This is a genomic window from Methanococcus voltae PS, from assembly GCF_024807035.1.
Classification (GTDB): Archaea; AGJL01; Methanococci; order Methanococcales; family Methanococcaceae; genus Methanococcus; species Methanococcus voltae.
The window spans coordinates 1-115,343 of the sequence record NZ_JANUCQ010000001.1 but is presented as its reverse complement, the minus strand read 5'-3'; the positions used below and the strand labels follow the sequence as shown (position 1 = coordinate 115,343).

General features: G+C 29.3%; 106 protein-coding genes and 7 tRNA genes. 66 read left to right on the top strand and 47 right to left on the bottom strand.

What is annotated here, in order from left to right; all coding sequences use genetic code 11:
- Positions 1-537 precede the first annotated feature (537 nt).
- The 10 genes from M2325_RS00565 to comE all read left to right on the top strand — a co-directional run bounded on the left by M2325_RS00565 (position 538) and on the right by comE (position 11,516).
- Positions 538-1,026 (top strand): VOC family protein, encoded by a 489-nt coding sequence (locus M2325_RS00565; RefSeq protein ID WP_209590092.1) that lies wholly within the window; start codon positions 538-540, stop codon positions 1,024-1,026.
- Positions 1,027-1,386: 360 nt separating this feature from the next.
- Positions 1,387-3,366, top strand: coding sequence for a CoB--CoM heterodisulfide reductase iron-sulfur subunit A family protein (locus M2325_RS00560; protein ID WP_209590091.1), 1,980 nt, complete (start codon positions 1,387-1,389; stop codon positions 3,364-3,366).
- A gap of 221 nt (positions 3,367-3,587) precedes the next feature.
- Positions 3,588-3,992 carry a F420-non-reducing hydrogenase iron-sulfur subunit VhuD gene (gene vhuD / locus M2325_RS00555; protein WP_209590090.1) on the top strand — a complete coding sequence of 135 codons (405 nt, stop codon included), beginning with the start codon at positions 3,588-3,590 and terminating at the stop codon, positions 3,990-3,992.
- Between the two features lie 102 nt (positions 3,993-4,094).
- Positions 4,095-4,958, top strand: a complete 864-nt coding sequence (vhuG, locus tag M2325_RS00550; protein WP_209590089.1) for a F420-non-reducing hydrogenase subunit VhuG — start codon at positions 4,095-4,097, stop codon at positions 4,956-4,958.
- Positions 4,959-5,130: 172 nt separating this feature from the next.
- A complete protein-coding gene (vhuA, locus tag M2325_RS00545) occupies positions 5,131-6,393 on the top strand; it encodes a F420-non-reducing hydrogenase Vhu subunit A (protein ID WP_209590088.1) in 1,263 nt (420 codons plus the stop codon).
- Between the two features lie 15 nt (positions 6,394-6,408).
- The gene (gene vhuU / locus M2325_RS00540; RefSeq protein WP_245314065.1) at positions 6,409-6,543 is read left to right on the top strand and encodes a F420-non-reducing hydrogenase selenoprotein subunit VhuU; all 135 of its coding nucleotides are present in this window, start codon (positions 6,409-6,411) and stop codon (positions 6,541-6,543) included.
- Between the two features lie 430 nt (positions 6,544-6,973).
- Positions 6,974-8,161, top strand: a complete 1,188-nt coding sequence (gene vhuB, locus M2325_RS00535) for a F420-non-reducing hydrogenase associated-polyferredoxin VhuB (RefSeq protein ID WP_209631656.1) — start codon at positions 6,974-6,976, stop codon at positions 8,159-8,161.
- A 247-nt stretch (positions 8,162-8,408) separates the two neighbouring features.
- Complete coding sequence (locus tag M2325_RS00530; protein ID WP_259050533.1) at positions 8,409-9,716, top strand: formylmethanofuran dehydrogenase subunit B; 1,308 nt, start codon at positions 8,409-8,411, stop codon at positions 9,714-9,716.
- A 335-nt stretch (positions 9,717-10,051) separates the two neighbouring features.
- Positions 10,052-10,786 (top strand): HisA/HisF-related TIM barrel protein, encoded by a 735-nt coding sequence (locus M2325_RS00525; RefSeq protein WP_310572585.1) that lies wholly within the window; start codon positions 10,052-10,054, stop codon positions 10,784-10,786.
- 160 nt (positions 10,787-10,946) lie between these two features.
- Positions 10,947-11,516, top strand: coding sequence for a sulfopyruvate decarboxylase subunit beta (comE, locus tag M2325_RS00520; protein ID WP_209590084.1), 570 nt, complete (start codon positions 10,947-10,949; stop codon positions 11,514-11,516).
- 35 nt (positions 11,517-11,551) lie between these two features.
- On the opposite strand, the gene M2325_RS00515 is transcribed toward comE, so the two are convergent.
- From M2325_RS00515 to M2325_RS00505, 3 genes are all read right to left on the bottom strand, one after another.
- The gene (locus M2325_RS00515) at positions 11,552-12,319 is read right to left on the bottom strand and encodes a DUF7388 family protein (protein WP_259050531.1); all 768 of its coding nucleotides are present in this window, start codon (positions 12,317-12,319) and stop codon (positions 11,552-11,554) included.
- Positions 12,320-12,452: 133 nt separating this feature from the next.
- Positions 12,453-12,662, bottom strand: coding sequence for a 4Fe-4S dicluster domain-containing protein (locus M2325_RS00510; RefSeq protein WP_209590082.1), 210 nt, complete (start codon positions 12,660-12,662; stop codon positions 12,453-12,455).
- A gap of 60 nt (positions 12,663-12,722) precedes the next feature.
- Positions 12,723-13,733: an RNA-guided pseudouridylation complex pseudouridine synthase subunit Cbf5 gene (locus M2325_RS00505; RefSeq protein WP_209590081.1), complete on the bottom strand. Its 1,011-nt coding sequence runs from the start codon at positions 13,731-13,733 to the stop codon at positions 12,723-12,725.
- Between the two features lie 236 nt (positions 13,734-13,969).
- On the opposite strand from M2325_RS00505, the gene M2325_RS00500 reads away from it, so the two are divergent.
- The 3 genes from M2325_RS00500 (at position 13,970) to M2325_RS00490 (ending at position 17,508) form a co-directional block, all read left to right on the top strand.
- Entirely contained in the window at positions 13,970-14,506 is a 537-nt protein-coding gene (locus M2325_RS00500) for a GbsR/MarR family transcriptional regulator (protein WP_209590080.1), read from the top strand.
- 118 nt (positions 14,507-14,624) lie between these two features.
- The gene (locus tag M2325_RS00495; RefSeq protein WP_209590079.1) at positions 14,625-15,794 is read left to right on the top strand and encodes an efflux RND transporter permease subunit; all 1,170 of its coding nucleotides are present in this window, start codon (positions 14,625-14,627) and stop codon (positions 15,792-15,794) included.
- A 139-nt stretch (positions 15,795-15,933) separates the two neighbouring features.
- Complete coding sequence (locus tag M2325_RS00490) at positions 15,934-17,508, top strand: COG1361 S-layer family protein (RefSeq protein WP_259050529.1); 1,575 nt, start codon at positions 15,934-15,936, stop codon at positions 17,506-17,508.
- Positions 17,509-17,570: 62 nt separating this feature from the next.
- Here the strand turns inward: M2325_RS00490 and M2325_RS00485 are convergent, their stop codons facing one another.
- Positions 17,571-18,413 (bottom strand): UbiA family prenyltransferase, encoded by an 843-nt coding sequence (locus M2325_RS00485; protein ID WP_259050527.1) that lies wholly within the window; start codon positions 18,411-18,413, stop codon positions 17,571-17,573.
- A gap of 216 nt (positions 18,414-18,629) precedes the next feature.
- Here M2325_RS00485 and M2325_RS00480 point away from each other — a divergent pair, with 216 nt between their 5' ends.
- The gene (locus M2325_RS00480; protein WP_209590076.1) at positions 18,630-19,490 is read left to right on the top strand and encodes a TIM barrel protein; all 861 of its coding nucleotides are present in this window, start codon (positions 18,630-18,632) and stop codon (positions 19,488-19,490) included.
- 89 nt (positions 19,491-19,579) lie between these two features.
- On the opposite strand, the gene M2325_RS00475 is transcribed toward M2325_RS00480, so the two are convergent.
- Positions 19,580-20,020, bottom strand: coding sequence for a UPF0179 family protein (locus M2325_RS00475; RefSeq protein ID WP_209590075.1), 441 nt, complete (start codon positions 20,018-20,020; stop codon positions 19,580-19,582).
- 354 nt (positions 20,021-20,374) lie between these two features.
- Here M2325_RS00475 and glmS point away from each other — a divergent pair, with 354 nt between their 5' ends.
- The 6 genes from glmS (at position 20,375) to M2325_RS00445 (ending at position 27,100) form a co-directional block, all read left to right on the top strand.
- A complete protein-coding gene (gene glmS / locus M2325_RS00470; protein ID WP_259050525.1) occupies positions 20,375-22,258 on the top strand; it encodes a glutamine--fructose-6-phosphate transaminase (isomerizing) in 1,884 nt (627 codons plus the stop codon).
- Between the two features lie 161 nt (positions 22,259-22,419).
- Positions 22,420-22,534, top strand: a tRNA-Trp gene (locus tag M2325_RS00465).
- A gap of 230 nt (positions 22,535-22,764) precedes the next feature.
- Positions 22,765-22,995 carry a hypothetical protein gene (locus M2325_RS00460; protein WP_259050523.1) on the top strand — a complete coding sequence of 77 codons (231 nt, stop codon included), beginning with the start codon at positions 22,765-22,767 and terminating at the stop codon, positions 22,993-22,995.
- Between the two features lie 51 nt (positions 22,996-23,046).
- Positions 23,047-23,709, top strand: coding sequence for a metallophosphoesterase family protein (locus M2325_RS00455; RefSeq protein WP_209631661.1), 663 nt, complete (start codon positions 23,047-23,049; stop codon positions 23,707-23,709).
- Between the two features lie 166 nt (positions 23,710-23,875).
- Positions 23,876-25,282, top strand: a complete 1,407-nt coding sequence (gene recJ, locus M2325_RS00450; protein WP_209631662.1) for a single-stranded-DNA-specific exonuclease RecJ — start codon at positions 23,876-23,878, stop codon at positions 25,280-25,282.
- A gap of 117 nt (positions 25,283-25,399) precedes the next feature.
- Entirely contained in the window at positions 25,400-27,100 is a 1,701-nt protein-coding gene (locus M2325_RS00445) for a phosphoadenosine phosphosulfate reductase domain-containing protein (RefSeq protein WP_310572584.1), read from the top strand.
- A 123-nt stretch (positions 27,101-27,223) separates the two neighbouring features.
- Here the strand turns inward: M2325_RS00445 and arlJ are convergent, their stop codons facing one another.
- From arlJ to M2325_RS00385, 12 genes are all read right to left on the bottom strand, one after another.
- The gene (gene arlJ / locus M2325_RS00440) at positions 27,224-28,900 is read right to left on the bottom strand and encodes an archaellar assembly protein ArlJ/FlaJ (RefSeq protein ID WP_209590071.1); all 1,677 of its coding nucleotides are present in this window, start codon (positions 28,898-28,900) and stop codon (positions 27,224-27,226) included.
- 9 nt (positions 28,901-28,909) lie between these two features.
- Complete coding sequence (gene flaI / locus M2325_RS00435; RefSeq protein WP_209590070.1) at positions 28,910-30,568, bottom strand: archaellum flagellar ATPase motor FlaI; 1,659 nt, start codon at positions 30,566-30,568, stop codon at positions 28,910-28,912.
- A 15-nt stretch (positions 30,569-30,583) separates the two neighbouring features.
- Positions 30,584-31,276, bottom strand: coding sequence for an archaellum protein ArlH (gene arlH / locus M2325_RS00430; protein WP_209590069.1), 693 nt, complete (start codon positions 31,274-31,276; stop codon positions 30,584-30,586).
- Positions 31,277-31,439: 163 nt separating this feature from the next.
- Complete coding sequence (locus M2325_RS00425; protein WP_209590068.1) at positions 31,440-31,892, bottom strand: flagellin; 453 nt, start codon at positions 31,890-31,892, stop codon at positions 31,440-31,442.
- Between the two features lie 184 nt (positions 31,893-32,076).
- Positions 32,077-32,445, bottom strand: a complete 369-nt coding sequence (locus M2325_RS00420) for a flagellar protein F (protein WP_245314066.1) — start codon at positions 32,443-32,445, stop codon at positions 32,077-32,079.
- Positions 32,446-32,464: 19 nt separating this feature from the next.
- Entirely contained in the window at positions 32,465-32,872 is a 408-nt protein-coding gene (locus M2325_RS00415) for a FlaD/FlaE family flagellar protein (protein WP_209590066.1), read from the bottom strand.
- Positions 32,873-32,940: 68 nt separating this feature from the next.
- Positions 32,941-34,032: a FlaD/FlaE family flagellar protein gene (locus M2325_RS00410; protein WP_209631664.1), complete on the bottom strand. Its 1,092-nt coding sequence runs from the start codon at positions 34,030-34,032 to the stop codon at positions 32,941-32,943.
- Positions 34,022-34,588, bottom strand: a complete 567-nt coding sequence (locus M2325_RS00405) for a flagella accessory protein C (RefSeq protein ID WP_209590064.1) — start codon at positions 34,586-34,588, stop codon at positions 34,022-34,024. Before M2325_RS00405 ends, M2325_RS00410 begins: the two co-directional genes overlap by 11 nt.
- A 10-nt stretch (positions 34,589-34,598) precedes the next feature.
- Positions 34,599-35,318, bottom strand: a complete 720-nt coding sequence (locus M2325_RS00400) for a flagellin (RefSeq protein ID WP_259050521.1) — start codon at positions 35,316-35,318, stop codon at positions 34,599-34,601.
- Between the two features lie 52 nt (positions 35,319-35,370).
- Positions 35,371-36,021, bottom strand: a complete 651-nt coding sequence (locus M2325_RS00395) for a flagellin (RefSeq protein WP_259050518.1) — start codon at positions 36,019-36,021, stop codon at positions 35,371-35,373.
- Positions 36,022-36,099: 78 nt separating this feature from the next.
- Entirely contained in the window at positions 36,100-36,756 is a 657-nt protein-coding gene (locus M2325_RS00390) for a flagellin (RefSeq protein ID WP_259050517.1), read from the bottom strand.
- Between the two features lie 633 nt (positions 36,757-37,389).
- Positions 37,390-38,046, bottom strand: coding sequence for a flagellin (locus M2325_RS00385; protein ID WP_209590060.1), 657 nt, complete (start codon positions 38,044-38,046; stop codon positions 37,390-37,392).
- Positions 38,047-38,493: 447 nt separating this feature from the next.
- On the opposite strand from M2325_RS00385, the gene M2325_RS00380 reads away from it, so the two are divergent.
- Positions 38,494-40,272 (top strand): HEAT repeat domain-containing protein, encoded by a 1,779-nt coding sequence (locus tag M2325_RS00380; protein WP_259050515.1) that lies wholly within the window; start codon positions 38,494-38,496, stop codon positions 40,270-40,272.
- A 175-nt stretch (positions 40,273-40,447) separates the two neighbouring features.
- Here M2325_RS00380 and M2325_RS00375 read toward each other — a convergent pair whose 3' ends face one another.
- Positions 40,448-41,374 (bottom strand): coenzyme F420-0:L-glutamate ligase, encoded by a 927-nt coding sequence (locus M2325_RS00375; protein ID WP_259050514.1) that lies wholly within the window; start codon positions 41,372-41,374, stop codon positions 40,448-40,450.
- 284 nt (positions 41,375-41,658) lie between these two features.
- On the opposite strand from M2325_RS00375, the gene M2325_RS00370 reads away from it, so the two are divergent.
- Positions 41,659-42,933: an aconitase X catalytic domain-containing protein gene (locus M2325_RS00370; RefSeq protein ID WP_259050511.1), complete on the top strand. Its 1,275-nt coding sequence runs from the start codon at positions 41,659-41,661 to the stop codon at positions 42,931-42,933.
- Between the two features lie 253 nt (positions 42,934-43,186).
- On the top strand, positions 43,187-43,954 hold the full coding sequence (gene cobM, locus M2325_RS00365; protein ID WP_209590056.1) for a precorrin-4 C(11)-methyltransferase: 768 nt from the start codon (positions 43,187-43,189) through the stop codon (positions 43,952-43,954).
- Between the two features lie 59 nt (positions 43,955-44,013).
- Here the strand turns inward: cobM and M2325_RS00360 are convergent, their stop codons facing one another.
- A complete protein-coding gene (locus M2325_RS00360) occupies positions 44,014-44,226 on the bottom strand; it encodes a hypothetical protein (protein ID WP_209590055.1) in 213 nt (70 codons plus the stop codon).
- 145 nt (positions 44,227-44,371) lie between these two features.
- On the opposite strand from M2325_RS00360, the gene pyrB reads away from it, so the two are divergent.
- Positions 44,372-45,280 (top strand): aspartate carbamoyltransferase, encoded by a 909-nt coding sequence (pyrB, locus tag M2325_RS00355; RefSeq protein ID WP_209590054.1) that lies wholly within the window; start codon positions 44,372-44,374, stop codon positions 45,278-45,280.
- Between the two features lie 265 nt (positions 45,281-45,545).
- On the top strand, positions 45,546-45,932 hold the full coding sequence (locus M2325_RS00350; RefSeq protein ID WP_209590053.1) for a 30S ribosomal protein S8e: 387 nt from the start codon (positions 45,546-45,548) through the stop codon (positions 45,930-45,932).
- A gap of 200 nt (positions 45,933-46,132) precedes the next feature.
- Here the strand turns inward: M2325_RS00350 and M2325_RS00345 are convergent, their stop codons facing one another.
- On the bottom strand, positions 46,133-47,341 hold the full coding sequence (locus M2325_RS00345) for a bis-aminopropyl spermidine synthase family protein (protein WP_209590052.1): 1,209 nt from the start codon (positions 47,339-47,341) through the stop codon (positions 46,133-46,135).
- Positions 47,342-47,578: 237 nt separating this feature from the next.
- Positions 47,579-47,652: transfer RNA gene (locus M2325_RS00340), tRNA-Phe, on the bottom strand.
- A 143-nt stretch (positions 47,653-47,795) separates the two neighbouring features.
- Here M2325_RS00340 and M2325_RS00335 point away from each other — a divergent pair.
- The 8 genes from M2325_RS00335 (at position 47,796) to M2325_RS00300 (ending at position 51,846) form a co-directional block, all read left to right on the top strand.
- Positions 47,796-47,872 (top strand) — tRNA-Asn (locus tag M2325_RS00335).
- A gap of 56 nt (positions 47,873-47,928) precedes the next feature.
- Positions 47,929-48,003, top strand: a tRNA-Ile gene (locus M2325_RS00330).
- Between the two features lie 16 nt (positions 48,004-48,019).
- Positions 48,020-48,094: transfer RNA gene (locus M2325_RS00325), tRNA-Glu, on the top strand.
- A gap of 19 nt (positions 48,095-48,113) precedes the next feature.
- Positions 48,114-48,198 (top strand) — tRNA-Leu (locus M2325_RS00320).
- Between the two features lie 19 nt (positions 48,199-48,217).
- Positions 48,218-48,292, top strand: a tRNA-His gene (locus tag M2325_RS00315).
- 202 nt (positions 48,293-48,494) lie between these two features.
- Positions 48,495-49,073, top strand: coding sequence for a pyridoxal 5'-phosphate synthase glutaminase subunit PdxT (gene pdxT, locus M2325_RS00310; RefSeq protein ID WP_209590051.1), 579 nt, complete (start codon positions 48,495-48,497; stop codon positions 49,071-49,073).
- Positions 49,074-49,308: 235 nt separating this feature from the next.
- Entirely contained in the window at positions 49,309-50,355 is a 1,047-nt protein-coding gene (gene wtpA / locus M2325_RS00305) for a tungstate ABC transporter substrate-binding protein WtpA (RefSeq protein WP_209590050.1), read from the top strand.
- A gap of 267 nt (positions 50,356-50,622) precedes the next feature.
- On the top strand, positions 50,623-51,846 hold the full coding sequence (locus M2325_RS00300) for an NAD(P)-binding protein (protein WP_209590049.1): 1,224 nt from the start codon (positions 50,623-50,625) through the stop codon (positions 51,844-51,846).
- A gap of 118 nt (positions 51,847-51,964) precedes the next feature.
- On the opposite strand, the gene M2325_RS00295 is transcribed toward M2325_RS00300, so the two are convergent.
- Positions 51,965-53,788: a hypothetical protein gene (locus tag M2325_RS00295; RefSeq protein WP_259050509.1), complete on the bottom strand. Its 1,824-nt coding sequence runs from the start codon at positions 53,786-53,788 to the stop codon at positions 51,965-51,967.
- A gap of 291 nt (positions 53,789-54,079) precedes the next feature.
- Here M2325_RS00295 and M2325_RS00290 point away from each other — a divergent pair, with 291 nt between their 5' ends.
- The 3 genes from M2325_RS00290 (at position 54,080) to M2325_RS00280 (ending at position 58,793) form a co-directional block, all read left to right on the top strand.
- Entirely contained in the window at positions 54,080-56,794 is a 2,715-nt protein-coding gene (locus M2325_RS00290) for a hypothetical protein (protein WP_259050507.1), read from the top strand.
- A 606-nt stretch (positions 56,795-57,400) separates the two neighbouring features.
- Complete coding sequence (locus M2325_RS00285; protein ID WP_209590791.1) at positions 57,401-57,718, top strand: helix-turn-helix domain-containing protein; 318 nt, start codon at positions 57,401-57,403, stop codon at positions 57,716-57,718.
- A gap of 4 nt (positions 57,719-57,722) precedes the next feature.
- Positions 57,723-58,793, top strand: coding sequence for a methyltransferase domain-containing protein (locus M2325_RS00280; RefSeq protein WP_245314067.1), 1,071 nt, complete (start codon positions 57,723-57,725; stop codon positions 58,791-58,793).
- Between the two features lie 48 nt (positions 58,794-58,841).
- Here the strand turns inward: M2325_RS00280 and M2325_RS00275 are convergent, their stop codons facing one another.
- A complete protein-coding gene (locus tag M2325_RS00275; RefSeq protein ID WP_259050504.1) occupies positions 58,842-59,882 on the bottom strand; it encodes a hypothetical protein in 1,041 nt (346 codons plus the stop codon).
- A gap of 327 nt (positions 59,883-60,209) precedes the next feature.
- On the opposite strand from M2325_RS00275, the gene M2325_RS00270 reads away from it, so the two are divergent.
- The 9 genes from M2325_RS00270 (at position 60,210) to M2325_RS00230 (ending at position 66,601) form a co-directional block, all read left to right on the top strand.
- The gene (locus M2325_RS00270) at positions 60,210-61,100 is read left to right on the top strand and encodes a selenium metabolism-associated LysR family transcriptional regulator (RefSeq protein ID WP_209590045.1); all 891 of its coding nucleotides are present in this window, start codon (positions 60,210-60,212) and stop codon (positions 61,098-61,100) included.
- A 306-nt stretch (positions 61,101-61,406) separates the two neighbouring features.
- Positions 61,407-62,219, top strand: coding sequence for a DNA polymerase sliding clamp (locus M2325_RS00265; RefSeq protein ID WP_209590044.1), 813 nt, complete (start codon positions 61,407-61,409; stop codon positions 62,217-62,219).
- A gap of 107 nt (positions 62,220-62,326) precedes the next feature.
- Positions 62,327-63,100: a DNA replication complex GINS family protein gene (locus tag M2325_RS00260; protein ID WP_259050502.1), complete on the top strand. Its 774-nt coding sequence runs from the start codon at positions 62,327-62,329 to the stop codon at positions 63,098-63,100.
- Positions 63,078-63,359 (top strand): 50S ribosomal protein L44e, encoded by a 282-nt coding sequence (locus M2325_RS00255; protein ID WP_013180702.1) that lies wholly within the window; start codon positions 63,078-63,080, stop codon positions 63,357-63,359. The genes M2325_RS00260 and M2325_RS00255 overlap by 23 nt, the downstream gene beginning before the upstream one ends.
- 60 nt (positions 63,360-63,419) lie before the next feature.
- Positions 63,420-63,605 carry a 30S ribosomal protein S27e gene (locus tag M2325_RS00250; protein WP_013180703.1) on the top strand — a complete coding sequence of 62 codons (186 nt, stop codon included), beginning with the start codon at positions 63,420-63,422 and terminating at the stop codon, positions 63,603-63,605.
- A 319-nt stretch (positions 63,606-63,924) separates the two neighbouring features.
- On the top strand, positions 63,925-64,716 hold the full coding sequence (locus M2325_RS00245) for a translation initiation factor IF-2 subunit alpha (RefSeq protein WP_209590042.1): 792 nt from the start codon (positions 63,925-63,927) through the stop codon (positions 64,714-64,716).
- A 41-nt stretch (positions 64,717-64,757) separates the two neighbouring features.
- Positions 64,758-64,925, top strand: coding sequence for a nucleolar RNA-binding Nop10p family protein (locus M2325_RS00240; RefSeq protein ID WP_209590041.1), 168 nt, complete (start codon positions 64,758-64,760; stop codon positions 64,923-64,925).
- 252 nt (positions 64,926-65,177) lie between these two features.
- Positions 65,178-65,984, top strand: a complete 807-nt coding sequence (gene arfB / locus M2325_RS00235; protein ID WP_259050500.1) for a 2-amino-5-formylamino-6-ribosylaminopyrimidin-4(3H)-one 5'-monophosphate deformylase — start codon at positions 65,178-65,180, stop codon at positions 65,982-65,984.
- 140 nt (positions 65,985-66,124) lie between these two features.
- Positions 66,125-66,601, top strand: a complete 477-nt coding sequence (locus M2325_RS00230) for a methanogenesis marker 9 domain-containing protein (RefSeq protein ID WP_209590039.1) — start codon at positions 66,125-66,127, stop codon at positions 66,599-66,601.
- A 74-nt stretch (positions 66,602-66,675) separates the two neighbouring features.
- Here the strand turns inward: M2325_RS00230 and M2325_RS00225 are convergent, their stop codons facing one another.
- Together M2325_RS00225 and truA are read right to left on the bottom strand one after the other, a co-directional pair.
- On the bottom strand, positions 66,676-67,392 hold the full coding sequence (locus M2325_RS00225; RefSeq protein ID WP_209590038.1) for a hypothetical protein: 717 nt from the start codon (positions 67,390-67,392) through the stop codon (positions 66,676-66,678).
- Between the two features lie 173 nt (positions 67,393-67,565).
- On the bottom strand, positions 67,566-68,387 hold the full coding sequence (gene truA, locus M2325_RS00220) for a tRNA pseudouridine(38-40) synthase TruA (protein WP_259050491.1): 822 nt from the start codon (positions 68,385-68,387) through the stop codon (positions 67,566-67,568).
- 208 nt (positions 68,388-68,595) lie between these two features.
- Here truA and larC point away from each other — a divergent pair, with 208 nt between their 5' ends.
- Positions 68,596-69,849, top strand: a complete 1,254-nt coding sequence (gene larC, locus M2325_RS00215) for a nickel pincer cofactor biosynthesis protein LarC (RefSeq protein ID WP_209590036.1) — start codon at positions 68,596-68,598, stop codon at positions 69,847-69,849.
- Between the two features lie 98 nt (positions 69,850-69,947).
- On the opposite strand, the gene M2325_RS00210 is transcribed toward larC, so the two are convergent.
- The 4 genes from M2325_RS00210 to comA form a co-directional block, all read right to left on the bottom strand.
- The gene (locus M2325_RS00210) at positions 69,948-70,664 is read right to left on the bottom strand and encodes a (Fe-S)-binding protein (protein ID WP_259050489.1); all 717 of its coding nucleotides are present in this window, start codon (positions 70,662-70,664) and stop codon (positions 69,948-69,950) included.
- A gap of 40 nt (positions 70,665-70,704) precedes the next feature.
- Positions 70,705-71,409, bottom strand: a complete 705-nt coding sequence (locus M2325_RS00205) for a GTP-binding protein (protein WP_209590034.1) — start codon at positions 71,407-71,409, stop codon at positions 70,705-70,707.
- A 117-nt stretch (positions 71,410-71,526) separates the two neighbouring features.
- On the bottom strand, positions 71,527-72,315 hold the full coding sequence (locus M2325_RS00200) for an ATP-binding cassette domain-containing protein (RefSeq protein WP_209590033.1): 789 nt from the start codon (positions 72,313-72,315) through the stop codon (positions 71,527-71,529).
- Positions 72,316-72,388: 73 nt separating this feature from the next.
- Positions 72,389-73,153 carry a phosphosulfolactate synthase gene (gene comA, locus M2325_RS00195; protein ID WP_209590032.1) on the bottom strand — a complete coding sequence of 255 codons (765 nt, stop codon included), beginning with the start codon at positions 73,151-73,153 and terminating at the stop codon, positions 72,389-72,391.
- A gap of 340 nt (positions 73,154-73,493) precedes the next feature.
- Between comA and hypE the strand changes: the two genes are divergently transcribed.
- The 3 genes from hypE (at position 73,494) to ilvE (ending at position 77,070) form a co-directional block, all read left to right on the top strand.
- On the top strand, positions 73,494-74,498 hold the full coding sequence (gene hypE, locus M2325_RS00190; RefSeq protein WP_259050486.1) for a hydrogenase expression/formation protein HypE: 1,005 nt from the start codon (positions 73,494-73,496) through the stop codon (positions 74,496-74,498).
- 282 nt (positions 74,499-74,780) lie between these two features.
- Positions 74,781-75,983, top strand: a complete 1,203-nt coding sequence (gene mfnA / locus M2325_RS00185; RefSeq protein ID WP_259050485.1) for a tyrosine decarboxylase MfnA — start codon at positions 74,781-74,783, stop codon at positions 75,981-75,983.
- A 226-nt stretch (positions 75,984-76,209) separates the two neighbouring features.
- A complete protein-coding gene (ilvE, locus tag M2325_RS00180; RefSeq protein WP_209590029.1) occupies positions 76,210-77,070 on the top strand; it encodes a branched-chain-amino-acid transaminase in 861 nt (286 codons plus the stop codon).
- 188 nt (positions 77,071-77,258) lie between these two features.
- On the opposite strand, the gene guaB is transcribed toward ilvE, so the two are convergent.
- Complete coding sequence (gene guaB / locus M2325_RS00175; RefSeq protein WP_259050483.1) at positions 77,259-78,755, bottom strand: IMP dehydrogenase; 1,497 nt, start codon at positions 78,753-78,755, stop codon at positions 77,259-77,261.
- Between the two features lie 272 nt (positions 78,756-79,027).
- On the opposite strand from guaB, the gene M2325_RS00170 reads away from it, so the two are divergent.
- Positions 79,028-79,381: an Sjogren's syndrome/scleroderma autoantigen 1 family protein gene (locus M2325_RS00170; RefSeq protein WP_310572589.1), complete on the top strand. Its 354-nt coding sequence runs from the start codon at positions 79,028-79,030 to the stop codon at positions 79,379-79,381.
- Positions 79,382-79,437: 56 nt separating this feature from the next.
- Here the strand turns inward: M2325_RS00170 and M2325_RS00165 are convergent, their stop codons facing one another.
- The 3 genes from M2325_RS00165 to M2325_RS00155 all read right to left on the bottom strand — a co-directional run bounded on the left by M2325_RS00165 (position 79,438) and on the right by M2325_RS00155 (position 81,882).
- The gene (locus tag M2325_RS00165; protein ID WP_209590026.1) at positions 79,438-80,103 is read right to left on the bottom strand and encodes a MarC family protein; all 666 of its coding nucleotides are present in this window, start codon (positions 80,101-80,103) and stop codon (positions 79,438-79,440) included.
- A 178-nt stretch (positions 80,104-80,281) separates the two neighbouring features.
- Positions 80,282-81,277 (bottom strand): beta-ribofuranosylaminobenzene 5'-phosphate synthase, encoded by a 996-nt coding sequence (locus M2325_RS00160; protein WP_209590025.1) that lies wholly within the window; start codon positions 81,275-81,277, stop codon positions 80,282-80,284.
- Between the two features lie 143 nt (positions 81,278-81,420).
- On the bottom strand, positions 81,421-81,882 hold the full coding sequence (locus M2325_RS00155) for a CBS domain-containing protein (protein ID WP_209590024.1): 462 nt from the start codon (positions 81,880-81,882) through the stop codon (positions 81,421-81,423).
- Between the two features lie 338 nt (positions 81,883-82,220).
- Here M2325_RS00155 and M2325_RS00150 point away from each other — a divergent pair, with 338 nt between their 5' ends.
- From M2325_RS00150 to M2325_RS00135, 4 genes are all read left to right on the top strand, one after another.
- Positions 82,221-83,807: a TraB/GumN family protein gene (locus tag M2325_RS00150; protein ID WP_245314765.1), complete on the top strand. Its 1,587-nt coding sequence runs from the start codon at positions 82,221-82,223 to the stop codon at positions 83,805-83,807.
- 217 nt (positions 83,808-84,024) lie between these two features.
- Positions 84,025-84,699, top strand: a complete 675-nt coding sequence (locus M2325_RS00145) for a metal-dependent hydrolase (RefSeq protein ID WP_209590022.1) — start codon at positions 84,025-84,027, stop codon at positions 84,697-84,699.
- 190 nt (positions 84,700-84,889) lie between these two features.
- Positions 84,890-85,843 carry a beta/alpha barrel domain-containing protein gene (locus tag M2325_RS00140; RefSeq protein WP_374759663.1) on the top strand — a complete coding sequence of 318 codons (954 nt, stop codon included), beginning with the start codon at positions 84,890-84,892 and terminating at the stop codon, positions 85,841-85,843.
- Positions 85,844-85,913: 70 nt separating this feature from the next.
- Entirely contained in the window at positions 85,914-86,108 is a 195-nt protein-coding gene (locus M2325_RS00135) for a hypothetical protein (RefSeq protein WP_245314762.1), read from the top strand.
- Positions 86,109-86,153: 45 nt separating this feature from the next.
- On the opposite strand, the gene M2325_RS00130 is transcribed toward M2325_RS00135, so the two are convergent.
- Both M2325_RS00130 and M2325_RS00125 read right to left on the bottom strand, forming a co-directional pair.
- Positions 86,154-87,500, bottom strand: coding sequence for an AIR synthase related protein (locus M2325_RS00130; protein WP_209590021.1), 1,347 nt, complete (start codon positions 87,498-87,500; stop codon positions 86,154-86,156).
- A gap of 238 nt (positions 87,501-87,738) precedes the next feature.
- A complete protein-coding gene (locus M2325_RS00125; RefSeq protein WP_209590020.1) occupies positions 87,739-88,122 on the bottom strand; it encodes a nascent polypeptide-associated complex protein in 384 nt (127 codons plus the stop codon).
- A 342-nt stretch (positions 88,123-88,464) separates the two neighbouring features.
- Here M2325_RS00125 and hypD point away from each other — a divergent pair, with 342 nt between their 5' ends.
- Positions 88,465-89,580 (top strand): hydrogenase formation protein HypD, encoded by a 1,116-nt coding sequence (gene hypD, locus M2325_RS00120; protein ID WP_259050481.1) that lies wholly within the window; start codon positions 88,465-88,467, stop codon positions 89,578-89,580.
- 169 nt (positions 89,581-89,749) lie between these two features.
- Positions 89,750-90,601, top strand: coding sequence for a fumarate hydratase (locus M2325_RS00115; protein ID WP_259050784.1), 852 nt, complete (start codon positions 89,750-89,752; stop codon positions 90,599-90,601).
- 116 nt (positions 90,602-90,717) lie between these two features.
- Here the strand turns inward: M2325_RS00115 and hmdC are convergent, their stop codons facing one another.
- The 4 genes from hmdC to M2325_RS00095 all read right to left on the bottom strand — a co-directional run bounded on the left by hmdC (position 90,718) and on the right by M2325_RS00095 (position 95,436).
- Positions 90,718-92,253, bottom strand: a complete 1,536-nt coding sequence (hmdC, locus tag M2325_RS00110; RefSeq protein WP_259050479.1) for a 5,10-methenyltetrahydromethanopterin hydrogenase cofactor biosynthesis protein HmdC — start codon at positions 92,251-92,253, stop codon at positions 90,718-90,720.
- Between the two features lie 155 nt (positions 92,254-92,408).
- Positions 92,409-93,551: a 5,10-methenyltetrahydromethanopterin hydrogenase cofactor biosynthesis protein HmdB gene (gene hmdB, locus M2325_RS00105; RefSeq protein WP_259050477.1), complete on the bottom strand. Its 1,143-nt coding sequence runs from the start codon at positions 93,549-93,551 to the stop codon at positions 92,409-92,411.
- A gap of 73 nt (positions 93,552-93,624) precedes the next feature.
- Positions 93,625-94,656, bottom strand: coding sequence for a 5,10-methenyltetrahydromethanopterin hydrogenase (hmd, locus tag M2325_RS00100; RefSeq protein WP_259050475.1), 1,032 nt, complete (start codon positions 94,654-94,656; stop codon positions 93,625-93,627).
- Positions 94,657-94,764: 108 nt separating this feature from the next.
- Complete coding sequence (locus M2325_RS00095; protein WP_209590014.1) at positions 94,765-95,436, bottom strand: cyclase family protein; 672 nt, start codon at positions 95,434-95,436, stop codon at positions 94,765-94,767.
- A 142-nt stretch (positions 95,437-95,578) separates the two neighbouring features.
- Here M2325_RS00095 and M2325_RS00090 point away from each other — a divergent pair, with 142 nt between their 5' ends.
- The gene (locus tag M2325_RS00090) at positions 95,579-96,247 is read left to right on the top strand and encodes a histidinol phosphate phosphatase domain-containing protein (protein WP_259050474.1); all 669 of its coding nucleotides are present in this window, start codon (positions 95,579-95,581) and stop codon (positions 96,245-96,247) included.
- Positions 96,248-96,258: 11 nt separating this feature from the next.
- Here the strand turns inward: M2325_RS00090 and M2325_RS00085 are convergent, their stop codons facing one another.
- The 3 genes from M2325_RS00085 to infB all read right to left on the bottom strand — a co-directional run bounded on the left by M2325_RS00085 (position 96,259) and on the right by infB (position 100,948).
- The gene (locus M2325_RS00085; RefSeq protein WP_209631683.1) at positions 96,259-97,038 is read right to left on the bottom strand and encodes a CBS domain-containing ParB/RepB/Spo0J family partition protein; all 780 of its coding nucleotides are present in this window, start codon (positions 97,036-97,038) and stop codon (positions 96,259-96,261) included.
- A 213-nt stretch (positions 97,039-97,251) separates the two neighbouring features.
- Positions 97,252-98,721: a DHH family phosphoesterase gene (locus M2325_RS00080; protein WP_209590011.1), complete on the bottom strand. Its 1,470-nt coding sequence runs from the start codon at positions 98,719-98,721 to the stop codon at positions 97,252-97,254.
- A gap of 430 nt (positions 98,722-99,151) precedes the next feature.
- Entirely contained in the window at positions 99,152-100,948 is a 1,797-nt protein-coding gene (infB, locus tag M2325_RS00075) for a translation initiation factor IF-2 (RefSeq protein WP_209590010.1), read from the bottom strand.
- A 181-nt stretch (positions 100,949-101,129) separates the two neighbouring features.
- Here infB and hisI point away from each other — a divergent pair, with 181 nt between their 5' ends.
- On the top strand, positions 101,130-101,513 hold the full coding sequence (hisI, locus tag M2325_RS00070) for a phosphoribosyl-AMP cyclohydrolase (RefSeq protein WP_209590009.1): 384 nt from the start codon (positions 101,130-101,132) through the stop codon (positions 101,511-101,513).
- Positions 101,514-101,611: 98 nt separating this feature from the next.
- Here the strand turns inward: hisI and mtnA are convergent, their stop codons facing one another.
- Positions 101,612-102,583 carry an S-methyl-5-thioribose-1-phosphate isomerase gene (gene mtnA, locus M2325_RS00065; RefSeq protein ID WP_209631710.1) on the bottom strand — a complete coding sequence of 324 codons (972 nt, stop codon included), beginning with the start codon at positions 102,581-102,583 and terminating at the stop codon, positions 101,612-101,614.
- A 166-nt stretch (positions 102,584-102,749) separates the two neighbouring features.
- Here mtnA and M2325_RS00060 point away from each other — a divergent pair, with 166 nt between their 5' ends.
- Both M2325_RS00060 and M2325_RS00055 read left to right on the top strand, forming a co-directional pair.
- A complete protein-coding gene (locus M2325_RS00060; protein WP_209590008.1) occupies positions 102,750-104,075 on the top strand; it encodes a molybdopterin molybdotransferase MoeA in 1,326 nt (441 codons plus the stop codon).
- Positions 104,076-104,079: 4 nt separating this feature from the next.
- Positions 104,080-104,355, top strand: a complete 276-nt coding sequence (locus M2325_RS00055) for a hypothetical protein (RefSeq protein WP_209590007.1) — start codon at positions 104,080-104,082, stop codon at positions 104,353-104,355.
- Between the two features lie 112 nt (positions 104,356-104,467).
- Here M2325_RS00055 and M2325_RS00050 read toward each other — a convergent pair whose 3' ends face one another.
- Positions 104,468-104,959: a multiprotein bridging factor aMBF1 gene (locus M2325_RS00050; RefSeq protein WP_209590006.1), complete on the bottom strand. Its 492-nt coding sequence runs from the start codon at positions 104,957-104,959 to the stop codon at positions 104,468-104,470.
- A 372-nt stretch (positions 104,960-105,331) separates the two neighbouring features.
- Between M2325_RS00050 and M2325_RS00045 the strand changes: the two genes are divergently transcribed.
- Positions 105,332-106,549 (top strand): proteasome-activating nucleotidase, encoded by a 1,218-nt coding sequence (locus M2325_RS00045; protein ID WP_209590005.1) that lies wholly within the window; start codon positions 105,332-105,334, stop codon positions 106,547-106,549.
- A gap of 113 nt (positions 106,550-106,662) precedes the next feature.
- On the opposite strand, the gene M2325_RS00040 is transcribed toward M2325_RS00045, so the two are convergent.
- The gene (locus tag M2325_RS00040; RefSeq protein WP_259050473.1) at positions 106,663-107,067 is read right to left on the bottom strand and encodes a nucleoside-diphosphate kinase; all 405 of its coding nucleotides are present in this window, start codon (positions 107,065-107,067) and stop codon (positions 106,663-106,665) included.
- A gap of 216 nt (positions 107,068-107,283) precedes the next feature.
- On the opposite strand from M2325_RS00040, the gene purE reads away from it, so the two are divergent.
- The 3 genes from purE (at position 107,284) to M2325_RS00025 (ending at position 111,035) form a co-directional block, all read left to right on the top strand.
- Positions 107,284-107,754 (top strand): 5-(carboxyamino)imidazole ribonucleotide mutase, encoded by a 471-nt coding sequence (gene purE, locus M2325_RS00035; RefSeq protein WP_209590003.1) that lies wholly within the window; start codon positions 107,284-107,286, stop codon positions 107,752-107,754.
- 241 nt (positions 107,755-107,995) lie between these two features.
- The gene (locus M2325_RS00030) at positions 107,996-109,918 is read left to right on the top strand and encodes a PINc/VapC family ATPase (protein WP_374759648.1); all 1,923 of its coding nucleotides are present in this window, start codon (positions 107,996-107,998) and stop codon (positions 109,916-109,918) included.
- A gap of 193 nt (positions 109,919-110,111) precedes the next feature.
- Positions 110,112-111,035 (top strand): homoserine kinase, encoded by a 924-nt coding sequence (locus tag M2325_RS00025; protein WP_209631685.1) that lies wholly within the window; start codon positions 110,112-110,114, stop codon positions 111,033-111,035.
- Between the two features lie 103 nt (positions 111,036-111,138).
- Here the strand turns inward: M2325_RS00025 and M2325_RS00020 are convergent, their stop codons facing one another.
- Both M2325_RS00020 and M2325_RS00015 read right to left on the bottom strand, forming a co-directional pair.
- On the bottom strand, positions 111,139-112,269 hold the full coding sequence (locus tag M2325_RS00020) for a 60S ribosomal export protein NMD3 (protein WP_209590000.1): 1,131 nt from the start codon (positions 112,267-112,269) through the stop codon (positions 111,139-111,141).
- Positions 112,270-112,501: 232 nt separating this feature from the next.
- Positions 112,502-112,924: a translation initiation factor IF-2 subunit beta gene (locus tag M2325_RS00015; RefSeq protein ID WP_209589999.1), complete on the bottom strand. Its 423-nt coding sequence runs from the start codon at positions 112,922-112,924 to the stop codon at positions 112,502-112,504.
- A 461-nt stretch (positions 112,925-113,385) separates the two neighbouring features.
- On the opposite strand from M2325_RS00015, the gene M2325_RS00010 reads away from it, so the two are divergent.
- Positions 113,386-114,156, top strand: a complete 771-nt coding sequence (locus M2325_RS00010) for a MinD/ParA family ATP-binding protein (protein ID WP_209589998.1) — start codon at positions 113,386-113,388, stop codon at positions 114,154-114,156.
- 124 nt (positions 114,157-114,280) lie between these two features.
- Complete coding sequence (hisF, locus tag M2325_RS00005; protein WP_209631686.1) at positions 114,281-115,144, top strand: imidazole glycerol phosphate synthase subunit HisF; 864 nt, start codon at positions 114,281-114,283, stop codon at positions 115,142-115,144.
- Positions 115,145-115,343: the final 199 nt, after the last annotated feature.

Sequence of the window (115,343 nt, the reverse complement as noted above, 5' to 3'; positions counted from 1 at the left end):
TATATTACTAATATGTGGATAATACGAGTTAAAACGTTGATTGAATATATAATTAAAAACTTTTAGACGTAAATTGAATGTAATTAGATATAAGTAGATATAATTCTAGTATATTCTATACCTATATTTTTAATATAATTACCTATTTAAAATAATAATAAACACATGAACACATTAAAAATCGTATTATCATATAATTAATAACTAGTATAAATTCAAATAATTCTCAAAAAAAACAGCTTTATTAATATGAGGGGTGGGAATGGGATAGGAGATAAAAATATCTCCCACACGGTGTTATCAGTAGTGATGTGGGGGTATGAGGGGGTTAAAATATCACTACTATCCCACACCGTGCATAACATTAGTATAATGTACTTGTATGTATAATTTACTATGAATCAAAAATATATGCGTATATATTATGTTACGTTACGTTATACACCACATGAGGCAAAACGCGTGTTGTGCTTAATAAATTATATTATATATAAAACCAATAATAAATTAATAAATAATAGTATTTTGGGTGGGATTTTGAAATATGTAATAACACTTTTAGCAGTTAAAGATATAAAAATTTCCAAAAAATTCTATGAAAAACTTTTTAATCAACATGTAGTATGTGATTTGGGTAAAAATATAACATTTGACGGAGGATTCGCACTACAAGAAGATTTTCCATGGCTACTAGATATTCCTGAAAATTCCTTGATTAAAAAATCAAATAATATGGAATTATATTTTGAAGTAGATGATTTTGACGAATTTTTAAAAAAACTGGAAGAATACGAAAAATATGAGAAAATAGAATATGTAAATAAACCTAAAAAACACGAATGGCAACAGAGAGTTGTTCGTATTTATGACCCAGATTTTCATATCATAGAAGTAGGAGAATCAATGATTTTGATTGCAAAACGCTATCTTAATGAAGGTTATTCTATTGAAAAAACTGCAGAAATTATCCAACATCCTGTTGATTTTGTAAAAATGGTTAAAGAAAATCATTGTCATAAAAATTAATAAAGATTAAATATTAAACATTTCAATAACAAATATGTGTTTAGATAATCAATTTACTATTAAATTTTTTTAAAACATATTACCAAATTTAAAGAATAATTTATATATATTTGGTTAAAAATATATCTATCTGTAAATAATTAATATCTCAATAATATGAATGACGCTATTTTAAAATTTTAACATATTGAACGTGGATTACCATATAAACATAATTTCAAAAAACTATTTTAATTTATAATAACTAATAGCACCCATTAAGAAAATCAAGAATATATCCTTATATAATAATGTGAGTGTATTATAAATGTATACATATTTGCACATACATTATTATTTGTTTAATGTGGAGGTGAATCCATGAGTGACCCCAAAGTGGGGGTTTTCGTTTGCTACTGTGGTTCTAACATCAACGGTGCAGTGGATTGTGAAGCAGTTAAAGATTTCGCTTCCAAACTCGATGGAGTAGTAGTTGCTGAATCATACCCATTTATGTGTGCTGACCCTGGACAAAATCTTATTAAAGATGCAATCAAAGAAAAAGGGTTGGACAGAATTGTGGTAGCAGCATGTACTCCTAAAATCCACGAACCTACGTTTAGAGCGTGTTTATCAGAAGCAGGCATATCCCCATATTACTTAGAGTTTGTGAACATTAGAGAGCATGACGCTTTTGTTCATATGAATGACGTAAAAGCTGCAACAGATAAAGCTAAAGAATTAGTTGCAGCAGGTATTGCTAGAGCTAAAAAACTTGAGGACGTACCTCAAAAAGTTGTGGATGTAGATAAAAGCTGTATGGTGATAGGTGCAGGTATTGCAGGTATCCAATCTGCATTAGACCTTGCCGACCAAGGCTTTAAAATATATCTTGTAGACAAAGATGAGTCAATCGGCGGAAGAATGGCACAATTAGCTAAAACTTTCCCAACCGATGACTGTGCGATGTGAATTCTCGCACCGAAAATGGTTTCGGTGGCTAACCACCCTAACGTGGAATTATTAACTTACACAGAAGTTAAAGATATTGATGGATACATTGGTAACTTCAATGTAAAACTTGAGAAAAAAGCAAGATACATTGATGAAATTACCTGTACCGGTTGCGGCGCTTGTGCTGCAGTATGTCCTATAGAGATACCTAACGAATTTGATTTAGGTTTAGGTACTAGAAAAGCGATATACGTACCATTCCCACAAGCTGTACCTTTAGTATATACAATTGACATGGAACACTGTATTAACTGTGAACTTTGTTCAAAAGTATGTGCTGCAAAAGCTGTAAGATACGACCAAAAACCTGAAGAAGTAGAAATTAAGGTTGGTACAATTATCACAGCTACAGGGTACGATGAATTTGATGCTACACAGAAAGAAGAATACGGTTACGGAGTTTATGACAACGTTATCACAACCTTAGAAATTGAAAGGATGATAAACCCAGCTGGACCTACCGGCGGTCATGAAATCAGACCAAGTGACGGTAAACACCCTCACAGAACTGTATTTGTCCAATGTGTTGGTTCAAGAGACGAAAAAGTCGGCAACCCATACTGTTCAAGAGTATGCTGTATGTTCGCACTTAAAAACGCTCAGTTAATGAAAATGCACGACCCTAATGCAGAAGTGTACATTTGCTACATGGATATAAGGGCATTTGGTAAAGGATACGAAGAATACTATAAAAGAGCACAAGAACAGTTTGGTGTTAGATTCGTAAGAGGAAGACCAGCAGCTGTTATTGAAGACCCTGAAACCAAAAACTTAACCGTTAGAGTTGAAGATACATTATTAGGCGAAATCTTAGAGATTGATGCTGACTTAGTTGTATTATCAGCTGGTTTAGTGGGTAAAAAAGAAACAAAAGACCTAGCTAAAATGATGGGCGTTGATGTAGGACCAGAAGGATTCTTTAAGGAGTCACACCCTAAATTAGCTCCAGTTAACACAAAAGTTGATGGTATCGCAATTGCAGGAGTTGCACAAGGACCTAAGGATATTCCAGACACAGTAGCACAGGCAAAAGGTGCTGCAAGTGCTGTGGCTATTCCAATGTCACAAGGTAGCTTCAAAATTGAAATGATTAGAGCAACTGTTGACGAAGATGTATGTGGTGGATGTAAAGTATGTGCAATAATGTGCCCATATAATGCAATTACATACGAGGAAAAAGAAGGTCATCTAGTAGCTATAACAGACGACGTTGCATGTAAAGGTTGTGGAGCATGTGCAGGTGCATGTCCAAGTGGTGCTATGCAGTTAAGATACTACAGAGACTCACAAATCTTAGATTCAATTGACGGAATGTTAGATGCAGCTAATATGATTAATAACGAATAATTAATTAAATTTATTGAAAAATATCTTTAATTAATATCTTAGTTAATATATCATATATTTTAAGTATTATTTAGATATATTAATAAAAAATGTATGTAATTTCAAAAATAAAGTAATATTATTCAAATAATATTGAAAATACAGAAATTTTCTAGATACATTGAAAAATATTACAAATAAATTAATCATTCTATAAAAATAAAATATAGGAAGGGATAACAATGGCCGAACCTATAATTATGGCATTCATTTGCTATCAATGAGGTTATGGTGCTGCTGACTTAGCAGGTACTAGTAGAATGCAATACCCAGCAAGCGTTAGACCTATAAGAGTCCCTTGTACAGGTAAATTTGATATTACCTACGCATTAAGGGCATTCCAAAAAGGTGCTGATGCAGTATTTGTTGCAGGTTGAAAACCTAATGAGTGTGCATTCGAAACAGGTAACTTCAGAGCGGAAGAAAGGGTTAAAATGACCAAGCAAATTCTCGATGAAATGGGAATAGGTGGAGATAGAATCGAAATGTTCTTCATGAGTGGAGCAGACGCAGGAAAATTCACCGAAGCTGTTAATGAAATGACTGACAGAGCTAAAAAGTTAGGTCCAAACCCATTAAAAAAGTAAAGAAGTAAGAAAAAAGAGGATGAGTTTTACAGGAAACCTCTGGACTTGTAAAACGACTGCCCCGAGTTGGGGAATATACCTTTAATAATATAAGGTGATTACATGGCAGATAAAGTTAGGCTCGGATTAATACAACTATGTGGATGTTCAGGATGCCATATATCACTACTTGATTTACACGAACAATTATTAGATGTTCTTCCGAATTTGGAAATCGTTTACGCTCCAATCATTGCTGATGTAAAAGAAATACCCGAATGTGATGTATTTCTTATCGAAGGTGGTGCAAGGAATGAACACGATGAACATTTGATTCATGAAATCAGAGAAAAATCAAAAGTAGTGATTGCTTGGGGAACCTGTGCAGTATATGGTGGAATTCCAGGACTTGGAAATTTATACAGTGCAGAACAGTTGAAAAAAACTGTTTATGGAACTGAAACTACAGATAACGTTGGAGAATTACCTTCTGATGAAATGGTACCTCCGTTAACTAATTCAGTTATGCCTGTTCCAAGTATTGTAGATGTTGAATACGTAATTCCAGGATGTCCTCCAAGACCGGAAATTAATGCTGGTGCAATTGTAGCATTACTAGAAGGTAGAGACCCAGAATTACCTAAAAAGATTGTTTGTGACGAATGTCCAAGAACAAAAGAAAATGTTATACCAGAAACATTTAAAAGAACTTTTGAAGGAACACCAGATCCTGAAAAATGTTTATTTGAACAAGGTTACACTTGCGTAGGAATGGGTACAAGAGCAGGATGCGGTGCACTCTGCCCTAGTGCTGGAGTTCCATGTAGGGGATGCTATGGTAAAACTGACGAAGTACTTGACCAGGGTTCATCTTTGGCAAATACATATGCTGCTGCAGGAGATGAAGCTTTAAAAATTTCCGACAAATCAGCATTATTCAACAGATTTACATTGCCAGCAGCTTTGATTTCAAAAAAACAGGAATAAGTAATTAAATCAAATTTTGATTTAATTATATTATTCTATTATTGGAATTACTAATTACATATTTATTCAAATATTAATTTGCTTAATTTGTAAAATAGAATTTCATGTGACTATTAATAAGGATTTAGAATTATTTAGACTAATTTAGACTTAAAATAAGGACGGTGACTCTATGGGTAAAATTACAATAGCACCACTAACCCGTCTTGAAGGGCATGGTAAAGTTACCATCAAGTTGGATGATTCAGGTAAACCAGCTGATGTAAAATTACATATTACCGCTCTCAGGGGTTTTGAACAATTTGTAATTGGAAGACCTGCTGAAGAGGTACCAAGAATAGTCCCAAGAATATGTGGTATTTGTCAAACAGCTCACCACTTAGCTAGTGTTAAAGCTGTTGATGCTGCATGGGGCGCACAAATTCCAAGCGCTGCAGAGAAACAGAGAGAATTAATGCATTTGGGAAATATGATTCACAGTCACGCATTACACTTCTACTACCTTGCAGCCCCAGATTTTGTTCTTGGACCAGACGCAGACCCTGCAATTAGAAATATTGTTGGAGTAATTGATGCGGCTCCAGAAGTAGCTAAAAAAGCTATCGCAATGAGAAGAGTAGGTCAATCAATGGTTGAGGCTACTGGTGGTAAACCTATACACCCAGTAACTGGTATTCCAGGCGGTTTATCAAAATCAATGAGTGAAGAAAAAAGAGACGAACTTTTGGCTGAAATCGATACAATGATTCAATATGGTCAAGATGGACTCGATTTAATGAAATCACTTAATGAAAAATACTTAGATACAATAAACTCATTGGGTGTAATTGATACCTGGTATTTGGGTTTAGTTAAAGATGGTAAACATAACTTCTACGGAGACACTTTAAGATTTGTTTCACCAGATGGTTCCGAAAAAATGGAATTCAAACCGGCTGAATACTTAGACTATCTTGGAGAACATGTTGTAGAACACAGTTATGTAAAATACCCTTACAACAAAAAAGTTGGTTACCCTGAAGGATTATATAGAGTTGGTCCTTTGGCTATGATAAATGTTTGTGATTCGATGTCTACACCTCTTGCAGAAGAGGCTAGAAAAGAATTTGCTGAAACATTTGGAAGACCAGCAAATCAATCAATAGCATACAACCAAGCAAGATTAATCGAATTACTTTCAGCTTGCGAAAGAGCAAAAGAACTTCTCGAAGACCCAGAGATTGTTTCAACAGATGTTAAGGCAGAAGTTGAACCAAAAGCTGGAAATGGCGTTGGTGTTGTATACGCTCCAAGAGGTACTTTATTCCACAACTACGAAACCGATGATAATGGTATCGTAACTAAAGCGAATATGATTGTTGCTACCACGCACAATGTACCTACAATGGAAAAAGCTATCCAACAAGCCGCAGAAGTGCTTTTCAAAGACAATTAAGCCTCTGGTGGTAATATGGTGGATGAAACAAAATTAAATTTAATAGAAATTGTATTAAGAGCATACGACCCTTGATACTCATGTGCTGCTCACATGATTGTGGAAGATGCTGAAGGAAACGTTGTATTTGAAATTGTAAACGATGAATAATTCTTTAACCGAACCCATTGGGAGGTAAAGAAATATTTCACAATTTTTTAATTTTTTAAATAATTACACTAATTGTCAAAATTGAGATTATTAAAATATTAAATATCTATTAAAGATGTTAAATATAAAGTTTTAAATTTAAAAAATTATATTTAATTAATATTCTGATAATTATACTAACTTAGAGATAATTTTTTGAGTATTAAAACTAATTATCAGATTTGATATCAAAATAGTAAATAGTAAATTTAGTAACTAACTATCTAAATTTAAAAATATTTATAGGAAATAAACTATATATCTAAATTGTAATTGTCTATTATAATTATCAATTATGATTAAAATAATCAACTTTATGGTTATTTTAATATTCACTTAAAAACCTTCATCAGAAGGCCCCATATTATCAAAAATTTAAAAGGGGTATCAAATGGCTGGAATTAAAATTCAAGAAGATGCATGTCTTGTTTGTAATGCTTGTTCAAAAGCATGTCCAACCGAGGCAATAGAAATTGCCCCCTTTAAGACCTGTACCTTGTGCTTTTCGTGTGCAAGTGCATGTCCAACAGGGGCATTAGTAGAAAACAATGGTAAGTTAATCTACAACAGTAGTAAGTGTATAAAATGTGGAAACTGTGCAACTGCTTGTCCTACAGGCATTAAAAAAGTTGATGATAGATTCCCATACTCAAAAGGACACTGCGTACTTTGTGAAAAATGTGTTGATGCTTGTCCAATCGATATAATTTCAATCCCTGGAAAAATTGACAAACCTGAAAGAGAAGTTACAATACCTCAAGAACCTATCAAAGTGACAGAAGCTTGCGTAGGTTGTTCAGAGTGTGTACCAGTTTGTCCGGTGGATGCTATTTCAATCGAAGACGAACTAGCAGTTATTGACACAGAAAAATGTATATACTGTAGTGTATGTGCACAAACTTGTCCATGGAACGCCATATATGTGGCAGGTAAAAAACCTTCAAAAAGACAAAAAGAAATTAAATCATTCACAGTTACCGAAGAATGTATCGGTTGTGAAAAATGTGTTGAAGTATGTCCTGGTGACATGATTACATACAATGCAGAAGATTTAATTGTAAAATTGCCAGAAGCTTGTCCTGCATGTCACTTGTGTGAGCAAAACTGTCCTGTGGATGCTATTTCCTTAGAAGTAGAATATGGAAGTGCTAAACCAGTTACAGAAGAAGGATTAGTATGGTATGAAGATAAGTGCAACTATTGTGGACCTTGTGCTATAAAATGTCCTACAAATGCAATTAACATGATTAACCAGAAAGGACTTGCATTACCTTCAAGAACTAAAACAGATAAAGACCCAGAATTTAGAATGTGTATCAGATGTGGTGCTTGTGTTATGAAGTGTCCAACTGGTGCTTTAAAAATGGGTAAAATTACTCATGAAGGTAAAGAATATAATAGAATTGAATTTAGCCCTGCTTTATGTAATGAATGTGGCGAATGTGTAGATGTATGTCCACAAGACACATTGAAACTTACAGGCGATGAGAAAAAACCACTCGAAGGCTACTGTATACTTTGTTTAAAGTGTATAGAAGCTTGTGCTAAAACAAAAAGAAACGCTTTAGGCTTACAATAAGACTATAATTTGTAAATTCTAAACTATTAAATAAGATAATACTATATCAACTAATAATAATTTAACAATTTATTAAATATTTAAAGTAACGGTTAAATATTTAAAAACATTTTAAATATGTATTTCTGACCTTATACATATTTAAAATAAATATTTCTTCATCTATCAACTAAATAAATTCAAATTATAAAATAAAAATACGATATAATTACCGTATATATCTGGTATCCCACTAAGGGGTGATAAAATGGTAAAAGTGGTTAAAAACGTAGTATGTCCATTTTGTGGAACGCTATGTGATGATATTGAAGTTCTTGTGGAAGACGGGCATATTGTAGGTACAAGAAATGCTTGTAGAATCGGAAATGCTAAATTTATGCATTATGAAGGTTCTGTAAGATACGATAGTCCTTTAATGAGAGAAAATAAAAAGGACGAATTCAAAAAAGTAGACTATGAAACGGCTATCGAAGAAACCGCAAGGCTTCTTGTAGAATCAAAACTTCCATTAATCTATGGATGGAGTTCTGCAGAATGTCACGCTCAACAATTGGGTGTATTATTAGGCGAAAAAGTTAATGGTGTGTTAGATAACACCGCGAGTGTATGTCACGGACCATCATTATTGGCAGTACAAGACGTAGGCTATCCTGTAGCCACATTAGGGGAAACTAAAAACAGAGCTGATACAGTTCTATTCTGGGGTAGCAATCCAATGCACGCTCACCCTAGACACATGAGTAGATACTCAGTATTTGCAAGAGGGTTCTTCCGTGAGAGGGGAAGAAAAGACAGACAAATGATTGTTGTCGACCCAAGAAAAACAGATACTGCAAAATTAGCAGATGTTCACCTTCAAGTTGAACCTCATAAAGATTATGAATTAGTAAGCGCTATGAGGGCAGCTTTAAAAGGCTTCAAAATTGAATCTGATTACGTAGCAGGAATTCCTACAGAAACAGTTTACGAAGCTGTGGACCTTTGTAAAAATGCTCAATTTGGTACACTATTCTTCTCAATGGGTGTAACCATGAGTAGAGGAAAGCACAGAATTATCGATAACGCAATTCAGTTAATCGTTGATTTAAATGCTCACACCAAATTTAGCTTAATGCCTATGAGAGGACACTATAACGTGAACGGATTTAACCAGGTTAGCACTTGGATAACCGGTTATCCTTATGGTGTGGATTTCTCGAGAGGATATCCAAGATATAACCCTGGAGAAACCGCTTCAAATGACTTATTACAGAGAGGAGAAACCGACATGATGTTAAACATTGCGTCAGACCCTGGTGCACACTTCCCTCAGAAAGCTTTGGAGCATATGGTTAAAATCCCATTGGTATGTATCGACCCTCACCAAACACCTACAACAGAATTAGCTAACATCGTTATGCCTACTGCATTAACCGGTGTTGAAGTTTCAGGTACCGCATATAGAATGGATGGCGTACCAATTGAACTTAGAAAAGTTGTAGATGTTCCGGAAGGCTTACTTTCAGATGCTGAAATTATCAGTGGGTTATTGAAAGAAGTTAAGAAAATGGAATAAATTATAAGTAATTGTAATAGAATAAATTGAATAAAGTGAATAATAGATATTAAATCGGTAAGTTGTAAAATTCCCCTTTTATACTTACAAAAATACGTCTTGAAAAATTAAGTAATTATTTGTTAAAGGGGAACCTTTTGGACCCTCTAACATAACCAAATCTTTTTTTTAATATTATTTATTAATTTAAACTAATCAAAAGTGTTATTTTAAGATATAATGCTAATTTATATAATTTAAAAGTTATAAACTAGTATATTGTTATTATTATATTTTATTCGATATTAATGTTATTCATTTATATCAGAATTATAAATTATTATACTAATTTATAGGTGGTTATTTTGGAAATAATTCCTGTTTTAGATGTTTTAGAGGAAAATGCGGTTCATGGCAAAAGTGGAAATAGAGAATCATATTTTCCCGTGAAATCGGTTATTTGTAATTCTAGCAATCCAGTGGACTTATCAAATGCTTATATATCGTATGGCGTAGAAAAAGTTTATATAGCCGATTTAAACGCAATTATTGCTAAAAATAAAAATGAAATGACTGGAAAATTTTTAAATATAGATTCTGAAAAGAATTTGGAAATTATTAGAAAAATTGAATGTGATAAGATTATTGACTTTGGAATATCTACACTACTTGATTATGAATACTATAAGTCTTTTGACTTTAAAAATGCTAAATTAATCATCGGTACTGAAACACTTGTTGATTTGGAACTTATAAATAAAAAAGACGTAATATTAAGTTTAGATTTTAAAAATGGGGAATTATTAAGCAAAGGATATAATTTTGAGGAATTGATTGAAAAATTAAACCAAAATCCTGATATTCCCGTTATAGTATTGGATATTTCTTCAGTAGGTACTCTAAAAGGTTTAAACTACCCATTAATTGAAAAAGTAGTAAAAAGTATTAAAAACAAGGTTTACGTGGGCGGAGGGGTTAAAAATATCTCAGATATAGACAAATGTAAATTTTTAGAGGTTTCAGGTGTTTTAATAGGCACTTCATTACATAATGGAACTTTAAACTTAAAAAACCTAATTGAAAAATATTAAAATATCGAATTTCTAAAATTATATGCTATAAATTATAAATAATATAATAAAGATTGTATTATATATCCTAAAATTGTATTTACAATTTATTCTTCAATTTAGCAGATTAAATTTTATTAATTTTATTAATTTTACTAAATTATATTAAAAAAGTGATAATATGTTAACAAGGTATCAAGTCCTAAAAATACTAATGGAATATGTAACAGACGAATACATAATATCCAACATAGGAATACCAAGTAAAGAATTACACGATATTAATGATAGAAGCGAAAACTTCTATATGCTTGGTTCTATGGGTCTGGCTTCTTCAATTGGACTTGGATTGGCGTTAGGAAAAGCATATGAAAACGATAAAAAAACAATAGTTATCGACGGAGATGGCTCCGTTTTGATGAATATGGGCTCTTTATCCACAATTGGGTATACAAAACCTAAAAATATGCTTTTAATCATTATCGATAATTGCGCATATGGCTCTACAGGTAATCAATCAACGCAATGTATAAGCACAGATTTGGAAATGGTGGCCAAAGGTTGCAAAATTGATGCTAAAACACTTGTAAAAGAAAAAGAAATAAGAAAAACATTTTCTGAGCTAATGAATGAAAAAGAAACAAAAACATTAGTTATAAAAACCCGTCCACATAATGAAAAAGTTAAAAATATTGAATTAGAGCCTGTAGTTATTAAAGAAAGATTTATGGACGCTGTTACAAGTAAATAATATTTTATTTTTTAACTTATTTTAATTTATTTTAATTATTTTTTGAAATAATTTTTAAACAATTTTAAATTTTCAATACTATAATCTTGATTAATTGGATATCCAATAACGGAAAAATCTTTATTTTTATTGTTATATTCGTCTATCAAATCTTTATTTTTAGAGTTACTATTTGCATTTGAAGTATTATCTATGTTTAAAAGGTAATTTTCCCAGTCCCCAACATAATTTTCCCGTCTTTTTAAGTAATTATCCATAGAGTCTACCAATTCATTGGCGATATTTTCCATAAAAGGAATATAAACAGCAGTTCTTTTATCATACAATGTTTTATATTCATTATTTGACTTTTTACATCCATAAACATAGTATTTTATATAATTATTTACTATTTTTTCAATATTAGTATCATTGCTTACCAATAAATTCTCAATTCCTTCGGTACCTATCCAAATCTTATTATTATCCATCATCTTTGTAGCTTCGTTCAATAATGATAATACGGAAGATTTTGAATTATCTTTTTCAGATTTAGCCATATACTTTTTATTTCCATAAACAAAACAAATATGAAAATTATAACTACTGTAAAGATTTAATAAATCCTTTGCATTTTCTCGCCTACACTGTATGGTAAGTTGAGAGTTTTTATTTAACTGCTCCAGTACGTTTTTATCGGTTAATTGTATTTCTTCGGCATCAATGACATGTATATCAAAATTTTTAGTAATTAACTTATTCAAATTAATTAATTTATCCGTATCATAATCAAATTTGCTTAATTTTGTTGCAATTCCTATCAAAGTACCCCTCGTTAAAATTAAAAATAAAATTATAAGATTATAGTGTTATAAGATTATAATATTATAAGATTATAAAATAATAAAAATAATAATTATAAAAAGTAATAAATATTAAAAATTAAAAAATTAAAAGTTATTCTTCATTTAATTCTACGTTAATAGCTTGGTCAGGACATTGTAAAACGCATAAGTTACAATGGGTGCATTCATTTGGATTTACAGGTTTTGGAGGGTAAATACCTTTTTTATTTAATTGCTTTGATTTTTCATACACATCTTTAGGACATACTTGGATACAAATATCGCAACCTTTACAGTATTCTTCGTTTATTGTAATCTTCATAATTTCACCATATGCAGTATTAATTAATGATATCTAAATACTATTTTTTATAATCCTTTGTTAAAATTTTTTCTTTTTGGATGATTTCCACATTTTAGGATATATATTTTTATCCATAATTACTCTTTCTATGTCTATGACCATTTCTTCATCAGATTTTAAAATTTTTTTAGTATTTGCAAGAGTTTTACCAATAGCTACAGCTTCACCTTTTAATGTTTCAAGTAAAACCAGTTCTTCTGGACCGATACCTTTTTCGATTTTGGTTATACCGTTTGCATATAAATCCGCACCGTGGCATATTGCATTTACCGCGCTATCTTTAATTACAACTTTCGGCATGTGTTGTAAACCATATTCGACAGGTTTTATAATTTCACGGATATATTGTTCATCTCCAGTTCCTTTCCAATAGATATATTCATCTACAAGGTCTTGCAAATAAATTGCTTCTTCTTCAAAGAATGGACCACTTTTAACTCTTCTCAATTCCTGCATGTGTGCTGAAACACCTAAGGCCTCACCAAAATCATCAACTAACTTTCTTAAGTAAGTTCCTGATTGACATCTTACCCAGAACAGCACTGAATTTATTTCTTCATTTATTTCTATAAGTTTTAACTCATAAATTTTTCTTACTCTTAACTTTCTTGCCACAGAAGCTTTTAAAGGGGGTCTTTGATACATCTTTCCGATGAAATTATCAAAAAGCTCCAATATTTCTTTTTCGCCAATTTTTGATTCTTTCATATCCCTATGTAATCTCATAATACATACGTATTCTTTAGGGGGTATGTGCCAGTAAGGTACGCACTTTGTTGAATTACCAAGTGCGATGGGCAATGCTCCAGTTACTTTTGGGTCAAGTGTACCCCCGTGCCCAGCTTTTGAAACTCTTAATATATCCCTTACCCATGCAGAAACTTCGTGGGATGTCGGACCAGATGGTTTATTGATTATCACAATTCCTGTTTCTAGCAAAGATTTTATATCACGATTATACGGATTAGTTCCAAACTCGTAATTTGTTTTTGACTCTTCTTTAATTAACATTTCTCTTTCCATGCTCATAATTCACCAAATAAAAAATAAATGATATTGAATTAACTTAATTGACTAATATAAATATATGATATATGTACATAGTCATTTAAAGTATATAAATTTATAAAATTGTAATATTTAAAACTTGTAAATTGTAATATCTATAAAAGAATACTTTTTTCAGTAAAGTTATTATCAAAAGGTTTATATAATTTTATAACATAGTTCATTATGTTCAGAAATAATTGAACTATGGTGTTACTATGCATTCCGATAATGAGAAAGAAGAAGTTAAAAAAACAATTATGGAATTATTTAATGAAATCGCTAGGCTTACGAATTTACCAAAATCGATGGGAGAAGTTTATTCTGCCATTTACTTATCTGAAAAGCCGTTATGTATGGATGACATAATAAAAACCCTTAAGATAAGCAAAGGTACTGCAAGCACTATGATAAGGCGACTTGAAGAAATAAAAGCAATAAAAAAAGTTTGGGTAGAAGGGGACCGTAAAAATTACTATAAGATTAGCGGAGTTATTCCCCTTATGGATTTGGTTTTTAAAAGACATGAAGCTGTGTCTAATGCATATTATAAATTAAATTCCTTGATGGATAATGATATTAACCTAGAAACTAAGGAATTCACGGAAAAAAAACTTTATGGAGTAATTATTCTTAAAGAAATTTCCGAAAAGGTTATGGAAACTCTCAGAGAGTATGAAAATATTGATTATGAAGAATTACACAAAAAATTAATCGACAACTCTAAAAAAAATAAAGAAGAATTGTCGAAATAGTACTAAATATAAGAATAAAATAAAATGGCAATATAAAATAATAAAATGGATAAATTTATCCTAATTATAAATTATACCAATAATATTAACTATTATCAATTATCAAGTTTGTGATACGATGATTGAAGAAATACTTAAAAAAATAGCAAGATTTTCCGAAAAAAGACCCGTATTGGTGGTAATCACTATATTAATTATGACTATCGTTATGGGCTCTATTGCATCCAATATTCGAATGGAAACCGCGTTTGAAAAGATGCTACCACAAGATGACGAAGCAATCAAAACACTCTATGAAGTTAGAGACAATTTTGGTGGAACAGATATAGTGACTACAGCTATTAAAATAGTTCCTTCGGAAAGTTCTGAAAAAGTTACAGATATTCGAGACCCCCGAGTCTTAGAGCTTATAGATTTTTTAGAGCGAGATATAAGCAGTGTAGAGTATGTTACATCGGTATCTTCACCGACCGACGTATTTAAGGAAAAAAATAATGGCGTAATACCTAATGATATTGACACAGTTAATCATATTTATAATCAAATCCCTAAAGAATCTCAGGGTAAAATATTCAATAATGACTATACGATGGCTACGTTATATATTACGTCAGATTCAGGTTCTGATTCAATTAAAAATACACAGTTAATTACTGAAATAGAAAATAGAGTTAAGGAAGCTCCAATACCACCAGGAACTAAAGTAATATTAACAGGAACTCCTTCATTGAGAGTTTTAGTTTCAAGACTCATGAATGAAAGTCAATATATAACAACCGTTGTTGGTTTATTGGGTGTATTTATAGTACTTTTATTCTACTTTAGAAATTTTTTATCCTCGATGATGCCATTGGCACCCGTAATCTTAGCAGTTATCTGGACTGGAGGGTCTATGACGTTATTAGACATTCCATTGGACTTTGCTACAACAGCTATTGCTTCATTGCTTTTAGGTTTGGGTATCGATTATGGAATTCACCTTATGCATCGTTACCATGAGGAGAGAAAAAAAGGAGAATCAATTGAAGAAGCGCTTGAAACAGCTGTTATAAATACAGGTACGGCAGTTTTGGCAACCACTGCCACTACGACAGTCGGTTTTGGTGCTTTAATACTTGCTCCATTACCTACTATGCAAAACTTGGGTAAAAGTTGTTCTTTGGGTATAATATACTGTATGTTAGCAGTTATAATCCTATTACCTTCATTAATTGTATTAAATGATAAATATATAGAACCATTTAATAAAAAGCTTATATCAAAAATTAAGTTCTTAAAACGTGAATAATTAATTATTACATATTAATTCTTATTTATTATTAATATATAATCTCAATTGTGGATAAAAATACTAATAACTTTAAAAAATGATTAAAATTGCATAAAATCAATGAAATTGAGCAATTAAAAATTAAATAGGTGAAATCATGAACAGAATTCTAAAAATGGTTTCAATTATTGGATTAATACTATTAATCATAAATTCTTGCTCTGCTTTAGCAATAGAAGAGCCAGAAACCACGCCTAAAGTAATTCACCCCGGTGATGATGTAGATATATGGTTTAAATTGAACAATAACGAATTATTAGGAGATAATGAAAGGGTAGAAGATGTATATACAGAAATAAAGCCTTCATACCCTTTTGAATTAATACAGGTTAACCCTTCAAAAGGTAAAGTAACATATAATTACTTGGAAGACGGTGTTTCTAAAGATATGCATTTTAAATTTCATGTCGATGATGATGCAAGGTCCAACGAGTATAAAATAGATGTAAATGTAAAATATTATGTAGTGAGATATGAAGATGGCAACGAAGAATATAGGTACTCAAGAAGCGTTTCAAGAAGTTTTTATGTAACAGTCTACGGAGATGCTAATTTTGAATTAAGCTCTGAAGGAGATGTACTTACACCATCTAAAACCGAAAAAATACCCATAATTATAGAAAATAAGGGTACTGGTTCAGCAAAGCAAGTTACTTTTTCAGTAGGCAATACAGAATCTGTAAATCCCGTGGAAACAACCAAATTTTACATAGGCGGCATGGCGGCATCGGAAAGCACTAAAACATATATTTCACTACATACCAATGAAAAAGCTACGGAAGGTTCCTATTCAGTACCTATAACCATAAACTGGATAGACCAGGAAGGTTTGGAAAAACAAGATACAATAAACTTAGGTTTGATTGTAAAAGGAGATTTAATGATTGGAATATCCAACATAATCACAGAACCTAAAGAAATAAAACCTAAAGACACCTACGTTCGAATAGATGTCAGTGTTTCAAATAATGGGCATGGTGAAGCAAAAGACATTAACTTAAAATTAATAACCAATTACCCATTTAGAGACAGTTGGAGTAGTTCTAACATAAAAAACATTGGCACATTAACTTCGGGGACTTCCAAATCTGTTACATTCTATATTGATGTAGATAAAGAAGCGCAGGCTAGACACTATGAAATACCAATCAATGTGTCGTACTTGGACATCTTTAACAAAAAACATTATGAATTAGAATATATAGACATCTATGTAAAACCTAAACCAATATTGGAACTAGAATCTAATGAAATAACTATTGAAAATAAAAAAGGAAATCAGGTATTGTTAAAAATAAAAAACGTAGGTAATGAAAAAGCAGAAAATGTAAAAATTACCGCAGTTAAAAACACGGCTCAACCTTTTGATTATCCAACAAAAACTGATTCAATAGGTACTTTGAATATTAATGATTCAGGAGAAGGTTTATTGATAATAGATGTTGATAACGGAGTTGAAAAACAATACATTATAAATTTAGAAGTTAGAGCAGTAGGGGATTCAGATATTGGCGATAAACAAGTTTACATTTCAAATATACCTCTGAAAATTAATGTAATTAACGGACATTCAGAACTTAAATTTATTGGTACAATAGCAGTAATTATAATAGTTTTAGGTTCAGGGTATTATTTACTGGAAAAAAGAAAAAAGAAAAAAGATGATGAATAATAAAAATAAATAATAAAAATAAAATAAATAATAAATTAATATATCTTTATTTTTTAAATATTTTAGAATATTGAACCAATTATATAACTTAAAAGTACTAAATTCATAGTTAATTTAATATTTTTTGAAATTTTTTTAGCATTTACATCTTTTTTACCAAATTTAGACTTTATTATTGGATATATTGCCGCTAAAAACAATAAATCGCAAACTAATATTCCAATTAAATAATATATGCCAAATATTCCAATTAAATAAGGTATAGGACTTACCAAAATTGCTAAAATTAATAATAATGTAGCCAATTTTAAAGATAACGACTTATTCTTGATAGGTAGTGACATTACGCCTTCTAATTCGTCTCCTTTAATATCCTCATAGTCCTTAATTATCTCCCTAGACCAAATTGCTAACATGGCACTTACAAACAAAATAATTATATCGTAAATATTGTTTACTGCAATTCCACCAAATAAAAATACAGAGCCTGTAAGATAGCCTACCAATATATTTCCAATTATTTTGTTCTTTTTATACTTTTTTGCGTACATATACAGTATAAATGCGTTAAATATTGCTAAAATAGTGCAGTAAATATTAAAAAAGGACAGTATTAGCCCCAATATAACAATACTCATGGAAAATATTTTAGCAGATTTTAAACTAACTCTACCAGATGGGATAGGGCGTTCTGGTTTGTTTATTTTATCAATTTCTAAGTCGTAAATATCATTAATAGCGTTTCCATAGCCACAAATTAAAAATACAATCAAAAATATTATGATTAATTCGGTTGAATAGGTAAATTGAAAGTTTGAAGCTATTAAAGCGCTTATTAAAGCACCAACCGATGCAGATATGCAGTTTTTAGTCCTTAATAGCTCAAAATATGCCAAAATATTCATAAAAACACCATGATATATATTGTTAATTTAAAAATTTAATCCTTATTTTTTATATTTTTATATTTTTTTATAATGGTATTACTATGCCATACTATTTATAATATATATTTACTCAGTATAATAAAATAAGTTATAAAATAAGTTATAGAATAAACCTAAAATTAAATTAATTATAATATATCAAAATAATATCAGATTGATTTAAAGCGTGATACTGTGATAAAATTCGGAACTGCAGGAATCCCCATAGGTGCCACTACTACGGAAAATTCTTTTGAATACTTAAAAAAAGTAAATTTAGATGCTATGGAACTAGAATTTGTTAGAAGTGTGCATTTAAAAGTTGAAAAAGCCAAATACTTGAGTAAATTAACAGAAGGTATTTCATTGAGTGCTCACGCCCCATACTACATAAATTTAAACGCTAAAGAAGAAGAAAAAGTAAATTCAAGTATTGCGAGAATTTTAAAAAGTTGTGAGGTAATGGACGTATTTGCAAAAAATGTCATTCCACAAAATAAAAAGATAGATTCCAAAATTGGAATAGTATACCATCCAGGATTTTATCTAAAGCAAGACAAAAACGAAGTTTATCAAAAAATTAAAGAAAATACACAACGAATAATTGAATTAAAAAATAAAATGGATTATGGTGTAATATTAAGACCTGAAACTACTGGTAAAGTTACACAATTCGGTACAGTTGAAGAGCTAGTTAAACTATCAAATGAATTGGGTACCGAAAATATACTACCATGTATTGACTTTTCACACGTTTATGCCCGTAGTTTAGGGGAAGTAAATAATTACGATGAATTTTATAAAATTCTTGAGTATTTGGATGCAAATATTGGAAAAAAATGTATAAAAAATATGCATATGCACGTTTCAGGTATTGAGTTTGGAAATTCCGGAGAGAAAAAACACTACCCCCTAGATAATTCATGCTCAAAGTTTAATTATAAAGACTTATTAAAGGTTTTGAAGGATTTTGAAGTCTCTGGAACTATAATTTGTGAAAGTCCTTGTTTAGAACATGATGCTTTGATTTTAAAAAATTATTATGAAAATTTATAAAAGTTATAAAAGTTATAAATTTTGTAAAATTACAATCATATAAAAAATTGTAATAATATATTATTTAAAAAAGTAACTTAATTTTTAAATTATTCTTCCTTAATAGGCTTTATTAATACTCTTTTTAAGGAATTTCCAAGAGGGCACTTTACCTTAGTGTTTAAAACACTTAATATCTTATATTTTCCACTTTCAATTTGAGGTTTGCAATACAAGTAATTTTCACACAATACGTTATCGCAAGATACATCCTTATGGGAAATCGTTAAACCTTCCAATGCTTTTTTTGATTCTATATTGATGTTTAATTCAGAAGGTATTACTTCAACCACCTTAACACCTTCTGAATGAATACTACAAGGATGCGTTGTGGCCCTAATTTCCGTTATTTTATATTTAACCCCTTTTTCCAAATTTCCATGGCACATCTTTTTAAACTTGCATTCGTCACACTCTGCCACGGGGCCCATATATACAAATTCGTTGTCTTTTACTGCTAATTTGTTTCCTATTAATGTTATTTTGGTCATATTGTCACCGATAATAATAAATTTATTTATATTTTATTTTTTATAATATATATTATAATTATCTAATATTTTATAATATTAAATATTATATTACTATTGTTTAAGTAATGTATTAATTTTAATATTGTCGACATTATTTTGTAGATATTATATATGATAAAATATCTTAGAATAAATATCATAAAAGATAATATGTTTGTCAATAGTATTTTAAATAAGCACTATTGATTTCAATTCAAATTAATTTAAAATGGCAATTAATTTAAATCATCAATGTAATATACAATTTATTAGAAAATAATGAGTATGGATTAATGATTGGCTAAAAAATGGTTACAATAAAGGTGTAATAAAATGTGTGGTATAATTGGATACATCGGGTTTAGAAATGCTTCAGAAATACTATTAGAAGGTTTGAAAAGATTGGAATATAGGGGATATGATAGTTGCGGTATTGGAATTATAAACCCTGCAGATTCTAACAATATTTTAGTTAAAAAAGATATAGGTAAGGTTAAAGAAGTTTCAGAATCTGAAAATTTTGAAGAATTCTGCGCAAATACAGGGATAGGGCATAGTAGATGGGCAACCCATGGAGGAATTACTAAAGAAAATTCGCACCCTCATACTGACTGTAAAAATGAAATTTGTGTTGTTCATAATGGAATTATCTCTAATTACAAAGATTTAAAATCTAAACTAATAAAAAAAGACCATATTTTTAAATCTGAAACCGATACGGAAGTTATACCTCATTTAATAGAAGAAGAATTAAAGGAATTAAAGAGATTAACCGGATTAAAAAAAGATGCCCTTGATAATATATATTCAAAAGAAGAATACATCAATTGTGTAAAAAAAGCATTTGAGAAAATTGAAGGAACCTACGCAGTTGTTATAATCAATAAAAATTTCCCTGACACTTTGATTGGAATTAGAAACGAAAGTCCCATGGTTGTCGGATTTGGAAAAGATGATTTAGAATATTTTATTGGTAGCGATGTTTCAGCATTTTTAAAATACACAAATCAAGCTCTACCTTTAGAAGATGGGGATATGATAATTGTTAATAAAAATAATACAGAACATAATTGTTACAACTTTGAAATCTTTAATTTAAAAAATAATTGTGTAAAAACAGATATTTCAAAAAATATATTAAATTTAGACTGGGATATTGAAAATGCTGAGAAAAAAGGCTATGAACATTTTATGTTAAAAGAAATAATGGAAGAGCCAGAAATTATTAAAAATTCTATGAAAATATCTCAGGAAGAAATTCAAAAACTTTCGAATTTAATAGATGATTGTGATAAAATATACATCATAGCAATGGGTACTTCATTGCATGCAGGAATGATTGCAGAATATTGGTTTTCAAAGTTAGGGAAACTTGTAATTCCTTGCGATTCATCCGAATTTTTAATAAAAGGTATTATAGATGAAAAAACTTTAGTTGTAGGAATCACTCAAAGCGGTGAAACATATGATACCATAAAAGCGATTAAATACGCTAAGAGTAAAGGTGCTAAAACTGCTTCATTAGTTAATGTTATAGGAAGTACTGCGACAAGAGAATCTGACGTAACAATTATGATAGGCTCAGGTCTAGAGATATCAGTATGTGCCACTAAAACGTTTATGTCTCAATTAGTAATTCTTTACAGGTTATTTATAGAATATGGTAAACTAGCAAATAAGGATATGGGCATATACGAACAGGAATTACAAAAAATACCAGAATACATCTCAAAAACTATAGAAAATAAAGAAGTAATAAAAAGAATTTCTGAAAATTTAACTGCTTCAAATTACTTATTTATATCTAAAGGTATTAATTTAGCAAATGCGTATGAAGGAGCATTAAAATTCAAAGAAATAACTTATTTACATGCAGAAGGTATGAGTAGTGGATTTTTGAAACATGGTACGATATCTTTAATAGATGAAAATATGGATACATTAGCATTAATTCCACCTACAAAATCGCCGTTGTTAAATTCAGTACTCGCAAATGTGGAAGAAATAAAAGCCCGAGGCGGTAAAGTAATAGCAGTGGGTCCTAAAAAAGTAGATATAGAAACTGATACATTGATTGAAGTTCCAGATTTAATCGAAGAAGTAAGTCCTTTTGTTTACGCACCTGCTTGCCAACTTTTAGCTTATTATAAAGCCCTAGCAATGGGTAGGGATGTAGATAAACCTCGAGGTCTTGCAAAAAGTGTAACTGTAGAATAATATGAGTTATTTGTAAATAATAAATATAAAAAACTTAATAAATATTAATTTAATATATAATATTTAATATTTTTACCATTTAATTTAATCTATTAATTAGTAATAACCGTAACCTTTATATACTTAATAATTTACTTTATTATTATATTTAATATATCCATGGGGGTATGGTGTAGTCTGGTCTATCATCGGGGACTCCAAGTGCCTATACGGGCTTGGACCGAAACCCGATGCAGGAGATATCCCTGGACCTGGGTTCAAATCCCAGTACTCCCACTTTTTTTACAAAGTTCGTTTATTACTTAATATTTTCTTTTGATAGATTACTATGGTATCGAATAATTAATTATATATATTGTCATATGTCATAAATATATACAGAGTTATGTAAACTATCTACAATAAATATAAATAATATTGAAATAAATGTTTTATATATACTATAAAGTATTTTAAATTAAATACTATGAGGCATAGATGATTACTCCAACAAACGGGTGATGAGCATGTTAATGAAAAAGTTAAAATCAACAAAAGGGCAAATTTCAATGGAAGTAGGTATTTTAATTGCTGCGGCAGTTGCTGTAGCGGCAGTTGCTGTAGCAGCAGTTGCAGGATATTTCTACTTAACAAACGTAAAGAACGTATCTGGTGATGTAGGTACTACAGCCACAGGTATTATCGATGAATTCTCAGAAGCAGCAGATAATGCAAGTAAAACTAATTCAACTCCTTAATTACTAAATAATATTTTTAATTTTTTTATTTTATTCCATGGTTGTGAAATTATGAGAATTATTGGATTAACTGATTTACATAATCGTATTATAAACTTTTCAAAAATTTTAAAGTTAAAACCCGACTTAATATTAATTTCTGGAGATATAGTTAAAACTAACGATTATAGGATTTTAAACGTATTGAAAGAAGTAAATAAAAAAAGTCCCATATTTACGATTTGTGGTAATTGGGATTGTCAAATCACCTCTAAACTTATGACGGACTATGGCATAAATATAGATGGAAGATTAGTTAATTTTAAGGGCGTAAACGTTATTGGATTAGGTGGTAGTACATACACCCCATTTAATACACCCAATGAATACTCCGAAGAACAAATATACTCTAATTTTTTAAATACATTGCATAAAAATAAGCTTAACAATTTAAAAATAAATAATTTCGAAAATTTAAAAAATAATTTTATATTGCTTTCACATATGCCTCCAAAATATACGATGGCGGATTTAACGGAAGTAGGTTATCTTGGAAGTTCCAGTATACGAAAAATTATTGAAGAATACCAGCCATTCCTATGCGCTTGTGGACATATCCATCAAAATAAAGTTATTGATAAAATAGGGAACACATTAATAGTTAATCCATCATATAGTGGCTTTTACATATACGATACAATTTCAAAAGATTTAGAATTGTATGATTTATATTAATTAAGTAAAAATTCATTATTTTGTTTTTAATTTAATTTTTAAGTTATTTTTAACTTATTTTTTAGAAGGTTTTTTTATTCATTTTTTAAATTATTTGACTAAATTGAATAGATATAAAAAATAGTAACCCCTATATTAATATCGTAAAGTATTTAGTGGTGTTTTCATGGAATATTTATCAAATATGCAAAAAGCAATCGACGAAATATTAAGACATAAAAACGATAATATTATCGTTTATACGCACATTGATACAGATGGACTTAATTCACGTGTTGTATTAGAAGAAACCTTATCTAGGCAGGGTATTTTTCCAGAATATAGGTTTTTAAGGCAAATTGATTATGGAACCATAGGTGATATTCCTTTTGGAGATTATGATTTAGTCATATTTGCAGATTTAGGAAGTGGTCAAATCGATATGATTGATGCTCAAATAAAATCTATGAACATAAAACCTCCAAAAATAGTGATTTTTGACCATCACATGTGCCAATTTAAAAAAATGCCCGAATATATAACGAATGTTAATCCCTCACAAGATGGATTAAATGGCAGTATAGAACTTTGTGGCGCTGGAGTCTGTTACTTATTTGCACGTAAATTAAACGATAATAATAAAGATTTGTCCAAATATGCACTACTAGGTGCCATAGGTGACGTACAAAATTTAAATGGTAAATTAGAAGGATTAAATAGAAAAATAATATTAAAAGATGCTTTGGATTTAAATTTGGTGTCTAACTCACCAGATTTACAATTCTATGGAAAACACACACGACCACTATTTACTTCAATAAAATATTTTACAGATGTAAGAACCGATTTAACAGATAACGACTCTAGGATTATAAATTTTATAAACCATGTTAATAAAAAATATGATTCAGAAATAACAAATACAAATTATATGTACAAATTAACTGAATCGCAGAAAAGAGCTGTTGGTTCTGAATTTTTTAAAAAATGTGTAAGATATGTACCCAAAGAATGGATACAATATTTGCCAAAAGTAATATTTGGGGAGAGCTATGAACTTTTAAACCACGAGCCAGGTACTAGCTTTAGAAGTTTAGAAGAATATTCGACATGTATAAATGCCTGCTCTCGTTATAATGAATATGAAGTACCCCTTGAAATTTTAAAAGGCAATATGAACTATGAATCTAAAATGAATAAGATGTTAAAAAAACACAAGCGAAATCTTGCAAAATCAATGGATACTATCAAAAATGATATAGAAGTAGTTCAAAAGGATAAATTCCAGTATTTTGAGGTATCCAATAATGAAATAAAGGGTAATATAGTAGGTATAATTGCGGGTATGTCTTATTCTATAGAAAAAGTAGATTGGAAAAAGCCAATTTTCGCGATATCTGAACTTGATGAAGGTTATAAGATATCTGCAAGATGTCCTAAGTTACTATCCTTTGCTGAAGATATTAATTTAGCAAAAGCAATAAATTATGCCTCTGAAAAAGTAGGTGGTACTGGAGGAGGTCACAAATTTGCTTGTGGGGCATATATACCCGATAAAAAAGATTTTGTCAAATATTTGGTTGAAAAAGTATAATAAACAATAAACATATATATTTAAAAATTCATTCTATTTTAATTAAAATATTTTATTTGTATTTTTAATTAAATTATCAATTTTATAGATATTAGAGTATAAATTAAAAGGGATATTATGAAAAAAAGATTTGGTAGTGTATTAAATATATCCAGAAAAGTTTCTGAAACACGTGGTTCTTCAAGAAAATGGGAAAAAGAAGATAAAAAGCCAGTGAGTAAAAAAGGAGAATATAAAAAAAATAATAAATTTGAAAAAAATAATGAATCAAATTCAAAAAGTAATCTTTTTGATTTAGAAGATTATGTCAATAAAGGCAAAAAGAATGAAAATCCAAAAAATAAAGGCAAAAACCCCCCTAAATTTAAAGGTAAAAATCCAGATAAAAATGGGAATGGCAAAAATAATACAAATATTAGGAATACAAAGAGAGAAGGTAAAAATAAAATCCCTATCGATAATAGAAATGTAGAGCCAAGAGAGTCATTACAGAAAAAATTAAACTTAAAAACTAATTTAGAAAGTTGGTATCCTGAATTTTACTACAAACAAGATGCAAAATTTGCATCACCTCATGAGTTAAGTATACTATCTAAGCTTACTAATATAGATTTTAAGGACAATGTTGTCATATTAGAGCGATTAAGTGGTATGGACTATAGAAAAAGGGTAATATACGGTAAAAAACAGCTTGGGATTTTAGAATATGATTTAAAAGAATTAAGCTGGCAATTTGTACCTAATCCAGAGTACTATATGTATCTGAACAAGTATGATATTGAGTTAAAACCAAGTAAAATGAGATTGAAAGGTAAATGGATAAAAGAAGAATATTTGGTGGAAGATGAAGATAATTTAAAAGCCTATAATACCATTGTAAATGCTCCTGAAAATGATTTAGACGCTCAAATCAAAGATGTTGGCGTAAAGATGGGCAATTTTGCAGGTCATGGTGTTACGTCGGGCGATAGGATAAAATTGAAAGATTTATCAAAAATATCTGATTTTGAAGAAGAAAAATTAAGCGAATATCTTGAAAAACGTTCAAAATATGTTGAAATATTAAAAAATAATTCTTTGAAAATATTAAAACATATGATTGAAAAATATAAGAAAAAAGGATACGTTATAAATGCCTCATTCAGTGGTGGAAAAGATAGTTCAGTGTCTACACTATTAGCTAAAGAAGTAATGCCCGATATAGAGGTAGTTTCAATAGATACGGGTTTAGAATATCCTGAAACTATAGAATATATTAAAAAATTCTCAAAGAAATATGATTTAAATATGGATATAGTTGATGGAGACAACTTCTGGGAGGACATATTAAGAAATGGTGTACCTACAAAAGATAATCGTTGGTGCAATAGCTCTTGTAAGTTAAATCCATTGAGAAGTTACTTAAAAAAGAAGTATCCTGGTAAAAAAGTATTAACTATAGATGGCTCTAGACAATTTGAAAGCTTTACTCGTTCAAATCTAGACTACGAGAGAAACAGTAGTTTTATAGACTTCCAAACTACCACATTTCCAATTTTAGATTGGAATGCTTTGGATATTTGGACATATATCTATAAAAATGACATACCGTACAACCCACTTTATGATGAAGGATTCGAGAGAATAGGTTGTTATTTATGTCCTTCCGCATTAAACAGCGAGTTCAACAGAGTTAAAGAATTACATCCTGATTACTACAAACGTTGGAGTAAATATTTGTCCAGAAGATATAATAAAGATGAAATAGACCGTGGATTTTGGAGATGGGATGAATTACCACCTAAAATGAAAGAATTAAAAAAAGAAATGGATAATTAAATTAAATGAATACTTAGCATTTTAATATATTAATAACTTAATTTTTATTTTTTACTTTTGTATTTTTAAGTTTTACTTTTTTATTTAATTTTTATAAGTTTGTAAGTTTACAAAATTCTAATTTTAAACTGGTATTGTAGCTTTTAATAAACTGTTTGTTACCATTTCAGTTACTACTGCCACTATGGATGATATCCATACCATAGTACTAAAGTGAAGTAGTGAAACTTGGTAATGTCCACCGTCCATTAATTTTATAAGGTATGACGAACATAACGCGTATATTATTAAAGTTCCGTACATCATGTACGAAATAAATCCAAAGTCTGAAGGTGCTACTACGTGTACCATACTTAGCATCGTATCTGGGATATCTAAGCTAGAGTATAATCCATTAACCATTGAAGCAACCCCGTAAGATGCAAACAAAGTTAACGCCATACCGCCTGAAAGACCATACATAACTCCTGCAAACTGATTTACGTTCTGATATTTAGAACGTCTTAATCGTAAAATTTTACGGAAGTTTTTACCTATAATATGGGATGCTTGACCTGAGTTACCACCCAAGTAGGTACATCTCTCGTACATCTCAGAAAAGAGCTGTATCAAGTAACTACAGGTATCGTGCCCAAAGTATTTCCAAGATTTTTGACCATTTATTCTTATAGATAATCTTCTATGTAATGCAACCAAATCCTTAGTAAGGGGTCCAAAGTCGTTAGTACACAAATAACCTAAAGACTCTAGCGTACCTCCACCTTTTGCACTTACAGAATCGCCCAAAGACCTTAAAAAGTCGGGAAAGTTGTTTTCTTTACGAATAACCAATGATTCTTCACGTTGTGCCATATAACCGCCCAACATTAACGGAGTCATAGCTATTGAAAATATCAATTCATAAGGTATTTTTAATAGCTGCGGTGCTTCATAAATATACTTTCCCCAGAAAAGTACGATTGAAGCCAATATTGTTAAACCTACTGAAATTATGAGCCATTTTCTTAATTTTCTATCTATAGCAGTCGGTTTTTCACCAGTATGCCACAATCTATCATAAGGTAACTTATTTTTTATACTATATATTAAAATTACCTCGATTATCATAAATATGAAAATTGCAACAGTAACCATTGTCACGAAATCATAAGGTAACAAAAACGGTGCAATAATTGCAAATGTTACAAAGAACGATACTGAAGTTATAGCACTCACATACATCTCTTTAAAGTTATCTAGGGAGTATAGTGCTCTTTCATAAAACCCTGCATATTCGTCCATTACGATATCTTGCTCTCCTGCTAAAAATTCTTTTAACTCCTGACCGCTATCAATAGAATAAGCCATTCTATCTAAAAAATCACCAAATTGACTACTTGGAGTCCTATTTGCTAAAAATCTACAGGATTCCGCCAATGATTGATTCCATCGTTTAACTAACACGTAAATTTTACGGGACTCCTCTGCAAGTTGACCCAATTCTTCTTTTTCTACAGAAAGTAATTCTAAAAGTGCTTTATTATCTAAATCAGTTATGGATAATACTCCAAATTTAGTAATGTACACGTGCAATCTTTCGTTTATTTTTTGCTTCTGGGAATCTAGTTCGATGTAGGGATACCCTAAAGCCCCGCCCAAAAGAAGTAGGGGTAATGCTAAAACCAAAAGCCTTGTAATTCCATCAAAATATATGAAGCCCAAAACTACCATAAATAATGAGGCCAATACTGCAGGAAGTACAAATTTTAAGAAATAATCCTTTGGCTTTAATCCTACTCTTGGTAGTATATCTAAAATCATTTAACCACCTTATATTGGGAAAGGTAATCCCTCCAATCCATTTTCATAAAATTTCCAAATTATATCTAATACATCGTGATAATCGTAAATTTCTCTTGCAATCATCTCTTCGAGAATTCTAACCCTAAGGTTTAATTCGTCGTAAATTTCTCTTGGGTCTTCATAACCTGCCACAGTTGCAATTTTATCTTCTAAAATGTAACTGTTGTTTAAACCAGTGAAGTTGTGAATGTCTTTTTGAGGGTCCCATTCAAAAACACCTCTGGTGATAACACCATCAACTTCTTTATAGTAACCCTCTATCTCTTCGACGGCTACAACTCGCCTTAAAAATCTACCTCTTGTATAAACAGCCAACTGGAATAATGCAATATTCAAGTTGTCCATAAATGTCTGAGGGATGTTAATAGGGTCACCAGTAAGCCTTTGAATCATTTTCCTTACATTAGCTGCGTGGAAAGTAGATAGTACGGGGTGACCTGTTTGCATAGCTTGGAAAGCAACTGCTCCTTCTACGGACCTAATTTCACCCACAATAATGTAATTCGGCCTTGACCTTAGTGCAGCTCTTAACAAGTCAAATAAAGTAACCCTACTTTCTTCAGGACCTCTTTCCCTTGTAAGCAATTGCTGCCATACTGGGTTAGGGGGTTTAACCTCTGCAGTATCCTCACAGGAAAATACTTTAGATTTAGGTTTTATAAATGGCATTATGGCATTTAATGTTGTAGTTTTACCCGAAGCTGTTTCGCCACATACAAAAATACTCATACCGTATTCGAGACATAACCATAAGTAGGCTGCAATCTCTGGAGACATAGTACCCCAGCTGATAATTTGAGTTATACTTGTAGGAGTATCTGAGAATTTCCTTATTGTAAAAGAAGGACCTTTTAAAGAAACATCATTTGAGTATAAGATGTTAATCCTTGAACCGTCAGGCATTGAACCATCCACGATTGGCGTAGCGTCAGATACTGGCCTACCCATCCTTTCACACAAATTTTTTAAGTAATTTGACATATCTCCATCGTCTTCCCATACGATGTTTGTAGGTAACATATCGAAAGTTTTGTGAACAAGTTGAGTATTTTTTGGACCGATAACGTGAATATCCTCAATTGTAGGGTCTCTTTTAATAGGTTCTAAGTTACCAATACCAATTAAATCCCGTCTTAAAAGATAAACAAATTTATCCCTTTGAACTTTTGTTATTGCAATTGAATTTGAATTTGTTAATTTGTTCATCAATCCTAATTTAGATTTTTTATTAGGATTATTTGCATTTTTATTAACTTTCGTTACAGTGTCAAAAATATCAATTAAAACTTTTGAAAATTCGTCGTCACTTTCAGGAATTTCACTATAAGGTGCATATTCTAAAATTTTATCCAAAATTTCAAAATACTTTGCTCTTTCTGTAGCCGTATCTAGCTTAGGCTCTATTGCAATATATCTTGTTCTTTGATTAGGTGAGCCATAAACGTGGATAAATAAGGGGTCACCGATTGGATAAATAACATTTGGATATTTAATACTTTTTAAATCGCCCAATCCTCCAATATCCGTAATATAATCTGGGACTTTCATGTATGTTTTCTTAAATCTCTCAACGTATCTTTTTAAATGGGGGTTTTTCCTTTGTGCAGTGTTAAAATCATCAGCCATTATCTCACCTACTTATTATGCCACTGAGGATATCTCTACTGCAATTCCAAGTCCTGGGTCAACTCTAAATACCATTACTTTTTGGAATGGTCCTGCAGCCATATTATATTTTACTATTTTGGCAGAATTTTTAAGATTGCCACCGAAAGAGAATGTTTCGGTTTTTATAACCATTGTAGCAGCAGTTCTTAACATCGTTACTACTTGGTCAGAAAGTTCTTTTGGATTTATCGTATATACGATAATCTTATTCATTGACGCTATTCTCTTTAAAAAAGACATTAAATCGCCTACTTGGACTTCACTTGCGTCATTAGATATTAATGTAGAAAGACAATCAAAAATAATAATATCTTTTTCATAAAATGCTCTTGTAGTCATTGATTTTTTTATAAAATCATCCTTTTGAGTATTATCTGAAATTAAAGGATAAACAGGAATATATAATAAATTACCATTTAATAATTTCTTATTTATCATATATTTCAAAGAAGTCATTTGTTTAACAAATTCTGTGGTGGTCGATTGTGTGGAAATATAGGATAATGAATATGAATTTTGTAAAAAGCCGTAGCTAAGCCTTTGGGAAAGTATAGATTTACCAGAAGATTCCTCACCTTCAATATGGATAATACTACCATAAGGGATACCTCCCCCAAAACGCTTATGAACATCGTCTCTTTCAAGCTCTATTTTAGCATATTTCATTATGACCACCGATATGTGTAAATTTTAATAAAAATAATTTTCTAATTCATAAACATAATAAACATTAAATGTTGAACATTTCAATATAATAACAAAATGAATATTATTTATCAGTATGAAACTGATAATAATTAATAATTGTATTGTAAAGTATAAATTTAATTTAAACTATTTCTCCGGTAAAAGTTCTTGCAATACCTTCACTAGTTACAACTTTAAATCTATGGTAACCACTTGTGTTGTAGGTTATGTGTAACTTACCAACTTTAGAGCTACCCAGCACTCTAACAGAGCTATCGCCTTCAACATAAGTATTGGATATTTCCACAGGATTTCCATCAACCAATACACTTATAACTTCTTTATCGAAAGTTATAGGAGATTTACCCGTATTTTTTAGATATATCATTGTAGTATCTGTTGCATTCTTGAGAACATATCCTGGGTCATTTATTATTTCAAAATCCTTCGTAAGTTGAGACGAAAGAGCGTCACCCCTTTGTTCTAACCCCAATGAAATTTTATGAGTGCTCGTTGCAAGAATTCCAGATACTGCTGCAGTGATTATCAAAACACTAACAAATAAAATGATTTCTGAAAATACATTCGAAGCCATATAATCACCTTTGACAGCAGTCAAACAAAATAATTATTTTTTAATTTATATTTAATCAAATATTTGAGTAGGTATAAATTTTTATAAATCTTATATTTTCTAATTTCTTGACATATACAAATCTATAATATTAATATATATTTGTTTGTATGACCACAATCAAATTATTTAATACTGTTGTATATTACAATTTATAATAGTATTTATTCCCATATTCGGAAATTAAGGAAATTCTACAAGGTGTCGATCCATTTATTGATATTTGAACCGTATCCATTGGTGCTACATAACTTTGATTTGCAATATAGGCTTTAGGCGTCCCATTGTACATAACAGTCCAATGTTCACAACTTAACGTTTCCGTGCCATTGTTGGACAGTTTCAAAACTATATCATCACCTAATTTTGTTATTTCAACAAGTTCTAAATTTTCATTCATCTTACCCTGCAAACTTTCTGCATGCTGAGAATAAGCATTTGTAAATTTAGAGGATACAACATCCACTGAACTGTAAAGATATACAGAACAGATCAGTAGTGTTGTTAGTATCAAAACCGACCCTACAGTAGAACTAAATCCCATAGTATTGCTCTGCTCCTTTCTTAATTCTTCTAATTTCCCATTCTAATTTATCTAATGCTTCAGAAGATACTTTTTTACCATTTAATCTTTCGATAAATAATAAAGATACTAAGTGGTCAGCAATAGTTAATTTTCCTACTGATGTTTCAATTTCGTCGTCATCTAATCCGATTCCTTTTGAGAATTTTAATAATTTAGCGATAGCTTTATCTGAAACCCATCCTAAATTGTAGTAGAATTCTAAAACATCTGGAACGTTTGAATGACCTACTCTTTCACATAAGTACTCCAACCATTTAAATACAAAGATTGAGGAGTATGAGTCTTCAGGGATTGTTTCTAATTTTGCAGGTTTGTGGCTTTCAAGCAAGATTGACGATAATGTAGCAGTGTTCATATAATTCACTCCATTAATTCCTATTATTTTTTAATAATTATACAGTTTATAAGATATAATCAAATATATTACAATGTTTGTAATTCATTCGCCCATTTTTTGATTCTTGTAATTTCTCTTTCCATTTCTTCAAGTTCATCCATTGAAATTGGTCTTCCAGCCAATTTTTCAATGTAGAGTAAAGAAACTACGTGATCCTCAGGGGTCATTGATTTACTTGCTTTCCACTCCATATCTTCGTGGAAATATTTCATATTTTTTGAGATTTTCAATAATTTATTTACTGATTTACCAGATATCCATTTTAATGTATAGTAGTAGTCTAAAACATCTACTAAGTTATTTGTACCAACTCTGCTGATTAAAAATTCTAACCATTTGAATATAAGCATTGTTGACAATGTATCTTCTGGCAATTCGTGAAGTCTAGTATTTTCATTGATTTTAGCAATTTCTGACTCCATATTTTTTACCTCCACATAATCCATAGGAATTTTAACTTCGTTTTCAAGACCTGTAGTTCTATCTAATTCTTTAGTAGGCTCAGGTAAGGATTCGATTTTTGCTGAATTATTTATTACTACATCACTATTGTAATTTTCAGAATTAATTGTATCAACTTCTGTATCAACTTCGGGATTTTCAATTAATTCTATTTCAGGAATTAATTCTTCTTCATAAATTGGCAATTCGTCGTCAGTATCAATTTCAGAAATTTCTATTTCATCTATTTCTTCAATTTTTTGAACAGGCTCCAAAGTTTTTGGGCTTTCTAATACCTTCGGAGATTCGACAGCTAAATCCAATTCATCTAAATTATCAATTTCCTTTTTAATATCATCCGAAACCTTTGTTGCAGATGATACAGTTGCTACTTTCATCAGTGCATCTAGTTTATGACTTAAATCATTTATTTTATTAGTTAATTCAGCAGCTTTTTTATCTTCTGGTTTCTTACCGAAGTAAAGGTCTGAAACTCTATTTACGATTTTATTTAATTGATTTCGGGTCAAATTTCTGTTTTTTAAATTATTTTTCAATAATTCTACAATAAATGATGGAATCTTATGTCTTAATTCATCGAGATAGTCTTCCATTTCACTTTCTGTCATATACTCTTCTTCAAGAGAAGCGTAATCCATATCTACTTTACCAATCATCGGAATCCTCTCCTAATATCGCTTTGGAGAATTCTTCTTCTGCGAGTATTTCATTAATTACTCCATCTAAGTCAATATCATGTTCTTGTAAGTATACATTTGCAAGAATTACTACATCATTTTGTAACTCTTCAACTCTTTTTTTAAGATTCGTAGATTCATGTTCAATTTTTTCCACTTTTTCCATACTGGTTGCAGTAACTTTGGAAATTCCAATAAATGGATTTATTTGATTTGAAACCACTTCATAGAGAGCCATCATGTCTTGAAAATTCTCGTTTATGTTATGAATGTCACTTCTAAGATTTTCATTTTCTTTTCTTAGGTTGGTGACCATCATTTCAATCTTCGGAAACTTGGATTCAAGTTCACCCATTTTGGCAAGAAGTTCTTCATTTGCAGCTACTAAATCATTATCTGATTCGGCTGTGGTTTCCTCATCTAATACGAAGCTGAATTCGTCTTCAGAATCATCTTCAAGAGGTGTAGTATCATTCTTCTTGCCCAATTTGATCTTCTGTTTTATATCATCGATTATTTCAGAGATATTGGGCATACTATCACCGTTATTGGAGTGCTACAACTCTATTTGCATATACTGGTGGCGTTGTAAAATCTATTATACCAGGTGCACCGAATTCAGGAACTACTTCCCCTTGAATTCTTATTCTGTTGCCGATATTTTCTCCGACAATATTACCTATATTTATAGCTAATAACACCTTATCTCCGTAATTAACGGTAGGATGTTCTCCAGAAACTGAATTATCCATATCTTGGAGTACTACGATACCGAATTTCTTTTCATTAGGGTCTTGGTCACTTTGACCGTAGGTTGGATCTTCAAAAGGCCATGCACCTATGGCATATACGTCATCATATTTGAAAATATCTGATGTACCATTTGCCGTTGACAATCTTACCTTTCCACCATTACTTGCATTACTAGAATCGTATAATAGAGACATTTTTCTATCATCTGTAGAAAATGTAACGACAGTGGTTGCCAAATCAATTTCATCCCCAATATTCGGAGATACCAATATTGCTATTTTATCTAAATTATATTGGTCAACACTGTGACCTGTTATTTTAACTACTTGTAAACCGCTTGCAACTTGCTGGGTACTTTCTTGCCCAACCACTGCAGCTTTATGTTGTAATTTACCTGCTGTATTTATAATAACTGAAGCAGCTACGGCCGCTACTAAAACAAGAGCTATGAAAATTATCAGCGTACCAATACCGACGGCACCCTTCTTATTTTTCATGAAATTTTTTAACATGCGCCATCCACCTCAATATAAAAAAAATAAATTAAGTGTTACCTTAATTTATCTATTGTAATTGAACTACTTTTGAATCGTTTAAGTAGGTAGCTGGGGTGGTAAATGAGATGATACCTGGTGCACCAAATTCTGGTTGAACTGTACCAGTGATTGATGTTCTTGGAGTTGTTGAGAATGATGTTGTGTTAAGTGTAATTGCTACTAAGTCACCTTTGTTGATAACTGGGTTAGCTGCAGTACATGAGTCGTCAGCATCTTGGATAACTACGATACCGAATTTTGTTGCAGTTGCTTTAATCCATTCTACGTTAGCATTATCAAAGATGTCTCCACCATTGGTTAAATCTTTGTATGATGATTCATTGTATTTATAAACTCTTTTGTTTGAACCATCTGATAACATGATTACAGCTTGGCTTAAATCAATTGCTGAACTTCCTGCGTTAGGTGAAATGTATATTGCAGTTTTGTTTATGTTAGAATTGTTGTGCATTCCCATAACTTGTGATATTTGTAAACCACTTGCAACTTGTTCTGTACTTTCTTTTCCGGTTGTTGAAGCTTTTTGTTGTAAAAAGCCACTTGTGTTAATTAAAACACTTGCAGCTACTGCCGCAACTAATACCATTGCTATGAATACTATTAAGGTACCAATTCCTGAAGCACCTTTTTTGTTACTCATGAATTCTTTTATTTTCATAAGAATAACCTCTTAAATTTAATAATTTAGTCGAATAGTAATTAGAAATAATTATTATTTATTTAATTATTAAGTTAATTATTGTAATTCAACAACTTTTGTTGTGAATGTAGCTGGTGTTGTAAACTCAATGATACCTGGTGCACCAAATTCTGGTTGTAATTTACCTGAAACGTGTGCTCTGGTAGGTATACCTTTTGTTGATGAGAAAACTTGTCCAGTACTAATTGCAATAGCCACTAAGTCACCTTTGTTGATAACTTGGTTTTTAGCTACTGAACCGTCAAAGTCCTGTAATGAAACTACCTGGTATTCGGTAGCAGATGTATTTGATAATAAGGTAGCGCTTAATACGTCAGGTGTTCCTGATGTACCATCTATTGCAGATTCATTTGCTTTTAAAACAGCACTTACGCCATTGTATGTAACGAATAATTTAGCTTGACTTAAGTCAATTGCTGAACTTCCTGCGTTAGGTGTAATGTATGCTACAATGTGTGTAATATTTTCACTGTCAGTACTGTTAACACCGGTTACACCGGTTACTTGTAAACCACTTGCAACTTGTTCTGTACTTTCTTTTCCTGTTGTTGAAGCTTTTTGTTGTAAAAAGCCACTTGTGTTAATTAAAACACTTGCAGCTACTGCCGCAACTAATACCATTGCTATGAATACTATTAAGGTACCAATTCCTGAAGCACCTTTTTTATTGCTTAAAAATTCTTTTATGTTCATACTATACCTCCGAGGTATTTTAGTAAGTCTACTTATGCATAGTTGTATTTACCCCTGGGGGATGTTCCCGAATAAATATGTTGTTTTTTGTTATTATATACTTTTTTTGCACTTCTTTAAGCATATGGTTTTGTACCTGGTTATGTAGGGTCTATTGTAGTTGAGTATGTAGTTTATTATGTAACTATTTAGGTATATGATTAGGTATGTAAATATGTATATAATTATGTAGTTAGTTATGTAGGTAAGAACTTAGATTTAAATTAAAATAAAAGAAAACAAATAGATAATAAATCTTAAAATTAGTTTTAAAACATATTATATAATTTTTTATAAAAAATAAATCCTAATTTATTATAGATTATAATATAAAGCTTCAAAAATCCATATTAAATATAATCATATTATTTAAAATTACCCCCATTAATTAAAAAAATAACTTTTTTTAAGTTAGTTGTTGATACAAATAATAGTTTATAATACTATAATCCATAAAAATTATAATTTAATCAACTTAAAACTATAGTTAAAATATATAATGATATTTAGAAATAAAAAATAAAGAAATGTCAAAGGATAAACTAATAATATATTAAAAAAAGAATAATAACTAATTTGTTAAATATTTAGCTATTATTGTAATATAACTACATCTTCAGTTTTATCATACGCATTTGGTAAGATATAAGTAAATTGTGTTTTAAAACCTATTTCTGATTGTAAATATCCATTCAACCTTGTTCTAGGTGCTAAGTCTAAATTTGTACAATTTATTGTTATTACTGCCATATCACCTTTTCCAATTACGGGAGATTCTGCAGTACATGAACCATCGTCGTCTTGAATAACAATCACTCCAAAATTATACTCTGGCAAAATTGCACCGTTATTCCAAGCTTTTGAACCGGTTACATCAAATATTTGTTTATTATTATTTTCAAAATAAGTGCTACTATAAGATACAGTCGCTGTTGAATGTCCATCGGTCATTAATAATTTAGTATTTTTTAAATCCACTGGTTTACTACCTGGTGAAGGTGTAACATATATTGTAAGCCTATCAATAATTGGCTCATTTAATTTACCGCATGTTTGAACAATCTTTAATCCCGTTGAAACTTGTTCCGTGCTTTCTGTTCCTGTTGATGAAGCTTTTTGTTGTAAAAAGCCACTTGTATTTATTAAAACACTTGCAGCTACTGCCGCAACCAATACCATTGCTATGAATACTATTAATGTGCCCACACCAGTTGCACCTTTTTTGTTATTCATAAACTCTTTTACTTTCATAATTTCCCTCCAGCATGTGAAAAGTAAAGTCTTATACCCTAAATTCAAAATTAGTAGTACTCCACTAAAATTATTAAATCGAATAAGTAAACATTATAATAAGATATACCGATTAGCGTATGCTTTATAGGCATAACTCGAAGATTGTAGTAATAGATACGTTTTAAAGTAATTAGATTGATAAAAAGATAATTCATTAAATTTAACTGTGATAAATTATAGATAATATATAAATAATATCAACCAGTTTAATCTGAATATATTAAAATAGTCTTTTTCTAATAATATACTTTTTTTGTAGTTTATTAAGCACTTAGTTAAGTATTTAATTAAGTACTTATGTAAGCAGGTAGTTATGTAGGTAAAATTTAAAAATAACCTACATAAGCATATGCAAAAAAACTATATTATATAAGATAACCATTATTTAATTGTAAGCGTGATAGTATGATGAATGGATACAAAGATGATGAAAAGTATTTTGATATGAAGGTTAATTTAAATCTGAATAATATTGGCGAATTTAAAAATTTCAGAGAAATATTATTTTCAGGTAAATTCAGTATTGAAAACCCAAAAATAATAAATAAATTGATACCTGAATACAAAAAATCATTACATAAAGACTTTAAATTCAAATGGGCCACGTTAAAAGCCATGTCTATAATAGTTACTGCATATCCAGAACATCTAAAACCATTGGTGCCCACAATAGTTGAAATGTTAAAAGATTCTGATTGGAGAACTCGTAAGAATTCCCTAGAATTCCTTGGTGATGCAGGATTAGTATGTTATGAGCTTATTAGTGAATATATGGACCATATCATAGCAATGTTAGACGATGAGAACCCTAACGTTGTATGTTCATCAGCTTACACAATTTCAAAAATATCATTGAACCCAAAATGTAATAATCCTAAAAAACTTATAAACTTACTAAATAACAAAATAAAATCTAAATTATTGTTGATTGAAATTTTAAAAAATATGAGTAATATAAATCCCGAATTACTCAAAGATAGTTCAAATAATCTTTATGAATATTTGGACGATAAGAACCCTGAAATAGTAATAAAAGCCCTTGAAATAATATACAATATTAAACCCAAAAATATTTCATATACAAATGCCGAAAAAATAATTTTAAAAATGGATTCTAATAATAAGGATATTAAAATTTCTGCACTTAATACAATAGCGGAATTGTCTAAATTAGAGCCTGAAAAATTTCAGGACATAATGCCCGAAATTATTGAATTTATAAAGTATGAAGAAAGGGATGTAAAAATCCCTGCTATTGATACTTTAAATAATATATGTCATCTAAGCCCAAGTGACGTAAATGAATTAGATTTAGAAGTTTACATAGATACAACAGATTATGAATTAAAATATTCTGTAATGACATTATTACAGACATTATCCAATTTAGAATCTAAAACGGCTAAAAAATACAGGAAAATTGTCGAAAAAACCATTGAAGACGATAATGACAGCATTATTAAAAAATCAATTGCCATTATGGGAAACTTTGGAAAATTCGATAAATATTGTAAGGATAAATATATTCCTATTTTAAAATCTAAATTTTTAAATTCGGAATATAAAAAAGAATCTACAATATCATTAATTAAATTAGGATATGTAGATAAAAAAATTGTAGAATTAATATTCAATTGTATTAAGAATATTAATTTAGAAATAACATTCTTAAAGTGCGTATTTGAACAATATCCTTACGAATTGTTGGAAGATTTGAAAAAACACACGATAAAAATAAGAGATAACTTATCTCTAAAATTAAAGAATGCTAAAAATAAATTAGTAAATGCCAATGAAAATATTGAAAAAGTTATTACGTCTCAGGACATCTATGATTCTGAAATGTTGAGCAATTTTGAAGAATTGATATCAATAGCAGAATATAGGTCGAATGAATACGAAAATACAAACAATAGAAACATAAAACTTGGTCAAACTTTGGAAATTTCAGATGAAGAATGTGTTGTGCTCGCACTTAAATCCGAATGTATGGAAGTAGAGCTTGAAGATGGCAGGCAGGTATATATTGTCCCGAAAGATAAATCAATGCAAACTATATTATCAAATGAATTATTGGATTTTGTAGACAATAATCAAGATAATGAATTTGATTTGTATAAATTATCGCATGAAATAATGATACAATCATTGATTGAAACCACTTTGAAAGATAAGAGAGTGTAATGGAATATTATACTTTTAATATTGAAAATAATCTCTAAATACATAAATATACTCTATTAATTGAATGCACCTTGTAAAAATGTATTAAAAATAGATTAAAAAATATATTAAATATCATAAACTTTTGTTTTATATCATTTTAGTTTAATTAATTAAATAATTTAATTAATTTATATTACTCGTCTATTTTAACAAGTACTATAGGACTATGCTCCATATCACTTAAAATTTTCTCAGTTATTACGTAGGTATTATATTTTTTCATTAAATCGTGTATTGACTTAGTATAAGGCACTTGCGAAGTATCTGCAAGATTTGCAATATATAACAGTAATTCCATAGAATATTTTTTATAAAAATTATTTCCCGTTATTGTCAATGGAGTAGCGCCATATAATCCGCCTAAATTTAATAAATTCCCTATTTTACCTAAAATATAGCCAAAAACTCCAATTCCTGAGATTATACCTTCAGTAGCATAGGGTAGTGCAGTTACATACCACTTATAAAACTTATATGTTGCATCGGTATCAATTAACATAATTGTTAAATCTACATCAAATTCCTTTTTTATTGCATCGTATAACTTATCCATGGTTTCTTTAGGGTTAGTAGGTAATAAAGAAGCATAAGTACCGGGCACATTTGTTAAATCAATTCCTCCTTCAGAAGCAGGTTTTAAGGCATAAATAAATCCTACATTATCAATTACAACTTGCTTATGCTTTAAAGTTTCTCTTTCAGGCATTTTTCTAAGGTTTAATACTCGGTCAGGTCTTGTTTTTAATAAAGGACCTAGTATATAACCCCAAATATATTTACTCCAGTAATAACAAAAATAAGCACCCAATTTTGGCTTAGATTTATTCTCATCTACAAAATTACCCTGACTGGTGGATACAAATTTTTCACTAACAACTAGTAAATCCCCATCTTTTAGTGATAAAGTACCTGCATTTACCTCTCTTCGTAGAGAGTGAAGTGTTTCGAATATAAAATCATCGCCATTATACAAATAATTAGTTTGTATTGGTTTAGCAGTTATTCTATTTTTTAAATTATCAGGAATTTCAGAATTTATTTTATAATTTACTTTTACCATATTATCATCGATATTAACTAATAAAATTCTCTAAATTAGGATTATTTTTTGATTATTTTTTAATTTTATATTATATTTTAGTACGTAATAATACATTACAATAATACATTACAATAATACTTTAATAGTTTTCCAAATTTCTCTAAATATTTGTATAAATAATATTTAAAAGTGCTTAATAACATAACTATAATATAATACAAATGTATAATTAATAACATGAAAATTTAATGAATCAATAAATTAAAAGTTTATAAATTTACTAAAAGATTAAGGGTGTAATTTTGTATTTAACCACTGAAGAAGAAAAAATATATAATGGAGAGTACGGAGAAACTCTCGAAATGTGTATGAATTTAATTGTATCTCTTGGGGACATTTATGGAGCCGAAAAATTGATAGATGTTACATCAGCCCAGGTTTCAGGAGTTTCATATAAAACTATCGGCGAAAAAGGATTAGAATTTTTAAGAGATATGTCAGCTAGTGGCTTAAAAGTTTCAGTACCTACAACTTTAAATCCTGCAGGTATGGACTTAATAGACTACAAAAATATTGGATTTCCAGAAGATTTTGCAAAAAAACAGATTGAAATCATAGATTATTTTGAAAAAATGGGGATTGAATTAGGTTGTACCTGTACCCCATACTTATCCGGAAATGTACCAAGATTTAGAGACCATATCTCGTGGGCGGAGTCATCTGCAGTATGCTACTCAAATTCCGTTCTTGGCGCTTATACTAATCGAGAAGGGGGACCCTCTGCATTAGCTAGTGCAATATTGGGTAAAACTTCATACTATGGCTATCATTTGGACGAAAATAGAACACCTAATTTTAAAATTAATTTAGATTTGGACTTTGAAAAAATTGGTCTAAAATGTGACAATAAAATTAATAACATGGCTTCTTATGGATTAATAGGTAGATATGTGGGAAGAATTGTAAAAAACGGCATACCATACTTTAATTTTAGCAACAAGCAAAAAAACGATGGATTAAATATCAAAAGTGAGTGTTTAAAAGGACTCGGGGCTGCATTAGCTGCGAGTGGTGGTGTTGCATTGTACCATTTTAATGGAATAACCCCTGAAGCCATCTGTACTTATGATAATCAGTTTGATAAGGGTAATTTAAAATTTGACGATGAAATTACAATTACAAATGAAATGATTGAAGAAGAGCTCTCAAAATTCAATAATGACCAAAAAATAGACTTAATATGTATCGGTTGCCCACATAGTGGCATGAGTGAAATAAAAACAATTGTTGACATTCTTCTTGAAGAGAAAAAACAGTTAAAAACAGACTTATGGGTTTGTACTTCGATATATACAAAAGCAATAGCTGACAGAATGGGTTATACAAAAATTATAGAAGATGCAGGCGGTAAACTAGTTGTGGATACGTGTATGGTTGTTGCACCTATTGAAAAAATGGGTTATAAGTACGTAGCTACAAATTCAGGAAAAGCAGCTACATATTTACCTAACTTCTGTAGTAGTGAAGTAATATACGGCTCTATCGAAGAATTGATTAGAAAAGGATTAAATCAATAATTTAAATCAATAACCAATTAACCAGTTATTTGCTAAAAAATTGCTAAAAATATCAAAATTATATCTATAATCTTTTTATACCATATTTTTATACATATAAATAATATAAATATGTTGAATTTAATACAAGATTAGTTTAATTAACTTAGGTTATTTTTATTAGAGATAATTTTAAATTAAAATCTAATACAGATGAAAATATACTATGAAGATATAAAATACAAGTATAATATATAGTTTAAAAGGTGTTTTTATGAATAAATTAACAATAGTTGGTGCAGGTTCTGGAGATAAGGAATTAATAACGGTTAAAGGAGCTAAAGCAATTGAAAACGCAGATATTATAATATATGCAGGCTCATTAGTTAATCCAGAAGTTTTAACATATAATACAAGTGGAGCACAAATCTACAATAGTGCTTCAATGAATTTAGAAGAAGTTATAGATGTAATTGTAAATGGAATTAAAGAAAATAAAAAAGTAGTTAGAGTACATACTGGGGACCCTTCATTATATGGTGCTATAAAAGAGCAAATTGATGAGTTAGAAAAACGAAATATCGATGTAGAAATAATACCTGGTGTAACCTCATTATTTGCTGCAGCAGCTACTTTAAAATCTGAATTAACATTGCCAGACGTTTCACAAACCGTCATTATAACACGTCCAGTTGGTAGAACTCCAAAACCAAGTGAAGAAAGCTTAAAATCATTGGCTAAACATCAAGCAACTATGGCAATATACCTGGGTACAGGTATGATTGAAAAAGTATGCAAAGAATTAATAGAGGGCGGTTATCCCGCAGATACTGCGGTAGGCGTTGTATATCACGCTTCATGGGAAGATGAGAAAAAAATTATTGGAAATCTTGAAAATATAGCTCAAAAAGTTAAAGATGAAGGAATTACAAAAACAGCATTGATAATTGTAGGGGATGTTCTCGACCCTAAAAATTATACATATTCAAAATTATATGATAAAAAATTTGAACATGAATACAGGAAAGCTAAATTTGATTAATTCGTCAGATTAGCCACTTATACTTAATTTATTTTGTTATTTTTCTATTTTTTTAAATTTTATTCTTTTAATTGTTCAGTTAATTTTTCATATAATATTTTCAAATCTGTTTTTGTGGATAATTCAATATCTTCATTCATTAATTTTAATACTTTATCAATTAAATCATCCATATCATTTGAATTATTTATTAATTCAGAAATATAGCTCATATTTTGAATATATGGCATTACATAAAGTTTTATATCTTCTTTTTGCTCTTCGGTTATCATAATATCACCAACATATTGCATATTAAATATTGAGTATTAAATCATCTTATATATTCATAAATATATCCATAGCTATATATAAAAATTATATTATATATTTTAAAAATAAAAAATGCTGATGATAATTTGGTAATATGGTGATTTTATGGACCATTTAATTTCTACAAGAGATATAAATAAAAATGAAATAAGTAATATTTTAAAAATTGCCGAAGAAATGGAAAATTTACTTGAAGAGAAAAAACCTTGTGAATTTATGAAGGGAAAACTTTTAGCAACTTTATTTTACGAACCATCCACGAGAACAAGATTATCTTTTGAAACTGCTATGAAAAGGCTCGGAGGAAATGTAATAGGTTTTACAGATGCTAAAAGTACCTCAGTTACCAAGGGGGAGACTTTAAGAGATACTATATCTGTAATCGGAGGATATGCCGATTTAATAGTTATAAGACACCCTTATGAAGGAGCTTCAAGACTTGCGAGTGAGTGCTCAAAAATTCCAGTTATAAACGCAGGAGATGGCTCTAATCAACACCCTACACAGACTCTTTTAGATTTATACACGATAAAACGTGAAATTGGAAAAATAGATAATTTAAATATTGCTTTTATCGGTGATTTAAAATACGGTAGAACCGTGCATTCATTATGTCAAGCTTTATCATTGTTTGAAAACGTAAATATTAGATTAATATCGCCAAAAGAATTAAAAATGCCTCAAGAAATAATAGAAGACATTAAATCAAAAGTATCACTTGAAGAAATGGAAGAAATGGACTTAGAAAATATTGATTGTATTTATATGACTAGAATCCAAAAAGAGAGATTTCCAGACCCTAATGAATATCACAAAGTTAAAGGAATATATAAATTAAACAAATCCCAAGTTGAAAATAAAAAAGTTATTGTAATGCACCCTTTGCCCCGTGTTGATGAAATAGAACAGGAATTAGATTCATTAGAACAATCCGTATATTTTAAACAGTCTTTTTATGGAATACCTGTTAGAATGGCAATATTAAAATTATTATATAAATCCAATAATCAATAAATCATTCAATAAATTATATTATCATAGATAATTTTTTATATCATAATGTATTAACAATGTATAGATACTCGCATGCTCTCTCATTATTATCGGAAGTATTGTAATTATTTAAAAATGTTAGCAGTTAATTTATTACGAAGGGATGATTAACGTAATAAATAACAAAAAACGATTAAAATAATTAAAATAATTAAAACTTAAAAAATTAAAAAATTAAAAATAAACTAAAAATAAATTTAAAAATAATAAATAATAAGGTGTAATTATGGCAGTATGGCAAGGAAGAAGCGGTAGAAAATCTACTGGTGCAAAATTAAGAAGAATTGTTAAAAAACATAAAAGAGAAATGGGTAACTCACCTGTAGAAACCCACTTAACCGATTCAGTTAAAATTAAAATATTAAGAGGAAGAGGCGGAAGCAAAAAAGTTAAATTAGAAAGAACAAACTACGCTAACGTTTTCGACCAAGAATCAAAAGTATGTAAAAAAGTTACAATTACAAACGTAATTGATAACGTAGCAAACAAACACTACATCAGAAGAAACGTGGTTACAAAAGGAGCTATCGTTGAAACCGAAATGGGTAAAGCTAAAGTTACCTCAAGACCTGGTCAAGATGGTATTGTAAATGCTATTTTAATCAAAGAATAATTTAATTATTCAAAAAAAAATTTTCTTTTTTTCTCGTTTTAAACTTATTTTATTTATAATAACATATATTTCCTTTATTCGATTATTTATTTAGGATACTATCTACTATATTTTTATAGAAAACTAAAAATTAAAAATTAAAAATTAAAAAATTGTAAAAAATAAAATAATAAGCCAATAAAAATAAATAAGAAATATAATTAATCTTTTAATTTACTTCTTTTAATCATGTAGAATTTATTACCCTTGCAATCACAGGTTAAATCTTCTATTCTTTTAATTTTACCTCCGATTTCATAAATTTTTCCACATTTTTGACATTTATAATACCTTAAAACAGGTTTTACCTGTCCAGTATATATCTTATCACTTTTTTCTTCCAATTTTACAAGGTTTTTACCAACTAGTCTTGCTAAGAATGTTGTATTTCCTATGATTTCAGTACCTTCATAAAAATTAAAACCAGGTAACATTTCAGCTATTAAAAAGTTCATAGCTAGTATGTTTTTTTGTAGTTGTATATGTTCATCAATAGGCTTATGAGAAACCGCCAAATATAAAACGCCATCTGAACCTAAAGCTTCAATACCTCGATTCATAAACAATTTTACACCTTCCAAGGTATATGGAGGGTCGGTAAATACTACGTCGAACTTATCAACTAAGTGTTTAGGTAAACCATTTCTGAAGTCGTGTTTTATAGTCTTTATATTAAGTTTATTCTGCTTTGAGAAGTATTTTATCATATCTAATAATCTTTCGTCAATATCTGCAACCACAATTTCCTTACATAAACCACTCATAGCCACAGGAATAGATGTTAAATCATCGTCACCAACAAATAAAACTCTCTTACCTTCTAAATCACCCCTATCTGCCATTATGGTAGCTCTATACGTAGCAGTTTCGGGTGTAGCAAATGATTGGTCAATTAATGTATTTACAGAAGGTCTTTCTTTAGCTATTTCTTTATGTCTTTTGTATATCTTTTCAAACTTGTCGTCAAAGACTACAGTTTTACCCTTACACATCGGACATTTTAAGTCGTGCTTTAAAGATAAACCTAAGTTTTTTTCAACAAAAATAAAACCTTCTTTTGTGTAATGGGCTCCCTTATCGTCTCTTTTTAATATTTTATCCCCTTCCAACATCGTTCTAACTTTTGAAACTATTGGAAGTGGTAATTTAGTATATTGCCCTATTTTCTTTGTAGATATTGGTTGATTACGGTATATACATCTTAATATATCATAAATTGCCAATTCTCCTTCAGCTATTTTCGTTTTTTGAACTATTCTTCTTATTAGTATTTTAAATTCTTTATTAGATGCTGAATCATCATCATTTTCTTTCGTATTTTTTTTAGCCTTTTGAGTATTTCTTTTACCCATTTTTCCTATTACATTCAAAATTTCACTCCTATAAGATATAAATTTATATAAATTTATATATTTAAAAAATTTATAAATAAACAAAATAATTTACATTAAATATAAATTGTGAGATTTACTAGATTAATGTGATTTAAAATAAATTATAATCGATACTATATTTTAAAGTATTAAGTATTTAAAATTATATTCCATAGAAAAAAAGTTAAACAATATATTTAAATTTATGAATTAATTTGCCTAAAATAAAAAACATGCCAAGGGGGTGATTCGAACACCCGACAACTGGATCTTCAGTCCAGCGTTCTCCCAGGCTGAACTACCTTGGCAATATTCTATTTCATTAAGTCACGTAATAAGGATAGGTTTTATAGTATATAAATGTTTCGCTGATGGAGTGATAGAAACCTTTATATATTATAACGTGTATTGTTATTGTGCTGACAAGATGTGTAGCAAAGAATAGTAAAGAGCCTCCTTAGCTCAGTAGGTAGTAGCGACGGACTGTTAATCCGTAGGTCGCAGGTTCGAGCCCTGCAGGAGGCGCCATTTTTCTAAAAATTATTAACTCATTTTAAGTGCATTAGTAACGGACATTACATTATGGGCCCGTAGCTCAGGCTGGTTAGAGTGCTCGGCTCATAACCGAGTGGTCATGGGTTCAAATCCCATCGGGCCCACTTGTTTATTAAAATTGCTCCAGTGGTGTAGTCCGGCCAATCATGCGGGCCTTTCGAGCCCGCGACTCGGGTTCAAATCCCGGCTGGAGCACTTTATTTTTATATCGTGTGCAGGGGTTGTCAAGCCTGGCCAAAGACGCAGGACTTAGAATCCTGTCCAGTAGTGGTTCCAGGGTTCAAATCCCTGCCCCTGCATTATTGGATATGTTATGTGGCCGAGGTAGGGTAGTGGCTATCCTGAGGGACTGTGGATCCCTCGACCCGGGTTCAATTCTCGGTCTCGGCCCCATTTTTTGAAATTTAACCTGTTTTATATTATTCTTTGTTATTAGATAAATATATTTATGTATTTTAATATAGTAATATATTATAAAATTTTATAAAATCTATTCCTGCATATTTTTTTATAGTATTATTAATTATGAATATTTATAAAATAAACATATTATTGTAAAGATTATAATTAAATTAAGCAAAATAAAGGTTAAATTATGACTACAACTAAAAAAATAGGAATTTTAGGAATACAAGGCGATGTAGAAGAACATATTGATTCAATTTTAAAATTGGGTTATGAAGCTATAAGAGTGAGAACTATTTCAGAGCTAGAGGGTATTGATGCTTTAATAATCCCCGGTGGTGAAAGTACCACAATGGGTAAAATAATGGATAAATATGGATTCATCGATAAAATAAGAGAACTTAATCTTAAAAAAAATATTCCAATATTAGGGACTTGTGCAGGGATGGTTCTTTTATCCAAAGAAACAGGCATTGACCAACCTCTTTTAAAATTAATGGATGTTTCAATCGATAGAAATGCTTATGGCGGTCAGGTTGAAAGTTTTGAAAAAGAGATAGAACTAGATGGAAATGTGGTTCATGCCGTATTTATAAGAGCCCCCCTTGTAAAAGAATTAATGAGTGACGAGATATCCGTAATTTCTAAAAATGAAAATAGAATTGTAGGAATTATCCAAAATAACTGTATGGCAATTTCATTCCACCCTGAATTATCAGAAAATGGAATTATTGTTTACAAATATTTCTTTGATAAGTTTTTGAAATAAAATATTTTTAATTTTAATTTATTCTAATTTTTTATTTTTATTATTTTTTAAACATTTTTTTTCAAATAAGTATCGTATTTATTACATTTTTATCGAGATATTAAAATGTTTATTAACATATATTACACCAAAATAATATCGTAATATTTATATATTAACCATATAGATGTATTATTTATTACATATTATATCAAACTAAAATTCTATTAAATACTATATTATATATGGTGATAACTTGAATAAAAAGTCCCTTTTATTAACTTCAATCTTAGGGATTTTTCTTGTATTAGCTTTTAGTGGCTGTACGGACCAGCAAACACCTGCTGACAGTACAGATTCTGAAAAAATAGAAGGCGTTGTTAAAATATTCCACGCAGGAAGTTTAGCAGTTCCTTTTGAAGAATATGAAAAAGCTTTTGAAGAAAAATACCCCGATACAGATGTTCAAAGAGAATCAGCAGGCAGTGTTGCATGTGTTAGAAATATTGTAGAATTAAATAAAAAAGCTGATGTGTTAGGTTCAGCAGACTATTCATTAATACCTAAAATGATGTATCCTGATTACGCAGACTGGTACTTAATGATAGCTAAAAATGAAATTGTTATAGCATACACTAACAAAAGTAAATTTACCAATGAAATAACTTCTGACAACTGGTATGAAATATTCCAAAAAGATGGAGTTAAATACGGTTTCTCAAGTGCTAACGATGATCCATGTGGTTACAGAACCCAAATGGTTATTAAATTAGCTGAAAAAACATACAATGACAATACAATATACGAAAATTTAATTAAGAAAAATTCAAACTTCAACGTTGAAGAAAAAGACGGTAGCTTTGTAGTTAAAAGCCCTGCTGAAATAACAGTTAATACCGACAAAATCTTCATGAGAAGTAAAGAAGTAGATTTATTAGGCCCTCTTGAATCAGGTGCTTACGACTACTTATTCATATACAAGAGTGTTGCAAACCAACACAATTTAGAATATGTTGAATTACCTGACGAAATCAACCTAGGTGCTTACGACCAAGCTGAAAACTACGCTAGAGCAAGTATCTTAATTGAAAGTCAAAACAAAACAATTGCTGCTGCACCAATCGTATACGGTGTTACAGTACCTACAAATGCAGAAAATAAAGCTGCAGGTGTAGCATTTGTTAAATTCGTTCTCGAAAACCCACAAATATTTGAAAATGCAGGACAACCTGTTATTAAACCAGCAATTGGAAACGGAAATGTTCCAGCGGAATACGACGGTTTAGTTGAAATGGCTGCATAATTAAATAATTAAATAATATTTATTTTTCTTTTTTTATTTATTTTAGTGATATGTTAAATATTTAAAAATCTAATAAAACATGTTGAATTATCTTTTTAAGCAATTGTTGAATTAATAGTTTATTTTTATAAAAATCCTTATTTTAAGATTATTTACTTCAGAATGTATAATCTATATATAAAGAATACACCATACAATAATTATAATAATAATTTTTACAAAATATTTGAAAATTTTAAAAGTATTAGATGATTATAAGGTGCTATTATGAAAATAGGGATTATTGGAGCTGGATTAGGGGGTTTATTTAGTGCAGCAATATTATCAAAAAAACATGATGTAACAATTTACGAGAAACTTCCATATATTGGAGGTAGATTTACAAATTTAGACTATAAAGGCTATCAATTAACAACAGGCGCCCTGCACATGATACCTCATGGTGCAAATGGTTTTTTCGGACAGTTGGTTCAAGAGTCAAACTGCGGTGCAAAAATAATCAATTCAAATCCCGATGGACTTTTTAGGATTAATAATACAAATTATGGTTTTGAAGAGCTGAAAAAACTTGTAAGCTTTAAGGATAAATTAAAAGCTTTAAAAATGTTAGCAGATTTAAAATTAGGTACTGTCGATAAAGACATTTCATTTGGTACCTTTTTAGAAGGGATATCAATAGCTGAAAAAGTAGGTAATTCATTTTCAGGCTGGGCTTTAAGCTTATCGTCATACGAAACTCCAATGGACGAAGTTATGGCAATAAGCAAATACTACCATAAATTTGGAGGTCCCGGTATCCCATTAGGTGGCTGTAAAGGCATAATTGATGCTTTAGAGCAAGTTATCTTACAAAATGGAGGAATAATCCATAAAAATTACATTGTTGATAAAGTATACATTCCTGAAAATTACCAAGAAAAATGTACAATAAATGACGAAAATGAATTTGATATAATAATAAGCAATGCTTCACCAATCATAACCCAAAAAATTAGTAATTTAAACTTTATTAATAAAAATAAAATGCCAATACCATCTAAAGGTATCAAAGTTAGTATTGGTTCTAGAAATAAGTTAATAACTCATAATGGTGTAGTATTTACTACCGAAGCAGAACGATTGAATGGATTTAATCAACCGTCGAATGTAGATAAATCATTAGCTAAAGAAGGGCATAATTTAATAATGGCACATGCTACTCAGATAAAAAATAACATAAACGATGAAATAGATTTAGTTTTGGAAGATATTGATAACTTATTTTCTGAAGAATTTACCGGACATAAAAAAGAAGATTATAAGATACTTGCAATACAAACATATCGTGATGAGTGCCCAGTTAACCATGCCTCCAATGGGACAGATTTAAAACCAGTTGTTAATGATAAATTATACTTAGTTGGTGACGGGGTAAAAGGAAAAGGTGGTATTGAAGTAGAAGGCGTGTCATTAAGTGTTATTGAAGTTTTAAATCACATTAATAAATTATAATATATTTTTTTTAATATACTTTTTAATATATTTTGAATTATTGGCCAAAAATAAAATAAAATAAAATAAAAAAATAGAAAAATTATCCTATTATAAAAAATACGATTCTCAATATATATTAAGGTCCTACTATTGTATTGTCCCCATATTTTGAAATACTGCCAAATTTTAAATAATACTTTCCATTTTCGTATTTTGGAGAATCAGTATACTCAATATTATTTTCATAGTAGGTAATTTTAGGTTTTTGGTTCATATTTGTAGTTAATACAATATTTCCATTATTTAAACCCATATTAGTTCTAGTATAATCCTTATTCCAATTTGAAAACTCCTCGAAAGAGCAAATCCATACCCTATTTGAATCTAAATTTTTCAATACAGTTTTATTAAAGTAAATTGTATCCGTTACATAAACGCCGAATTCTTCATTTTCTGGTTGTTTATAGTAACTTTTTATATAAGAAATCGAATTTTGAGTATTTAAGAAATTTGGAACTTGTAATATCGATACGTTGTTTTTAATATAATAATTATTTTCACCTGGCACTACAATGTATGAAATCCCATTATTGGAGTTAGCCAGAGTAGATTTCCATATTATATCTTCATTATCTGTATTATCAAATATCATATCAGTTAAATTTTCATCTGAAGAAGGCAATATAATTGCATTTACGCCATTTGTAGTTAAATATCCGTAATTTTTACAGTACCAATAATTAAATGCGTCATATTTATTTTTAAGTTCGTTTTCTTCCCTTAAAGAAAGTTGTTCATCACCTAACGTCCAAGTTTGTCGTTTTATTTTGGAATATCCAACATCTTCAAGGATTTCGTCATTATCATACTGGAAATAACCTGTTTCCGAAGCTCTTGAGTTCATCCAGTAATCTCCATTTGATAAGTATTGATAATCATAACTTGTAGGGTAGTAACTACCTATTGGGTCATTTCTAATAGAATCTGGGCTTTTATCTAAATATACCATCGGATAAAAGCTAAAAGCCATTAAATCCTTATTTTTAAGATATTTAGTATTGTAGCCGTTTCCATCGCCATATCTAGAATACAAATTATCATTTCTAGTTTCTTGTCTTAAAAAATCTTCTATGATGTAAAATTCACGATATTTGGAAATTGGTTCTTTTGTATTTACGTCCAAAACATTTAGATTTTCAGCACCTGTGGATATATAAGTGTAATTTGATTTAATTTCTTTTGAATAATCGTCTATTAATTTTAATTTTTTCAATATTAAATCCGAATCAATTACATCTACAATCATATTGTATCCTGAAATCTGAATAACGCCATCACCAGTGCTATCTGGCATGATGTTTTGTACTGCCACCCCCCAAATCAAACTCTCATTGTATCCATTTGGAACTTTATTTAAATAAGCAAATTTAGCCCCATTACTAGATACAAAATTTCCTAAGAAATCCATGAAGCTTTTACTGGTAAAATCTGGTTCCTTTGGTAAAAATATCTTTTTTGGAGATAATTCTACATATTCTTGAAAGTATAATTTATCTCTATCAAAAGTATCTAATGCAAAATACTCTTCGTTATCTATTTTAAAGATATAGTACGGATTTTCCTCCCTTGACCTCCCTATATATTTAGTATAATCAATTCTAGAGTAAATACCAAGTTTTTTCAAAAAACTTTCTCCTTCATTATTCACTTTAAAATTTTTATCCAAATAAAATATCACTAAATCATCAGAATTCAAATATTTTTCCAGCTCATAAGTCGATTTAACATTTGAAAGTGCGATAAACTTAATAGGTTCTTCACTAACCCATTTATATGCCATTTCTGAACTTACAGAGCCCATTAATCCAAAAAGGAGTGTAATAATTACAAAAGATAACATTAAAGCTTTATTATGCACTTTATAACATTTTTTTGAATTATTTTTAATGCCTACGGTCATTTGCCCACCTAAACTTAGTTTGTACTAACTAACGTTTTAGTATTAATAAATTTAATAACAATAATCTAATATGTATTTAATTAACTATTTATCGCCCATGGCTAATTTAAAAAATTTACAGAATGTTTAAATTGTATATAATATACTATATTGTTTTTTAAATTTTTATAGCTTTTCAATAAATAAATAGGATTTCTAAATTTTAAAACTATATACATAAACACTTACACAAAAAAATATTAAATAACGGATTATAGACTTAAAACATTTAAAAGTTAAAAATGGGATATTATGAAGATAAAATTTAAAACAATTTTAACTCTTTTTTTACTACTACTCACAATTACCCCCGGACTCTGTAAGGACGAAGAGGGCGTAAAAATTACCAAGATATGGAATCAGGGTCAAAATCCTATGGAAGGGGGTCCAATGATAGATACAAGCTCCCCCATAATCTATTTAAGTTTGGTAAATTACGATGAGTACCAACAAAATGTAAAAGTAGTAGCTGAATGGGACGATATCACCTGGGAATCGCCATACATCCCGCTATCGCCAAACAAACATATTGAAAAAATTATAGAACTTAAACCCCAATTTACGGAAATAGGGGATAACAAAGTAGATATTGATTTAATCAATGATGATGGCGAAAATATAGGCTCTAAGTCCATAACCGTTGATGTAAGAAGTCCAATGGATGTAAAATATATCAACTGTAGTGGTAGCTACACAGAAGAAAATAAAAAAACACTGGAATATTGTACAGGAAATTGGTTTACTATCACTTTAAAAAGCAATCCTTATGCTCAATCTGATTATGAGGTTGTAACTTGGATAAGTGCTGTATCCACAGATTATGATGAGGATTCAAGTGAATCCGAGGAAGAGGATAATGAAGATGTATACTACAATGGAGTTAATGATAAAAAAACTATATATATGTCATTAAATTCAGAAAAAGAAGTGAGTTTTAGAGTTCCCAGAATAGAATCCGAAGATGAACAATTTAAAATACAGGTTCATACTCAAACAATGGGTTTACACAGTTATACCACTAACGAACAGGAAACTATTAAGAAAAAAGTAGGTAATTATATAACTTACGACCTTAAAGAAACTAAAAAATCATTCTCATTTCCTATTATATTAAATGATTTTGAAGTTTTAACTAAAATAAACGACAGCTATGATAATTTATTAAGGGATTATTATAATAAATATAAAATACAGGACGAAGAAATTTTAGATTACTTAAATAAGGATAGATATGGAAATTCAGAATTAATACCTAGGGCATATTTAAAAAATGAAAAATATCCCGTAATTATAAAATTAAACTATACTAATTATTATGACGAAGATTTAGAAGCACGAATTAAAATTAAAGATGAAAATGAAAATATTCAATATAATGAATTATGCAAATTTGAAGAATCGGAGTATAGTACAAAATATATACTTTTAAATCTTTTACCTGATAAAAATAAAATCGACATTAGTACTGAGCTAAAAACATTGTCCGGGTACTACATAAATAATTTAGAAGAAGATGCTGACGAAGAATACATCGAAGTACCTCCAATTACTATTACAGACGTGGAATTCCCGTATGATAAAGATGTTCAAAGAATATCCAACCATTCTGGTAATATATTAGTTGGTAAAACATATCCTTTAAAGCTTACTGTTAAAAATATGTATAATAAAACAATTAGCGGTACTTTGGAACTTTCTGATGAATTTATAGAAGGTGCAGTTAACTACAGCGAAGAAGAAATCAAATTTGAACTATCTGCTCATGAAACGAAAACATATACGGTAAATGTCAAATTCAACAGGGAAATAAACGGAGATATCTCTGCAAAAGTAATAATTCCCGAAAGAATAACTGAAGATGACCATGAATTAAAATTGCACTTTAATGTGTTTAATATATTCCAATTTGGCGATATGAACTATAATAATACAGTATTGCCTAGGGCTACTGTCATAGGTAATAACGGAGGTTTATTTGTACCTCAACCAGTTGCAGGATTTGAAAACGAACTATTTATAACTTTGAGAAATAAACTATCTGTTCCTGTAGATTGTACAATGCAAATAGAAACATATGATTTAAACGGAAAATTAAGAGCACAAAGCGATATAATAAATACAGAATTAAAGCCTGGCTATTCGACTATAGATTATGAAACTTTCAACTTTAAAATAAATTATGAGGAAGGATTTAGCGGATATACATTATTAAGAATAAAGCCACATGATGAATTTAAAGACTTTGAATATTGCTACTTTGTAGGTTCGACTTCAAATATATATCCTCAAATGAATGCTAAAATAGGTAGATTTTCAAATATAGACGTATTAAGTAGAATAAAAAGTAATACGGTGGAATCAACCACAGTATTAGCACCAATAAACATATATGACTTTGAAGCCCATGAGGAAGGATTATCATTAAAACTATCTTCGGGGTTAGTAATCATATACCCAGTCGACCTTAACTTTGAATACTGGATAAGTATATACAAAGATGACGAAAAAATACACGATACAATACCTAAAAATATATATCTTCATTCTATGGAAGTAAAGCCAATTACTTTAAAATTCAATGAAAAATTAAAAGACGGAAATGAATATAAAATTGAAATAAATACGAAAATACCAGATTTTGTTAGTGTAAATGGTGTTTTAAAACCCGTAACATTGAAAAAATCCATTAAAATAAAATATGAAAATGGGAAAAATTCGATAGTGGAAGAGAAAGAAGAAACTTCTACTATAAACAATAGATATGAAATTCAAAATAATAATGAAGAAACCAAAGATAGCACCAATCGAGACAATATGGAAAATCAAAATACAAACACAGATGTAAAAACTACGTCTGACGTCGAAGAAAATCAAGACAATAGTTCTGATGATATGGTTTCCAATATATTCAATTCAATTACTGGAGCAATAAAATCGATACCTATTATTGGGGGACTTATAAACTAAATAGCCCCCGTAATTAATTTATTTTTAACTTTGATTTAATTTTTTTAGATTTTTTTACAATTTCAATAATACATATTTTAATTTTTTTAATATTAATTATTACTAAATAAGTAAACGTGATAAAAACTAACTGCATATATAGATTTATTATGCTTTTTATCCAGTAAATAAAGGATAATTATATTTTATAACCATTAAATGTTATTAAATTATTAAATATGGTCTTAAGTCTTACTATTTAAAAAATAGACATTTTAAAATAATTTTATATTAATACTATATAAATGATTGCTGGTCAACATTTATACTATATATTACTTTCGATATATGTTATAAATATTGCCCATTAATAAATCTAATATTTAGTTCTTTTAAGTAGGTTATATTTATATATAATAAACAATACAACTATATATTAGTTTATTTAGTAATACGACCCTTTGTAAATATTTAGTATAGATATTGTTTCAACATTGAATAATGTTTAAATTTTTATAGATAATGTTGTCAAATTAGTAACAATTTAGTAATAGTTTATAAGTATATATGTCCCTTTAAAAGGGTTTTAGACAATCCTCCGAGGTGTCATAAGTGGGTTCTCATGACATGATGTTTATAAATCCTACAATTATTAGGTCTTTAAACAAGAGTAAACTTCGAAAAAGAATAGTGTATTTCCTATATGATGTTCATCCGCACGGGACTTACTTATCTGAATTATCTCGAAGAGTTAAATCAGATCCGAGTAACGTATTAGGTTGCTTAAAAGGTATGGGAAATCGGTACAATGGCAGTTCTTCGCTTATTGAATTAGGTTTAGTATCTTGCGATGGAAGAGAAGGTATGAAAATATATCAAATGACGGAATATGGAAAGACTGTTGTAGAATATTTAAAAGATTATGATTCTTCTGATAAATGGTGAAATCATGGATAGATTTGATTATACAAGCGATTTAGAAGATGGTAAGATGAATACAGAAGTTGGGTACTATAACGATATTTCAATAATAGAGGAAGAAGAATACATGAAGAATTTTAGATGCATGGATTATGCAGTAGAATATCTAAATAATGAATTATTGGGCACATTTTTTAGGCAAGGTTTAAAATTCGGAATATACAAAATAATAGACTTACATATGCCTACAAAAGAAAATTTGCTTTCCATGCTAGAATATCCAAATAAAGATTTTATATTGAAATATGTAAATACCGCAGTTAGTTTAGGGCTTATCAGAGAGAATTACGATGATAATACCTTAGAATTAAATAATGAATTTAAGTATTCATCTATTCACCCAAAATACCAAGATTTAATGGATGATTATATTGCACAATACGACTTCAGAACAAGTCTATTTCAATATGCTTTAATAGGTTATAATCATCCTGAGATACTATTAAACTTTAAAAAAGATGCAGATATATGGGATATGTTATTAAATACTGAATTTATGGATATAACAAGAACTGCAGCTTTTGAAGTATTAGATATCAAAAAAGGAGATTATATCTTAGATGTAGGTTGTGGTTCTCGCTCTCCATTATACTTTAGCTCAAAAGTAGCACCAAATGGTCAATACATGGGTGTAGATATATCTAAAAAGCTAATTAAAATGGCAGAAAGTAGATTAGAACGAAATGGAATCGAATGTGCAAAATTAAAAACATTAGATTTTAGCGAAACCATACCTAAAACTAAATACGACAGCGTAATTTGTACACATACACTTAGTTATGCAAAATCTCCAAGATTATTCTTGAGAAAAATGATGGATTCATTAAAAAAGAATGGAAAATTAATAATAATTGAAGAATTCTTTAAAGATTCAGCAAATGTTAGCATAGAATTATTTGAATTCTACCAAAGCTTAAATAAATACTTTATAGGGTATTTATCAAGGTCTGAAATTATAGATACCTTGGAATTATTAGGTTATGGATTCAAATATAAATTCTTGGGAAATTGCGGATTATTAATTGAAAAAATTAATTAAATTATTTTTTTATTTTGATATTCATTTTCTTAATCATTTAGCTATCATTTAATGTAGCTGTTTTGAAATTTCATTAATGATATTACATATTTCATCTAAATCTCTTATAGAGATATGATTTAAATCTAATTTTTTTATTTCTAAAACGACTCCGTCTTTTAGTATCCTATTTTTATTCGGACATTTTGTAACTAGTGATTTACCATTTGATAATTTAATATGTTCATTTATCTGTTTTGAAAATTTATTTGGATTTTTTGAATTAATAAATAATGAAATACCCTCTTCGTTTAAAAATTCAGAATGATTTATCTTTCCCTTTATATACATACAATATTCCACATATTTTTGATATGTTTCTTTTGCATTTAATGCTTCGTACATTATTGAACCATAGATATTTGGAATTTTATAAGTCTTTAATATTTTTTTAGCATTATTTTTTATCTCTTTTGAGTGTTCTGCGTCGTCTATTAATTTCATGAAATCACTTGAAAGACCGAAAAAACCCCCGTACTCGCAGTTTATAATCTTTGGAGAGCCTGTAGAACATACTATTAAATCGCCATAACCACAATTACCACCAACTTTTCCAGAAATATCTTCAAAGAGTATAACATTATATTCTTTGCATAATTCGGCTATTTCTTTTATTTTTTGACTTTGTAAGTACCCTGCAGATGAGGTAATGAATAAAACATTCAATATATCTTTTGGAATTGATTCATTACTTTGCCCATAAACCAGGTTTTCAAAAAATGTTTTTAAATACTTTGGATTTATTACGCCGTCTTCAGTTTTCAAACTAATTATATCAAAACCCAATAGTTCAGAATAATTTTTAAAACCATTCCACGCCCCCATATCCGGTATTATAGCATTCACACAATTTTCAAGGTTTGAATTTTTAGAATTATAAAAATTTAAGATATTACACGCCATGTATATAGAAGCATCTCCCGATGGCAAATAATGTATATGATAATTATTTTTAAGAATTGAATTAATAACTAACGAAGTTTCTTGTTCATTCCCTTCTTTTAAAACCAGTGCCTCCATGCACGGTTTTCTATATGGTAATACTATCATTAAAATCTCCTCAACTAATTTAAATCTTTAATAAATGATACATTATTCCAAAAGCTATTACAAATATGATTAATAAATACAATATTAACGTTCAAGGTATTAACTTATTTATTTGGTAGGACGTATATTTAGATTAATTATATATATTAGTTTTTTTAATATGTATTATTAGTTTAATATAATATCTTGAATATTGAATTAATTAGCATATAGAATATTATAATATAATATATATTTAAACAATTATGAAAATTCAAATTATACTAAAAGACATATTAAAATCATTTAATTAAAATAATAATGATGGCGAATAGCGATAGTGATATTATGGACCCAAAAATAAGTTACTTTCAAACTTTTCTACATGCTGCAAAAACTAAAAGCTTCTCAAAAGCCGCTAAAAGATTAGGCGTTACGCAAGGTACCGTTAGTAATCATATATCCGTGCTTGAAAAGTTTTTTGATGCGCAATTATTTTTAAGAACTCCCGAAGGGGTTGATTTAACCGTTGAAGGAACTATATTATTAGAAAATGCGGAAAAAGTTTTAGAATTCATTAATAACTCAAAACAGCAAATGAAAATGTTACATGAAAACCCTGAAGGTATTATTAGGATTGCTGCAAGTACCACACCAGGTGAATACTTAATACCAAGTATTATAAAAGAGTATAAAAAAGAATACAAAGACGTTAACTTTGAAATTCAAATTACAGACTCAGAAAAATGTTTCAAATTGCTCGAGGAAAGAAACGTTGATATTATCGCAGTTGGAAACATATATGATAAGAATTACGATAACATCGTTATAGGAAAAGATAGGTTAGTTTTAGTAGTGCCTAATGACCATTCCTTAGCTAAAAAACCAATCGCAAAATTATCCGATGTATTAAAAGAAGATTACGTCGATAGGGAAGTTGGTTCAGGAACTCGTGAAATACTAATAGATGCATTGAATAAAAAAGGATATTCAATGATGGATTTACATACAGTTATGAGTTTAGGAAGTACGTCATCTATTATCACGGCTGTTTCCGAAGGTTACGGAGTAAGTATTATTTCAGAAATTCCTGCGAAAAAATCAGCAGAAGCTGGCTTTTTAAAAATAGTTCCAATAGAAGACTTAGACCTTACAAGATACTTGTACTTAGTTAGAGGTAAAAGACCTAAAAACCCTAGTGCTATAAAATCATTCTGGGATTTTGTAAAAGGAGATTAAATTAAATAAAATAGTCAAATTAATTAATCATACACGTTATAAATTAGAATAAAAATGCAATAACTCTAATTTATGCTATTTATTTTTTTTAATATGTATTTGATATTTTTAATAGAGTATTTAAATTAAAAACAAAACATTAGATACATATAGTTATTTACATATAGTTAGTAAAATATAATAAAAAATGTTTAAAATTAATTATGTTTAAAATTAAATTGATATTAAATTGATATTAAATTTATTAATTAAATCTAACTTCTAAATATTTTTAGAGATATTATTTAAAAAAATAGTGGTGAGCAAATGTTTAAAGCAGTTTGTGATGCAAAAGACTTCAAAAAAATAATCAATGCTACAAGTAACTTAGTAGATGAAATATGTTTCGAAGTAGATGAAGAAGGAATTAAGGCAAGTGCTATGGACCCTTCACACGTGGCTTTAGTCAGTTTAAACATTCCTAAAACCGTATTTTCAGAGTACATTAGTGGAATACACGATTTAGGTATAGACTTAGAGGCCTTAAAAAAGATAATGGCAAGGTCTAAAAGTAATGATACAATAATTATGGAATATGATGAAGAAAAAAATAAATTGCTTACTACGTTTAAAAACAATGTTACAAGAAACTTCTCAATGGCGTTGTACGACATTTCATCAAATAATTTAAAAGTTCCAGACATAGAGTACCCAAACAAAGTATCTATCAAAGCAGGTGCATTTGTAGAAGCTTTAAAGGACTCAGAATTGGTAAACGACCATATTATCTTAAGCGTTAATTCAAGTGATAATCAATTTGTAATATCTTCAAAAGGAGATTTAAACTACAGCGAAACAATATTCTCACTTTCAAAATCGGAAACAGAAGTTGTAAGTTCAGAAGAGAATGAAGGAGCTGTGGAAAGCGAAGAAGTTATAAACAATGTAATGGTTGAATATAAAGTATTGGAAAACTCAAAGAGTACTTTCAATCTTGCATACTTAAAAGATATAACAAAGTCTACTGCATCAGAAGATATTTTAGACATATACTTAGGCGAAGATATGCCTGTTAAAGTAGAATATAATATTGGTGGCGCTAAATTAGTATTTTTACTTGCACCAAGAATTGAATCTTAATTGAAGTTATATTAATTAAATACTTCAATTAAAACTTTAGTATCTAATTAGGAATAATAGTATGAGTAAGAATTTAGTAATAAATAATAACTAAAATAAGTGAAAATATGTATAATAAAGCTAAAAATGCTTTTTTTGATGAAATAGCATCTCCAAAATTGCTTAAAATATCAGAAAGTCTTTATTCAGATATTAAACAATATGTGGAAAGCATTTCTAAAAAAGATAATATCAACGATTTAGATGTAAAAAAAATCAATCGTGTAAAATACTATTCGTCTTCGTTATTAAAGGTAAGATTATATAAAATTATTATTTTAAATGAAAACCCTGAATTATTAATTGAAGATGAAAAGGAAATTTATAAGATTATTAACAATCTTATAGATACCACTTTATGTAGTGACAACTCTGATTTTTTAACCAACTTTGAAAATATTATAGATGCTTCTGTTAAAAATTATGACCCAAATAGTGCAAAAAGTATGCAAATTAAGGTCAAAAATACCGCATTGCAAGATGATAGTGTATCAAATGGTTCTAACGAGTTATCCAGAAATTTAAAAGAAAATTTAGAAAAATTAACTGAAAATTTTGAAAAAAATGAACTTAAAAAGGATTATTCTTCAAATTTAGACTCTGATTTTCAAGATAATGTTTTTAAAAATATAGATGATGAAATACCAAAAGTTATAAATACTGAAAGAGATATTCATATTGTAAGAGTCAATCACAAGTTTCCATATTTTACAGATGGAAATTGTGTTTATGGTTTAAATAAAAATGATTTAATTTCTTTAGATGGGAGATTTTCAAAAATTTTAGAGAAACACAAAATAGTGGAACAGGTGACTATTTATGAAAATGAAAAAGAAAATTAAAAGATATTGTCCATACTGTAAAAAACACACCGTTCATACAGTAGAAAGAGCTAAAAAGAGAAAAGCAAGTGAATTGAGAAGAGGTCAAAGGTTATTCAGAAGAGTAACTGCAGGTTACGGGGGTTACCCAAGACCATTACCTGGTGGAGCAAAACCAATTAAAAAATTGGATTTAAGATACAAATGTGCAGAATGTGGAAAAATGCACACAAGAAGCAACGGTGGATTCAGAGCTAGAATGTTTGAATTAGTTGAATAAGTAAATTCAACATATTTCTACATTTAATTTTTAATAGATAGTGAAATAAAGGTGAGAAACATGGAATTAATACCAAGACCAAAAAGCAGATTTTTAAAAGTACAATGTACAGATTGCAACAACCAACAAGTTTTATTTGGTTGCCCATCAACAGTTGTTAAATGTACAGCATGCGGTAAAACAATTGCAGAACCTAAAGCTTCAAAAGGTTCAATAAAAGCTAAAATACTCGAAGTATTACAATAAATTATACGTTCGTATAATATTTGTAATCATAAAACTCTTCTTTTTTAATCATTAAAATTTAACATTGTTTTATAATCATTTATTCTATTATGAAAATTATTGTATAACTTTATATATTATACATTAATATTATATTGATATAGTATAATTTTAATTTTGTAATTTGTAATCAATTGTTAAATTTATATTATTACTTATTTATTTCGGAAAATACATATCATAAAATAATAAGTTAAAAATAGAAAAGAAAAAGAAAAAAGAAAAAGAAAAGTAGCTTAACTTTTTTTAGAATATATTATAAAATTTAAGGTGTAATATCATGAAATCTAATTTTCCAGAAGAAGGCGATATTGTAATAGGAAATGTAAGTGACGTTAAATCATTTGGTGCATTTGTTGAATTATTAGAATACCCTAAAAAAGAGGGTATGGTACACATCTCTGAAGTTTCATCAGGTTGGATTAAAAACATAAGAGATCACATTAAAAAAGGACAAAGAGTCGTTGCAAAGGTTGTAAGAGTAAATCCTAATAAAAATCAGATTGATTTATCATTAAAAAGAGTTACAGACCAGCAGAAAAGAGCAAAAGTTCAAGAATGGAAAAGATTCCAAAGAGCTGAAAAATTATTACAATTTGCATCAGAAAAACTTGGTAAATCTTTAGAAGATGCTTGGAAAGAAGTAGGATACACAATTGAAGAAGAATTCGGAGAATTATATGTTGCGTTTGAATCCTTAGTTATTGAAGGAGAAGAAGCTTTTGAAGATATGGATATCTCAAAAGAGTGGACAGAAGAATTATATAAGATTGCAAAAGAGAACATCGAACTCTCAAATGTTAAAGTAGATGGTATGTTATCACTTTCAACTACAGAACCAGATGGAATAAAAGTAATTAAAAAAGTAATTAAAAAAGCAATAAAAGCTAATCCTTACGAAGATGTTCAAGTTGACGTTTCCTACATTGGGGCTCCAAAATATAGAATCGAAGTAATTGCGCCAGATTATAAAAGCGGTGAAGAAGTCTTAAGAAGTGTAGCTAATGAAGCTATGAACGATATTGTTAAATATGCTGACGGAAAAGGCGACTTTATAAGAATTGAAGAATAATTATGTATATAATTACGTAATATACTCACAAAGGTGAGATGATGCAATTAAAAAAATGCACACTATGTGGAGAATATACTATGCAAAATGTCTGCAAGTGCGGTGGTAAAGCAATAACAGTTAAACCGCCTAGATATTCGCCATTGGATAAATACGGAACATATAGAAGAGCTTTAAAATTTAAAGATAGAGCCAACTTAAACGAATAATAAAGTAATAAAAATAAAATTAACAAAATAATCAAATATTTTATTACAATCCAATTTCCTATTTTTTAGAATTATATATTTTTTAACTTAGTTCAGATGCTTTGATAAAATCAAATAACTAATGTTAAATAAGTTAACTACCAAAATAATTAAAAATTCAATTGAACATTAAAAATTGAAACTTTTGATTTTAAATCGTTATAACTTTAAATTTATGATATACTTTAAACTTTTGTAATATTTTGTGATATAATGAGTGATATATTTGAATTAAGATTAAATTCTGGAAAATTACTTGAAGAAAACAAAAAAGTTCATGAAATAGGCGTTATTGCAATGGGTTCGTATCTAGAAAATCATGGTTCGGCATTGCCAATCGATACAGATATTAAAATAGCGTCTTACGTGGCTTTTAATGTTGCATTGAAAACGGGTGTAAAATTTTTAGGAACCGTTTGTACATCTACAGAGTATGATTATGTTAAACATGGCATACATAACTCCTTAGAAGATATAATTTCTGAATTGGAAGATATAATCATCAAATATTCAAAAATAGGAATAAATAAATTGTTAATAATTAATTGCCACGGCGGTAATTCAGACATTTCCAAAAAAATAGATTTTTTAAAGGATAATATCAAAAAAAGACTTGAAAATAGTTACAGTAAAGAATTAGATATGGATTCAGATGTAGATGTAGATTTAGAATACCTTAAAAAAATAAAACATAATTTTAAAGATTATGGAAATATTGAAAAATTAAAAATTGATGTAAAGTCCTTTGGATATATTCACGCATATAGTGAAGAATTATCGATTGGAAAGTATATCGGAATCTATGAAGAGAAAAAAATGAATAAACATAACCCTTTGAACTATGAAGAAATAGGAATGGTTGGATTAGTAGAGGCACGTCAAAATAATAAATATATTAATGAAGAAGCTGAAATGGTTGAAAATAAACCTGCAATCGTAGATGCTAATTATGGTAAAGAATTAACCGATAAAATGATTAAAGAAAGTATTTATTGTATTAAAGAATTTTTAAAGGAATAGTAAAATAACAATTAGATAAACATAATAATAAAGCTTAAAATAAAGTTTAATCTAATTTCAAATGTAAATTAATATATAATAAGACATCGCAATAAATTATAATTCTAAGATAAATAGTCTAATTAGTATTTGGTGATAGTATGGTATGGGAAAATTCTCCTTCGCACATTTGTAGAGGCGGAGATTTTAGGGGTCTTGCATTTTGTTGCCCTCCGGTTAAATATTGTCCATTGCATAAAGCAATCGAAGTTCTTGGAATAACCCCCGACGAATTTTCAAAGATTAAAGAAGATTTTGGAAAAAAAACAAGGCTCGGAGAAGGTAAGAACACCTGTTTTGGTAGCTTAGTTTGGTGCTGTAAAATAACAAAACCTTGTCCATTTAGAGATAGTGAAATGCTAAAAATAGGAATGGGCGAAGATGAGTACATGGAATTAAAACAAAAGCTTTCTGAAGAAATTTTGAAAAATTCCAAAGTTATTCAAGCTACAATTGAAAAATTTGCTGAAAAAGGAATCCCAAAAGAAGTTGCTGAAAAAGCTATACTCGAAACAGGCGATTTAGTTGAAGCATATAAGGAAGCTCAAAAAATCGTTGCAGTTAGTGAAAACAAATAATATAATAAAATACAGAATATAAAAAATAATATATTAATAAAAAAATTATTACTAATATATTAAATGCTAATATATTAAAAATTAATTCTTTTTTTAATACCTTCGTATAAATCAATAGAATTTCCATTTAAAAATGCTGACATCGTGTATATAACTCCAGGAGGCATTATTTCTATTGCGGAACCTTTTTTAACATAGTATACATTGTCAAACGCAAGTAATCCACCATATATCATTCCTGCAATTTTTTTAAGGTCTTTAACCTCTTTTAAAGTAATAATTACTACGGGGTCGTCAGTAGTAATACCAGAATAACCTATACCATGAATTTCCTTAGGCGTATTTGAAACGCTTGAGGAGCAATCGTAACCATACCTTTTACCTATTTCTTCCACAAATAAAGCTACTTCATCTACAAAGCTCTCGCCACAATACGTATCAAAAGATATTATTATAGAATCCCCATATTGTGACTCGGTTTTAGCAATTGCATAAGAAACGCCCTCATCGGCATCCTCAGGAGTAATTGAAACTCCGTTTAAATCGTCATAACTTTCTGCATATTTGTGTAATAATTTAAATACTGATTGATTAACTTCATTTACAAGACCTTCAGGGACTTGCGACGTTATTACTATATCATCGCCGGTTATATTTGTAATAGTTGATTTTACGCCCATATCTTTAAATAAAGTTGTTAATTCCCTATTTATCTTTGAATTAACTTCCGGATTAGTGCCTACATCATTTGAAGAGATATCTACGCTTATAGAAGATATGTAGTTTACCATAAATTCACTTCCATAATTTGAATTATGCTTATATCTTAAACTATGCTTATAATCGTAATATACTTACAATTGAATTGAATTGAATTGTAAAATTTTTAATATGATTATTATGTTTCATTTAATATATAATGTCTAAGATTTAAATCTAAAATAAAATTAAAAAATTAAAAAAACTAAATTTTAAAATTTCTAGAAATTTCATTCATTGATGTATATACGCCCAATCTTCGAATTTTCTCATTCATTGTATGGGTGGTATCTTCATTAAACTTTTTTAAAACATAGCTATCATATTTAAATTCAACATCTGTTTTTGCATCAACCAATACGAGACCTTCTGCGGGCCCGATTTGCGAACCTACCTTAATTTCAGGATTGAAAACCTTTTTCATATATTCTTCGATTTCTTCGTTAGTCATGTTTGAAATACCGATTTTTGAGATTAAACCGATAATTTTTCTAATCATATTCCATAAAAAGCTCTTTCCATAGATATCTAAGGTTATAAAATACTTATCATCTGAAACTTTTATATCATAAATTGTTCTTACTGGGTCTCGGTTTTTCTTCTTATCCCTCTTGGATAGGTTATGAAAAGAATGAGTTCCAATTAAGCATTCTGAAACTTTTAAAACCCTGTTTAAATCATGAAAATTACCATATATGTCAACTTTTGGTAAGATATATCTATAATGCCTATGTTTCACTTCCGGAAAGCTATCTATTTTCTGATATCCCAAAACCCATATGCCAGAATCATTACATCTTGAATAAATATGCGATAATATGGGCTCTTTATCTAAATCATAAATTACAAAATTTCCTAGTGCTGAAACACCTAAGTCCGTTCGACCCCCATAATATAGGGGTTTCTTAAATTTTGACAAGTAACCACAATCTACTAAAATATTTGTTAAAACGTCACATACTGTTTTTTCATGAGGTTGTAATTGAAAACTATATCTTCCATCATATGCTACTTTAAATATGTACATAATATCTCCAATTAATTTAATTTCAATATATTATTAAGATTTAATTTTGTGATAATAGCAATAGAATATATCTAATTATTAACCGATAGAATAGATATATTATAATTAGTATATACAATATAATTATTATCAAATATCGTATTCTACATATAAAGTACTGATTTATTAAATTATCTTTTATGAAAATAAATCTAAAAAAGGTGTAATTTTGAAATATTTACTTATAGACCCCAAAATATCAGGTATTTCCGGAGATATGTTAATAAATTCACTTTTGGATTTAACAGAACGATATGACCTTATAGAAGACGTCGTATCTAAAATAAATGAGTTAGAAAATTGTAAATGTATATCTGTAGATATTTTAAATATGAAAAAATTAGGAATAATGTCAAAATACATGGAAATTTTAATAGATGAAAAAAAGTTTGGTAATCCAGAAATGCTTAAAAAATGTGTCTTAAAAGTATGTGAAAAATTGAATATGACCGATGAAAGCATTTCAACTTGTGAAAACATTGTTGATGATTTAATACTTGCTGAAAAAAATATACATGGCGATAATTTCCATTTGCACGAAGTAGCTTCTTTAGATACCGTTTTAGATATCGTAGGTAGTATATATATCTTGGAAAAGTGTGAATATCCATTAAATCAAATAATATCAACGTACCCGGTTTTAGGGAATGGCTATGTAAATATAGACCATGGAATATTGCCAGTTCCGGTCCCTGCAGTTTTAGAAATACTTAAAAAACATAATGCACCATTTCAAAGACTTCAAACCCCAAAAAACGATAATTTAGAGGAAATAGAAGTAGGCGAGCTTACAACACCAACCGGAATAGCCATATTATGCAATATAACCTCGGAATTTTGTGAAAGTTACCCTTCTTCTAAAATTTTAAAAATAGGATATGGTGCAGGTACTAAAGACTTAAAAAATACCCCAAATATATTAAGAATTTTAGAAATTAGTAATTTGGACTTTGAAAATATTTCAGAAGAAAAAATGGCACTATTGGAAACTAATGTAGATGATATATCAGGGGAAATTATTGGACATGTGATTAACAAAGTAATGGAAGAAGGTGCTTCTGATGTCTTTGTAACGCCCGTTATCGGTAAAAAAAATAGACCTGCAAATAAGATAACAATCATTTGTAAATACGCAGAATTTGAAAAATACACAAAACTTTTGATGGAAGAGACTGGTACATTAGGAATCAGAATAACCGAATTTAATAGATATGTTGCAGATAGAAAATTACTACATATGTTAGTAGAACTTAACGACAGAAAATTTAGAATAAATGTGAAATATTCGTACATAAACAATAAATTAGTGAATATAAAACCAGAATATGAAGATTTAAAAAGAATATCTGAAGAACTAGAAATTCCATTAAGAAAAGTTTCTGAAATTGTAAAAAAACAATTTGATGAAAAAAGATTATTTTAAATATATATATATATATATATATATATTAATCTTTTAAATATTTTTAATATTATTAATATTATTAATTTTAACTATTTTTATGCTATAATTTTAAGTAATTACCAAACTTTTAAATCAATTCCTTCGATTAATACCCTATCCCCTTCGGCTTCTACAACTACGCCACTATGTACTTTTTGCATCATGCAATGCGTAGGGATAAACTTCACAGTTTTTCCAACTTCGGGCATTTTACCTTTTGAAACCATGCCCTCGAAAGCCATTATAAGAGCTACGCCTACATTAACATAGTCCTTTTTCTCACCGGTTACTCTATGACATGGTCCTTCGATATGTATAACGTGCATGCCATGTGAAATATCTATTATCTTAGCAAAATGAGGTAAAGGGCATGCTAAGGGTCTATATTGGATATAGTCGCCTATTTTTAAATCTTTGGCAAGTGGACTTGTAATTAATAGAGTTTCCCTACAAGAATGTTCATTTTTAAGTGGGTCTAATAAAAAATCTGCTTCGTAACCATCGATTAATCCAGTAAGCTCCCCATTAGTAGAACAGCAACCATTTCCCCTAGTTTCAGATTTTTTAATATTTTTCGCTATTAAATCTTTATTTTGATTTAATAAACTAGTTAATTCTTCGAAATTAGATTTAAAATCATCTTTTAAAAGAAATGGGCATTTTTTGATATCATCACCCAATAAAACACTTTCAGTAAATGAATCACATCTTTTAAAACCACAAGCTCCACAGTTGTAATTAGGTAATAATTCGTTAATCATAGATTCCAAAGTTTTTTTATCCGAATTAGTCATATTTTCACCATTTAATAAAAAATATTAAAATTTATAAATATTATTCTCCCACATACTTTGTAAATCCATCTATTCTTCTTAAAACTCCCCTATGATACTTTTTAGCAATTCTTGTTTCACCTACACATAAAGTACATACGGAAAGTGGTGCATTATGTCTTAAAAGTTCATTTTCCAAATCAGTTATGTCTTTAGCTTCGGTTATTTCTTCTGCTATTTCCGCACAACCTTGACCACTTAATCCATTTACGTCATAAATAGTACAGTTTGGATTCATTTCGAGCACTCGCTCCCTAAAAACTTCTCTTTCAGCTTGTGAGATTATATCCCCTTTTGTAATTGCTACAACATCCGCACTTGTTAAAAATGGTCCAACCTTTCTAGGGGTATTTGGACCTGATGTAGCATCTATTACACAAACACCTAAACTGTTTTTAGTATATGGTGCACAACGGTGGCATAAACCTGCGGTTTCAATAATTAAGGTATCCGTATTTTGCTCCTTAGCCCATTCTACCATTTCTTCAATATTGTAGATGGCAAAATGGTCAGGACACATATCTTTACTAAGACCAATTAAAGTTGGAACTCCTAATTTACCATATCGTACATCGTCATCAGTATATAAACAGTCTATCTTGATAACTGCGGTTTTTTTACCTTTCTTTTGCAATTGTTTAATTGTGTGAGTCATTACAGATGTTTTCCCAGCTCCTGGCGTACCTGCTACAATAACTACTTTCATAAATTCACCCAAATATATTTTATATATTAAATTATTGATTAATATTGTAAAATTATTTTAAAATTAGCTTTAAAAATATAAATTATATAATTAATTTATTTAATATTTAATACATAATTAGCATGTTTTACAAGTATTTTGAATATCCCCAATACTTAATTTCTCACCATGCCTTACTTTTTCACGCATTGAAAGCATCCAACCATCTAAATCATTTAATCGTTTTGAAACTTCTTTTTCCTCGTCTGACGTCTCAATTATTTCAGTCATGGCTCCATTTTTCATTACAACTCGCCTATTAGTCATTAATGCCAAAACAGGGTCGTGAGTAATTACCATTACAATTTTACCATAGCCTGCGAGTAATTCTAAAGCTTCGTGCTTTTTAATTCCTGCGTTTTCAATTTCGTCAATTAATACGATAGGAGAATCACTAATAACTGCTACATCGGCAACCATTAAACTTCTTGATTGTCCCCCACTCAATATTGTAAGGTTATAATCTTTTTTAATTGGTTCTCCGGTTAAATTATTTGCAAGTTCTATTACTTTATCAACTAAACCTTCAGAATTTATCCCTCTACTTTTTGCATGCATTATTAAAAACTCCTCAACAGTCATATCTGCTAAAAAGTTCATATTTTGAGATAATTGAGCAATTCTTCTTTTTCTAGGGTCTCTTCTCATGTCTGAACTTGGAACTTCGTTGTTAATCATTATTTTCCTGCCCGAAACGGTATCCCCTTGTGATAATTGTTCAATGTCACTAATTAGGTTTGATTTACCGCTACCTGTGGGACCAACTACTCCAAAAATTTCTCCTTTTTTTACAATTAATTCCTTGACGTTTTCAGGATTTCCGCACTTATCCACGCCACCGATTATTTTAATTTCTGTGATTTCCATAACTTCACCATCCACATATAAGAAAGTAAAATCTCATTGATTTAATAAATAAGAATATTTAAATTTATTAATATTACTTAGGTATTTTACCGAAAGTATCGCCCCTAAGTCCAGTTCTTAGTGTTTCTAAGGAAATTACATCGTCAAAAGCTATATTTCCTAAATTTACACTATTTCCAAATCTTTCTATAAATTCAACCTGTTGATTTTTAAGTGGAGCTTCAAAAATCAATTTTTTAAAATCAATATCTGAATTTACGATTTGTTCAAGGTCATCTTGTTTTAAATTGCCCTTTTCATCGTATAACCCAATTGATTTACCGCCTTCACGACCTTCTAAAATGACAAAATCAGAACCTGCTTCAATTTCAAGTTTTAAATCTGCTATTTTTTTAGAAATTGGGATTTTTGCATCTTCTTCGATGCTTTTTTTACCGATTTCAGATAATACAATGAATCCATATTCTTTTGCTTTTTTAATGCATTCGCATTTTAAATCAAAATCGATTTCCATTGAACCGTCCGAAATTTCGACGCATTCAAAACCCAAATTATTACAATAATCTAAAAATTCTAAAAATTTACCCTCTTTAAGAGCATATTCAAATAATGTGCCACCAGGGTATGGCTTAACACCATATTTTTTGTATATTTCTATTTTTTCCTTCAAAATTTCCTCTGATTGAACTGCAGAGGTTCCCCAACCGAATTTAGCACATGTTATATAGTTTGCAAAAACTTTCATACTATGTTCTACATATTCAGGACTTTGACCTTTGTCTATTATCATTGTTAATCCATTATGTACTGGTATTTTTAAAAATGAAAAAGATTGCATAATATTACCACCCAAATAAGTAATTTTTATATATAAAATACTTAAATTTTTAATATTTAAAAATTAATTGTATTATATTAAAATATTATGTAGGAGAATATGTAAAGAATTCTATATTAATATATAATACCCTTATAAGAAAAATATTTTCGCATATATATCGTAAGATACTATATTATTTTCTAATATGGATAACTGGTATATCATCAAATAAATAGTTTACTGTTAAAAATTAAAATAATAACAATATTATAGTAGTAATACATAAATTAAAAAAACAATATTATGAAAATTTATCGTGAATAGGTAACATGTATTGAATTAAAAAGGAGTTGGTTTTGTGAAAATTACGAGAATGCACGGCGCAGGCGGTAAAGTAATGCAAAATTTAATAGGGGATGTAATATTAGGTAGCTTATCAACCACTCAGGTTAATGGCGGTATTGGGCTTCAAGATTTAGACGATGGTTCTACAATTCCTATAGGGGATAATGAAATTGTTTTTACGGTTGATGGCCATACTGTAGACCCAATATTTTTTAAAGGCGGGGATATTGGTAGAATTTCAGTTTGTGGTACTGTCAATGACCTTTCGGTTATGGGTGCAAAACCTTTAGCTCTTTCTATGTCTTTTGTGTTACCAGAAGGTTTTGACATAGAACAATTAAAAGAAATAATGGCTTCAATAAACCTTGCATGTGAAGAAGCTGGCGTAGCAGTAATTACAGGGGATACAAAGGTTTCAAATGTTTCAGACATCATCATTTCATCTGCAGGGATAGGTATTGTTGAAAAAGGAAAAGCAATCAGAGATAAAGGTATGAAAGAAGGAGATTCCATAATTGTAACTGGAAACCTTGCAGAACATGGTTTAACAATCCTTTTAAGTAGAGAAGGTTTTGACATGGAATCAGACCTAAAATCAGATGTTGCACCAGTTAATGGTTTAATTCAGTCGGTATTATCCTCAGGAATAACAATTAATGCGATGAAAGACCCTACAAGAGGGGGGCTTGCAGACTCATTGAATGAAATGGCTGAAAAAAGCGGTTTAGGCGTTACATTGCAGGAAGACAAAATACCATTAAGTGAAGAAGTTAAATTTATATCTGAAGCTCTAGGTATTGACCCATTAACTGTTGCAAATGAAGGAAAAGTTGTTATGGCAATACCTAAAAAAGACGCAGAAAAAGCACTGGAAATTATCAAAGAACATCCATTAGGTAAAAATGCGCAAATTGTTGGTGATGTAACTTCGGAACACAAAGGCGTAATTATGGAAACTTTAGTAGGTAAAAGAGTTGTTGATACCCCAATTGGAGACCCAATCCCTAGAGTTTGCTAATATAATTACTAAATATTATTGCATATAATAACTTTTTTAATTCTATTTTATATATTTTATATATTTTATACCATATTCGGTTTTAATATCAATATCGTATCAAATAATTCTATTCTTTTAAGAATATTTAATTATGTTATTTATGTCTCAAAAGACCTGAATAATTTTATATATAATAGTATAGTTTATTGATTATTAGAGATTGAATGCTAAAAATTCAATTAAATAAGTATAAACATAAAATACAAATTATTTATAAATTATATATTAATTGGTGTCATAATGGTAACTAACAACGAAATATTGGAACAATTACAAAAATATAGGTATTTAGACTTAAAATACGAAACAGGGAATATATTTGGGTCCATGTGTACAAAACCCCATCCAATGACTTTAGAAATAATAAAAATGTTTTATGAAACTAATTTGGGAGACCCTGGGTTATTTAAAGGAACCAAAATGTTAGAAGAAGAATCTATATCTATAATTGGTAAATTACTAAATAATCCCGAAGCTTTTGGATATATCATTTCGGGAGGTACTGAAGCTAACATAACAGCTATGCGTTTGTTTAATAATATGTCCAAATCTAACGTAAATAGTACCAATAATACCGATAAAATTGTAAAGTCATCAAATATAATAATACCCGAAACAGCCCATTTTTCATTTGATAAATCAAAAGATATGATGAATTTGAACTTAATAAGACCTCCTTTAACAGAATACTATACATCCGATGTAAAATGGATTAAAGACTATGTTGAGGATACAATATCTAAAAAAGGAGAAAATTATGTTTCGGGTATTGTGGGAATTGCGGGATGTACCGAATTAGGAACTATAGATAATATAAACGAATTATCCAAAATAGGGTACGAAAATGGTATACCATTACATGTAGATGCGGCATTTGGTGGCTTTGTGATACCATTCTTAGAAGATAAATATAAACTCAAAAATTATAATTACGATTTCGACTTTAAACTTGAAGGCGTAACAACAATTACAATTGACCCCCATAAAATGGGTTTGTCTCCAATATCTGCAGGAGGAATAATTTTTAGAAATAAAAACTACAAGACTTATTTGGATATTGAAGCACCTTACCTAACAGAAACGTTACAAGCCACCATATTGGGTACACGTACTGGTGTAGGGGCTGCTACCACTTGGGGATTATTAAACTTATTAGGTAAGGAGGGATACGCCAAAATAACAAATGAATGTATGGAAAAAACTGCTTATCTAACTAGAAAATTAAAGGAAAATGGTTTTGAAACTGTTATTGAACCCGTTTTAAATATTGTAGCAATTAAAGACGAAAATGCAAAAGAAACCTGTAATAAGTTAAAGGAAAAAGGAATTTATGTTTCAGTTTGTAGATGTACTAATGCGCTTAGAATTGTAATTATGCCCCATTTAGAATTTGAACATCTTGATAATTTGATAAATAATCTTTGTGATGTAAATAAAAAATAAAATTAAGTTAAAAAGAATAAAAATTAAAAAATAAAAGTTAATAATTAAAATTAAAAGCTAAAAAGTAAAAAACTAATAAAAAATTACTATTTATCGATATATGCAAATAAATATATAAATAGTATACTACATAATAATAAAATAATTTAAATATACATTAATAAATAATATCAATAACAATATTAAAATAGCCTTAAAATAAAAATATATCAATGTTGGTGAATTTATGAAGATTTACATGGATGGAAAATTCGTAAATAAAGAAGATGCCAAAGTTTCAGTATATGACCATGGTTTATTATACGGAGATGGGGTATTTGAAGGTATAAGAGCTTACGAAGGTGTTGTATTTAAATTAACAGAACACGTTGATAGATTGTATGAATCAGCTGCATCTTTAGATATTAAAATTGATATAAGTAGAGAAGAAATGTCTAAAGTAGTAATAGAAACGTTAAAAGTAAATAAATTAAATGATGCGTACATAAGGCTCGTAGTTACTAGAGGGGTAGGTGACTTAGGTCTAGACCCAAGAAAATGTTCAAAACCTACCATATTCTGTATTGCAGAACCTATGAATCCTTTATTGGGTGACCAAGGTATAAAAACTATTGTTTCTGGAATCAGAAGGTTACCTGTCGATGTTTTAAATCCTGCTGTTAAGTCATTAAATTACTTAAATAGTATCCTTGCGAAAATACAAGCTAACGCCGCAGGCGTTCATGAAGCTTTCTTATTAGATAAAAATGGATATGTTGCAGAAGGAACTGGAGACAACGTATTTGTAGTTAAAAAAGGAGTTATAAGAACACCTCCTGTATCAACAAGTGTATTAAGAGGTATTACAAGAGATACTGCAATAGAGTTAGCAAAAGAAGCAGGATATACAATTTTAGAGGAAAACTTAACAATTCACGATTTATATACTGCAGACGAATTATTTATTACAGGTACCGCTGCCGAATTAATTCACGTTGTAGAGATTGACGGTAGAATCATCAACAATGGTGAAGCTGGAGAAATTACAAAAGATTTGTTAAACAGATTTATACAAATCAGAGGAAAAATTGGCGATAAAATAGAATAAACTAGAATGAAATAAATTATCAATAAATATCTTAAAATAAATTATTTTTTACTATTTTTAATAGATTGTATTATATTACAAAATAGTATCTTACAAGTTAAACTAATAATATTGTATGAAATTAAAAAATTAGCTCTTTTCTGAATATTAAAAATAGATTTTAAAAAAATTAAAAGAATTATTTTACATTATTTAGAGTTTAAAGGGTAGTTTGGCGCTTCATTTGTAATTAAAACGTCATGAGGGTGACTTTCTTTTTGTCCGCTTTGTGTTATTATCACAAATCTAGCTTTTTCATGCATTTCTTCAATGTTTTCAGAACCACAGTATCCCATTGAGGACCTTAAGCCACCTGCAATTTGGAACAATATATCGCTAACTGAACCTTTGTAAGGTACTGCACCTTCAATTCCTTCTGGAACTAACTTAGTGTGTTTCATGTGTGCTCCATCACTTTTTTGGAAGTATCTGTCTGCAACGTTTCCAGAACTGCCACACATTGCGCCTAATGAACCCATTCCTCTATATTGTTTGTATTTTCTACCATTGATTGTTATTAATTGCCCCGGTGCTTCTTCAGTACCTGCTAAAAGACTTCCCAACATAACTGCGGAAGCTCCTGCAGCTATTGCTTTTGCAACATCCCCACTGTATTTAATACCACCGTCAGCTATTACTGGTACCCCGTATTTTTTTGCAACGTCTGCAATTTCAGCTATTGCTGTTAATTGAGGCACCCCAACTCCTGCAACAACTCTTGTTGTACAGATTGAACCTGGTCCAATACCTACTTTAATAGCATCTGCACCAGCTTTAATTAAATCTTCTGCAGCTTCTTTGGTAGCAATATTACCAACGAATAATTTAACCTTTGTACCATTTAATAATTCTTTAAATTTCTTAACATTCTCAACTACAGCCATATTGTGAGCATGTGCACAATCAATTGCTATAACATCCACTTTTGCTTCAATTAATGCTTTTGCTCTTCCAAAATCATTTGGACCACAAGCTGCAGCAACCAATAAATTTCCTTCTTTATCCCTAACTGCTTCAGGATATTTTCTTCTCTTTAATATATCTCTTAAGGTAACCATTCCGATTAATATATTAGTTTCTTTTTCCAAAATAGGCATTCTTTCGATTTTATTCTCATATAATCGGTTTAATATTTCTTCGTAAGGCGTATCTTCATGTGCATGCAATACATCCTTAGTCATGACATCTTTTACTTTTAAATTCATATCTGGTATGAATTTTAAATCTCTTGTTGTAATGATGCCCAAAAGAGTCTTATTATTGTCCACTACTGGAAGTCCGCTGATTTCATTTTCGTACATTATCATTTCAGCGTCTGAAACAGTTAATTCTGGTGATACCGTAAAAACTTCTCTAACCACTAAATTTTCAGCCCTTTTAACAGCGCTTACTTGCTTTACTTGCTCTTCAATGGTCATATTTCTGTGAATTACTGCCATTCCCCCTCTTCTAGCTAAAGCGATAGCCATTTCTTTTTCTGAAACTGTATCCATAGCTGCAGAAATTACAGGTACGTTTAAGTTAACCCCTGATAAATTGGTACTTAAACTAGTACTTTTTGGCTCTACATATGATTTATTAGGTATTAATAAAACATCATCAAATGTATATGCTTTTTTAGCATTGTTTATTTTATCTGAAAACAAATTATCACCATGTATCCTTTTTCATATATTGAATGAATTAGTATATAAATACTTTGGATAACATAATATCTTTACCAAAAATCGATTACAAGTTTTTTTAGTAAATTATTTTAAACAATTATTTGGTTTTAGCCTTATTATATCTTAATATGATTTATGATTTTAAAAATATATAAATTAAATAATAAAGTAATGGTAAAAATAGAGAAAATATAATATAAAATTAGATAAATTAGATAAATTAGATGAAAAATTATTAATGAGATGATACTATCAAAAATGATGAACTTTCAAAAATATCTAAAGAATTACTATCGGGGGCTAAAATGTTAAGTAAACATTGTAAAACCTGTAATTTCCCACTATTTCAAAAAAATGGAATAGAGTATTGTCCAAATTGTAAAGATGATACATCCGATATAGTAAGTAAAAACGAATTAAATTCTTTAAATTTAAAAAATATAAATCATAATAAGGTAATTGAAGATAAAATAAGTTTTTTGTGTAATTTACTTGAAAAAGAAACTGATTTAGATAAAATTTACAAAATTAGCAATTTAATATCTGAATTATTGGAACTTTCCCAGAAATTGAATGATTTTCAAAAAATAGAAATTAAAAAATAGAAATTAAAAAATGTAATGTAAAAGCCATAAAAATTATTTTAAAATATATAAATAGATTATGTATTATTAAATATAATATTTGCAGAATTTTCCAACCCTACATACCCACCTATACCATCTAAAAGCATCTGTACAGCTATTGCCATGAGCATTAAACCCATTAATTTCGTAAGTACGTTAAAACCAACTTTTCCAAGCTTTTTTTCCAAATCTTTTGAAAATCTAAGTATAATATATGAAATTACAATACACATTATTAAAGCCATTGTTAGGTACATAATATGTATATAGCTACTAGATTGTGCAGTTAACGCTATCATGGTACTTATGGCACCAGGGCCTGCATATAATGGTATTGTAAGAGGAACTACGGAAATATCATCTACTTCATAACATTGCTCGGGTAAATCGGATTTTAACGCCTTCTGTTTTGTAGAATTGCCGGTTATAATCTCCAAAGCTACAATGAAGACTAAAACTCCCCCTGTTATACGTATTGCAGGTATGGATACGCCAAAAAATGCTATTACATATTTTCCCAATAGCCCAGATACTAATAATATCAAAAATGCAGCAATCATTGATTTTTGGATTATCTTAATTTTCTCAGACTCCGAATAACCACTAGTTAATGATAAAAACGGAGGAATCACGCCAAAAGGATTTAATATGGCAAATAATGAAGAAAATAATATAAAAACCATCTGAAAGTCAACTATCATAAATATACACCACGGATATTATTGAATTATAAGATTAGTACCTATGGGCAATCATATATTTAAATATATGGGATACCTGTTAAAATTAAAAAATGATACATTCGCGGACGAAATAAAAGTAAAATAAAAATAAGATAGAAATAAGATAATTAAATTATTAAATTAAAGATATAAGTTATTAAATCAATTTATAACCTGTATTATTACCTTTTGAAACAATTATTTCCCCATCCAATCCTTCTTTATCAAAAAATTCTTTGGATTGTTCCATAATTTCTTTTTTATCGCCTAATGAGTATATAGTAGGCCCAAAACTTGATAACCCACTGTATGAAGTATTTTGCAAGTGTTTAAGTAGATTTTTCAATGTAGAATTTTGCAATTGAACTTCTGCACCTTTAAAACCCAAACCCTGTATTTCGTTTATACATTCTCCAAAAGACTCCATATTATTTTCAATAACTGCTGGCATCATCTTCATAAGTACGAGCCTACAGAATCTATTTACATAATCTTCAGGGACAGGACAATATTTTTTAAAGATATCTACTTCCTTTTTATCAGATACTTGTTCTTCAGTTGGAATTTTAGGTATTGTTAAGACTACTTCCCAGTTAAAATCATGTCTAAATAGTAAAGGAGCTGGCTTAACATTTTTTGATGCGGATGATGGCCTATAATCTGTTTTTTCACCAGATTTTCCAAAACTGTGTCCTCCATCTACTATAAAACCTCCAAATTCAAATCCGGAAACTCCAATACCTGATGTACCCCCCCTTCCAGTTAATTTTGCAATGGAATAAGCATCCAAATCATATCCGTAAATCGAAGAGGTTAATTTACCAGTTGATAATGAAACCTGCGTTCCACTACCTAATCCAGTATGTGCAGGAATTACGTCATTTACTTTTAAATAAACTCCTTCCTGACCGATTTCCTTTAAAACATTTTTTGAAGAGTGGTATATCCTGTCATGTAATGATTTTAAATCTTCTTCAGGGGTATTATTAATTATAGAGTTACTAAATTGTATCTCTATTTCATTACTTTCTTTTCCGGAAATTTCACAATTGGGATGGTCTAAAGTAGCACCTATACCGCCGTCAATTCGTCCAACACTACCATTCATATCTATAAGTCCCATATGTATCCTACAAGGGGATATTATTTTCATAATAATCTACTCCATTATTAAAATACCATTCACAGTAGATGTAGCATTTAGATATTTTTTTGTCAAATTATACAAGTTATAAAGTTATAAAAATTTTGGATTATTTTACTATATTAAAATTACGATATAATAATACTATTTTATTATATTAATTCTTCCATTAAGTCTCCTCTTGTAATTATACCTTCCAAAATACCATTATTTACAATAGGTAACCTATTTATTTTTTTATCCGCCATCAAAGTTGCTGCGTCAGATACTGAAGAATCTACAGTTATATAGATAACATCAGTAGTCATAATCTCTGAAACTTTGGTTTTTAAAGCTTCATTTATTTCTTTTCTATATTCATCCATCTTAAATATTGTCTTTAAAGGTAATTCGACTAAATCCAAAGGTGAAGGAGCTATTAAGTTTATATCGCTATCCTGAACAACCAAAGCTCTTATAACATCACTTTCAGAAACAATTCCTACCAAATAATTGTCATTATCCAATACCGGAACTCCACTTATTTTATGGGTTCTCAGTAATTTTATTAAATCATATATCTCATCGTCTTGTTTAATTGAAATAGGTTTCTTCATGATTTCTTTTATAGTCATTTCTATCAACCGCCGATATAATAATTTAATACAAATTTAATAATATACTACAAAACTAATATTAATAATAAGAAATAATGTAATTTTAAAAATTTTATCGTTCCTTAATATGTTTAATCCATAAATTTATATATTTAATAATATACTTAACATATTAACTTTTGATATATAATATAATATGATATACTTTTTAACCCATATTTTATATATCTTAGCCCATATTTATATTGTGCATATTTAATCCACCAAAAAGTAAAGATGGGAATATTAAAATTACAAGTAATTATACAATTTAATTTGTCAAAATGAATTTAATAATTAATTTACACGTGATAACCATGATTAAAATTAATAACGGACAGAACGAATGTGAAATACATTTAATAGGTACTGCACACGTTTCGGATAAAAGTATAGAAGATGTATCAAAAGCCGTTAAGGAAATAAATCCCGATATTATCGCTATAGAACTTGATCAGAATAGATTTTTCAAAATGTTTCAAGAACGTAAAGGCACCATCTTTTCAAAAAATTTAAATGGGAACAAAATATCCTCAATATATGTGGTACAGGAATTAGAAACTTTAAACGTAGCTAATAAATCAGATGATAATCTTGATACTAAAAATATTGATAATTTAGAAGACTTAAAAAAAGAAAATAGCAAAAAGCACGTTATGCTATTAGAATTATCCAACGCGGAAGACTTAGCAGTTGAAGAAAAAAAATTAATGATTCTAGCAGATAATCAAGGTAGAGTAAATTCTTTATCTTATTTAATACCTAAAAGTAACGAAGAATTGGAAGAATTGGAAGATACTGAAAATCGAATTGAAAATGAATCAGAAATAGAAAATAAAATTGAATATAATTTAATGCCTTTAAATTTGAATAATTACCACATAATAAGATTACCATTAGAAGATAAACCTATGGACTTGATGACGGCCATAAAACATAATAAAATAAGTCAGTACTTACTACATAATGTATTAGCAGACTTTCAAAAGACCATTGGTGAAAAATTTAACATAAAACCAGGTAGTGAAATGAAAGAGGCTATATCATTGAGTATAGATAGTCAAAAACCGCTTTTGCTAATGGATAGACCCATCGATATTACACTATCAAGATTAATAAGTAGTATGAGTTTAAAAGATAAAATAAAACTTTTTACAGACCTATACGGTGGAGATAGTGAAGAAATAGAACTTGATAAGGAAACTATTGACGAAATGATAGGAAGCGCTGATGAATTAATCGAAATATTAAAAGATGCGTCACCAACATTTTATACAGTATTAGTTGATGAAAGAGACAAATATATGGCGAAAAATCTATATGATTATAGTTTTGGAAGAAATAAAATAGTTGCAATAATCGGAGCAGGTCATAAAAAAGGTATTACAAATTATTTAAGAGATTTAGAAAATAAAAAAACCATAGATTTATCCGAAATAATGGAAAATAAAAAAAAAGATTCATTAATTAAAAAAATATTCAAATGGATACTAAAATTGATACCTTTCGTAATATTGGCCATTATAATCTACGGATTTTACGTTGCATCCTCAAATCCAGAGCTATTACAACAATTAACGATAGAATGGGTATTAATAAATGGAATCCTATCTTCGTTGGGGGTAGTTATTGCTAGAGGCAAACCAATAACTGCGATTGTTGCATTTATAGCCGCCCCATTAACTTCATTATGTCCTTTTATAGGTGCGGGATGGGTTGCAGGCGCTATGGAATTAAAATACAGACCTATATCACTTAATGATATACAAAATATGTTTAAAGTAGATAGTATAAGTCAATTACTTGAAATAAATACTATGAAAATTTTGATGGTTGCAGCATTGGCAAATTTAGGAAGTACTATCGGCACATTGTACTTTTCAGCAAGATTTTTGGGAGTTTAATCTTTAAATCTCAAATTATCCTTTATTTTATTTTTAATTTAATTATTAAAGTTTATAATTTATTTTAATTTCATGTTTTATTGTTTTATAGTATTTTAGCTTAACCAATTTAGTAATTATTATCATATTTGTTGAAACTCAAAAGATTATTATATATATAAAATACACTTTATCTTATTATAAATATAATTGATAGTTTTAAACGGTGAATTTAATTATGAATTGGAAAGGGCATGTTACATTGGGCATTATTATGGGATTACCATTTATATCATCACCAGAACAGATTTTTTTAGTTGTTGCGGGTGCTTTATACCCTGATTTAGATCATGATGTAAAATCTGAAATCGTTAATAGAGGGTTATATATTGCAGGGGGCTTTTTAGCATTGCTAGTATTAAGCTATTTGTTTAAACCAGCATTTTTTAATTTAGATTACTTTATAGCGGCGATATTAACCGCTTTAATTTATGCAGTACCTTATTATGCAGACCATCGAGGATTAACACATACTTTCATAGCCATGATACTTGGCTCTCTAGCTTTAGGATATATTATACTCAAATTATCCATATTATCTCCAATAATAGCATGTATTATTGCACTAATTATGGTAACAAACGATAAACTATTAGCAAAAACCATATCTATTGCAGTTGCGAGCTGGATAGTATTTTATTTTTTAATACCTCCAGTTTTAAATTTACAGGGCCTATCTCATTTCGCCGTTCCCATATTTGTGGGATATTTATCCCATATAGTTGGCGATTGTGTAACACCAATGGGTTGTAAGGCACTTTATCCTTTAAAACGTACATTAAGGAGACCTGAAGCCTTAATTATGGGAGTATTTTGGCTTTTAGCGGTTATATATGTACATAGATTTTTATAAAGAATATTAGAATATAAATTCAAATCAGTACTTTATTAAATAACAAATTACAAATATTCTTAAGAAGAAATTATATAATTAATTAAAACGCAAACGCATATCATAAATAGATTATAATCGTAAAAAATGAAATAGGGGTGAAATTATCACCAATTTCAACTCAAAAGAGCCTTTAAAGCTAAGTCATAAAATATATATTCCCTTGGATATTTGGGAAGAGAATGTTAATGAATATGTATCAAATTACAGTGCTATAACCAAAGAAACTGGCAAATTATTCATATTTGCAGGAGACCAGAAAATAGAGCATTTAAATAACGATTTCAAAGGTGATGGAATATCCATCGAAGATGCAAATCCAGAACATTTATTTAAAATAGCTAAATATGGTAAAATTGGGGCTTTTGCCACCCAATTTGGATTAATATGTAGATATGGGAAAGATTATCCTGATATAAACTACATCGTAAAATTAAATTCAAAGACCAATTTGGTAGAAACCTGTCAAAAAGACCCTATTAGTACATTATTGATTGATGTAAATGACATAGTGGAATTTAAAAAGAGAACGGGCTTAAAAATAAGGGGAATAGGATATACCATCTATTTAGGGAGTGAATTTGAAAATATTATGCTATCCGAAGCTAGCCGTTTAATCCATGAAGCTCATAAAAATGGATTAATTGCAGTTATATGGATATATCCACGAGGTAAAGCCATTAGGAATGAAAAAGACCCTAATTTAATTGCCGGAGCTACTGGAGTAGGGGCTTGCATAGGTGCTGATTTCGTAAAAGTTAATTATCCTAAATCTAAAGAACCAGAAGTAGATTTTAAAGATGCAGTGGCTTCTGCAGGTAGAACAAAAGTCATATGTGCTGGAGGCTCTAGTAAAAAACCAGAAGAATTCTTAAAAATCCTTTCTGAACAACTAAATATTAGTGGAGCATCAGGTTGTGCCACAGGGCGAAATATTCATCAAAAATCATTATTAGACGCAGTAGCTTTAACTTATGCAATTAATGAGATAGTATATAATAACAAAACTGTAGAAGATGCCTTAGAATTCCTAAAACCAGAAATAAAAGAAAAAATAAGAGATGAAATACTTTTAAAACAGTATGAATCTGAAAAAATAAAATAAACTAAGATGACATATATTAGAAAAATAAAAACTAAAAACTAAGTTATGAAAACTAAATCTTGGTGGAATTATGGATAAAGATATGGAAATGGTAGTTAATTTAGTGGAAATATTGGAAAAAAAAGGAGTTGGCGTTCAATTATCTGTTGAAGACCAAAAAACTGTAGAAATTACTGTTAAAGATAAAAAAATAGATATAAATATTGTAAAACCTGCAAATATTGGTAAATTATTAAAAGAATTAGATTTACCAATGGGAAAATAAATAAGTAAATAAATAATTGGTAAATACTTAATAATAAAAATAATATTATTCAATATTATTTTTTAATTTTTTTACAACAAAATCTTTTTTAGCAATTGCTTCATCGCATGATGTTGCAACTTTTGACTTCATCTCTTCGAAATCTTCAGGTTTTTGCTCTCCAACTATTTTTTTAACTGGAGTATATGCGGCCTCTCTAAATTTAGGTATTAATGGGATTTTCTCCCCATTATCAATTAAGTAGCTAGTATCTCCTTCTGCAACTACCCCAATTACTTCGGCACCAGTGTGATTCTTAATTTCTTCAACTTTATCTTTTGGAGCTATAATTAATAAACTATCTATTGAAACCCCTAATGGGTCTATATTAAGATTTTCTAGCATTTTTAATACTTTTTCATCGACCAAGTTGTAAACTTTTTCTTTTTCAACTTGTAAGGATACTTTTGCCGTATTTGAGATTTCATAAGCATCCCCCCTAAGTCCACCATTGGTTACGTCAGTCATTACGTGAATATCTTTTAATAAATCAGCATTTATTAATCCTTTGCAAGCTTTCAAAAAATCAACGTTTATAGTTTGATTTATAGCGTCAAAATCACCATAGTAAAGACCAGTTGTAGATATAGTACCGCCACCACTACCTTTAGTCATTAATATTACATCGCCCACTTCCGCTCTTTTTCTTGCAGTCGGCTTTCCTTCTTCTATTACACCTATTGCAGCTACTGAACTTACCAAACGGTCACCTAATACCATATCACCGCCTACTCTTAAAGTACTACCTGCAACTAAGGGTACATTTATAGCTTCAGAAACAGCACAAACACCTGCGGTATATTCTAAGATTTTTGCAACGTCTCCATCATCTGCCAAATGGACATCGCTAATTAAGGCAACTGCATCAGCACCCATAACATAAACGTCTCTTAAAGCAGCTCTTGCAACGTGAAAACCAGCTAAAAATGGAAAATCACTTAATCGTGAGTGAGTACCATCTACTGCTACTACAACGTATTTTGCATCTGCTTTTACGACACCTGCGTCATCTTGCTCCGTACTATCTACTTCGGTTATTTGATTTGTAGTTCCAATTATACGGGCTATTTCTCGATGTACAAAGAAATCGCCCTGTCCTCTACTACCTACGCCCATTTTACCCATGGTAACATCGGAAGTACTTGAACCAAGTAAATATTTTAAGTCATTATCATCAATATCTTTGTATTTTTCCGTTGTCTTAACTTCTTCAATTACTGCGCCAACAAATTTCTTTGCCCATTCTTCATTTACTTCTTTTAATTCTAAAACACGTTTAAAACCCACATCTATTATTTTATCTTCAGAAACGCCCTTTTTTAAATTTCTTCTAACATATCCTTCGATATCCATATGAAACACCAACATATTGAAATATTTGTAAATTAATAGTTAATTAAATTATAAAATAACAATTTATATAAATTTGCTACTCCACTATGTTTACTAAAAAATAGTATAACAATCGTAATAGCTCATAATATGCTATAATATTTAATAAATGTAATCTCCATGTAAAAAATAAAAATTTAAAGATAAAATGGGATTATTATTCGTTATTATAATTTATTTGAATATTAATTAATTAAAATTAATTTTCACCTAATTTCAATATAGCTTCTGCTATATCCCCATTAGCTTCTTCCAATGCTTTTCTAGCTTCTTCTTCTGTAACATTACATTGTGAAACTACCATTTCAATATCTTCTTTTGTTATATCCAAAGTTACTTCGACATCTTCTATAGTTTCCACAGTTTTAGCAACTTTTTTAGCTCTACCGGTTATAGAGTATGTTTTATTACCCATCATGTCCATTACTTGAACTTTTGGCTTTTCAAAAACTAAAAGCTTGTCATCTAATTCAATTGTGACTTTTAAAGCTTTAATGTCTTTTGCATCCATACCCATATCTTTCATCATATTTTGCATTTGTTTTATCATTCTTGGATTCATTCTTCCGCCACCTGGGAACATAAAAAACACCTCTGAGTCCATATATACTTTTTAAACCATAATCATGGCTGATAATAATTAATAATTTAAGATTATTGTCATTTTTCTAAGATTATGACGATTGCTATAAATTATAGATATTTATATGATATATAGTTTTTCAATCTAATTAAACATGAAAATTTTAAAAGTAATATATCCATAAATTCAATTCATAACGTATATATTAAATACAAATATATTATTAATATATTTTAATCAGTGTTTTAAAAATACTTAAATATTGTAATTTATTAAAATCTTAGAATAATAGAATAATAAAATAATAGAATAATAGGGAATATAAAGTTTAAATGAGGGTATATGATGGATATAAATAGTAAACCAATAATTAAAAAAGCAATCGATAAAATAAGTGATTTTAGTAAAGAAATAGATAGGGATGTAAAAATTATGCACGTATGTGGTTCTCATGAACATACCATTTGCAATTATGGAATAAGAGACGTTTTACCGAAAAATATAACTGTTGTGCCAGGTCCGGGCTGTCCTGTATGTGTTACAACACAAAAGGAAATTGATGAAGCCATATATTTAGCAGAAGAAGGTTATACAATAGCTACATTGGGTGACATGTACAGAGTTCCAGGTAGCGATAAATCGCTAATGCAATTACAATCCGAGGGTGCAGATATTAGAGTAGTATCAGGAATACCCGAAGCTGTGAAAATAGCAAAAACTACAGATAAAAAAGTAGTTTTTGTTGCAATAGGATTTGAAACTACGGCTCCGACGACAGCTGCTGAATTAATATCCCTTAAATCTAGATACGATAGTCTTAAGAACTCAGATTCTGATAACAATCTTGATTTTTATATTCATAATTGCCACAGACAAACACCTCCAGTAATGGATTTCTTACTAGGAGGGGGCTCCAAATTAAACTTAGATGGCTTTATATGCCCAGGTCACGTTTCTACAATTACAGGGTTAGAACCATATTATGCACCTTGTGAAAAATATCACGCCCCAATGGTTATTGCAGGTTTTGAACCTACAGATGTGCTTATGTCCTTAGTAATGCTTTTAAAACAGATTAAAGATGGCGTTGCAAAAGTAGAAAATGAATACATTAGAGGGGTTAGAGAACAGGGAAACGTTGTAGCTCAGAAAATGATAAATACAGTATTTAAAGATAAAGATGTAGCGTGGAGGGGATTCCCCGTCATTAAAAACGGAGGATTTGATTTAAAAGACGAATTTAAACAGTATGATATTAAAAACATTATCGATATGCCAGAAATTAAGGAAAAAATAAATAAAGGATGTATATGTAGTGAAATATTGAGAGGAGAAAAGCTACCTACAGACTGTAAGCTATTTGGAAAAGCTTGCGACCCTATTAATCCAGTTGGTAGCTGTATGGTATCTGACGAAGGAACTTGTAGGATATTCTACAAATACAAGAAGTTAATGTAATTATATCATAAAAAAATGAAAAATGAAAAATAAACTAAAAATAAAATAATATAGTGCAAATAAATCCAAAGTAAGATGGGAAAATATGAAAAATACAAATGAATTAAAAATTAAAGATATTAAAAATAAATATAATGGAACTAATTGTTATAATAAATCCATACCTAATATTTCGGAAGTATCAGACATTGTTGAAGAATTATTTAATATATCTACGATATATTTAAAGGAAGACGTTAAAAAAGCACTTGAAGATGCCGAAAATATTGAAGAAAAACAAATATCAAAAGATATTTTAAAGGCAATTATAAAAAATAACGAGATTGCAGAAAATAAAAAAATACCTCTATGTCAAGATACTGGTGTACCAGTCGTATTTTTAAAAATAGGTAACAATATAGATTCAACCAAAATCATGGAAATAATAGATAACATAAAATTAGGTGTAGAAAAAGCTACATCCTCCGTACCTTTAAGACCTAATGTAGTTAATCCATTAACTAGGGAGAATTTAAAGACAAATACGGGTTTAGGTTCCCCATTTGTCAACTTTGAATTTGATAAAAAACTTGAAAATGAAATAGAAATTACAGTATTTCCGAAAGGAGCAGGTAGCGAAAATATGAGTGCTTTAAAGATGCTAACTCCTGCAGAAGGGATAGAAGGGATAAAAAAATTTATACTAGACACGGTTGTATCTTCAGGAGGTAAACCTTGTCCACCCATAGTTTTAGGGGTTGGTATTGGTGGAACTGCGGACTTATCATTGAAATTAGCAAAAAAAGCACTTTTAAGAAATTTAGGGGAACGTAATAAAGATAAAAAAATTTCTAAAATGGAAGAAGAATTATTAGAAATGATAAATTCATTAAAAATAGGTGCAATGGGTCTCGGAGGAAATACCACTGCTTTAGACGTATTTATTGAAATTAACGGTTGTCACACTGCTTCTTTACCTGTAGGAATTTGTATTCAGTGTTGGGCAGATAGAAAAGCTACTGCAAAAATTAAAATTTTATAATCCGTATATTACAAATAAAAAAATAGAAAAAAGAATAGAAATAGTAGTTATTTGTATAATTTATTAATAAATTATATTTAATCTATCTTATTTTAGTTTATTATTTAATTTGTTTTTTAGAATAGATTAATTGCATTTGTTTTTTTCATTATTCTTATCATTATTTCAGGTATCATTGTAGTAATTACAGACTTATCCGCATTTTTAATAACTTCCTTATCACGTCCATTGCAAGCGTAAGCATTGATACCATTATCATTTAAAATTTTTATAGTTGCTTTTTCTACCCAAGGGTCCACATCACTAATATAAACTTCTTCAGGCTTTAAATTGTTAGCAATTCCCCATGAAATGTATCTTGCACCCAATAAACCTAATTTATCATAATTTCCAAGCTCTTCTTCCAATGAATTTAAATTTTTACCGAAATAAGGTTTTCTACCCAAATTACTGTCTTTAACTGTTGTAAAGTGTGCATCCCCCATAAAGTAGTTACCTACAGTCTCAGGGTAAATATATGATTTATTATTATATGTTAAAAACTTGTTACCTTTGGATATTGCCTCCAATTGGTTTTTAGTTGCTAAACATATATTTAAATTAGCCAACTCTTCTTTTACGATACTTAAAACTCTTGGAAGTCCAAAATTAGTTCTTTTTGCAGTTCCTGGCTTATAGCCACACATATAACCGTGGTGATTACCCACAAAACCAGTTAATATAACATTTAATCCACTTCTTAGACCAACTCTACATTCATCTTCGTAAGCTCCATTTGTGGCTACAACGCCTCCTTTCACCAATATACGGGAAGCAACTATTGATTTGGCAAAATCTTTTAACCTATCATTTGAACGATTAAAAGGACCACCTTCAACCACGAAAACATCCACATCCAAATCATTACATGCTGTTAATCCCGTTATTAAGTCATCATAGCCATCGCCAATGTGGAAAATACCCTCTATACCTTTTCCAAATTTTTTTGAAGCACTAACTACTTTTTCCATTTCGTCAATAGATGCACTATGTTCTTCGCCACCTTGTTCTTTTACCACATTTACACAGACTGTGGAAGATTTTTTTATCCAATCTTCGAATTCGTAAGCATATTTTTGCTCTTTATCTAAAAGACGCTTATGTATTCTGTCTTTTGGACAACCTTTATATGGAGGACCTTGGTTATAACATTCCCCCATACAATGTGTTATCTCTTTTGGAAATCGCATAGGTCCATTTTCCCCAAAATGGTCTAAATCAAGAGGCACATCGACTAAATTATATATTTTGTCCATTACTTCAAAGGGAGTCATATTCTCTTTTTCTGCAATATCTGCTATTGCATAAGCACACAAGTGAATGGGGAATCCCATATGGTCGGTTAAAGTACAATTTTCTAAGAATTCTCGTAAATCTAATGTAGAAGAACAAGGACCTACGCCCAATTCTACTAAATCACAACCCATCGGAAATTTTCTAAAATTATTCCCCAATTTATATAATTCATCGAGTTCAAAATTTCCTAATGTATCTACTATTTCAATAATATCAGATTCTTTTAATTTACTAGTAATTAATTTCTTATTAATAATTCCTTTCAATTCCAATGCAGCCATTGGATTATTTACTGATTCTTTAATTAATTCCAGCATTTTATAACCCCATTATCAAATTTAAGTAAATTTATTTAATAATATATCGTATAATTTAGTATAATTAAAATAGACGGTATTTTAAAAATAAATTAAATAATTAATAAATGATAATTAATAACCGATATTAATAACTAAGATTAATAACCAAAAACTTAACAAATATCTGGAATTAAGCCAATTTCTTCAATCATTTTAACTACATTATTTAAATTACCGGTTTTTGGACTTCCCACGCCTACAATATTCATTGGGTGATTTTCTGGAATTACAGTAGCCACATTACTTGCTCCAGCCATTAACGCGTATTGCATCAATTCTGCCCCGATAGTTGGCGTAGGCGAAGTTATTCTAATATTTGGAAACATCAATCTTGTTATTGCGATGGTTTTTGCCTGCTCTAAAGCAGAACATTTTGGATGATGCTCCATAGGTGTGTTTTTATAAGGATTGAAACCCATTATTGGAATCTCTTTTACATCCATTTTTTTTAAAAAATCTAAATGTTTAACCCTATCTTCGTAAGATTCGCCAAGTCCGATTAAAAGTCCTGAAGAAAGTTCAACATCGTGTTTTAATATATTTTTACATACTTTTATCCTATTTTGTAAGTTTTCACCGGGTTTCACAGAATTAAACACTTCTTCATTGATACTTTCTAGATTACAACATATTGTATCTACATTATTATTTTTTAAATGTTTTATACAGTTATCGGTTAAATCAGCACCTGCATTAACTAAAACTTTTAAGTTAGAAACTTTTTTAACATTTTGTAAAGCTCTTAAAACTTCTGAACCATCATATCCATGACCTGAAGAACAGCTTACTCGCTTAATTCCTGAAGATTCTATTGCTTTGGCGGATTTCTGTATCATGTCATCAGAAGTCTTAAAAGGTTTTACATAACCCTCTGTTGAAGTCCCCGTAGCATAGCCACAATATTTGCATTTTGGGGTAACACTACATATGTTTGTAATATGTATAGTAGAGGTTATTTCGATAGAATTAAAAAACAAGTCCCTTAATTGTGAAGAAATTGAAAATAATTCCAAATAATCAGATATTTTTGATATATTAAAAAGTTCTAAAGCTTGTTCTTTTGTAATTATACTATTGTTTAACTTATTTTTCTGAAGTAATTTTTCATATTCTTCAGTGTTGCAATTATTTTTAATAATATAATTATTCAAACTTGTTTCATCCGTAATGTTAATATCATTAAAATTCTCAGAAATTAAATTATAGACATTTGTCTTTAATTGCTGAAAATTATGTCTTATTTCACCAAGTGACATATGCACACCTCGTGTAAATTAAAAATAAACAATAAACAAAATAAACAATAAAAAAAGAGAAATTAAATTTAATTTATTGTTTTCCGTGTTTTTCGAGAACTTTTAAGGAAGCTGGTAAGATATCAGCTAAAGGACCGAAACACATACTGTCTGCAGTACCTGTTAAAGCTTTAGGGTCTAATTTATCTTCCATGCCTTTGATTCCTTCATTTCTCATTAATTCCAATATTTGAGTAATAGCTTCATCTGCCATCATTTGTGCAAAGTCTGCAGGAGCACCTAAAATTTGGGTAACTGCATCTCTGTAAGCTAAAATACCTGCGTAAACTGGTGCAGTAACTGCTGAACCCATGTCACATACAGGGCTGATTAAATTAGCTGGCATTTTGAAAGCTACACCTCTTGCAGTGTTTGCAATTTCAAAGAAGTTTTCAACTGCTTCTTCTGTTGCGAATCCTTCTGAAATGAATACTTGTCCTTTCATTTCTGGAACTGCTCCAGGGTGGTATGAGATAATGTTTAAATCGTCTCTACCTAAGTCTTTAAAGATTTTAGCAAATTTAGGGGTTGGGATTGTACATGCGTGTGTAACAATTGCTCCTTCTTTAATGTTTGCTACGAATTTTTCAATAATTGCAGGTTGGCTGCCTCCTTTTGGTAACCATGTAATAACAATATCTGCGTCTTTAACTGCGTCTTTATCGTCTGCAGTAACTTTTAAACCCACTTTTTCAGGGTTTACAAAGTGTATACAAGCTTTAGGTGGTTTTGGTAATTCTTTTGCCTTAGCTTTAACTGCGTCTCTGATTTCTGGCATAACTTCTTCAGCTTTTCCTGCCAAATGAGCTTCCATAACTTTTGCGTAGTCAAAGTTGTCTAAAACTACCATTTCATTTCCTTCTGCAAAGCAAGGGTCTGCAATTACTATTTCATCAATTTCGTTAACTAAATGTAATAATTCTGCACCCATTAAAATTGTTGAGTGTGTCATTGCAATTTCTGGGATTCCTACTTGTTTAGCTACTTCTGAAGCTCTTGAAAAGTTTGTAATTCCAGCTGCTGCGTGTGTTCTGTAACATCCTGCACCTAATATTGCTACTTTCATAAGTACACCTCTAAAGGTTTCTCTAATATATAATATACAATATTTTATTGTTGGGTATTAAGATATATATACATTAGTATTAGAATTTCTAATAGAGTACTTGGGTAGTTAGTACTTATTAATAAATCCAATAATATTAATAGGGGACCCATCAGGAATATTGATATCTAATGGCATACCCAAAAAAACAAAAATTTGATTATAGAAAAACTCCAAATTAGTTAAATTTTCTATTATCAACATTTTATCCAATAATTTCTTATGAACATTGTAATTTCCAATAGAAGCGCAATCTGTAGCTATTATATCAATATTCAATTCTAAAATTCTTTCTAAATATTTATCTAATTTTAAATCATGATTAAAATATTCGGGATTACCCCATAATTTATATGTATTTGTATTCAAAATCAATATTTTAACATTATTTTTATTAATAATATCTTTTAATTCATTGAATTTATCCTCATTTTCAAAATATTCTGTATTTTTTGAATTATAAAATATACATAGTGCATTTTCATAAATAATCTTATTATCCATTAATTTTAAATAAGATTTTGGAAATTTTGAAAAATCAGTATCGTTTACATTTTTATGATTTAAATGTCCGGGGAAATCAATATGTGTACCAATATGGGAGTTAAACTCTATTTTAGAGATTTTGAAATTATCTACATCTATTTTAGAGATTTTATATTCTGGGTCGCCGGGAAAAACAAAATTTATTAAATTATGACTCAAAGATACGGGATTACCAAAATTATTTTTTAAATTCATAATATCACCTAAAATATCGATAATGGATATTATATATTATAAGATATAAAATATATTAAAATAAAGATTATTTGTGTAATAATAAAAAAATAAATATAATAAAAATAAAAAATAATAAAAGTAAATTTATAATGTGATATATATGCGACATGAATTTCACACTCACACTATATATAGTGATGGAGAATTACTACCTTCAGAACTTGTAAGAAGAGCCATAGCTTTAAAACATAAGACTATTGCATTAACAGACCACGGTGACATTTCAAATTATAAAGAATTAATACAAATGGGTCTTGAAACTAAAAAAGAGTTAAAAAAATACTGGGATATTGAAGTAATTGCAGGTATAGAATTGACACATATCCCTCCAAAATCAATACCTAAAATCGCAAAAAAATGTAAAGATGAAGGTGTTGAATTAGTTTTAGTACATGGCGAAACGTTAGTGGAGCCTGTTGAAGAAAAAACAAATTATTATTCATCGCTATCGGAAGATGTTGATATATTAGCGCATGGTGGATTAATAGATGACGAGACGGGGAAAAATTTAAAGGAAAACGATATTTATCTTGAAATAACATCAAGAAAAGGTCATTCTTTGTCAAATGGGCATGTTTTAAACGTTGCTAGAAAATATAATATACCTACGGTAATCAATACAGATTCTCACGCCCCGAGTGATTTAATATCTTTTGAATTTGCTGAAAAAGTAGGCTTTGGTTGCGGCATGACCCAGGATGAAGTTAAAAAATCATTAATCAATAATCCTTTAAACTTACTAGATAAGATAAAAAATAATATAAAATAAAAAAATTTAATTTATTCATATATTTTTAGACTACATATATCATTATTTATATCATTTGAAGGGTCTAAAACTTGTATATCACATAAAGAGTTTAAACCTTGCTTTTCTGCCGTTTTTTCTATACCTAACTTCTTAGCGGTTTTTATATTTAGCACATAAGCATCTAATGTATCAACCTTTAATTTATTTGCTGCAACCGCCCTATGATGACCATCTACTATAATGTATTTAGTAAGATTTGTTTTTATAACAATTAGAGGCTCTGCTAAACCCCGCTCTAGTTCATAAATACGACCATATAATTCATCTTCATAAACTTTATTTTGAGTAGGTTTAAGTTCTTCGACAGGGACAATATCCTTGTATACTTCTAAATCATATCCTAAAGTTCTATAAGTTTTGACAATTTTCTCTAATTTCTTAGGGGTAGTCTTTTCAATTTGAGACCTTAAAACATCTGTATTGGTTAGTATACCCAACAAATTATTCTTTTTATCCACAACAGGTAATTTAGAAAATCCTGTTCTGAACATAACCCTACCAATGTTTAATACATCCGCGTCAGGATAAGTTACAACCATTTCTCTAATATCGGTCATGATATTCTTTATTTTTTCATCTTTTTCCTTCCCTATTAAATCATGTACTGAAACTATCCCGATAATTTTTCCAGATTCAACAATTGGAAATGTATCATGAGTAGTATCTTCTACGAGCTTTATTGCATCACATACTGTTGCATTTAACGGTAATGTATTCACTTTTTTAGTCATATACTCTTTAACACTCATATAGCATCCCTACTCATTAGTCTATTTTTAAAATAATATACTTTAAAATAGTATTTTAAATTAATGGTTTAGAGAGTATTTTTATGCTAGAGTATATAAGTTAATTTAAAAATAATGTCGGACTAAAAATAAAATATAATATGGAAAAATAATAATAATAATAATATAAAAAATAAAATTTAAGAGCGTATTTATTAAATCGTAGATTTATTGTTACTCAGAACCACTGTTTGAAGATTCATCCTCGTAGATACCCATAGTGGATAATATTTTATTTTGGATTGCTTCTTCAACCAATTGTCTTAAGGAAACTTTATCAGAAACCGATTCAAATATGCCTAAAGGGATACATGCGGCTGCTGAAGCCTGATGACCACCACCCATGAACGCCTCGTTCATTAAAGTTCCCAAATCAACTCTTAAATCTTTAGTCCTTGCACTTATATGAATATTATCATCTGCAATACCAAAAATATATGTGGTGTATATGCCTTCCATCTTGAGTAAGAAATCCGCTGCTCTTGGTAATGCGTCCCTATTTTTAATATTCCCAACGTAAGATAATGCAATATTTCCCTTAATTATTTTTCTATTGGAAATAGCTTTAGCTAAAACGTCCATGGTTTCAGTTTCTATTTCAGGATTTTCAATCATTTCCAATACTTTTGTATCCATTAAACCTTGCAAATAACTTGCAATTTCGAAATCCATTTTTGAAGCATTTCTTTTGAAGTTATTTGTATCTGAAACTATTGCGTAATATAAAGCAGTAGCTAGATGTCTATCTGGTTCAATACCTAGCTGAATTAAGTATGTGGTTATAATTGTTGCGGTAGCGCCAGCTTCTGACTGTATATCGGAATAATCTGCAACAATATCGCCATCTTTATGGTGGTCAATTAAAATATTTATTTCTTTTGAACGGTCAATTTCAGAATAAAGCGAAGTATAGCTTGAGGAATCTACTACTGCAATACCACAGTATTTATCCGTGTCTACTTCCAATATATTCTTTAACTTAATCCCCAATAGGTTAACCATTGCTTTATTTTCATCATAACCAATTTTTCCGGCATATGCAATTTTAGAAGATGCCCCCCACCTATCTAAAATTGTTTTTAAAGCCATTGCACTTGCCATTGCATCAGGGTCGGGATTATTATGTAGCATTATTAAAAAGTGTGCATCAAAACAGCAGTCTTCTAAGTTATTTTCGTCACTACATAAATTATTATATTTGACTTTTGCGTCCTCTACAACTTTTCTTAAGTCCAACAACTTCCTTCTTAACTTTGATTTTTGTATCTCATGAACTACATCTTTAGCTGCGCTTTCTAAGGGGTAAATTACCTTATCAACATTTAATCCTTCGTAAAGTTCGGGATATTTTACAATACCTCTAACAATTACATATGCCTTATCATTTATAGACTGCACCAATTCTGCTATTTTACGATTCAAATCGTTATTATTCGTCATGATTAATATTGTATCAGCTTCAGTGATTTTAGCACGGTTTAAAACTTCTAATTGCCCCGCATCACCTACAATGTGGTTAAATGTTCCATTACCCAACGATTCAAAAACGTCTTCGTTAACGTCTATTATAGTAAGTTTGTCCAATTTTTTAGCACAATTTACTACCTTACGACCAAATGCACCATAACCTATTGCTAATATCATATTATGCCTCCATTGGATTGGGCGAAAGTATGTGTTATAATATTATTAAATTTATAAAACATATATTTCATACATCAAGATAAAATCTAATTTCAAATTAAATAATAGATAATAAATAATAGATAATAAATAATAGATAATAAATTTTTAAAACATATTAATTACTAATACTCAATCATATATTATATTAATAATTATTCGTATATTATCGAACATCATATATACCAAAATTATTATTTTTTAAAATACCTTACTTTTTTAAAATCATAGTTTAAAAAAATTAGTCCAAATATAATAAATGTTTTAATAGATAATAGTAGTTTACTATTATATCTATAGGTATTTTTAGGTATATATTATTAGCGATAATAAATAAAAAATCTAAAAAATAAGCGTATTTTGTAAATAAATAATACACTTTTTGACGTAATTACATACCCCAAAATACATTATTTTCGACTTTTTGTTTTAATTCAGTATATCGATTTAGTGCCTCTAGTTCGTCGCCCCTTAATTCAGACTTGTATTCATGGTAAAATTTTCTAACTTCAGGTTCTGGAACTTCCACATACAATATATCTTCTTCTTTAGCGTGTCTACCCAATATTAAAGAGCCATCAATTGAAACAGGAACTTGCATACCAACTTTTGCTTCTTTTATTGTTTCTTGTTGATTGTTTCTAAGTTCTTTAACATAACCTACTCTTTTACCATCTTCCAACATTATGTTACTACCAACTTTCAAAGTACCATATAATACTTCAACACCACAAACTGCAGGTGCTTTCTGCCTAAATATACAGTTTGGTAAAATTTTTAATATTGCAGGCTTTGTCAATTTATTTAATTCATCAGATTTTAAAGATTCTTCCAATTCTTTAATCCAATCTTCATAATCTTCGACCAATTTATAAATAATTTTATCTTCGAACAATTTTACGTCGTTCTTTTCTAGTTCTAATTTTGCGTCATTCAATACTTTAGCGTTAAAAGCTATTATAGCTCCGTTGTAAGGATTTGATATTGCATAAGATGCCGCTTCAATAACATCTTTTTTATTAACGTCCCCAACTTCGGCCTTTTTTATTTTAACATCTTTTTTCCTTAATTCAGTAGCTAAAGCCTCCAATGAACCCATTGTGTCAGCTTTTATGATGATACCTTCTTCATCTAATTTAATTTCAAAATCCTCTATTTCTTGAACAATTTCCTCTTTGGCTACCTCTATTTGTGATTTAGGAACTATTCTCAAAGGACTACCTGCAATTACATTATCTAAATCTGGAGCGGATATTTTAACCCCGGTAGCCGCTACAATTTGTTTTGAAGGTTTAAATTTATCCCGAGGATCCATCATTTCGTCTAAAGCCTTAGGCTTTAATAGTGCTTTCACTTTTGAAGTTATAATACCATCAGGATTTCCAATAACTACGTAATCACCAGCTTTTGCAATTCCGTCATATATTATAGCGTCAATTGTTTTTCCTAAACCTTTTTCCTCTTTTATTTCTAAAACGGTTCCTTTAGCATAACCATCTACATTTAAACCCAATTTTTGCTCCAAGAATTTTTGAGCAAGACCTGCAATAATTATCAATAAATCAGGTATTCCTTCCCCAGTCATTGCAGACACAGGTAAGATGTTAATTGTTGTGGTCGTATCCTTAACTCTTGAAAATACGTCTGCTTCAAAACCTAATTCATTTAACGGGGCAATTACATTTTCATAAAGTTTTATTTCAAAGTCTGTTAAAGCATTTGGGTGTTGCTTTTGTTCGTTGAAATTGGTTATAAAAGGTCCTTCAACCGAATTCCATCCTGAAATCTTATCTAATTTGTTCGCTGCAACTACAAATGGTGTTTTGCATTGCTTTAATATATTAATAGCCTCAATGGTTTGAGGTTTAAATCCTTCATTGATATCTACAACCAATATAGCAATGTCAGCTAAAGCTCCGCCTCTTTTTCTTAAGGAGGTAAAAGCTTCGTGACCTGGAGTATCAATTACCAATATACCAGGTATCGATAAATCAGCCTTAAATATATTCAATAAATCCTTTGAAACTTTTTTTATCGTCCCAATAGGTATTTCACTTGCACCGATATGTTGTGTTATACCGCCTGCTTCACGAGTTGTAACTCTAGTAGTTCTAATTTTATCCAATAAAGAAGTTTTTCCATGGTCTACGTGACCCAATACACTTACAATAGGGCATCTTAATGCCATAATATCACCATTACAAATTTGAGAGTCTTAAAAGAGATTATATAATATGAAATATATTAAATTATCATTTATATTAGTATGATATATTATATAAAATATGCTAAAATAAGATACAAATATTTACCAAAAATTTTAAAATACTTTATTAAAATAAAATTAAAATGTTGAATAACGTGATAATATGGAAAATTATGACAATATATTAAAAAATATGAACTTAAAATTTAGAAATATAGACAATAATAAGTTAATATTGGCAATTGTCAAAAGTACGGAAAATTTAGTATTAATGACTGCCTTTATGAATGAAGAATCCCTTAAAAAAACTTTAGAAACTGGATATATGCACTATTACTCCACCAGTCGTCAAAAACTTTGGAAAAAAGGAGAAGAAAGTGGAAATATTCAAAAAGTGCTAAACATATATAGAGATTGTGATGGCGATGCATTATTATTTGAAGTAGAGCAGACCGGATGGGCATGCCATGAGGGTTATATGTCTTGCTTCCATAATAAAATACAAAAAGATGGTAGTTACAAATCTTTTGGAACTAAATTTGATTAATGAAACCCCAAAAGAATAAAAATTAGGCAAATTAAAAATAAAATAATAAAAATATAATAAAAATATAATAAAAATAAAATAAAATAATTAAAAATAAATTATTTGTTAGGATAAATTATCTTATCCTCTGTTATAATTGCAGTTATTAATTCAGGTGGCGTACAATCGAAAGCATAATTAATCACAGGCACACCTTCAGCTACTATCCTAACACCATCTATATGAGTAACTTCTTCGTCAGAACGTTGCTCTATTTCTATATTTCCCACACTATTTTCAAAATCAAATGTAGAATATGGTGCTGCTACATAAAATGGTATGTTATGATATTTCGCTAAAATTGCCAACGAATAGGTACCTATTTTATTAAATACATGGTAATCAGCCAATATTCTATCGGCTCCAACAATTATTTTGTCCACTTTTCCTTGTTTCATTAAAAAACCTGCAGTATTATCGGATATGGCGGTTACAGGGATGTTTTCATAATTTAGCTCAAAACAAGTTAACTTAGCTCCTTGTAATCTTGGTCTTGTCTCATCAGATATTACGGATATATTTTTTCCCGCATATCTTGCAAATCTAATTACACTTAATGCAGTGCCGTATGCAGACGTAGCAAGAGCCCCGGCATTACAATGTGTCAATATAACATCCCCGTCCTCAAATAACGTTTGACCAAGTTTCCCTATCTTTTTACACAATTCAACGTCTTCTTCGTGTATTCTTTTTGCTTCGTCCAACAAACTAATACCATTTTTATGAGAATCCATACATTTATCTAAAGCCCAGAATAAATTTACGGCTGTTGGTCGCGTTAATTTTAATTCATCGTATGCTTTTTTTATGAAATCAGTTGAAGAATTTTCCAACTCTGCCAAAGCCATTCCATAAGCTGCAGAAACCCCTATAGCTGGAGCACCTCTAACAACCATGTCTTTTATTGCTAAAGCTACATCTTTATAAGTTTTACAGGTAAAATATTCTAATTTAGCAGGTAATTTCCTCTGGTCAATCAGTATAAGTTCTTTATTCTCTTCATTCCAAATTATAGGCCTAATATCGTTCATAGTATCCATCAGTGCTCCAGTTGTTTTAATAGTCATAAGTTGCTATTTTAAATAGGTCTTTAAAATGTATATTATTATGATAGTATAAAAAATAATATAATCGAAAATAACCATAATATTAACTACGAATAATACTGATGATTTATGATACTAGTTTGGTGATTTTTTGAAATTTGTAAAAGAATTGATATCTTATGAAGATGCTAAAAAAATAACTTTTCAAGAGTTAGATGAATTTATAAGAGATAAATATAAAGAATTTAATTTAAATGATTGTTTAAACAAAATATGTCATGAAGATATAGTATCGCCTGTAGATTTACCATCATTTAATAAATCAGCTATGGATGGATATTCTGTAATTGCAGAAGATGTTTTTGGAGCAAGTGATAATAATCCAATAATTTTAGAAAAAATAGAATTCGATGAAGAAGAAAATTCAAAATTTGAAAGCAAAAATACCGTAGGAGATGAAAATTTTGAATTAATAAATGGTTTTGCCACTAAGGTATCTACAGGTACCAAAATTCCCGAAGGCTCAAACGCTGTTGTTATGAAGGAATATGTTAAAGAATATGATGATTATATCGAAGTTTATTTAGGAGTTCATCCTTTTGAAAATGTTTCTAAAATAGGGGAAGACCTTAAAAAAGGAGATATAATAATTAAAAAAGGCGAAATTATCACTCCCTATCATATTGCACTATTGGCGTCAGTTGGAATAAAAAAAGTAAATTGTACTTATTTAAAAATAGGAATATTATCTACGGGAGATGAATTAATTAGCCTTGAAAATTATGGCAAAGAAGTAAATAATAAAAATGATGAACTCAAAAAAATAAATATGGACTATATATCCAAAACTGGCTCCATCATAAATTCCAACTCTGTTATGTTAAAAAGTTTATTAAAAAATTGTGGATTTGATGCCAAAGCTTACGACCATGTTGAAGATAACCCCAAAGAAATTGAAAAATGTATTTTAAAAATACTTTCAGAAAATGATATACTTATGACTACAGGAGGTACTTCTGTAGGCGATAGAGACTATACTTTTGAAGAAATTAGCAAATTAGGAGAAATACTGTACCACGGTATTAAAATAAGACCTGGACGACCAGTCGGTTTCTCTAAAATCGAATTAGGAAATCAATCAAAATTTATTTATATATTATCGGGATATCCCGTAGCTGCAGCCGTGCAGTTTGAATTATTGTTTAACCAGTATTTCAAACCATTGAAGACATTGAAAATTCCATTAACTCGTAATTTTGCTTCTTCCCTTGGTAGAACAGACATTATGAGAATAAAGCTTACATATGATTCAAATTCAAAAAATACTAATTCAAAGCTATTTGCTGAACCTTTAAGAATATCAGGTAGTGGGGTAATTTCGTCATTATCTTCGGCAGATGGTTATGTTATAATTGATGAAAATATTGAAGGTTATGAAAAAGGAGATATTGTAACCGCTCACCTATTCAAAAAGTGAAAATATGTTACCATTGATAGCAATCAATATATTGATTTCTTTATTTATGGGTTATAATTCAAATGTAATGTCGTTTAAAAAAATACCCTTAGTTATCTTAATTAACGGTATTATCTACTATATTGCTTATGTTGCGCTAAATAACTTTAATAATTTATATATTAACCTACAGGGTGTAGATATTGGTTTAATTATAGAAATTATATTAATATCATATATGGGATACTATTTAGGTGCATATACTAAACTATTCATAAAAAAAGATAGATATAGTAGATAATAACTAAAAATCAGTCTAATTTTTTATAACAAACGTATTCTAAAAGAATATTAAACTAAATCTAAAAAATATAAATATTGGAAAAATAAAAAATAAAAAATAAAAAATCAATTTATTTTCTTCTTTTAATTTTTACAAAGTCACCCAATGTAAATGACTCTTTTTTAACTTTTGTATCTTCATAACCTTCAGAATCTTCATAAAGGTTTATTCCTAAACTATTTTCGAGTTTTTTAACGTATTTTTCTTCAGGTTCTAACTCCCCACGTTCTAATTTATGAAGGGTAGATTCTTTCATACCAATTTTTAAAGCTAATTCCTTGATAGTTATGTTCCTTCTCTCTCTTGCTTTACGAATTACGTCACCATAATCTTCTACGACAACTTTTAAGTCATCAAACATATCTTTCTTATGCCCCATAGGTTTTTTAGCCTTTTTAGGCCTATCTGAAGAGACAGGTACTGCATTGTTTAAAGAGTATCTTGAATAAGTTTTTGGAGATTTGCCAAACTTAGCACACTCTTTACATAACAACATTTCAACCCCCTCTATTTTTGACTTATAAAGTTCTGAAGTAATTTTACCGCAAAGTTCACATTCCATATTATCACCTTTTATATACTAATTATATTGAATTATACTAAAATATGTTCTAAGATATATACTATTCTATATTATATTATAGAATCAAAAATCTATTAATTATATATAGTTTAAGTACTTATTTAATTATATATCTAATTTTATAATTTATAGTACAATTATAATAATTCAATTAAATATATAAATACAATAACTCAAAATAATATTAAAAATATATAAGTAGTATATTAAAAATATATTAAATTATATATTTAATAAGTAAATATTAATTAAATAATTATTAAGAATATAATTTAAAGTGTATTGAAAATTTAAGTATTTTTATAAAATATTAAAATAAGGATACCTCTTTAAAAATCGAGGAGGAATAACATGAACTATCCTGAAGATTATTCAAGCGAAATAAATGACTTAGACCTTGATGAATACAAGGAAAGAAATTACATCATGGACTTAGAAAATAAAATATTAAGAGCCGAATTAAAGAATAAAGACATATCTAGAGAAAATAGTCAGCTTAAAAAAGAAAACGAAATCTTAAAAAGAGAATTAGATAAATTAAGAATTCCCCCTCTTATAATGGGTACCGTAATCGATAAAATAAGCTCTCGAAAAGTAGTTGTTAAAAGTTCTACCGGCCCTAACTTCCTAGTAAACATTTCCCAGTTTGTAGATCCTGAAGAAATAGTACCTGGCGAAAGAGTTTGTTTAAATCAACAAACCCTTGCAGTAGTCGAAGTCTTATCCAAAGAAAAAGACTATAGGGCTATGGCTATGGAAATAGAAGAAAAACCTAATATAACATTTGAAGAAATTGGTGGGTTAAGTAATCAGATTAGAGAAATAAAAGAAGTAGTAGAATTACCATTGAAAAAGCCTGAATTGTTTGAAAAAATAGGGATAGTACCACCAAAAGGTATTTTATTGTACGGTCCACCAGGAACTGGTAAAACGCTCCTTGCAAAAGCTGTTGCTTATGAAACTAATGCCTCATTTATTAGAGTGGTAGGCTCCGAATTAGTTAAAAAGTTTATCGGAGAAGGTGCCAAGTTAGTTAGAGATGTTTTTAAATTAGCAAAAGAGAAATCGCCATGTATCATCTTTATTGACGAGATTGATGCTGTTGCCAGTAAAAGAACTGAATCACTAACTGGTGGAGATAGAGAAGTTCAAAGAACTTTAATGCAATTGTTGGCCGAAATGGATGGTTTTGACTCTAGAGGCGATGTAAAAATAATTGCAGCTACAAACAGACCTGATATCTTAGATTCTGCCATATTAAGACCTGGTAGATTTGACAGGATTATTGAAATAGCAAATCCTGATGAAGAAGGTAGAATTGAAATATTAAAGATACATACCTCAAAAATGAATTTAAAGAATATAGAATTAAAAGATGTTGCCAAATTAACTGAAGGAATGGTTGGTGCAGATTTGAAAGCAGTTTGTACCGAAGCAGGTATGTTTGCGATTAGAGAAGATAGAGAATATATTAAATTAAAAGATTTTGAAGAAGCTATCGACAAAATTAAAAGCAAAACCACTCCAAAAGAAGAAATAAGACCACAAGTATCTTTAATGTATGGGTAAAATAATAAAAATAAAGTATATAATAAATTAATCAAATAATTAAGTAATTAAATAGATTATATGACTTAAATAATTTTCATATAATCTTAGTCAGACTTTTAATCTTTATTTTTTTAATCTTTAAAAAATAAATTAATTTCTCTTTTTGCACTTTCTAAACTATCTGATGCGTGTATAACATTATGAGGCGTGCTTAATCCATAATCTCCCCGTATAGTACCCATACTTGCTTCCCAAGGCTTTGTAGCTCCCACCATAGTTCTCACATTTTTTACCGCGTCGTTACCTTCAACAACCATTGCTATGATACGACCTGATTTCATAAAAGATATTAAGTCATTATAGAAGTCCTTACCTTTATGCTCTCCATAATATTGCTCTAATAACTCATCATCCAATAATAACATTCTTAATTCAACAATTTCAAATCCTTTATCTTCAAATCTTTGAATTATTTTTCCAGACAATTTTCTTTTTACTGCATCAGGTTTTATAGCCACAAAAGTTCTTTCTATCATTTTATATCCCTCGAAAATATGATTTATAAATACATAAATTATAATTTCCCCCAAATATTAATGTTTTTATTGAAATTAAAACATAAATAATAATAAATAGTAATTTTAAAATTATGATTTCAAATTTCAATACAGTTTTATATATCAAATAGACTAAAGAGTATTATAGAATAATATATCAAATATAGTACATTATAGATGTTAAAATGGTGAATTATGATTACAATTATAATGGGAAGTAAAAGCGACATTAAAATTGCTGAAAAAGCAACCAAAATTTTAAAGGAATTCGATGTAAAGTATACCGTAAACGTAGCTTCTGCACATAGAACACCTGCTTTAGTTGAAAAAATTGTAAAAAGCTCAGAATCCTCTGTATTTATAGCTATTGCAGGACTTGCTGCTCATTTGCCAGGTGTGGTGGCTTCAATGACAACAAAACCAGTTATTGCAGTTCCCGTGGAAAGTAAACTCGATGGATTAGATGCATTATTAAGCGCTGTTCAAATGCCTCCGGGAATACCTGTAGCTTGTGTAGGTATCGATAGAGGAGAAAATGCTGCAATATTGGCATTACAGATGTTATCAATTTCAAATGAAAAAATTGCTGAAAAATTAGCAGAATATAGAGAAACTCAAAAAAACAAAGTATATGACGATAATTCAGAGATTCAAAAATTATTGTAACTGATTATTATTATATTTTGATATATTTATTAAATACGCTAATCTTATTTATTTATCCCATAACTATTTTTATTTTAAAATTCTAATAAATATTTATATTTGAATTTATATTATTAGTAGAGTAATCAATTCTAATAAAATTATAATTTACAGAGTCTCATTTATAAAAATAAATAAACTATTCTTTAAAGTATAATTTATTATGTATTCTTTATTGTAATTTATAAGTTATATGCTCATAATGGTGATATTTTTGGATTTAAACACTGACTTAAAAAATAAAAAATATGAAGGGTTGCCGACGTTTGAGGAATTAATCGACGAAAAGATAACCTTAGATACCTGTGTCGTTATTGACGGCAGGATAACGGAACTTATCAAAAATAAGAAATTGAAAAATTGTGAAATAATAGTTCCAGAAGCCGTTGTTGCGGAGTTAGAGGCTCAAGCGAACAAAGGTAGAGAAATTGGATATATGGGCATTGAAGAATTAAAAAAACTGTCCGAAATAGTTAAAGATAGTGATAGTAATTTAATTCTGACATACTATGGCGAAAGACCAAATTTAGAAATGGTTTCACTTGCCAAAAGTGGTGAAATAGATGCCTTAATTAGACATGTGGCAAAAGAAAAAGATTCAATATTACTAACAAGTGATTGGATTCAGTACAATATTGCAGTTGCCCAAGACATAAAGTCTTACTACTTGAAAGTTGCTACGGAAAAGGTAGATTTATTATTAAAAGATTATTTTGATGAAAATACTTCTTCAGTCCACTTAAAAGAAGGATGTACGCCATTTGTTAAAATAGGAAAACCCGGTAGTGTTGTATTAAGACCATTCAATACCGAAATACTATCCAAGGGTAAAATGGAATATATAATCGATAATATTTTACGATATAGTGAACAAAATAACGGTTTAACAGAAATACAAAAAAGAGGGGCTACTGTATTACAGCTTGGAAATCTAAGAATTTCTATATCAAGACCTCCATTCTCAGAAGCTTTGGAAGTTACTGCTGTTAGACCTATTGCAAAAGCCACCCTTGAAAGTTATAATTTACCAGAACAGTTGAACGAAAAATTGAAAAAAGCTGAAGGTATTTTTGTTTCTGGTGCACCAGGAAGCGGTAAATCAACATTTGTTTCCGCGCTTGCAGAAAGTTACCAATCGCTAAATAAAATTGTTAAAACCATGGAAAGTCCAAGAGATTTGCAAGTTGGCAATGAAATAACACAGTATGCACCATTAGAAAATAAAATGGAAAATACCTGCGATATATTATTATTAGTAAGACCCGATTATACAATATATGATGAAGTAAGAAAGACAAAAGATTTTGAAATATTCGCAGATATGAGGATGGCCGGTGTTGGTATGGTTGGGGTAGTGCATGCCTCAAAACCTATAGATTCTATCCAAAGGTTAATTGGAAGAGTCGAATTAGGTATAATACCTCAAATTGTAGATACTGTGATATTTATTGAAGACGGAAAAGTTGGAAAAGTATACGAAGTTGAGTTTAATGTAAAAGTACCGTATGGTATGAAAGAATCAGACCTTGCAAGACCTATTATAGAGGTCGTAGACTTTGAAACTAAAATGCCAGAATATGAGATATATACATATGGGGAACAAGTTGTAGTAATGCCAATAAAACAGCAACGAACTGAGACACCGGTTTTCAAGTATGCAGAAGATAAACTAAAAGACGTTTTAAAAAAATTACTGCCTAAAAAATGCTACCCTGAAGTTTCGATAGTCAATAAAGACACTATTGAAATAAAAGTTTCTGAAAAATACATTCCTGCAATTATTGGGAAAGGGGGAAAAGAAATTTCAAAACTTGAAGATACGTTAGGTTTAAAAATAAATGTAAGAGAAAAAGTTATGAACAACGAGCCTCTTGCAGACTATCCAACATATGAATACGTAAATGATTATGAAATGACCAAATTAGTTGAAACCGGTAAACATATTGTAATAGAAGCAGGCGAAGATTACATTGGTTCAAATATTAAAGTATACGTTGATGGGGATTATATTTGCACGGCTACGGTAAATTCAAGTGGTAATGTAAATATTAATAAAAAAACAAACGTTGGAAAAGAACTTCAAAAAGCAATGAAAAAAGGTAAAGATATATATATTGATTTTTAAATGAATATATCTTTCAAAATTATTTTCTATTTTTATATAATTCAAAAGAATTGAACTTTTTTAAACAGTTATATATATTAATTTAAACGCTATTACATACTAACAAATGAATAAGAAATATGACCTAATAAAAATAATAAAAATAATAAAAATAATAATATTAAGTTTATTTAAAAATAATTAAGGTGTTTTAATGAAAGAAATTACAATTTATTCCCCTGCAACCTCTGCAAACTTGGGTCCAGGTTATGATATATTTGGTCTTGCACTTAAAGAGCCATATGACTTAGTAACTGTAGAAATAATAGAATCATCCTGTAAATGTTGTGAAAAGGTGAAAATAAGTGTTTCAGGTGAAAAAGCTGAAGAAATTCCCTTAGACCCTACACAAAACACCGCTGGTGTTGTTGCTTTAAAAATGATGGAAGACTTCAATATTCAAGAATGTATACATATTAAAATTCAAAAAGGAATAAAACCAGGTAGTGGATTAGGTAGCAGTTCTGCATCTTGTTCAGGTGTCGCTGTAGCAGTTAATAAGTTGTTTGAGTTAAATTTAGACGATTTAAAATTGATAAAATATGCATCATTGGGTGAAGCAGTTGCTGCAGGAGCTCCACATGCAGATAATGTTGCACCAGGTATAATGGGTAATTTTACACTAACAACTAGTTATGAACCATTAGAAGTATTAAACATTCCTTTAGATATGGATGTTGTTGTCGCACTCCCAAATATCCAGGTTAGCACCAAAGAAGCTAGGAAAATATTACCTCAAGAAATTCCCCTCTCAAAAATGGTTAACAATGTGGGTAAAGCTACAGGTATGATTCATTCAATATATAATAAAGATTTTGAAAATTTGGGAAAATATATGATGGGAGATCAAGTTGTAGAACCCTGTAGAGCTACATTAATACAAGGATATGATGAAGCAAAAGTTAAAGTTAAAGATTTTGCACATGGGATTACCATTAGTGGCTCAGGACCTGCGATAATTGCAATACCTAAAAATAAAGAATGTAGCTCCGAAATCGCAAAAATATTTAAAGAAATTTGGGATTGCCCAATTTACGAAACTAGCGTTGGTAAAGGGGCTTATGAAATTAAAAAATAACTAAAAATAGTAATATAATGAAATAAAAAATAAAAAATAAGAAATAAAGAATAAAGAAAAATAAAAATTTAAAGATATAATATACAATAATTAATTTATTTTTTTAGCTTAAATCTATTATCCTATTTAATTCTTCATTTTTGAAGATTTTAACTTTAGAACCTTCTTCTGTTTTTACGTCGTTGTTATATTCATAAACTTCGTACGTATTATCATCCATTGCCATTATTGTGTCGTCAGAAACTGAAATTATAGTGGCAGTTTGGCATTCTGAAGACTTGCATACTAAATAAGTATTCTTTTCAATTTCATTCCAGTTTAAACTTATTTTTTCAGAATTATCCAATACTTTTAGATGTGTTTTATCTTCAGATATGGCAGTTACCACACATATTGCTTCGTTATATGCGATAACATCGCCTATTGCGTATTGGGGTATCCTTATTGATACGGTTATCCGGTATTGATCTTTACCAGTATCTTTATCTACGCCCACTAATTTGGCAGTCTCTAGAGATTTACCGCCATATTTTGTTTTTATTGCAGAAGCGATATTTCTTATAGCTCCCATAGAACCCATCTGGTAATCTAAACCTTCTTTTTGAATTATAAATTTAGATATAAATGACATCCTATCTTTTTTAAGTCTTCTTACTACTTCTTCCCGTACAAAATCATCCAATTCAACCCTTTCTTCTTCAGATAAAAAACGACCCATTGCTCTAACTTGTAGTGTTCCTTCATAATAATTAGACATACATCTTGAACATCTTGGACATTGTACCATGGTTAAATAAACTATAACTTCCTTTTCTTCAGTCCTATCTCGTTTTTCACCAATCAATCTACCCTCTGCGATTATCGTGACTGGTATTTCAACCCTCGAGTGTTTGCCTCCAGGTAATTGCTTAGCCTCTTTTGGAATTATTTGCACATCGATAGATTTATTTGATTTTTTTAAATTATCTTTAACTGCAAAATATGCAATTTCGTCCATTATTTCGTAAGTATCTTCACTTTTCGGGTCACACCATAGTTTTCTTTTATACGAACCACACATATGGCAAACTTCGATAGTTATTCTATCGTCAATATTAAACAAAGGGTTTAGCTGACTATAGCACAAATTACATAATCCATCTAATAATTCCCCTTCATGACCACAACGATAGCAAAATGAACCTTTTGCGTTATTAGAGCCACTATCTATAGTAATTTTATCATTATTTGACATTATTCCACCTATTAAATATATTTAGTAAATTATATTCTCAAGAATTAAAACTAAATCATATATCTATGAATAAAAGAATTTTTAAGTATAAATTAATATTAAGCAGAATTACATACAAAAATAATCAAAGTAAGAACCAAAATTAAAAATAAATTTAAAATCAGCATTATTTTAATAAAATATGACATATGAAGAATTTAAAAAAGTATTATTTAGATAATACTAATTAATTTTATAATGTTTTAACAGGCTTCATAGCACCGCAAGCAGTACATTTTAAGAAATGAATTCTTCCTTCTTTAATTATCTTAGTATCTGGTTTTCCACATTCTGGGCACAGTACGTATTCATTTACAAAGTTTTGTATTTTTTCATTTACTAATCTGTAACCAAATTTACCTTGTAATATTAATCTACTACCTTCTAAATCTCCCGCAGTACCTAATTCTTTCATTACGTATTTGGAGAATTCGTGTGCATCTCTTTCAATAAATTTAGCCAATTCTTTGAAGTTTTTAATAATTGTTCTATTACCTTCTACAAAGCTATCTGCCTTAGGTATTTCAAACCTTATATCTTTAAAAACGTCTTCTGGCAACTTACTTCTTGCCCTGTCCAATAATTTTTCGTAATTGTAGTCCAAATAAATCACCATTTTAGGAAAGTTATCCTTTTTGAAAAATAATTAAAAATTAATAATATTAATAATATAATTTGAGTAATATAATTGATTAGTATATAATCATATTTATAAATTAAAAATATGGATTAAATTAGCGTTAAAATTTTTTACTTAAACTTAGGCATATCTATAATGTTACTACATTACTAACTATTAATTTTAATTTTTTTATAGATAATAGTAATTACTTATTTATATAATTGATTGTGCACATAAAAAATCCGTGGTGCATTATAGTATTGCATAACTTATTTAATTAAAAAATATAATACTATTAATTATGTTAAATTATTATAAAATATTTAAAATTATCAAATTACGGTATTTGATATATGACTAATGACATATATATTAATATATTTACATTTAAAACTAAAATTAAAAATTTAAAGAAAATTAAAAATTAAAACTAAATAAAAAAATTAGGGGATTTTATGAGAATTGGATTTTACAATATTCAGGGCGGAACCGGAAAAACAACCATTTCCGGCAATATTGCATACTATTTGAGCAGTAAAGCAAAAACACTCTATATAGACTGTGATATTTATGCAGGAACTAGCTCTTTGCTTTTTGGATTTGAAGATACGCCATATACTCTAAATTCTTACTTATCGGGAAATTTAGATATTACAGATATTATACATAATTATGATGATTTGGACGTTATAATATCAGATACTAGTCCTAATTCATTCAATACAGATTTAAATCAGCGTAGAATGGTAGATTTAATCTATGAATTAAATAATAAGTACGATATAATAATCATCGACTTACCTCCGAACATTGTTGAAGGTAGTTTATTATTTTCTTCCTTGAATCTTGATGAAAAAATAGTAAATAAAATGATAGTTATCGGTGAAGATAGTATTCCTGGAGTTATAAATACCATCAAAACAAAAGAATTACTTTACGCAATAGATATAGATTGTATAGGGGTAGTTTTAAACAAAAATAGAAATATAGTAGAGTTTGAAGGAATCTTGGAAGATATCATTGCAGTTTTACCTTATGAAATTACTGTGGAAGACCAGTGGATAAAAGGAGAACCTATAGTATTGTCTAGAAACAAATTCAGTAAAGAATTATCAAATTTAGCTGAAGATTTAGCAGAAATATATATTAAAAAAGATTTAGCATCGACTAGAGCTTTAAAAGTAGCTAAAGATTTAAAAGACAATAAAAGTAATGTTAAAAAATAAGTGAAAATTCCATAGTAAATATATTGAAATTAATCAGATGAAATATATATCTGTAAATAGTTAAATTATTAAAAAATTATTAAAAATTATTTATAATATAATTCTAAATATATGGTGAAATAAAATGCTTACCAAAAGAATAATACCTTGTTTGGATATTAAAGAAGGTAGAGTTGTTAAAGGAACTAATTTTTTAGGATTAAGAGATGCTGGAGACCCTGTTGAATTATCAAAAATATATGATGAACAGGGTGCTGACGAATTAGTCTTTTTAGACATTACTGCATCTTTTGAAAAAAGAGACATAATAATTGAAGTTGTAAAAAAAACTGCTGAAAAAGTTTTCATACCTTTAACTGTAGGGGGCGGTATAAAAACAGTGGACGACTTTAAAAAGATATTAAGAGCAGGTGCTGATAAAATATCCATAAATACATCTGCAGTTAAAACCCCTCAATTAATATCTGATGCATCCGCTATTTATGGCTCACAGTGTGTTGTGGTGGCCATGGATGTTAAAAAAACATATATTAAAGCAGACGAAATTAAAAATGACATTGAAAACGAAGATTCAAATAATTACAACGAAATTAAGGGCTTAACCTACAAAAATATATATGAAGATTCGAAAGGTAAATTTTGGTTCCAAATTTATATATATGGGGGTAGGGAAGCTACAAACATCGACGCAATTACTTGGGCCAAAAAAGTTGAAGAACTAGGCGCAGGGGAAATACTACTAACCAGTATGGATGCAGATGGAACAAAAGAAGGCTATGACATTCCTTTAACTTCAATAATTTCCAAATCAATCAAAATACCAGTAATTGCAAGTGGTGGTTGTGGTAACATAGCGCATGTTAAAAATGTTTTTAAACAGGGTTTAGCAGATGCTGCTCTTATGGCTAGTATATTACATTATGGAGAATATACAGTTCAAGAAATTAAAAAAGAGATGTTTGAAGAAGAAATACCAGTTAGATTATAATATATAATCTAATTTTATTTTTTTTAAAATAATATTCGTATATTTAAATTAATAAATATATTTGCCTATAAAAAAATAAAATTTTTTAACATTATTGAGATAAGCTCTCATATCTTTAAGTGTCCAGAATATCTTTTATCACTTGAACTATTAGTATTAGCGGGCTTAATGCCTCGGAAAACCTTGACACTTACACCCC

Excerpts from the sequence above, each read along its gene's own strand:
- M2325_RS00510 (WP_209590082.1), bottom strand. The coding sequence starts at position 12,662 with ATGAAGATTACAATAAACGAAGAATACTGTAAAGGTTGCGATATTTGT.
- arlJ (WP_209590071.1), bottom strand. The coding sequence starts at position 28,900 with ATGATTTTAGATATACTACCAAGAGTAGGATTAAAGCCAAAGGATTAT.
- M2325_RS00025 (WP_209631685.1), top strand. The coding sequence starts at position 110,112 with ATGAAAGAAATTACAATTTATTCCCCTGCAACCTCTGCAAACTTGGGT.
- M2325_RS00475 (WP_209590075.1), bottom strand. The coding sequence starts at position 20,020 with ATGACCAAAATAACATTAATAGGAAACAAATTAGCAGTAAAAGACAAC.
- M2325_RS00085 (WP_209631683.1), bottom strand. The coding sequence starts at position 97,038 with ATGAGTGTTAAAGAGTATATGACTAAAAAAGTGAATACATTACCGTTA.
- recJ (WP_209631662.1), top strand. The coding sequence starts at position 23,876 with ATGGAATATTTATCAAATATGCAAAAAGCAATCGACGAAATATTAAGA.
- pyrB (WP_209590054.1), top strand. The coding sequence starts at position 44,372 with ATGGACCATTTAATTTCTACAAGAGATATAAATAAAAATGAAATAAGT.
- M2325_RS00260 (WP_259050502.1), top strand. The coding sequence starts at position 62,327 with ATGTATAATAAAGCTAAAAATGCTTTTTTTGATGAAATAGCATCTCCA.
- M2325_RS00155 (WP_209590024.1), bottom strand. The coding sequence starts at position 81,882 with ATGACTATAAAAGAAATCATGAAGAAACCTATTTCAATTAAACAAGAC.
- M2325_RS00125 (WP_209590020.1), bottom strand. The coding sequence starts at position 88,122 with ATGTTCCCAGGTGGCGGAAGAATGAATCCAAGAATGATAAAACAAATG.
- M2325_RS00290 (WP_259050507.1), top strand. The coding sequence starts at position 54,080 with ATGAAGATAAAATTTAAAACAATTTTAACTCTTTTTTTACTACTACTC.
- M2325_RS00050 (WP_209590006.1), bottom strand. The coding sequence starts at position 104,959 with ATGGAATGTGAACTTTGCGGTAAAATTACTTCAGAACTTTATAAGTCA.
- M2325_RS00210 (WP_259050489.1), bottom strand. The coding sequence starts at position 70,664 with ATGACTAATTCGGATAAAAAAACTTTGGAATCTATGATTAACGAATTA.
- M2325_RS00205 (WP_209590034.1), bottom strand. The coding sequence starts at position 71,409 with ATGAAAGTAGTTATTGTAGCAGGTACGCCAGGAGCTGGGAAAACATCT.
- cobM (WP_209590056.1), top strand. The coding sequence starts at position 43,187 with ATGAATAAATTAACAATAGTTGGTGCAGGTTCTGGAGATAAGGAATTA.
- M2325_RS00245 (WP_209590042.1), top strand. The coding sequence starts at position 63,925 with ATGAAATCTAATTTTCCAGAAGAAGGCGATATTGTAATAGGAAATGTA.
- arlH (WP_209590069.1), bottom strand. The coding sequence starts at position 31,276 with ATGAAATATGCTAAAATAGAGCTTGAAAGAGACGATGTTCATAAGCGT.
- M2325_RS00015 (WP_209589999.1), bottom strand. The coding sequence starts at position 112,924 with ATGGTGATTTATTTGGACTACAATTACGAAAAATTATTGGACAGGGCA.
- M2325_RS00445 (WP_310572584.1), top strand. The coding sequence starts at position 25,400 with ATGAAAAAAAGATTTGGTAGTGTATTAAATATATCCAGAAAAGTTTCT.
- hmd (WP_259050475.1), bottom strand. The coding sequence starts at position 94,656 with ATGAAAGTAGCAATATTAGGTGCAGGATGTTACAGAACACACGCAGCA.
- hisF (WP_209631686.1), top strand. The coding sequence starts at position 114,281 with ATGCTTACCAAAAGAATAATACCTTGTTTGGATATTAAAGAAGGTAGA.
- M2325_RS00095 (WP_209590014.1), bottom strand. The coding sequence starts at position 95,436 with ATGAATTTAAAAAATAATTTTGGTAATCCCGTATCTTTGAGTCATAAT.
- M2325_RS00165 (WP_209590026.1), bottom strand. The coding sequence starts at position 80,103 with ATGATAGTTGACTTTCAGATGGTTTTTATATTATTTTCTTCATTATTT.
- truA (WP_259050491.1), bottom strand. The coding sequence starts at position 68,387 with ATGTACATATTTAAAGTAGCATATGATGGAAGATATAGTTTTCAATTA.
- M2325_RS00505 (WP_209590081.1), bottom strand. The coding sequence starts at position 13,733 with ATGAGCATGGAAAGAGAAATGTTAATTAAAGAAGAGTCAAAAACAAAT.
- M2325_RS00020 (WP_209590000.1), bottom strand. The coding sequence starts at position 112,269 with ATGTCAAATAATGATAAAATTACTATAGATAGTGGCTCTAATAACGCA.
- M2325_RS00400 (WP_259050521.1), bottom strand. The coding sequence starts at position 35,318 with ATGTTAAAAAATTTCATGAAAAATAAGAAGGGTGCCGTCGGTATTGGT.
- M2325_RS00090 (WP_259050474.1), top strand. The coding sequence starts at position 95,579 with ATGCGACATGAATTTCACACTCACACTATATATAGTGATGGAGAATTA.
- M2325_RS00350 (WP_209590053.1), top strand. The coding sequence starts at position 45,546 with ATGGCAGTATGGCAAGGAAGAAGCGGTAGAAAATCTACTGGTGCAAAA.
- vhuB (WP_209631656.1), top strand. The coding sequence starts at position 6,974 with ATGGCTGGAATTAAAATTCAAGAAGATGCATGTCTTGTTTGTAATGCT.
- M2325_RS00300 (WP_209590049.1), top strand. The coding sequence starts at position 50,623 with ATGAAAATAGGGATTATTGGAGCTGGATTAGGGGGTTTATTTAGTGCA.
- M2325_RS00360 (WP_209590055.1), bottom strand. The coding sequence starts at position 44,226 with ATGATAACCGAAGAGCAAAAAGAAGATATAAAACTTTATGTAATGCCA.
- M2325_RS00415 (WP_209590066.1), bottom strand. The coding sequence starts at position 32,872 with ATGAACACTGCTACATTATCGTCAATCTTGCTTGAAAGCCACAAACCT.
- M2325_RS00045 (WP_209590005.1), top strand. The coding sequence starts at position 105,332 with ATGAACTATCCTGAAGATTATTCAAGCGAAATAAATGACTTAGACCTT.
- mtnA (WP_209631710.1), bottom strand. The coding sequence starts at position 102,583 with ATGAACGATATTAGGCCTATAATTTGGAATGAAGAGAATAAAGAACTT.
- comA (WP_209590032.1), bottom strand. The coding sequence starts at position 73,153 with ATGCAATCTTTTTCATTTTTAAAAATACCAGTACATAATGGATTAACA.
- M2325_RS00225 (WP_209590038.1), bottom strand. The coding sequence starts at position 67,392 with ATGGTAAACTACATATCTTCTATAAGCGTAGATATCTCTTCAAATGAT.
- M2325_RS00240 (WP_209590041.1), top strand. The coding sequence starts at position 64,758 with ATGCAATTAAAAAAATGCACACTATGTGGAGAATATACTATGCAAAAT.
- mfnA (WP_259050485.1), top strand. The coding sequence starts at position 74,781 with ATGGTAACTAACAACGAAATATTGGAACAATTACAAAAATATAGGTAT.
- M2325_RS00280 (WP_245314067.1), top strand. The coding sequence starts at position 57,723 with ATGGATAGATTTGATTATACAAGCGATTTAGAAGATGGTAAGATGAAT.
- M2325_RS00390 (WP_259050517.1), bottom strand. The coding sequence starts at position 36,756 with ATGAACATAAAAGAATTTTTAAGCAATAAAAAAGGTGCTTCAGGAATT.
- M2325_RS00030 (WP_374759648.1), top strand. The coding sequence starts at position 107,996 with ATGGTGATATTTTTGGATTTAAACACTGACTTAAAAAATAAAAAATAT.
- ilvE (WP_209590029.1), top strand. The coding sequence starts at position 76,210 with ATGAAGATTTACATGGATGGAAAATTCGTAAATAAAGAAGATGCCAAA.
- infB (WP_209590010.1), bottom strand. The coding sequence starts at position 100,948 with ATGGCATTAAGATGCCCTATTGTAAGTGTATTGGGTCACGTAGACCAT.
- M2325_RS00160 (WP_209590025.1), bottom strand. The coding sequence starts at position 81,277 with ATGAAAATAATATCCCCTTGTAGGATACATATGGGACTTATAGATATG.
- M2325_RS00490 (WP_259050529.1), top strand. The coding sequence starts at position 15,934 with ATGAACAGAATTCTAAAAATGGTTTCAATTATTGGATTAATACTATTA.
- pdxT (WP_209590051.1), top strand. The coding sequence starts at position 48,495 with ATGACTACAACTAAAAAAATAGGAATTTTAGGAATACAAGGCGATGTA.
- glmS (WP_259050525.1), top strand. The coding sequence starts at position 20,375 with ATGTGTGGTATAATTGGATACATCGGGTTTAGAAATGCTTCAGAAATA.
- M2325_RS00485 (WP_259050527.1), bottom strand. The coding sequence starts at position 18,413 with ATGAATATTTTGGCATATTTTGAGCTATTAAGGACTAAAAACTGCATA.
- M2325_RS00040 (WP_259050473.1), bottom strand. The coding sequence starts at position 107,067 with ATGATAGAAAGAACTTTTGTGGCTATAAAACCTGATGCAGTAAAAAGA.
- M2325_RS00495 (WP_209590079.1), top strand. The coding sequence starts at position 14,625 with ATGATTGAAGAAATACTTAAAAAAATAGCAAGATTTTCCGAAAAAAGA.
- arfB (WP_259050500.1), top strand. The coding sequence starts at position 65,178 with ATGAGTGATATATTTGAATTAAGATTAAATTCTGGAAAATTACTTGAA.
- M2325_RS00055 (WP_209590007.1), top strand. The coding sequence starts at position 104,080 with ATGTTACCATTGATAGCAATCAATATATTGATTTCTTTATTTATGGGT.
- M2325_RS00410 (WP_209631664.1), bottom strand. The coding sequence starts at position 34,032 with ATGATTGGTAAAGTAGATATGGATTACGCTTCTCTTGAAGAAGAGTAT.
- M2325_RS00130 (WP_209590021.1), bottom strand. The coding sequence starts at position 87,500 with ATGGATATCGAAGGATATGTTAGAAGAAATTTAAAAAAGGGCGTTTCT.
- M2325_RS00405 (WP_209590064.1), bottom strand. The coding sequence starts at position 34,588 with ATGCCCAATATCTCTGAAATAATCGATGATATAAAACAGAAGATCAAA.
- M2325_RS00080 (WP_209590011.1), bottom strand. The coding sequence starts at position 98,721 with ATGATATTAGCAATAGGTTATGGTGCATTTGGTCGTAAGGTAGTAAAT.
- M2325_RS00380 (WP_259050515.1), top strand. The coding sequence starts at position 38,494 with ATGATGAATGGATACAAAGATGATGAAAAGTATTTTGATATGAAGGTT.
- M2325_RS00385 (WP_209590060.1), bottom strand. The coding sequence starts at position 38,046 with ATGAAAGTAAAAGAGTTTATGAATAACAAAAAAGGTGCAACTGGTGTG.
- M2325_RS00250 (WP_013180703.1), top strand. The coding sequence starts at position 63,420 with ATGGAATTAATACCAAGACCAAAAAGCAGATTTTTAAAAGTACAATGT.
- M2325_RS00145 (WP_209590022.1), top strand. The coding sequence starts at position 84,025 with ATGAATTGGAAAGGGCATGTTACATTGGGCATTATTATGGGATTACCA.
- M2325_RS00265 (WP_209590044.1), top strand. The coding sequence starts at position 61,407 with ATGTTTAAAGCAGTTTGTGATGCAAAAGACTTCAAAAAAATAATCAAT.
- M2325_RS00010 (WP_209589998.1), top strand. The coding sequence starts at position 113,386 with ATGAGAATTGGATTTTACAATATTCAGGGCGGAACCGGAAAAACAACC.
- M2325_RS00395 (WP_259050518.1), bottom strand. The coding sequence starts at position 36,021 with ATGAAAATAAAAGAATTCATGAGTAACAAAAAAGGTGCTTCAGGAATT.
- hypD (WP_259050481.1), top strand. The coding sequence starts at position 88,465 with ATGATGGATATAAATAGTAAACCAATAATTAAAAAAGCAATCGATAAA.
- hmdC (WP_259050479.1), bottom strand. The coding sequence starts at position 92,253 with ATGCTGGAATTAATTAAAGAATCAGTAAATAATCCAATGGCTGCATTG.
- M2325_RS00230 (WP_209590039.1), top strand. The coding sequence starts at position 66,125 with ATGGTATGGGAAAATTCTCCTTCGCACATTTGTAGAGGCGGAGATTTT.
- M2325_RS00150 (WP_245314765.1), top strand. The coding sequence starts at position 82,221 with ATGATTAAAATTAATAACGGACAGAACGAATGTGAAATACATTTAATA.
- M2325_RS00135 (WP_245314762.1), top strand. The coding sequence starts at position 85,914 with ATGGATAAAGATATGGAAATGGTAGTTAATTTAGTGGAAATATTGGAA.
- hmdB (WP_259050477.1), bottom strand. The coding sequence starts at position 93,551 with ATGTCACTTGGTGAAATAAGACATAATTTTCAGCAATTAAAGACAAAT.
- M2325_RS00295 (WP_259050509.1), bottom strand. The coding sequence starts at position 53,788 with ATGACCGTAGGCATTAAAAATAATTCAAAAAAATGTTATAAAGTGCAT.
- M2325_RS00455 (WP_209631661.1), top strand. The coding sequence starts at position 23,047 with ATGAGAATTATTGGATTAACTGATTTACATAATCGTATTATAAACTTT.
- M2325_RS00275 (WP_259050504.1), bottom strand. The coding sequence starts at position 59,882 with ATGATAGTATTACCATATAGAAAACCGTGCATGGAGGCACTGGTTTTA.
- hisI (WP_209590009.1), top strand. The coding sequence starts at position 101,130 with ATGGAAAATTATGACAATATATTAAAAAATATGAACTTAAAATTTAGA.
- comE (WP_209590084.1), top strand. The coding sequence starts at position 10,947 with ATGTTAACAAGGTATCAAGTCCTAAAAATACTAATGGAATATGTAACA.
- purE (WP_209590003.1), top strand. The coding sequence starts at position 107,284 with ATGATTACAATTATAATGGGAAGTAAAAGCGACATTAAAATTGCTGAA.
- M2325_RS00200 (WP_209590033.1), bottom strand. The coding sequence starts at position 72,315 with ATGGAAATCACAGAAATTAAAATAATCGGTGGCGTGGATAAGTGCGGA.
- M2325_RS00255 (WP_013180702.1), top strand. The coding sequence starts at position 63,078 with ATGAAAATGAAAAAGAAAATTAAAAGATATTGTCCATACTGTAAAAAA.
- M2325_RS00425 (WP_209590068.1), bottom strand. The coding sequence starts at position 31,892 with ATGGCTTCGAATGTATTTTCAGAAATCATTTTATTTGTTAGTGTTTTG.
- M2325_RS00375 (WP_259050514.1), bottom strand. The coding sequence starts at position 41,374 with ATGGTAAAAGTAAATTATAAAATAAATTCTGAAATTCCTGATAATTTA.
- vhuG (WP_209590089.1), top strand. The coding sequence starts at position 4,095 with ATGGCAGATAAAGTTAGGCTCGGATTAATACAACTATGTGGATGTTCA.
- M2325_RS00460 (WP_259050523.1), top strand. The coding sequence starts at position 22,765 with ATGTTAATGAAAAAGTTAAAATCAACAAAAGGGCAAATTTCAATGGAA.
- M2325_RS00270 (WP_209590045.1), top strand. The coding sequence starts at position 60,210 with ATGGACCCAAAAATAAGTTACTTTCAAACTTTTCTACATGCTGCAAAA.
- M2325_RS00530 (WP_259050533.1), top strand. The coding sequence starts at position 8,409 with ATGGTAAAAGTGGTTAAAAACGTAGTATGTCCATTTTGTGGAACGCTA.
- flaI (WP_209590070.1), bottom strand. The coding sequence starts at position 30,568 with ATGGCTGATGATTTTAACACTGCACAAAGGAAAAACCCCCATTTAAAA.
- M2325_RS00285 (WP_209590791.1), top strand. The coding sequence starts at position 57,401 with ATGATGTTTATAAATCCTACAATTATTAGGTCTTTAAACAAGAGTAAA.
- M2325_RS00500 (WP_209590080.1), top strand. The coding sequence starts at position 13,970 with ATGCATTCCGATAATGAGAAAGAAGAAGTTAAAAAAACAATTATGGAA.
- vhuA (WP_209590088.1), top strand. The coding sequence starts at position 5,131 with ATGGGTAAAATTACAATAGCACCACTAACCCGTCTTGAAGGGCATGGT.